The organism is Pseudarthrobacter sp. MDT1-40-2 (assembly GCF_059383595.1).
In genome coordinates this window covers 1,028,815-1,141,915 of record NZ_JBWZCL010000001.1, presented here as the reverse complement: position 1 = coordinate 1,141,915, position 113,101 = coordinate 1,028,815, and the positions used below count along the sequence as shown (strand labels likewise).

The 113,101-nt window shown below is 64.0% G+C and carries 102 protein-coding genes, 1 tRNA gene and 1 pseudogene (2 of these 104 running past the window's edge); 64 read left to right on the top strand and 40 right to left on the bottom strand.

All coding sequences use genetic code 11. From position 1 onward, the window contains the following. Together purD and AC50X5_RS05345 are read left to right on the top strand one after the other, a co-directional pair. On the top strand, positions 1 to 53 hold the end of the coding sequence (gene purD / locus AC50X5_RS05350) for a phosphoribosylamine--glycine ligase (protein ID WP_494975038.1). 1,264 nt of this gene lie to the left of the window's left edge; 53 of the gene's 1,317 nt are visible here — the last part of the coding sequence; its start codon lies off the left edge, out of view; the stop codon is at positions 51 to 53. Between the two features lies 1 nt (position 54). After that, positions 55 to 990, top strand: coding sequence for a phosphoribosylaminoimidazolesuccinocarboxamide synthase (locus AC50X5_RS05345; RefSeq protein ID WP_494975037.1), 936 nt, complete (start codon positions 55 to 57; stop codon positions 988 to 990). Positions 991 to 1,023: 33 nt separating this feature from the next. Here AC50X5_RS05345 and AC50X5_RS05340 read toward each other — a convergent pair whose 3' ends face one another. Next, entirely contained in the window at positions 1,024 to 2,289 is a 1,266-nt protein-coding gene (locus AC50X5_RS05340) for a helix-turn-helix domain-containing protein (RefSeq protein ID WP_494975036.1), read from the bottom strand. 134 nt (positions 2,290 to 2,423) lie between these two features. On the opposite strand from AC50X5_RS05340, the gene AC50X5_RS05335 reads away from it, so the two are divergent. Then, complete coding sequence (locus AC50X5_RS05335) at positions 2,424 to 2,606, top strand: hypothetical protein (RefSeq protein WP_494975035.1); 183 nt, start codon at positions 2,424 to 2,426, stop codon at positions 2,604 to 2,606. 52 nt (positions 2,607 to 2,658) lie between these two features. On the opposite strand, the gene AC50X5_RS05330 is transcribed toward AC50X5_RS05335, so the two are convergent. The 5 genes from AC50X5_RS05330 to AC50X5_RS05310 all read right to left on the bottom strand — a co-directional run bounded on the left by AC50X5_RS05330 (position 2,659) and on the right by AC50X5_RS05310 (position 9,879). Continuing rightward, positions 2,659 to 2,735: transfer RNA gene (locus AC50X5_RS05330), tRNA-Pro, on the bottom strand. A 100-nt stretch (positions 2,736 to 2,835) separates the two neighbouring features. Continuing rightward, on the bottom strand, positions 2,836 to 4,665 hold the full coding sequence (locus tag AC50X5_RS05325) for an ABC transporter ATP-binding protein (protein ID WP_494975034.1): 1,830 nt from the start codon (positions 4,663 to 4,665) through the stop codon (positions 2,836 to 2,838). Next, positions 4,662 to 6,473, bottom strand: coding sequence for an ABC transporter ATP-binding protein (locus AC50X5_RS05320; RefSeq protein ID WP_494975033.1), 1,812 nt, complete (start codon positions 6,471 to 6,473; stop codon positions 4,662 to 4,664). The genes AC50X5_RS05325 and AC50X5_RS05320 overlap by 4 nt, the downstream gene beginning before the upstream one ends. A gap of 110 nt (positions 6,474 to 6,583) precedes the next feature. Then, positions 6,584 to 7,537 (bottom strand): metallophosphoesterase, encoded by a 954-nt coding sequence (locus AC50X5_RS05315; RefSeq protein ID WP_494975032.1) that lies wholly within the window; start codon positions 7,535 to 7,537, stop codon positions 6,584 to 6,586. 5 nt (positions 7,538 to 7,542) lie between these two features. Further along, on the bottom strand, positions 7,543 to 9,879 hold the full coding sequence (locus AC50X5_RS05310; protein ID WP_494975031.1) for a transglycosylase domain-containing protein: 2,337 nt from the start codon (positions 9,877 to 9,879) through the stop codon (positions 7,543 to 7,545). Between the two features lie 37 nt (positions 9,880 to 9,916). On the opposite strand from AC50X5_RS05310, the gene sp36 reads away from it, so the two are divergent. Genes sp36 through AC50X5_RS05295 form a run of 3 tightly spaced genes read left to right on the top strand, consistent with a single transcriptional unit; the run spans position 9,917 to position 11,532 of the window. Next, positions 9,917 to 10,072: a Sp36 family protein gene (gene sp36, locus AC50X5_RS05305; protein WP_330187135.1), complete on the top strand. Its 156-nt coding sequence runs from the start codon at positions 9,917 to 9,919 to the stop codon at positions 10,070 to 10,072. A gap of 2 nt (positions 10,073 to 10,074) precedes the next feature. Then, a complete protein-coding gene (locus AC50X5_RS05300; RefSeq protein ID WP_494975030.1) occupies positions 10,075 to 10,608 on the top strand; it encodes a RidA family protein in 534 nt (177 codons plus the stop codon). Positions 10,609 to 10,620: 12 nt separating this feature from the next. Beyond that, positions 10,621 to 11,532: an NUDIX hydrolase gene (locus tag AC50X5_RS05295; protein ID WP_494975029.1), complete on the top strand. Its 912-nt coding sequence runs from the start codon at positions 10,621 to 10,623 to the stop codon at positions 11,530 to 11,532. 74 nt (positions 11,533 to 11,606) lie between these two features. Here AC50X5_RS05295 and AC50X5_RS05290 read toward each other — a convergent pair whose 3' ends face one another. Next, the gene (locus AC50X5_RS05290) at positions 11,607 to 12,284 is read right to left on the bottom strand and encodes a Crp/Fnr family transcriptional regulator (RefSeq protein ID WP_330187139.1); all 678 of its coding nucleotides are present in this window, start codon (positions 12,282 to 12,284) and stop codon (positions 11,607 to 11,609) included. A gap of 180 nt (positions 12,285 to 12,464) precedes the next feature. Here AC50X5_RS05290 and AC50X5_RS05285 point away from each other — a divergent pair, with 180 nt between their 5' ends. Next, positions 12,465 to 13,649 carry a MarP family serine protease gene (locus tag AC50X5_RS05285; protein ID WP_494975028.1) on the top strand — a complete coding sequence of 395 codons (1,185 nt, stop codon included), beginning with the start codon at positions 12,465 to 12,467 and terminating at the stop codon, positions 13,647 to 13,649. Positions 13,650 to 13,695: 46 nt separating this feature from the next. On the opposite strand, the gene aroQ is transcribed toward AC50X5_RS05285, so the two are convergent. The 4 genes from aroQ to AC50X5_RS05265 all read right to left on the bottom strand — a co-directional run bounded on the left by aroQ (position 13,696) and on the right by AC50X5_RS05265 (position 17,813). Next, on the bottom strand, positions 13,696 to 14,169 hold the full coding sequence (gene aroQ, locus AC50X5_RS05280; RefSeq protein WP_494975027.1) for a type II 3-dehydroquinate dehydratase: 474 nt from the start codon (positions 14,167 to 14,169) through the stop codon (positions 13,696 to 13,698). Continuing rightward, complete coding sequence (locus tag AC50X5_RS05275; protein ID WP_494975026.1) at positions 14,166 to 14,981, bottom strand: DeoR/GlpR family DNA-binding transcription regulator; 816 nt, start codon at positions 14,979 to 14,981, stop codon at positions 14,166 to 14,168. Before AC50X5_RS05275 ends, aroQ begins: the two co-directional genes overlap by 4 nt. A 108-nt stretch (positions 14,982 to 15,089) precedes the next feature. Beyond that, entirely contained in the window at positions 15,090 to 17,102 is a 2,013-nt protein-coding gene (gene acs, locus AC50X5_RS05270) for an acetate--CoA ligase (RefSeq protein WP_494975235.1), read from the bottom strand. Between the two features lie 411 nt (positions 17,103 to 17,513). Then, positions 17,514 to 17,813, bottom strand: a complete 300-nt coding sequence (locus AC50X5_RS05265; protein WP_494975025.1) for a hypothetical protein — start codon at positions 17,811 to 17,813, stop codon at positions 17,514 to 17,516. 932 nt (positions 17,814 to 18,745) lie between these two features. Between AC50X5_RS05265 and AC50X5_RS05260 the strand changes: the two genes are divergently transcribed. Genes AC50X5_RS05260 through AC50X5_RS05250 form a run of 3 tightly spaced genes read left to right on the top strand, consistent with a single transcriptional unit; the run spans position 18,746 to position 21,667 of the window. Next, a complete protein-coding gene (locus AC50X5_RS05260; protein ID WP_494975024.1) occupies positions 18,746 to 20,014 on the top strand; it encodes a hypothetical protein in 1,269 nt (422 codons plus the stop codon). A 7-nt stretch (positions 20,015 to 20,021) separates the two neighbouring features. Further along, positions 20,022 to 20,990, top strand: a complete 969-nt coding sequence (gene nth, locus AC50X5_RS05255) for an endonuclease III (protein WP_494975023.1) — start codon at positions 20,022 to 20,024, stop codon at positions 20,988 to 20,990. Next, positions 20,987 to 21,667: an NUDIX hydrolase gene (locus AC50X5_RS05250; RefSeq protein WP_494975022.1), complete on the top strand. Its 681-nt coding sequence runs from the start codon at positions 20,987 to 20,989 to the stop codon at positions 21,665 to 21,667. The genes nth and AC50X5_RS05250 overlap by 4 nt, the downstream gene beginning before the upstream one ends. A 6-nt stretch (positions 21,668 to 21,673) precedes the next feature. Here the strand turns inward: AC50X5_RS05250 and AC50X5_RS05245 are convergent, their stop codons facing one another. Both AC50X5_RS05245 and AC50X5_RS05240 read right to left on the bottom strand, forming a co-directional pair. Then, complete coding sequence (locus AC50X5_RS05245) at positions 21,674 to 22,591, bottom strand: CHAD domain-containing protein (RefSeq protein WP_494975021.1); 918 nt, start codon at positions 22,589 to 22,591, stop codon at positions 21,674 to 21,676. A gap of 58 nt (positions 22,592 to 22,649) precedes the next feature. Then, on the bottom strand, positions 22,650 to 24,398 hold the full coding sequence (locus AC50X5_RS05240) for a bifunctional 3'-5' exonuclease/DNA polymerase (protein ID WP_494975020.1): 1,749 nt from the start codon (positions 24,396 to 24,398) through the stop codon (positions 22,650 to 22,652). Between the two features lie 214 nt (positions 24,399 to 24,612). Here AC50X5_RS05240 and ssd point away from each other — a divergent pair, with 214 nt between their 5' ends. From ssd to AC50X5_RS05205, 7 genes are all read left to right on the top strand, one after another. Continuing rightward, positions 24,613 to 25,845: a septum site-determining protein Ssd gene (ssd, locus tag AC50X5_RS05235; protein ID WP_494975019.1), complete on the top strand. Its 1,233-nt coding sequence runs from the start codon at positions 24,613 to 24,615 to the stop codon at positions 25,843 to 25,845. Next, positions 25,842 to 27,095: a TadA family conjugal transfer-associated ATPase gene (locus AC50X5_RS05230; protein ID WP_494975018.1), complete on the top strand. Its 1,254-nt coding sequence runs from the start codon at positions 25,842 to 25,844 to the stop codon at positions 27,093 to 27,095. The genes ssd and AC50X5_RS05230 overlap by 4 nt, the downstream gene beginning before the upstream one ends. After that, a complete protein-coding gene (locus tag AC50X5_RS05225) occupies positions 27,092 to 27,970 on the top strand; it encodes a type II secretion system F family protein (RefSeq protein WP_494975017.1) in 879 nt (292 codons plus the stop codon). The genes AC50X5_RS05230 and AC50X5_RS05225 overlap by 4 nt, the downstream gene beginning before the upstream one ends. A 33-nt stretch (positions 27,971 to 28,003) precedes the next feature. Beyond that, the gene (locus AC50X5_RS05220) at positions 28,004 to 28,603 is read left to right on the top strand and encodes a type II secretion system F family protein (RefSeq protein ID WP_494975016.1); all 600 of its coding nucleotides are present in this window, start codon (positions 28,004 to 28,006) and stop codon (positions 28,601 to 28,603) included. Positions 28,604 to 28,746: 143 nt separating this feature from the next. Continuing rightward, entirely contained in the window at positions 28,747 to 29,139 is a 393-nt protein-coding gene (locus AC50X5_RS05215; RefSeq protein ID WP_494975015.1) for a DUF4244 domain-containing protein, read from the top strand. Positions 29,140 to 29,303: 164 nt separating this feature from the next. Further along, positions 29,304 to 29,663, top strand: a complete 360-nt coding sequence (locus tag AC50X5_RS05210; RefSeq protein WP_494975014.1) for a TadE family type IV pilus minor pilin — start codon at positions 29,304 to 29,306, stop codon at positions 29,661 to 29,663. After that, a complete protein-coding gene (locus AC50X5_RS05205; protein WP_494975013.1) occupies positions 29,644 to 30,015 on the top strand; it encodes an Rv3654c family TadE-like protein in 372 nt (123 codons plus the stop codon). The genes AC50X5_RS05210 and AC50X5_RS05205 overlap by 20 nt, the downstream gene beginning before the upstream one ends. 48 nt (positions 30,016 to 30,063) lie before the next feature. Here the strand turns inward: AC50X5_RS05205 and AC50X5_RS05200 are convergent, their stop codons facing one another. Beyond that, complete coding sequence (locus tag AC50X5_RS05200; RefSeq protein ID WP_494975012.1) at positions 30,064 to 32,511, bottom strand: DEAD/DEAH box helicase; 2,448 nt, start codon at positions 32,509 to 32,511, stop codon at positions 30,064 to 30,066. Positions 32,512 to 32,566: 55 nt separating this feature from the next. Beyond that, positions 32,567 to 33,265, bottom strand: a complete 699-nt coding sequence (locus AC50X5_RS05195) for a GNAT family N-acetyltransferase (RefSeq protein ID WP_494975011.1) — start codon at positions 33,263 to 33,265, stop codon at positions 32,567 to 32,569. A gap of 51 nt (positions 33,266 to 33,316) precedes the next feature. Here AC50X5_RS05195 and trhO point away from each other — a divergent pair, with 51 nt between their 5' ends. Beyond that, the gene (gene trhO / locus AC50X5_RS05190; protein WP_494975010.1) at positions 33,317 to 34,258 is read left to right on the top strand and encodes an oxygen-dependent tRNA uridine(34) hydroxylase TrhO; all 942 of its coding nucleotides are present in this window, start codon (positions 33,317 to 33,319) and stop codon (positions 34,256 to 34,258) included. Between the two features lie 49 nt (positions 34,259 to 34,307). Here trhO and AC50X5_RS05185 read toward each other — a convergent pair whose 3' ends face one another. Next, entirely contained in the window at positions 34,308 to 34,976 is a 669-nt protein-coding gene (locus tag AC50X5_RS05185) for a DUF2306 domain-containing protein (protein WP_494975009.1), read from the bottom strand. 151 nt (positions 34,977 to 35,127) lie between these two features. Between AC50X5_RS05185 and AC50X5_RS05180 the strand changes: the two genes are divergently transcribed. Next, the gene (locus AC50X5_RS05180) at positions 35,128 to 35,898 is read left to right on the top strand and encodes a TetR/AcrR family transcriptional regulator C-terminal domain-containing protein (protein ID WP_494975008.1); all 771 of its coding nucleotides are present in this window, start codon (positions 35,128 to 35,130) and stop codon (positions 35,896 to 35,898) included. A 53-nt stretch (positions 35,899 to 35,951) separates the two neighbouring features. Here AC50X5_RS05180 and AC50X5_RS05175 read toward each other — a convergent pair whose 3' ends face one another. The 4 genes from AC50X5_RS05175 to AC50X5_RS05160 form a co-directional block, all read right to left on the bottom strand. After that, a complete protein-coding gene (locus AC50X5_RS05175) occupies positions 35,952 to 36,569 on the bottom strand; it encodes a hypothetical protein (protein WP_494975007.1) in 618 nt (205 codons plus the stop codon). Positions 36,570 to 36,632: 63 nt separating this feature from the next. Next, complete coding sequence (locus AC50X5_RS05170; protein WP_494975006.1) at positions 36,633 to 39,089, bottom strand: hypothetical protein; 2,457 nt, start codon at positions 39,087 to 39,089, stop codon at positions 36,633 to 36,635. 6 nt (positions 39,090 to 39,095) lie between these two features. Continuing rightward, on the bottom strand, positions 39,096 to 39,773 hold the full coding sequence (locus AC50X5_RS05165; protein ID WP_494975005.1) for a peptidoglycan-binding protein: 678 nt from the start codon (positions 39,771 to 39,773) through the stop codon (positions 39,096 to 39,098). A gap of 180 nt (positions 39,774 to 39,953) precedes the next feature. Next, positions 39,954 to 40,400, bottom strand: a complete 447-nt coding sequence (locus AC50X5_RS05160; RefSeq protein WP_494975004.1) for a DUF6023 family protein — start codon at positions 40,398 to 40,400, stop codon at positions 39,954 to 39,956. Between the two features lie 57 nt (positions 40,401 to 40,457). Between AC50X5_RS05160 and AC50X5_RS05155 the strand changes: the two genes are divergently transcribed. Further along, positions 40,458 to 40,850, top strand: coding sequence for a hypothetical protein (locus AC50X5_RS05155; protein ID WP_494975003.1), 393 nt, complete (start codon positions 40,458 to 40,460; stop codon positions 40,848 to 40,850). 103 nt (positions 40,851 to 40,953) lie between these two features. Here the strand turns inward: AC50X5_RS05155 and AC50X5_RS05150 are convergent, their stop codons facing one another. Next, complete coding sequence (locus AC50X5_RS05150; protein WP_494975002.1) at positions 40,954 to 42,414, bottom strand: MFS transporter; 1,461 nt, start codon at positions 42,412 to 42,414, stop codon at positions 40,954 to 40,956. Positions 42,415 to 42,580: 166 nt separating this feature from the next. Beyond that, on the bottom strand, positions 42,581 to 43,438 hold the full coding sequence (locus AC50X5_RS05145) for a helix-turn-helix transcriptional regulator (protein WP_494975001.1): 858 nt from the start codon (positions 43,436 to 43,438) through the stop codon (positions 42,581 to 42,583). Positions 43,439 to 43,647: 209 nt separating this feature from the next. Here AC50X5_RS05145 and AC50X5_RS05140 point away from each other — a divergent pair, with 209 nt between their 5' ends. The 7 genes from AC50X5_RS05140 (at position 43,648) to proC (ending at position 52,612) form a co-directional block, all read left to right on the top strand. Further along, on the top strand, positions 43,648 to 44,406 hold the full coding sequence (locus AC50X5_RS05140; protein ID WP_494975000.1) for a MerR family transcriptional regulator: 759 nt from the start codon (positions 43,648 to 43,650) through the stop codon (positions 44,404 to 44,406). 34 nt (positions 44,407 to 44,440) lie between these two features. Beyond that, entirely contained in the window at positions 44,441 to 46,165 is a 1,725-nt protein-coding gene (locus AC50X5_RS05135; RefSeq protein ID WP_494974999.1) for a DUF7059 domain-containing protein, read from the top strand. 102 nt (positions 46,166 to 46,267) lie between these two features. Beyond that, a complete protein-coding gene (gene topA, locus AC50X5_RS05130; RefSeq protein WP_494974998.1) occupies positions 46,268 to 49,003 on the top strand; it encodes a type I DNA topoisomerase in 2,736 nt (911 codons plus the stop codon). 134 nt (positions 49,004 to 49,137) lie between these two features. Continuing rightward, entirely contained in the window at positions 49,138 to 49,566 is a 429-nt protein-coding gene (locus AC50X5_RS05125) for an SseB family protein (RefSeq protein ID WP_494974997.1), read from the top strand. A gap of 81 nt (positions 49,567 to 49,647) precedes the next feature. Further along, complete coding sequence (locus AC50X5_RS05120; RefSeq protein ID WP_494974996.1) at positions 49,648 to 50,655, top strand: Ppx/GppA phosphatase family protein; 1,008 nt, start codon at positions 49,648 to 49,650, stop codon at positions 50,653 to 50,655. A gap of 34 nt (positions 50,656 to 50,689) precedes the next feature. Further along, positions 50,690 to 51,532: a sugar phosphate isomerase/epimerase family protein gene (locus AC50X5_RS05115; RefSeq protein WP_494975234.1), complete on the top strand. Its 843-nt coding sequence runs from the start codon at positions 50,690 to 50,692 to the stop codon at positions 51,530 to 51,532. Positions 51,533 to 51,778: 246 nt separating this feature from the next. Next, a complete protein-coding gene (gene proC / locus AC50X5_RS05110) occupies positions 51,779 to 52,612 on the top strand; it encodes a pyrroline-5-carboxylate reductase (RefSeq protein ID WP_494974995.1) in 834 nt (277 codons plus the stop codon). Between the two features lie 13 nt (positions 52,613 to 52,625). Here proC and AC50X5_RS05105 read toward each other — a convergent pair whose 3' ends face one another. Continuing rightward, on the bottom strand, positions 52,626 to 53,312 hold the full coding sequence (locus AC50X5_RS05105; protein WP_494974994.1) for a potassium channel family protein: 687 nt from the start codon (positions 53,310 to 53,312) through the stop codon (positions 52,626 to 52,628). Next, positions 53,305 to 54,738 (bottom strand): TrkH family potassium uptake protein, encoded by a 1,434-nt coding sequence (locus tag AC50X5_RS05100; RefSeq protein WP_494974993.1) that lies wholly within the window; start codon positions 54,736 to 54,738, stop codon positions 53,305 to 53,307. Before AC50X5_RS05100 ends, AC50X5_RS05105 begins: the two co-directional genes overlap by 8 nt. 99 nt (positions 54,739 to 54,837) lie before the next feature. On the opposite strand from AC50X5_RS05100, the gene AC50X5_RS05095 reads away from it, so the two are divergent. Continuing rightward, on the top strand, positions 54,838 to 56,049 hold the full coding sequence (locus AC50X5_RS05095; protein ID WP_494974992.1) for an acetoin utilization protein AcuC: 1,212 nt from the start codon (positions 54,838 to 54,840) through the stop codon (positions 56,047 to 56,049). 35 nt (positions 56,050 to 56,084) lie between these two features. Here AC50X5_RS05095 and AC50X5_RS05090 read toward each other — a convergent pair whose 3' ends face one another. Next, positions 56,085 to 56,408, bottom strand: coding sequence for a hypothetical protein (locus tag AC50X5_RS05090; RefSeq protein ID WP_494974991.1), 324 nt, complete (start codon positions 56,406 to 56,408; stop codon positions 56,085 to 56,087). 2 nt (positions 56,409 to 56,410) lie between these two features. Then, a complete protein-coding gene (locus AC50X5_RS05085; RefSeq protein WP_494974990.1) occupies positions 56,411 to 57,016 on the bottom strand; it encodes a flavodoxin family protein in 606 nt (201 codons plus the stop codon). Positions 57,017 to 57,249: 233 nt separating this feature from the next. On the opposite strand from AC50X5_RS05085, the gene AC50X5_RS05080 reads away from it, so the two are divergent. Together AC50X5_RS05080 and AC50X5_RS05075 are read left to right on the top strand one after the other, a co-directional pair. Beyond that, positions 57,250 to 57,510, top strand: coding sequence for a hypothetical protein (locus AC50X5_RS05080; RefSeq protein WP_493986043.1), 261 nt, complete (start codon positions 57,250 to 57,252; stop codon positions 57,508 to 57,510). 51 nt (positions 57,511 to 57,561) lie between these two features. After that, positions 57,562 to 58,053, top strand: coding sequence for an ArsR/SmtB family transcription factor (locus tag AC50X5_RS05075; RefSeq protein ID WP_494974989.1), 492 nt, complete (start codon positions 57,562 to 57,564; stop codon positions 58,051 to 58,053). Positions 58,054 to 58,163: 110 nt separating this feature from the next. Here AC50X5_RS05075 and AC50X5_RS05070 read toward each other — a convergent pair whose 3' ends face one another. After that, complete coding sequence (locus tag AC50X5_RS05070) at positions 58,164 to 59,510, bottom strand: alpha-hydroxy acid oxidase (protein ID WP_494974988.1); 1,347 nt, start codon at positions 59,508 to 59,510, stop codon at positions 58,164 to 58,166. Positions 59,511 to 59,648: 138 nt separating this feature from the next. On the opposite strand from AC50X5_RS05070, the gene AC50X5_RS05065 reads away from it, so the two are divergent. Continuing rightward, positions 59,649 to 60,398: a FadR/GntR family transcriptional regulator gene (locus AC50X5_RS05065; RefSeq protein WP_494974987.1), complete on the top strand. Its 750-nt coding sequence runs from the start codon at positions 59,649 to 59,651 to the stop codon at positions 60,396 to 60,398. A gap of 72 nt (positions 60,399 to 60,470) precedes the next feature. Here AC50X5_RS05065 and AC50X5_RS05060 read toward each other — a convergent pair whose 3' ends face one another. Next, positions 60,471 to 61,484 carry a LacI family DNA-binding transcriptional regulator gene (locus AC50X5_RS05060; RefSeq protein WP_494974986.1) on the bottom strand — a complete coding sequence of 338 codons (1,014 nt, stop codon included), beginning with the start codon at positions 61,482 to 61,484 and terminating at the stop codon, positions 60,471 to 60,473. A 257-nt stretch (positions 61,485 to 61,741) separates the two neighbouring features. On the opposite strand from AC50X5_RS05060, the gene AC50X5_RS05055 reads away from it, so the two are divergent. The 5 genes from AC50X5_RS05055 to AC50X5_RS05035 are packed head-to-tail and all read left to right on the top strand — an operon-like array spanning position 61,742 to position 67,674. Continuing rightward, a complete protein-coding gene (locus AC50X5_RS05055; protein ID WP_494974985.1) occupies positions 61,742 to 63,193 on the top strand; it encodes a Gfo/Idh/MocA family oxidoreductase in 1,452 nt (483 codons plus the stop codon). A 26-nt stretch (positions 63,194 to 63,219) separates the two neighbouring features. Beyond that, positions 63,220 to 64,188, top strand: a complete 969-nt coding sequence (locus AC50X5_RS05050; protein ID WP_494974984.1) for an NAD-dependent epimerase/dehydratase family protein — start codon at positions 63,220 to 63,222, stop codon at positions 64,186 to 64,188. After that, positions 64,185 to 65,090, top strand: coding sequence for a 5-dehydro-4-deoxyglucarate dehydratase (locus tag AC50X5_RS05045; protein WP_494974983.1), 906 nt, complete (start codon positions 64,185 to 64,187; stop codon positions 65,088 to 65,090). Before AC50X5_RS05050 ends, AC50X5_RS05045 begins: the two co-directional genes overlap by 4 nt. Next, positions 65,090 to 66,208 (top strand): mandelate racemase/muconate lactonizing enzyme family protein, encoded by a 1,119-nt coding sequence (locus AC50X5_RS05040; protein ID WP_494974982.1) that lies wholly within the window; start codon positions 65,090 to 65,092, stop codon positions 66,206 to 66,208. The genes AC50X5_RS05045 and AC50X5_RS05040 overlap by 1 nt, the downstream gene beginning before the upstream one ends. A 14-nt stretch (positions 66,209 to 66,222) precedes the next feature. After that, complete coding sequence (locus AC50X5_RS05035) at positions 66,223 to 67,674, top strand: aldehyde dehydrogenase (NADP(+)) (protein ID WP_494974981.1); 1,452 nt, start codon at positions 66,223 to 66,225, stop codon at positions 67,672 to 67,674. A 109-nt stretch (positions 67,675 to 67,783) separates the two neighbouring features. Here the strand turns inward: AC50X5_RS05035 and AC50X5_RS05030 are convergent, their stop codons facing one another. The 4 genes and pseudogenes from AC50X5_RS05030 to AC50X5_RS05015 all read right to left on the bottom strand — a co-directional run bounded on the left by AC50X5_RS05030 (position 67,784) and on the right by AC50X5_RS05015 (position 73,404). Continuing rightward, entirely contained in the window at positions 67,784 to 68,905 is a 1,122-nt protein-coding gene (locus AC50X5_RS05030) for a M24 family metallopeptidase (RefSeq protein ID WP_494974980.1), read from the bottom strand. Further along, on the bottom strand, positions 68,902 to 70,905 hold the full coding sequence (locus AC50X5_RS05025) for a DUF6807 family protein (RefSeq protein ID WP_494975233.1): 2,004 nt from the start codon (positions 70,903 to 70,905) through the stop codon (positions 68,902 to 68,904). The genes AC50X5_RS05030 and AC50X5_RS05025 overlap by 4 nt, the downstream gene beginning before the upstream one ends. 18 nt (positions 70,906 to 70,923) lie before the next feature. Next, positions 70,924 to 72,039 (bottom strand): annotated as a pseudogene (locus tag AC50X5_RS05020) (acetylxylan esterase); the annotation flags it as partial. Between the two features lie 69 nt (positions 72,040 to 72,108). Then, a complete protein-coding gene (locus AC50X5_RS05015) occupies positions 72,109 to 73,404 on the bottom strand; it encodes an ABC transporter substrate-binding protein (RefSeq protein ID WP_494974979.1) in 1,296 nt (431 codons plus the stop codon). A gap of 362 nt (positions 73,405 to 73,766) precedes the next feature. Here AC50X5_RS05015 and AC50X5_RS05010 point away from each other — a divergent pair, with 362 nt between their 5' ends. From AC50X5_RS05010 to AC50X5_RS05000, 3 genes are all read left to right on the top strand, one after another. Further along, a complete protein-coding gene (locus tag AC50X5_RS05010; protein WP_494974978.1) occupies positions 73,767 to 74,711 on the top strand; it encodes a carbohydrate ABC transporter permease in 945 nt (314 codons plus the stop codon). Further along, positions 74,701 to 75,648 (top strand): carbohydrate ABC transporter permease, encoded by a 948-nt coding sequence (locus AC50X5_RS05005; RefSeq protein ID WP_494974977.1) that lies wholly within the window; start codon positions 74,701 to 74,703, stop codon positions 75,646 to 75,648. The genes AC50X5_RS05010 and AC50X5_RS05005 overlap by 11 nt, the downstream gene beginning before the upstream one ends. Positions 75,649 to 75,771: 123 nt before the next feature. Further along, positions 75,772 to 77,130: an ABC transporter substrate-binding protein gene (locus AC50X5_RS05000; RefSeq protein WP_494974976.1), complete on the top strand. Its 1,359-nt coding sequence runs from the start codon at positions 75,772 to 75,774 to the stop codon at positions 77,128 to 77,130. 56 nt (positions 77,131 to 77,186) lie between these two features. Here the strand turns inward: AC50X5_RS05000 and AC50X5_RS04995 are convergent, their stop codons facing one another. Beyond that, entirely contained in the window at positions 77,187 to 79,220 is a 2,034-nt protein-coding gene (locus tag AC50X5_RS04995; RefSeq protein WP_494974975.1) for a beta-galactosidase, read from the bottom strand. Positions 79,221 to 79,394: 174 nt separating this feature from the next. Between AC50X5_RS04995 and AC50X5_RS04990 the strand changes: the two genes are divergently transcribed. The 5 genes from AC50X5_RS04990 to AC50X5_RS04970 all read left to right on the top strand — a co-directional run bounded on the left by AC50X5_RS04990 (position 79,395) and on the right by AC50X5_RS04970 (position 84,680). Beyond that, positions 79,395 to 80,690 carry an ABC transporter substrate-binding protein gene (locus tag AC50X5_RS04990; protein WP_494975232.1) on the top strand — a complete coding sequence of 432 codons (1,296 nt, stop codon included), beginning with the start codon at positions 79,395 to 79,397 and terminating at the stop codon, positions 80,688 to 80,690. 31 nt (positions 80,691 to 80,721) lie between these two features. Next, on the top strand, positions 80,722 to 81,669 hold the full coding sequence (locus AC50X5_RS04985) for a carbohydrate ABC transporter permease (protein WP_494974974.1): 948 nt from the start codon (positions 80,722 to 80,724) through the stop codon (positions 81,667 to 81,669). After that, positions 81,666 to 82,583, top strand: coding sequence for a carbohydrate ABC transporter permease (locus tag AC50X5_RS04980; RefSeq protein WP_494974973.1), 918 nt, complete (start codon positions 81,666 to 81,668; stop codon positions 82,581 to 82,583). The genes AC50X5_RS04985 and AC50X5_RS04980 overlap by 4 nt, the downstream gene beginning before the upstream one ends. Before the next feature lie 12 nt (positions 82,584 to 82,595). After that, positions 82,596 to 83,318, top strand: coding sequence for a Poxvirus protein I5 (locus AC50X5_RS04975; RefSeq protein ID WP_494974972.1), 723 nt, complete (start codon positions 82,596 to 82,598; stop codon positions 83,316 to 83,318). Between the two features lie 105 nt (positions 83,319 to 83,423). Beyond that, complete coding sequence (locus AC50X5_RS04970) at positions 83,424 to 84,680, top strand: MFS transporter (protein ID WP_494974971.1); 1,257 nt, start codon at positions 83,424 to 83,426, stop codon at positions 84,678 to 84,680. A 21-nt stretch (positions 84,681 to 84,701) separates the two neighbouring features. Here the strand turns inward: AC50X5_RS04970 and AC50X5_RS04965 are convergent, their stop codons facing one another. The 3 genes from AC50X5_RS04965 to AC50X5_RS04955 form a co-directional block, all read right to left on the bottom strand. Continuing rightward, positions 84,702 to 85,895: a Gfo/Idh/MocA family protein gene (locus tag AC50X5_RS04965; RefSeq protein ID WP_494974970.1), complete on the bottom strand. Its 1,194-nt coding sequence runs from the start codon at positions 85,893 to 85,895 to the stop codon at positions 84,702 to 84,704. An 86-nt stretch (positions 85,896 to 85,981) separates the two neighbouring features. Further along, on the bottom strand, positions 85,982 to 86,479 hold the full coding sequence (locus tag AC50X5_RS04960; RefSeq protein ID WP_494974969.1) for an SRPBCC family protein: 498 nt from the start codon (positions 86,477 to 86,479) through the stop codon (positions 85,982 to 85,984). 341 nt (positions 86,480 to 86,820) lie between these two features. After that, positions 86,821 to 87,840, bottom strand: a complete 1,020-nt coding sequence (locus AC50X5_RS04955) for a LacI family DNA-binding transcriptional regulator (protein ID WP_494974968.1) — start codon at positions 87,838 to 87,840, stop codon at positions 86,821 to 86,823. Positions 87,841 to 87,990: 150 nt separating this feature from the next. Between AC50X5_RS04955 and AC50X5_RS04950 the strand changes: the two genes are divergently transcribed. The 9 genes from AC50X5_RS04950 to AC50X5_RS04910 all read left to right on the top strand — a co-directional run bounded on the left by AC50X5_RS04950 (position 87,991) and on the right by AC50X5_RS04910 (position 97,655). Further along, positions 87,991 to 88,353, top strand: coding sequence for an L-rhamnose mutarotase (locus AC50X5_RS04950; RefSeq protein WP_494974967.1), 363 nt, complete (start codon positions 87,991 to 87,993; stop codon positions 88,351 to 88,353). 106 nt (positions 88,354 to 88,459) lie between these two features. Further along, on the top strand, positions 88,460 to 89,626 hold the full coding sequence (rhaI, locus tag AC50X5_RS04945; protein ID WP_494974966.1) for an L-rhamnose isomerase: 1,167 nt from the start codon (positions 88,460 to 88,462) through the stop codon (positions 89,624 to 89,626). A gap of 8 nt (positions 89,627 to 89,634) precedes the next feature. Then, positions 89,635 to 91,686 (top strand): bifunctional aldolase/short-chain dehydrogenase, encoded by a 2,052-nt coding sequence (locus AC50X5_RS04940; RefSeq protein WP_494975231.1) that lies wholly within the window; start codon positions 89,635 to 89,637, stop codon positions 91,684 to 91,686. 62 nt (positions 91,687 to 91,748) lie between these two features. Continuing rightward, positions 91,749 to 93,239 carry a rhamnulokinase gene (locus AC50X5_RS04935; protein WP_494975230.1) on the top strand — a complete coding sequence of 497 codons (1,491 nt, stop codon included), beginning with the start codon at positions 91,749 to 91,751 and terminating at the stop codon, positions 93,237 to 93,239. A 56-nt stretch (positions 93,240 to 93,295) separates the two neighbouring features. After that, positions 93,296 to 94,300: an acetylxylan esterase gene (locus tag AC50X5_RS04930; protein ID WP_494974965.1), complete on the top strand. Its 1,005-nt coding sequence runs from the start codon at positions 93,296 to 93,298 to the stop codon at positions 94,298 to 94,300. A gap of 55 nt (positions 94,301 to 94,355) precedes the next feature. Continuing rightward, complete coding sequence (locus AC50X5_RS04925) at positions 94,356 to 95,684, top strand: glycoside-pentoside-hexuronide (GPH):cation symporter (protein ID WP_494974964.1); 1,329 nt, start codon at positions 94,356 to 94,358, stop codon at positions 95,682 to 95,684. Between the two features lie 215 nt (positions 95,685 to 95,899). Beyond that, entirely contained in the window at positions 95,900 to 97,030 is a 1,131-nt protein-coding gene (locus tag AC50X5_RS04920; protein ID WP_494974963.1) for a 3-deoxy-7-phosphoheptulonate synthase, read from the top strand. A gap of 129 nt (positions 97,031 to 97,159) precedes the next feature. Beyond that, positions 97,160 to 97,372 (top strand): helix-turn-helix domain-containing protein, encoded by a 213-nt coding sequence (locus tag AC50X5_RS04915; RefSeq protein WP_463934859.1) that lies wholly within the window; start codon positions 97,160 to 97,162, stop codon positions 97,370 to 97,372. 184 nt (positions 97,373 to 97,556) lie between these two features. Next, positions 97,557 to 97,655 carry a 30S ribosomal protein bS22 gene (locus tag AC50X5_RS04910; RefSeq protein WP_003792170.1) on the top strand — a complete coding sequence of 33 codons (99 nt, stop codon included), beginning with the start codon at positions 97,557 to 97,559 and terminating at the stop codon, positions 97,653 to 97,655. 145 nt (positions 97,656 to 97,800) lie between these two features. Here AC50X5_RS04910 and AC50X5_RS04905 read toward each other — a convergent pair whose 3' ends face one another. Then, positions 97,801 to 98,613: an HAD family hydrolase gene (locus AC50X5_RS04905; RefSeq protein ID WP_494974962.1), complete on the bottom strand. Its 813-nt coding sequence runs from the start codon at positions 98,611 to 98,613 to the stop codon at positions 97,801 to 97,803. Positions 98,614 to 98,723: 110 nt separating this feature from the next. Here AC50X5_RS04905 and AC50X5_RS04900 point away from each other — a divergent pair, with 110 nt between their 5' ends. Next, positions 98,724 to 98,978, top strand: coding sequence for a glutaredoxin family protein (locus tag AC50X5_RS04900; RefSeq protein WP_494974961.1), 255 nt, complete (start codon positions 98,724 to 98,726; stop codon positions 98,976 to 98,978). A 90-nt stretch (positions 98,979 to 99,068) separates the two neighbouring features. Beyond that, positions 99,069 to 99,761: a redox-sensing transcriptional repressor Rex gene (locus AC50X5_RS04895; protein ID WP_463934856.1), complete on the top strand. Its 693-nt coding sequence runs from the start codon at positions 99,069 to 99,071 to the stop codon at positions 99,759 to 99,761. 54 nt (positions 99,762 to 99,815) lie between these two features. Here the strand turns inward: AC50X5_RS04895 and AC50X5_RS04890 are convergent, their stop codons facing one another. The 3 genes from AC50X5_RS04890 to AC50X5_RS04880 form a co-directional block, all read right to left on the bottom strand. Further along, positions 99,816 to 100,565 carry a hypothetical protein gene (locus tag AC50X5_RS04890; RefSeq protein ID WP_494974960.1) on the bottom strand — a complete coding sequence of 250 codons (750 nt, stop codon included), beginning with the start codon at positions 100,563 to 100,565 and terminating at the stop codon, positions 99,816 to 99,818. A gap of 195 nt (positions 100,566 to 100,760) precedes the next feature. Further along, positions 100,761 to 101,372, bottom strand: a complete 612-nt coding sequence (locus AC50X5_RS04885; protein WP_494974959.1) for a hypothetical protein — start codon at positions 101,370 to 101,372, stop codon at positions 100,761 to 100,763. Between the two features lie 137 nt (positions 101,373 to 101,509). After that, positions 101,510 to 102,058 (bottom strand): YceI family protein, encoded by a 549-nt coding sequence (locus AC50X5_RS04880; protein WP_494974958.1) that lies wholly within the window; start codon positions 102,056 to 102,058, stop codon positions 101,510 to 101,512. Between the two features lie 247 nt (positions 102,059 to 102,305). Between AC50X5_RS04880 and AC50X5_RS04875 the strand changes: the two genes are divergently transcribed. The 9 genes from AC50X5_RS04875 to AC50X5_RS04835 all read left to right on the top strand — a co-directional run. Beyond that, positions 102,306 to 102,986 (top strand): histidine phosphatase family protein, encoded by a 681-nt coding sequence (locus AC50X5_RS04875; RefSeq protein ID WP_494974957.1) that lies wholly within the window; start codon positions 102,306 to 102,308, stop codon positions 102,984 to 102,986. Positions 102,987 to 103,009: 23 nt separating this feature from the next. Beyond that, entirely contained in the window at positions 103,010 to 103,618 is a 609-nt protein-coding gene (locus AC50X5_RS04870) for a TlpA family protein disulfide reductase (protein WP_494974956.1), read from the top strand. Between the two features lie 13 nt (positions 103,619 to 103,631). Further along, complete coding sequence (locus AC50X5_RS04865; protein WP_494974955.1) at positions 103,632 to 104,387, top strand: cytochrome c biogenesis CcdA family protein; 756 nt, start codon at positions 103,632 to 103,634, stop codon at positions 104,385 to 104,387. Then, positions 104,387 to 106,114, top strand: coding sequence for a cytochrome c biogenesis protein ResB (gene resB / locus AC50X5_RS04860; RefSeq protein ID WP_494974954.1), 1,728 nt, complete (start codon positions 104,387 to 104,389; stop codon positions 106,112 to 106,114). Before AC50X5_RS04865 ends, resB begins: the two co-directional genes overlap by 1 nt. Continuing rightward, a complete protein-coding gene (gene ccsB, locus AC50X5_RS04855) occupies positions 106,114 to 107,235 on the top strand; it encodes a c-type cytochrome biogenesis protein CcsB (protein ID WP_494974953.1) in 1,122 nt (373 codons plus the stop codon). Before resB ends, ccsB begins: the two co-directional genes overlap by 1 nt. A gap of 212 nt (positions 107,236 to 107,447) precedes the next feature. Then, positions 107,448 to 109,427, top strand: coding sequence for an Hsp70 family protein (locus AC50X5_RS04850; RefSeq protein WP_494974952.1), 1,980 nt, complete (start codon positions 107,448 to 107,450; stop codon positions 109,425 to 109,427). A gap of 319 nt (positions 109,428 to 109,746) precedes the next feature. Further along, positions 109,747 to 111,507, top strand: coding sequence for a LuxR C-terminal-related transcriptional regulator (locus AC50X5_RS04845; protein WP_494975229.1), 1,761 nt, complete (start codon positions 109,747 to 109,749; stop codon positions 111,505 to 111,507). Positions 111,508 to 111,673: 166 nt separating this feature from the next. Continuing rightward, on the top strand, positions 111,674 to 112,789 hold the full coding sequence (locus AC50X5_RS04840) for an IniB N-terminal domain-containing protein (protein WP_494974951.1): 1,116 nt from the start codon (positions 111,674 to 111,676) through the stop codon (positions 112,787 to 112,789). 168 nt (positions 112,790 to 112,957) lie between these two features. Next, positions 112,958 to 113,101, top strand: partial view of a dynamin family protein gene (locus tag AC50X5_RS04835; RefSeq protein ID WP_494974950.1) — the 5' portion only. 1,728 nt of this gene lie beyond the right edge of the window; only the first 144 of its 1,872 coding nucleotides appear in the window; it begins with the start codon at positions 112,958 to 112,960; its stop codon lies beyond the right edge, outside the window.

Here is a 113,101-nt window from a genome sequence, read left to right as displayed (position 1 = left end):
AAGTTGCCGGTACGCGCACCGGCGCGCTGCCTGTAACCACAGCAAAGGATTAACGTGACAGAGAACTTCCCCGGCGGACTGGAAACTGATGCTCCGGACCTGCCCGGCTGGACCCATGTGTATTCCGGCAAGGTCCGCGACCTTTATGAGCCCGCGGACGACACCGTTCGGCAGAGTCACGGCCAGGACTGCGTACTGGTGGTTGCCAGCGACCGCATCAGCGCCTTCGACCACGTGCTGTCGAGCGAGATCCCTGACAAGGGGCGCATCCTTACCCAGCTGAGCCTGTGGTGGTTCGACCAGTTGGACGTTGAGCACCATGTCCTGGCGTCCACGGTTGAGGACGGCGTACCGGAGGCTGTTGCCGGCCGGGCCATGATCTGCAAGAAGCTGGACATGTTCCCCGTGGAATGCATTGCCCGCGGCTACCTCACGGGCTCGGGACTGGTGGAATACCGCCGGTCCGGCACCGTCTGCAACATTCCGCTGCCGGAGGGCCTGGTGGATGGATCCCGATTGGACGCCGCCATCTTCACGCCGTCGGCCAAGGCTGATGTGGGAGAACACGATGAGAACATCAGCTACGACGCCATGGTGTCCATTGTGGGGGATGATATTGCTGCCCGGTTGCGTGAGTTGACGCTGCACATCTACACCGTTGCGGAGGAGATCGCCCGCAAGCGGGGCATCATCCTGGCTGACACCAAAGTGGAGTTCGGCTACGACGCCGTCTCGGGAAGCATCACGCTGGGCGACGAAGTGCTGACCCCCGACTCGTCGCGGTTCTGGGACGCAGCCACCTACACGCCCGGGCAGGCACAGCCCTCATACGACAAGCAGTATGTCCGTGACTGGCTCACGTCCCCCCAGTCCGGCTGGGACAAATCCTCCGACACCCCGCCTCCGGCCTTGCCTGAGGACGTCATCCTGCGCACCCGCAGCCGCTATGTTGAGGCTTACGAGAAGTTGACGGGCCAGCAGTTCGCCTAGCGCCCGCTGCATCCAGCAGGGAACCGCGGCGCCTCAGCCTACCTTGGCTGAGGCCGCGGCCCGCTGCTGGGCCAGCCTGATCTCGAGGACCGCGTCAAGTGCCTGCTGCACGCGGTCGTTGGCGCCGGCCGCGCTGAAGTCTTTCTGCGCCTCGTCCAGGTAACCCAGGGCTTCCTCGGCCTCGCCAGCGGCTTTGAGTGCCTTGCCCAGCAGCAGCGACACCTCGCCGGACGTATGCCGGGCCAGGGATTCACGTTCGGCATGGATTCCGCGGAGCTTGGCCACGGCGCTGTCGATGTCCCCCGTGAGGTAGAGCCAGCGGGCCCTGATGAACGCAACTTCCAGCTGGTCCGTTTTGTTGCCGCCCACGATGGACAGGGCCAGTTCGGCGCGCTCAATCGCGGACAGGGTTTCCGGTTCCACGATTCCGGAAGACAGCCGCACCGCAGCAGAAGCCTTGTTGAAGCGCGCCCACAGGTCGATGTCATTGGCCGGGGAGAGCATCTTGGCCGCGCGTTCGTGGTACTTGATGCCTTCTGTATAGTCATGCCGCATAAACGCCACGTTGCCGATCACCCAGGCCACCTCGCCGGCCAGTTGGGACATGGAGTTGTCATCCACCTGCTCGCTCATGGCCTGGCAGTAGCCCCACGCTTCCTCCAACCGGCCGCTTTCCGCCAAGGCACCAATGAGTGCCCGGTGGGCGCCGATGATCAGCGTGGATCCCGGCGGCAGCTGCTCACAGAGCCGCACGGCTTCCATGGCATGTTCGACGGCGGCACTCAGCTGGCCCTGAGCCTGATGGACTGCGGCAAGCATCTGCCGGGCCCGGACTCCCAGCCCTGCGGACTCTTTGGCCATGGGGTGGTCGAGCAGGCGCTCCATGATGTTCTGGCATTCCTGCCATTCGCCCTGCTTGATCAGGCACTCGGCCTGCATGTAGGTCATGTTCCACCATGCGCTGGTGTTCTTGCCTTCCAGGGCGATCCGGGCGGCCGTGGCGGCATGGCTGGCCGCCAGCGGGTAGTCCCGCAGGTCCCAGGCCTGGCGCGCGTACAGGCCAGCCAGAACGTATTCGGCATCGCTCACGGAGATGGGCTGGCTCCAGGCCTCGAGGGCTTTGGGAGCCAGTTCCAGCCGGCGGGCAAGCTCTTCGATAACGTCCGCCGTGGGTTCGCGCCGGCCGCTCTCCAGAAGGGATATGTAGCTGGGGGAGTAGAGGCCTTTTCCGAGCTCGGCCTGCGTTAACCCACGATCAAGTCGCTCGGCGCGGAGCTTCTCCCCGAATCCGTTCCCCACAGGATTTCCTCCTTTTTACTTACAGACTTTCCATCAATGCTTGACAGTGCCTGTGGAAAACATTTTACAATGTATGTCAACAAGGGCGGTGCCCGCCTCTGTAACGAATCCGACTCGTATTGAGGAACTCACACATGTTGAAGAAGATTGCAGCTGCCGCCGTCTTGGCTGGGGCTTTGGCGTTCTCCGCTGCTGGTCCGGCGATCCTGTCCGCAGGATCCGTCACGGATTCCACGAATGTCTCCACCGCCGTGGGTAACTGGCCTGATCCGATGAGCAATCCGCAGGCCGTGGGCAACTGGCCTGACCCGATGTAAGCAATACCTGAAACAAAAAAGAGGGTCTCCGCAAGGAGGCCCTCTTTTTCATTGGTCGGGATGACAGGATTTGAACCTGCGACCTCGTCGTCCCGAACGACGCGCGCTACCAAGCTGCGCCACATCCCGATCCGCTGCAAAAGCAACTTTACAAGAATAGCCGATGGCCGGTCCCGAAGCGAAATCGAACCGCCGGAGAGGAAGAATCCCGCGAACCGTGCCCCAGGGCTTAGACGAGCGAGTCCTTCCAGGCCCCGTGCAGCTGGGCGAACCGTCCGCCGTCGCCGATCAGTTCCGCCGGCGTGCCGTCCTCCACGACCTGGCCGTCGTGCACCACCAGCACACGGTCCGCAGTCTCCACGGTGGAGAGCCGGTGCGCGATGATCAACGCAGTCCGGCCTGCGCCGCCGGAGACGCCGGCAAGCAGCCGCGACAGGCCTGTCTGGACCAGGCGCTCGGAAGGGATGTCCAGCGAGGACGTGGCTTCGTCCAGGATCAGCACCGCCGGGCGGGCAAGGTAGGCACGGGCGAAGCTGATCAGCTGGCGCTGTCCGGAGGACACCCGCCCGCCGCGCTTGTTGACGTCCGTGTCGTAGCCTTCGGGCAGCTCGATGATGAAGTCGTGGGCGCCCACTGCCCTGGCCGCTTCCTCGATCTCCGCGCGGGAGGCGGCGGGCCGGCCCAGGGCTATGTTGTCCGCCACCGAGCCGCTGAACAGGAACGCCTCCTGGGTGACCATCACGATGTTATGCCGCAGGTCCTGTGTGGCCAGTTTCCGCAGGTCCACGCCATCGAGGGTGATGGAGCCGGCCGAAACATCGTAGAAGCGGGCAATGAGCTTGGCCAGCGTGGACTTACCGGCGCCGGTCTGCCCCACCAATGCAACGGTCTGGCCGGCGGGGATGTGGAGGTTCAGCCTGGGCACCACCAGCGGACCGTCGCCATAGCCGAACTCGACGTCGTTGAAGTCGATGGCGCCCTTGGCCTCTTTGAGCGCTACCGGGTTCCTGGGCGGCCGGACGGTGGGGATCTCTTCCAGGAGCCCGGACACCTTCTCCAAAGCCGCCTGAGCGCTCTGGAAGGAGTTGTAGAACATGGCCATCTGGTCAACGGGCTGGAAGAACCGCTTCGTGGACAGGATCAGGGCCAACAGCACACCCACCTCGAGCCCCCCGGTCAGTACCCGGAAACCTCCCAGGAGCAGGACGACGGCGACGCAGATGTTGCCGATCAGCACCAGCCCGGGCTGGAAGATGCCGTTGAGGTTGATGGAGCGGACGGTCACCAGGCGGTAGTCCTCGGCCAGTTGGCCGTACTTGGCGGCGTTTTCGCGCTCCTTGCGGAAAGCCTTCACGGCGCGGATGCCAGTCATGGTCTCCACGAAGTGCACAATCAGCCGGGCGGAGACCACCCGGGACTGGCGGAAGGCGATCTGGGAGTGCTTCTGGTACCAGCGCGAGAGGAAGTACATGGGCACGCCGGCGGCCAGGATCAGCAGCCCGCTCCGCCAGTCCAGGGCAAAGATGGTGACTGCCGTGAACACCATGAACAGCAATCCGGAGGCCAGCGAGCTCACGCCGGAATCCAGCAGTTCGCGCAGCGCTTCCAGGTCGGAGGTTTGCCGGGCGATGATGCGGCCCGAGGTGTAGTTCTCGTGGAACTCAAGGCTGAGGCGCTGGGTGTGCTGGAAGACCCGTACGCGCAGGTCCAAAAGCATGGCCTGGCTCAGTTTTGCCGTGGACGTGACATACAGGGAGGTCAGCACGGCAGCAACTACTGCTGCGCAGAGATACGCCACGCCGGTCAGCACCAGGGGCAGGTTGTCCCCGGCCTGCAGGGCGGGCAGGGCCCGGTCGATGCCAAAGGCTATCAGCACCGGCCCGGCCACCCGGGCGGCCTGGGAAAGCACGACCATCACGATCGTGAGCCAGAACCTGACCCGCAGCGGATGGATCAGGGACCCCAGCAAGGCCAGTGACCGGCGTCGTACTGCCTTGCTGTCGCTTTTGCTGAGGTGGGCGTTGTCCTCGTTGGCGGTGCCAAAGGTTGCGGTGCTCATCGAAGGGACTCCTCCGCCTCGTCGTCGAGGTCTGATAGTTCTGAATCGAGGTCACGTGGTCCGGTTTCCAGGCTGGCGATCACGTACCGGTAGTGCGGGTTGGAAGCCAGGAGCTCAGAATGCGTGCCGACGGCGGTAATCCGGCCTTCCTCCAGCAGAGCCACCCGGTCAGCAAGTGCCACGGTGGAGGGACGGTGGGCGACGATCAGGGTGGTGGTTCCGGTGAGCACCTCGCGCAGCCTGGCCTCCACCAGTTCTTCGGTGTTGACGTCCAGCGCGGAGAGTGGATCGTCCAGCACCAGGACGCGGGGCTTGGCGGCGATGGCGCGGGCCAGGGCGATGCGCTGCCGCTGTCCGCCGGAGAGGCTCAGGCCTTCTTCGCCAATCAGCGTGTCCACACCGTCCGGGAGCGCGTAGGCAAAGTGCGCCTGGGCCACGTCCAGGGCTTCGTCGAGCGCTTCGTTGCTGGGATCCGGGGCGCCCAACAGCACGTTGTCCCGGACTGAATTGGAGAAGAGAGTGGTGTCCTCGAAGGCGACGGCCACCACTCGGCGCAACTCTCCGACGTCGAACTCCCGCAGATCCACGCCGTCGATGGTGATGGAACCCTCGGTGACCTCGTACAGGCGGGGGACCAGCTGCAGCAGGGCGCTTTTGCCGCTGCCGGTGATGCCCACCAGTGCCATTGTTTCACCGGGCCGTACTTCCAGGTTGATGTCCTTCAGGATGGGCTTGCCTGGCGCGTCCTCGAAAGCGAAAGTGACATTGTTGAAGTCCAGTGCGCCGCGCACTTCCGCCGGACGGACCGGGCTCTCCGGGCTGGTGATGGTGTTGGCGGAATCCATCACCTCAAAATGGCGGTCGACGGCGGTCTTGGCCATGAGTGCCATGGCCAGGAGGGTGCCGCAGAACTCAACGGGTGTGGCGATCACCGCAGCCGTGGCGAAGAAGGCAACCAATGCCCCGATGCTGAGGCTGCCATCGGCCACCAGCAGCACGCCCACTACCAGTCCCGTACCGAGCGCTAATTCGGGCAACAGCGTGACGAGCAAGGTGAAGGTGGCTTGCTGCTTGGCCTTCGCGATCTCCGTCTGTCGCAGTTCCTCGGCCTGCTCGTTGAAGTTTTCCAAGGCTTCGCGGCTCCTGCCGAAGGCCTTCAAGACGCGGATGCCGTGCACAGACTCCTCGACGGTTGTTGCGAGGTCTCCGGCCTGGTCCTGGCTGAGCCGGGCCACCTTGCTGAACCGCGTGCGGAATTGGAAGGCCTTGATCATCATCGGGACGGCTGCTGCGAGGAAGATCAGTGCCAACTGCCAGCTCATGGCGAACATTACGGAGATGCCGAGGACGACGGTAATGCTGGTAACCACTAACATGATCGCGCCGAAGGCCATCCAGCGGCGCAGGAAATTGAGGTCGGTCATGGCGCGGGACAGCAACTGCCCGGAACCCCAGCGGTCGTGGAAAGACACCGTCAGGTCCTGCAGGTGGTGGTACAGGGACACCCTCATCCGGGTCTCCACTGTGGTGGCCGGGTTGATCACGAAATAACGCCGCAGCGCAACGAGGCCCGCTTCCGCCACGCCCAGCACCAGCACGATGCCGGCTGCGATCCACACCGCGGTGGTGGCACCGCCGGCGTGGAGGGTCTCGTTGATCAGAACCCGTAGCACCTGCGGGATAGCCAAGGCCACTACGCTCGCCAGCAATGCGCAGACCAGTCCCATGACCAGCCTGGGCATGATGGGCCTCATGTGTGGATACAGACGGCTGATTGATGTGAAAAATGAACCTTGCGTCTTCGCCATGCCGCTTCTCAAGCCTCTATCGAGTAGTTTCCCGTAGCAACTACCCTATGCCATGGGCTGATACCACTCAGGGCTTTTTTGTGACGCGGATCGCAAAAACGCCTGTACAGCTAGGCCTCTGCGGGGGAGGTGAGCGTCAGCAGTACGGCTTCCGGCCGGCACGCGATCCGGACCGGGGCGAAGCGGGAGGTGCCGATACCGCCTGAGACGTTGACCGGCGTCGTATGTCCGTTGCTTTCCCAGTCGTTGAGGCCCTTGGCCCGCCAGGTGGGGAGGTCGCAGTTGGACACGAGCGCACCGTAGCCCGGGATGCAAAGCTGCCCACCGTGCGTGTGGCCCGCCAGCAACAGGTCCGCGCCCTCTTCGGTGAAGTGGTCCAGGACCCGTTGGTAGGGTGCATGGATGACAGCGACGCGCAGGTGCGGCTTGTTGTCCTGGCCGCGGGTTCCGCGGGGCCAGCCGGCGTACTGCTCCCGGTTCAGGTGCGGATCATCCACACCGGAGAAATCGAAGCGCATGCCGTTCAGGGGAATGGACTGGTTGCGGTTGGTCAGGTCTACCCAGCCGGCCATCCCGAACCCGGAGCGCAGTCGCGGCCAGTCAAGCACCTTCGACTCCAGGCGGACCTTGGATGGGCCCAGCAGGTAGGAGGCCGGATTCTTCAGTGACGGTCCGAAGTAGTCGTTGGAACCCGGAACGAACACGCCCGGGAACCGCAGCAGCGGGGCCAGCGCCTCCAGCAGCGGGTCAATGGCGGCGGGATGGCTCAGGTTGTCCCCGGTATTGACTACCAGGTCCGGTTCGAGCTCTGCCAAGGACTTCAACCACCCGGCCTTGGCCCGTTGGCCAGGGACAAAATGGATGTCGCTCAGGTGCAGGACCCGGAGCGGCCGTTGGCCGGGCGGCAGGATGGGCAGGAACTCCTCGCGGAGCTCAAACTGGTTCTTCTCCCAGAGGCCGTAACCAAAGGCAGCAAGCCCGACGGCGGCACCCATCCCAGCGGTCCCCGCCAGTCCGCGGCCCAGGGAGCGGGTCCTGGCCGCGAACGTGGTTCCGTCAGCCATGTGTGTTAGTCGTCCCCGCCGTTGCCGTTGCCGTTACCATTGCCGTTGTTCTCGGGCTCTTCAGCCGGAGCGGGCGGTTCGGCAGGAGCGGGCGGTTCGGCAGCCGGGGGTGCGGCCGGCGCAGGCGCCGGGGGTGCGGCCGGAGCAGGCGCCGGGGCTGCCGGGGTGGATGATCGGGCGGGAGCACCGGAGACCAGGTTGCTGGGGGGCGCTGTGAACGGGTTTGTTCCATAGCCCGGTGCGACATCGCGCATGAAAGTAGTGAACATGGGACCGGCAATCATGTAACCGTCAATGGCCTTGTAGAAGTTGCCGTTGATGGTCAGGTCCCGGCCCATGCGGCTCTGGTTCCCCAGGGGATCGCCGAACCAGGCGGCCGTGGCCAGGCCCGTTGTGTAGCCGACCACCCAGGTAGAGCCGTTCGTGTCATTCGTTCCGGTCTTGGCCGCGATCGGGAAGGCAGTCCGGGTGGAAAGCCGGGGCTGGATCAGCGAACCGGAGCCGGAATTCATGACTTCCTGCATTGCATAGGCCACGCCGCGCGCAACCTCGGGCTTGACCGCGTCAACGCAATTGCTGGACTGCGCCGGAAGCTGCGCTCCGGTGGGGTCCGTGACGGAGGTAACGGCGATCGGCTCGCAGTAGCGGCCGTCATTGGCGAACGCGGCAAACGCGGCAGCCATGGTGAGCGGAGCAGTCTGCGTGGAGCCAATGAGGTTGGCAAGGCGCGTCATCGGCACCTTCGGGTTGGGATCGTCCCCGATGGGGTTTCCGCCGTGAATGCCAACAGCGTCCACGATCTTCTGGATTCCGCACAGGTCCACCTGGGCGGCCGAAGCGAAGGTGGCCGTGTTGATGGAGTTCTTGAATCCGTCAAGGACATCCAACGTCCGGTACCAGTTGTCTTCAGCGTTCTGGAGGTCCTCACTTCCCGCGGCCTTTGAATAGAAGCCGTCCACAGGGGTGGGGCAAGTGTTCCGCCACGGGAAGCCCGGGGGGTAGACGCGCTGAGCGGCGTTGACTCTGGTACTCAGCGATTTGCCCTCGTTCAGCCATTGGGCGAGAGTGAATGGCTTCATGGTGGAGCCGGGCTGGAAACCGCCCAGGCCATTGAGGTCGTTGCCGTCCTTGTCCTGCTGGTCCACGTTGAAGTTCTGGGTCTGGTCAAACTTCCCGTCCGCCGGCAGGGGCACGGTGTTCTGGGCCATGGTGACGATCTTGCCCGTGTTCGGCTGCACGGAGACCATGGAAGCGCCCCACTTGTCCGGGTTGGCGCCGGCAGCGGAATCCGCCTGGACCTGGGCAACGTTCTGGGCCACGGGATCAAGGGTGGTGGTGATGGTGAGGCCGCCGCGGAAGATGGCGTTCCGGCGGTCTTCCTCCGTGGCGCCGTAGGCCGGGTTGTTCAGCAGCAGGTGGATGACGTAGTCGCAGAAGTAGGGAGCCATTGACGCGTAGGAGCAACCCTGCCGGGTGGGGGTGACGTTCGTTTCCACCGGAGTGGCAACAGCGGCGTCGTGCTCTTCCTGGGTGATCTTTCCCTGGTTCAGCATGAGGCCCAGCACCAGGTCGCGGCGCTCCTGGGAAGCCTCCGGGTTGGCGATCGGGTCAAAAGCTGAAGGGCTGTTCACCAGGCCGGCGAGCAATGCAGCCTGCGGCAGCGTCAGGTCCTTGGCGCTGGTGCTGAAGAAGAGCTTGGACGCGGCCTCGATGCCATAGGCGTTGACGTTGAAGAAGACAATGTTCAGGTAGCCCTCAAGGATCTGCTCCTTGGTGAATTCCTTTTCCAGCGCAATGGCCAGCTTCATCTCGCGGAGTTTGTCGCCAACACCCTTGTTGACGCCGTTAAGGAGGATGTCCTCGTCGTTGCCTTCCGCAGCCAGCTTGGAGTTGAGGACGTTGTTGACATACTGCTGGGTGATAGTGGAGGCACCCTGCCGATTGCCCTGGGCGGTGGCAACCACGGCCCGGAGGATACCGGTAGTGTCCACTCCGCCGTGCTCGTAGAACCGGCTGTCTTCAACCGCAATCACGGCTTCCTGCATATAAGGGGAAATCTGGTCCAGGCCAACGCGGGTCCGGTTTTCCTCGAAGAGTGTGGCGATCACGCTTCCGTCCGCAGCCAGGACCTTGGTGGACTGGCTGGGAGGCTCCACCTGGAGCTCTGCAGGAAGGGCATCAAAAAACTCTATGGAACTGCTGGCGGCTGTGCCGCTCACAGCAGCAGCGGGAACCAGAAGCCCCGCCACGAGGACACCACAAATGGCACTAACACCCAGGAAGCCGAGCAACTTGCCCAGGGTGGTAGCTGTGTCGAAAAGTGGGTTGTTGCGAGTCGCCATGTTTTCCACTTTACCGTCAAGGGCTAGGCTTAAGCTCATGACCAAATGGGAGTACGCGACAATTCCGCTCATTATTCACGCCACCAAGCAGATTCTGGATCAGTGGGGCGAGGACGGCTGGGAGCTTGTCCAGGTGGTCGCCGGGCCTGACGGCAACGGACTGGTGGCCTACCTTAAGCGGGAGAAGCAGTAGCCATGACTACCTCTTCCGAGGCCACTGCCGGAGCGCCCGCAGCCCCGGTATCCGCCGTCGAACAGCGCCTTGCCGGTCTTGGACTGGAACTTCCCGAGGTTGCCGCCCCGGTGGCCGCCTACGTGCCGGCGATCATCTCCGGGAACCACGTTTATACCTCCGGCCAACTGCCTTTTATTAACGGCAAACTCCAAGGAACCGGCAAAGTATCCTCCGGAAGCGAAGGTGCCTCGGATGAGGCCACCGTTACACCGGAAGATGCCAAGCGGTATGCCGCCATCTGTGCCGTCAACGCATTGGCCGCAGTCAAGAGCGTCATTGGCGATCTGGACCGCATCACCCGGATCGTCAAGGTCGTTGGCTTCGTTGCCTCGGACGCCTCCTTCACCGGCCAGCCCGGCGTGATCAACGGTGCGTCAGAACTCCTGGGCCAGGTCTTCGGCGAGGCCGGGCAGCACGCCCGTTCCGCCGTCGGTGTTACCGTCCTGCCCCTCGACTCCCCGGTGGAAGTCGAACTGATTGCCGAATTCAGCTAGGACCGGTTCCCTTTGCCTCAGCTAGCCAGAAGATTGTTTGTTCTGCCCGCAGAGCTTGTTGGCTCGGCGCAGAGCTGGCTGGAGCACGGTGAAAGGACAGCCCGGGCGGCGCGTTTTGCCTCCTCCGTAGTCCTGCTCCGCGACTCTCCCAACGGCCTGGAAACCTGGCTGGCTTACCGGCCCGGCTCCTCGCCGCTGGGCGTTCTGGCCTTCCCGGGTGGTTCGCTGGAACCGTCCGACGACGACTCCGTAGGCTGGCTGGGTCCCTCGCCGCAGCAGTGGGCCGAACTGATGGGAACCACTGACGTCGGGCTGGCGCGCCGCCACGTGGTGGGCGCCATCCGTGAACTCTTCGAGGAAACCGGCGTGCTGCTCGCGGGAACGGACCTCTCCACCACCGTGGAATCGACCTTTACTCCAGACTGGATGCGTGCCCGGAGGGCCGTGGCCGAGCAGGAGAAGTCCTTCACCGATGTCCTGGCAAAGCGAGGCCTTTCCGTTCGCAGTGATCTGCTGAGGCCACTGGTGAACTGGCTGAGTCCGGACTTCGCGCACCGCCGGTTCAACACCCGGTACTTCGCCGCCACAGTGCCCATGAACCAGCAACCCACCCTGCTTGAGGACAAGGGGGTATGGGGCCGGTGGGTCAGCCCGGCCGCAATCATGGCCACCCGCGACACCTCCGCCCTGGGCGACGAAGTGGGCCAGCCCAACACCGTCGGCCATACGCTGGGCGAACTCCTGGTACCGGGCTCCGAGATCATGCTCGAGAAGATGGCGAACGCCAACGGCTGCATCGCCTACCTCAGCTACAAACGCAAAGCCCACGTCTACCAGCCGCGCCTGGTCGAAGAAGACGGAAAGCTGCTGCTCGAGGTAGAGGCCGCCAAGACCGTCGCGGGAGAGCCGCAGCGGGAGCGCTAGGGCCGCCTTCTATAACCAAAAAAGTGGGGCCGGCACCATTACTGGTGCCGGCCCCGCTCTCTTTGCGTTTTGGACTACCGGGAGCGCTGGCGCAGGCGCTGCATGTCCAGGATGACGACGGCTCGGGCCTCCAGGCGCAGCCAGCCGCGCTGAACGAACTCTGCGAGGGCCTTGTTCACGGTTTCGCGGGAGGCGCCCACCAGCTGGGCAAGTTCTTCCTGGGTGAGCTCGTGGGCCACCAGCACACCATCCGTTGCCGGGCGGCCGAATCGGTCTGCGAGGTCCAGCAGCGCCTTGGCCACACGGCCCGGAACATCCGAGAACACGAGGTCCGACAATGAATCGTTGGTGCGGCGGAGCCGGCGGGCCAGTGCCTGGAGCAGCTGGGCGGACACCTCCGGGCGGGTGCGCAGCAGGGTGTTGAGGCTGTCATTGCGGAGGCCGGCGAGCCGGGTTTCCGAGACTGCGGTTGCTGTTGCCGTGCGGGGGCTCGGATCGAACAGTGCCATCTCGCCGAACAGTTCACCCGGGCCGAGGATGGCAAGCAGGGACTCGCGGCCGTCGGGGGACGTGCGGCCCAGTTTCACCTTGCCGGAGACGATGAAGTACAGCTGGTCCCCCTGGTCGCCTTCCCGGAATACCGACGCACCGCGCGAAAGGTCCACCTCTGTCAGCTCATCTGTCAGCAGACGGAACGCTTCGTCGTCCAGCGTGGCGAAAAGGGGCGCTCGGCGCAGTACCTCGATGTCCATGAAATCTCCTGAATTAATAAGTCGGCTGTGACGCTTTTGCCATTGTTTCAGAATTTTCAACTGTCTGTGACGTACTTGGCATGCGAAACGCCCGCTGAAGGTCCGTCAGGACCTGGTTTGGGGCTGATTGTCAGGGATGAACATTAGAATTGGGGCTTGACCCCTTTGTGAGGAGCCTTAGTGTTTGGCCTGACCCTTCTGGACCTGGCGTTGATCCTGGCCCTGATTTCGTACCTGTTCTACGGCCTGCGCAACGGATTCCTCGTTACTGTCGGGGGCATCGCCGGATTCGCGGCAGGTGCTGTCGCCGCCTTCCTGGCCATCCCCCTTGTCAGCAGCCTCGTCTCCGATCCCAACTGGCGCCTGACCGCGGTGGTAGCTGCCGCCGTCGTACTGGTAGTGATGGGCCACGGCATCGGGACCATGATCGGACGGAAAATCCGCGGCGTGGTGCGGATCCAGCCCCTGCGTGCCATTGACAGGCTGGTGGGCGGTCTGGCGAACGTGGTGGTGTCTGCGCTGGTGATGTCCATGCTGGCGTTCAGCGTCAGCACCCTGGGCGTGCCCTTCCTGTCCCAGCAACTGGCCGAATCAAAGGTGATCCGCGTCATCGACGGGGCCACTCCCACACCCGTGAAGGCCACCATGGCGCAGCTGCGGTCTGTGGTGATCGGGGACGGGATCCCCACCCTGATCGAAGGGTTCGGGCAGGGCCAGCCGGCCGTGATTCCAGATGCCAGCACGGACACGCCGGCTCTGAACGAGGCAGCGCGATCGGTGCTCAAGATCACGGGTACGGCCTTCCAGTGCGGCCAGAACCAGACCGGCACCGGGTTTGTGGTGGCGGAAGGGAAAGTGGTTACTAATGCCCACGTCGTGGCGGGCGTGTCGCAGCCGGTGGTGGAAATACCGGGCGTGGGCGCGCTGCCCGGTTCAGTGGTGCACTTCGACACCGTGAACGATCTTGCCGTGCTTTCCGTGGGTGGATTGCCGGCGGACCCGCTGGCCCTGGGCGGTAACCTCCCCCCGGGCTCCACAGCGGCGTTCTCCGGCTACCCGCACGGCGGCCCGTTCCAGGCTCAGCCGGCAAGTGTCCAAGACATAGTGACCGTGCTGGTGCCGGACATTTACGGCAACAACGCGGCGCCGCAGGAGGTTTACCGGATCGCCGGCAACGTCCAGCCGGGGAACTCCGGAGGCCCGCTTTTGACCATGGACGGGACTGTGGCGGGTGTTGTCTTCGCCAAGACCACCTCTGACGAGGAGCTGGGCTTCGCCATCACCATGGCGGACCTTGCGCCGCTGGTGGCGCAGGCGCCGGCTTTGAACGCCCCGGTGGCGCCAGGGCCCTGTATCCAGAAGTAGGCGGCGCCAACCAACGTAGGCGGCGCCGCAACAGGCAGCAGAAGGGCTAGCGCCGCATGGCCAGAAAGTCGATGGCCAGCTTGTAGCCCTGCACGCCCGCGCCCACGATCACCGCTGTGCATACCGGTGAGAGGTAAGAATGGTGCCGGAACTCCTCGCGCTGGTGCACATTGGTGATGTGGACCTCGACGGCGGGAAGCGCCACGGCAGCCAACGCGTCACGCAGTGCCACCGAGGTGTGCGTATAGGCGCCGGCGTTGATGACGATGCCGAGGGCGGTGCCCCGCGCCGCGTGGATGGCGTCGATCAGGTCGCCTTCGTGGTTGGACTGGACGCAATCCACGGTGAGGCCATGCCCGGAAGCGGCCTCAATGGCAAGCTGCTCAATGTCCGCCAGCGTGGACGTGCCGTACTTTTCCGGTTCACGGGTACCCAGGAGGTTCAGGTTGGGGCCGTTGATCACAAGAATGGAGTTGGAGGAGGCAGTGCCGGCGTCGGAGGAGGAAGGTGCGTCAGTCATGATGTCCAATCTAGTCCGGGAGCGGCGATCCGGGTGATCCTCAGCTTGCCGACCCGCTCGCCCAGGATGCGCTGGGCCTCGGGGCTGAGTCCGTCATCACTGATGACCTCGTCAGCTGCTTCGAGATCGGCGATGCTGCTCATGCCAAGCGTGCCCCACTTGCTGTGGTCAGCCAGCACCACCATCTTGCGTGCGGTAGCAACAAATGCCCTGTTGGTTTCTGCCTCGAGGATGTTGGGGGTGGTGAAGCCGGCTGCCTCATCCATGCCATGCACGCCCAGGAACAGAACATCCAGGTGCAGCTGCTTCAGCGCTGCAGTGGCGATGGGCCCAACCAGGGCGTCCGACGGCGTGCGCTCGCCTCCCGTCAGGATCACCGTGGAGGAGAAACGGGCCGCCCCCGCTGAGGAGCCGTGGTGGAAGAGATCTGCGATCCGGATGGAGTTGGTAACCACGGTGATCCGCGGACCGTGAACCAGCTGTTCTGCCAGAGCCCAGGTGGTAGTGCCGGCGCTCAGGCCAACTGCCATGCCCTCCTGCACCATCGCGGCGGCTTCCACCGCGATGGCCCGCTTCTCCGCGGTGAGCTGTGTGGACTTCAGTTCGAAGCCCGGTTCGTGAGTGCTGGCGCCACCTGGCAGTTTGGCTCCACCGTGAATGCGCTCGAGCTGCCCGGATTCTTCCAGGAGTTCAATATCCCGGCGGATGGTCATCAGCGAGACACCCAGTTGCTGCGCGAGGTCGGACACGCGGACCACCCGTTCCCGTTGGACGGCGTCCACAATGACCTGGTGTCGTGCGGCAGGCAGCATGGGCGTTCCTTCGGTCGATCAGCAGGACTGCCCCCAGCATACGGCGGCGGCGCCCCCCGCATACCAGTGAAGCGCCGCCGTCGTTGCTTTGTTGCTGTTGCCCTTATGTCACTTCCGCAGGGAAGTGGCGATCTGCTGCATGACCGTATTGTCCGAGAGGGTGGTGGCGTCGCCGACTTCGCGGCCCTCGGCCACGTCCTTGAGGAGGCGCCGCATGATCTTGCCGGAGCGGGTTTTGGGCAGCTCCGGGACCACCAGGATGGTCTTGGGCTTGGCAATCGGGCCGATTTCCTTACCCACGTGATTGCGGAGTTCCTGGACGATCTCGTCACCGGAGTCAATGGCGTCCCCGCGGAGGATAACGAACGCCACCACTGCCTGACCGGTGGTTTCGTCTGCTGCACCCACGACGGCGGCTTCCGCTACGGCGGGGTGGCTCACCAGTGCTGATTCAATCTCCGTTGTGGAAAGCCGGTGCCCGGAGATGTTCATGACGTCGTCCACGCGGCCCAGGAGCCAGATGTCACCTTCTTCGTCCTTCTTGGCACCGTCGCCGGCGAAGTACATGGCCTCAAAGCGGGACCAGTACGTGTCCTTGAAGCGTTCCGGATCGCCCCAGATGCCGCGGAGCATGGCCGGCCAAGGTTCCCGGATCACCAGGAAGCCGCCATGTCCGTTGGGCACCGACTCGCCCATCTCATCCACGACGTCCACGGCGATGCCGGGCAGCGGAACCTGCGCGGAGCCAGGCTTGGTGGCTGTGACCCCGGGCAGCGGGGCGATCATCTGGGCGCCCGTTTCGGTCTGCCACCAGGTGTCCACGATGGGCGTCTTGTCCCCGCCAATGACCTTCCGGTACCACATCCACGCTTCGGGGTTAATGGATTCGCCCACCGAGCCCAGCAGGCGCAGCGAGGACAGATCGTACTTGTCCGGGATCTCACGGCCCCACTTCATGAACGTCCGGATGGCCGTCGGCGCCGTGTAGAGGATGGAGACCTTGTACTTTTCCACGATTTCCCACCAACGGCCCTGATGCGGCGAATCCGGGGTGCCCTCGTACATCACCTGGGTAGCGCCGTTGATGAGCGGCGCGTAGGTGACGTAGGTGTGGCCGGTGACCCATCCGACGTCGGCGGTGCACCAATACACGTCCGTTTCCGGATGCAGATCGAATACTGCTCTGTGCGTGTAGGCACCCTGGGTGAGGTAACCGCCGGTGGTGTGCAGGATGCCCTTGGGCTTTCCCGTGGTCCCGGAGGTGTAGAGGATGAAAAGCGGGTGCTCGGAGTCATGTCCAACGGCAGTGTGTTCCGTTGACGCCGTGCCTACGGTTTCATCCCACCAGAGGTCGCGGTCCGTGTGCCAGTCCACGTCCTGGCCGCTGCGCTTGACCACGATGACGTTCTGCACGCTGTGGCCGTCCCGGGCGAGGGCATCATCCACGGCAGGCTTCAAGGCGCTCGGCTTGCCGCGGCGGTATGTGCCGTCAGCGGTGACCACCAGCTTGGCCTCGGCGTCCTCGATCCTGGAGCGGAGGGCATCGGCGGAGAAACCGCCGAACACCACCGAGTGGATCGCGCCGATCCGGGCGCAGGCCAGCAGCGTGATGACAGCCTCGGGGATCATGGGCAGGTAGACGGCGACGCGGTCTCCCTTGGCCACGCCGAGGGATTCGAACGCGTTGGCGGCTTTCTTGACTTCTTCGGTCAGCTGCGCGTAGGTGTACTGGCGGGTGTCACCGGGTTCGCCTTCGAAGTAGATGGCGACCCGGTCGCCCAGGCCGTTTTCCACGTGGCGGTCCAGAGCGTTGTACGCGGCATTGATTTCGCCGCCCACGAACCACTTGGCGAACGGCGGGTTGGACCAGTCCAAAGCTTCGGTGAAATCCTTGTTCCAGGTGAGCAACTCACGGGCCTTCTTGGCCCAGAAAGTTGGGCGGTCCGCTTCGGACTCCGCGTAGTCGGCCTCGGTGACAACTGCGGAAGCCTTGAATTCGGGAGAGGGCTCAAACCTGCGGTGTTCATGGAGCAGATTCTCGAAAGCGTCGCCCTGCTGGTCGGGCCGCACGGAAGATCCGGCGTCGACGGCGGCACCGGGCTGGGTGATGTCCTGGGACATAGTGAACCTCATCATTCGTCGTTCTTTGCCACCTTCGAATGCTGTGTGTCCCGGCCGCGATTAGGCACATGCCACCGGCACTTCGCTGGGCTGCGGCGTGGGACACGGCACCCCGTAAGGAGCTGTTCCGTTGACAGACTATCGCCTACGCCACACAGTGCTGTGCTGCTGATCACAGGAGGAGCCGTGAGTGGCGTTTATTATGCGTTGAATGGCACGCGCCTGTCCCGGGACGGAAATAGAGGGGGCAGTGCACGTTTGGCCTTGCCCGCTGTCATCAGACGTGGGTGGGCCCCGGAGCCCCCAACTCGGGTTCTCCGGGGCCGTGCAGTCCGTAAGTCAAGCGATAGGTTTGCGGACTGATTTCCAAGCGGCGGCAGACTGGTCCTGCCCTACCTCAATAGCGCTCGACTAACCAGTGACCAGGATGGCCGGCTGGGTGTACCCGGCGAACGTCAGGCTGTACTCATAGCTGATGCTGGTGCCAGTGATATCCGCTTCCCAGTTGGGGTTCGGGCAGCTGAAATCAGCCAGGAACTGCTGCGAGCTTGTTCCGGTCGCACTCTGCGGCGGGACGACAAGCCTGCCGTTCTTGGTCGACGTGATCACGCTGGATGTGGTCGTGGTCTCGGACTCAGTGAACGGGTCTACGACCTTGCTCTTCGATCCGGGATTGTGGCACACGCCCGTGAACGTGCTGGTGACGGTCAATGTAACGGTTGCGTTTGTGTTCCCGACGCCTGCGATCTGCGTACCCGTACAGGATACGGTGAGGCCGTTGAGGGTACAGACCGGCTCACCGGAACCCTTCGTGTAGTGCGCTCCCTGGGGGAGCGTTGTCGAAGTTCGTGACCGCCTGCGCGGCAGTCATTCCCGTTGCGAGGACGAACAGTATTGCCGCGAACAGAGTCAGGACGCGGCGGAGTGATAGCTTCATTTGTTTCAGACTTTCTGCAGATACCTGGAGCCTGAGGCCCGAAGGCAGAAATAAACAGGAGCCACGGATCCCGCTACGGCAGGTCCGCGTGTGATTTGGTGGCCCTCATAAAAGACAGAGAGCCGCGAGGCCGCAGCACCTAGCGTGGGCTGCGCCTTTCAATTCGGGGAGCGACCAGCAGCGCCATTGGTTGTGCTGTCCTCACCACTCACCAGATCGAGGGTGTTCCGGCTGGTTTGGTTACTGATTGGGATTCTTTCTATGCACATGCTGCACGATGAATCCGCCGAACCCCAGCCCGTGGCGGTGCGCCTGCCGTGGACGGCTGGCGACTCGGAGGCCTTAGAAATTCGCCTCCCGACGGAAGCCACGTTACGTCTGTGCGGTGCCGGGGTCAATAGCGGCGGCTACAGTCCTCCAGATGACATGCGGTGCTTTAGCCGCACAGACACGTTGCGGTGGAAGGTCCGGATGCTCCGCCGGAAAAGGGAATTGAAGTAGTCACGGGAGGCGTCAAGCGGCAACGCCTTTTTCGGCGGCAGTCCCAAGCCGTGTTTGTTCCTGTGCGGTCCACGGAACGCCCGGCTAGTGATCGTCAGGGGCGTTGACTAGGCTGAGTTGTAATCGTGATTATGTGGCACGGAGCTTGAGCGAGCCGGTGACCACCGAAACGCCTGGACTGTGGCGCCACGTTAAGGAGAACCGAATGAACAACCCAAGCCCCGCCCACACTGATGCGCCCCGGAACGGCTCTCCAACGCCGGGCGCTGGTACAAGCGCCGCCGCTTCGGGGGCGTCAGCGCCGGGTGTGACGCCGACTGCCGTGGCTACGCCCGGTGCGTCAGCGCCGGTTGGATCCGGCGCCGGCGCCAAGGCAGCGCTGGGCCCCTTCACCACTCGTGATCTCGCGGTTTTCGCCGCCGGGCTCCTGCTCTTCGTGGCCTCCCTGCTTCCGTTGTTCGCCGAAACCTACAATCTCTGGAACCTGGGCAGCCTGTTCTCCCTGGCCCTGGGCATCCTGCTGCCGCTCATAGTTGTGGCACTCTTCGTGGCCCGCCGGCTGACCCCGCAGACAAGCCTGCGCATCGGCTCGTTGTCGATTGACCAGTTCGCTTCCGTCACTGCGTCGTACACCCTCGGCTTCTTTTTCCTGGCCGCTGCGGCCTCCTTCGAATCAACGATGCTTGTTGGCCTGCTCGGTGCCATCCTGTTGTTCGCCGCCACTGTTCTGGGCCGGTTCATCCCCTTCTTCAGCCGCGATTTCCTGAACCGGGCCGAGACGCCCGCCCACGTCGTTGCCCGCGATTCCGCAGTTCCGGCACGGAAGCCCCGTGAGGATAAGGTGCCCAACCCGGCTGCCCGGGAAGATGGTCATGCTGCGGCTTCTCCTTCCGGCCCTGCTGCAACCCTTAGGGCTGCTGCCGCAAAGACTGCGTCCGCCGTAGCATCTGTGACCGGAAGGTCTGAGGCAGGAGACTCTGACGCCGGGAAGTCCCAGAATGGAATTCACGACGCCGGTACCGCGGGTCGAGCCGCCGCCACTCCATCTGCTGCACCCGCCGCAGCGGCGGCGGCACCCACGGCCGCGTCCGCCGTCGTGCCTCCCAGGGCTGAAGGCGGACAGGGCGCCCGCGCGACAGACTCCGTCCAGCACACTGAAGCTGCCTCGGACCGCTGGTCCGCTACGCCGGCCACCACGGTAAACCCGCAGGTCCGTCAGCAGGAACCGATCGGTGCCACCGTCGATCCCGCGAGCCGTCCCGAACCGGATGAGCAGCCCACCTATGAGGCCTTCTGGTTCGCCGTAGCACAGCCGCGCACCGCCGTTGATCCGCACTCCGGCGCTCCGGTCTTTGTGATCGAGCCAGGCGGCTGGGTGCTGGCCCTTGAAGACCGCGGGAACGAATTCCTGGTTCAGCACACAGACGGACGGGTCGGGATTCTGCACGATCTCAGCAATATCGAGCGGGGTTAATAGCACCATGAGCACGCCCGCGGAGCGGATGCGCCGGACGGCGAAGGAGCCCGCGCTCAGCGATCCGGCACTGAATGATCCTGCACTGAACGATCCTGCACTGAACGATCCTGTACTGAATGATCCTGTATTGAACGATCCCGCACTTGAGGGGACGGCGCTGACCCAACCCGCACCGAAGGCTGTGCCCGGCGAATCGCTGCTGGCACTTAAACGGCGGGCACGGCGGATCAACCGGGAGCTGGCCGTGGCCTACCCCTACGCGCATGCCGAACTGGACTTCCGCAACCCGTACGAACTGCTGGTGGCTACCGTCCTTTCCGCGCAGACCACCGATGTCCTCATCAACAAAATCACTCCATTGCTGTTCGCCCGGTACCCGGACGCGCGGCATTTGGCAGATGCGGACCCGGGCGACCTGGAACAAATCCTCAAGCCCACCGGCTTTTTCCGTGCCAAATCACGGAACCTGCTGGCGCTGGCAAACCGGCTGGTGGACGAGTATGACGGAGAGGTCCCTGGCCGGCTCGAGGATCTGGTGACGCTTCCCGGAGTCGGCCGCAAAACAGCGAACGTTGTGCTGGGCAACGCTTTTGGGATTCCCGGTATTACCGTGGACACGCACTTCGGCCGGTTGGCCCGCCGGTTCGGCTGGACCGCTTCCGAGGACCCGATTCGCATCGAGGCAGAGGTCGCCGCGCTGTTTGAACCCAAGGACTGGACCCAGTTGTCACACAGGGTGGTATTCCACGGGCGCCGGGTCTGCCACGCACGCCGGCCCGCCTGCGGCGCCTGCCCCGTAGCCAACTGGTGCCCCAGCTATGGGTTGGGGGAAACCGAGCCGGTCAAGGCGGCCAAGCTGCGCAAATACGAACTGGCGCCGGGCAACGAAGCGCTCCTTGCCCAGCTGTTGGCCGAGACACACCGGGCAGCCGAAATCAGGATGGCGTCGCAGCGGCAGGGCACAGCTGGATGAACGTTCGGGACGATCTGCTGAAGCTGGTGGCCGCCCACGAATCGGGCGAAGGAGCAGGCAGCCATCCGCACTTGGATCCGGACGCCGTGGACCCGGCCGTGGCGCGCCGGGCGGCAGTGCTCATCCTCTTCGGTGCCCTGGACGACGTGCCCGCCAAGTCGGACAAACCCTACGCCCCGGCGGACCTGGACGTCCTGTTGCTGGAACGCGCCCACACGCTGAATTCACATCCGGGGCAGGTGTCCTTCCCCGGCGGCGGTCTTGAGCACGATGGCGAATCGGTAGTGGAGGCAGCCCTCCGCGAAGCCGAAGAAGAGACCGGCCTGGACCCTGCCGGCGTCGAGATCGTGGGCGTGCTGCCCGAGCTGGGCCTGATCCGAAGCAACTTCCTGGTGCGACCGGTTCTCGCCTGGTGGGCCTCGCCGTCACCGGTAAGGGTCGTGGATTACGGCGAGTCGGCGCAGGTTTTCCGCGTCCCGGTCCGGGACCTGCTGGACCCGGCCAACCGCGTCACGGCAACTATCACTGCTTTCGGGAAGACCCACAAAAGCCCTGGGTTCCTGGTACGCGACGTCGTGGTGTGGGGGTTTACGGGCCTGATCCTGAACGAATTGTTCGACCAACTGGGCTGGACCGTAGCGTGGGATCGGGACCGGGAGTATCCGATTTTGTTGTGAGGACGCTCATCGGTGTGCGCGAACTCTTTTGGTGAGAGCGCTGTCCGGCTGCGGAACAGGGTTTTGGCCGGCCGCCCGGTAAAACTCCACCTCGGCGTTGAGGGCCCGCGACGATTCCATTTCCTCGAGGGCCGCGGCATCACCGGCGTCCAGCGCGTGCCGGCCAGCGGCTGTGGTGAGCCGTGACCGGGCCACAACCGCGTCGTGCTGGTCTCCCAAAAGGCGTTGCTGGATGATGGCAGGTTCCAGGATGGTGCTTGCCGAGTCAGGAAATGCTTCCGCCACCGCTTCCACCGCATAGCGCAGCGACTTCAGGGCCTTCCGCGTTTCATGGAGGGACGCGAAGTGGACCTCTTCCGGGGCCTCCGCCATGGTGGCCTCCAGCTGTTCCCGGACTGCGGTCCATTTGGACTGGAGCGCCGTACGAGCCTTCTTCCTGCCCATGGTCTTGCGGGGCTGAGCGTCCAGCGCCTGCAACAAGTTCCGGATGGAGCGCCGGCAATCGACCAGGTCAGGACCTGTTGTGGCCAAGAGTTTCGCCTGGGCCGCCGAGTGGGCACCGAGGGCGCCGATCAAACCCCGGATGGCGGCTGGGCGCCGCCAGTTGCCCGCATCCATGGCCAGTTCCAACCGACGGGCCATCACATAGGCGTCGCGGGATTCGCCCAGCCTGCGTGCCAGCTTCCTCAGCATTCTTCGGTCGTGTTTGGGCAGGGGCGGCAGGAAGTCGCGGTAGACACTGACCGCTGAGCGGAAGCGCCGCAGGGCCAACCGTGCGCCGTGAACGGCCTCCGGGTCTGCTGAGGCAACCAGACCCAGGTGCCCGTCGAGCTCCGACAGCTGCAATTGGGCGTAGGCAAGCACCGCGGCTCCGGGCTTGATCCTCTTTTTCTTGCCTCGTGTTGCTGGCTGCGCGTCGCTCATTCCGACAGTTTCCTCCGGGCGAGGACCCCCGGCAAGCGGCACGGCCCCCTTCGATGGCCTACTTGGCAGCGTCGTACGAGTCCACAACGGACACACTGACGGGGAACTCGACCGGGACCTTCCCGAACAATAGCTCCTTGGCGGAATTGGCGGCGTCTTCGATCGCCGCAATGCAGGAGGGGACGGCAGCCACCGGGGCGTGCACCATCACCTCGTCGTGCAGGAAGAAAACGAGTTCGCCGGTCACCGAACCGCCGGCACCCAGGGCACGCAGCCGCCGTCGTAATTCCGCCAGCCAGCACGACGCCCAGTCCGCCGCCGATCCCTGCACCACAAAATTCCGGGTGAACCTTCCCCGCGACCTCGCGATAGATTCTGCGCGGCGCTGCTCTTCGGCCGACGTCGAACGCTGGCTCTGGTACCAGGCCTCCGATGGCGGCGGCGTGCTCCGGCCCAGCCTGGTGCTAACGGTCCGCCCGGCCTCACCGTCCCGGGCCGCCCGTTCCACATATTCGACGGCGCGTGGATACGTCCGTGCCAGCTGCGGCATCAGGCGGCCGGATTCACCCGTGGTGGCGCCGTAGATCGCGCCGAGCAGAGCGACCTTGGCTTTGGCGCGGTCACCGCCGAAGCCCTGCGCCGCGATGCCCGCGTACAGGTCCTTGTCCCGGGCAGCTTCCGCCATTTTGATGTCCTGTGCGAGGGCCACCAGGACGCGCGGCTCCAGCTGTGCGGCGTCGGCAACTATCAGTTTGTGGCCAGGCTCGGCACGCACGGCCGCCCTGATCTGGCGCGGAATCTGCAGGGCGCCGCCGCCGCGCGAAGCCCAGCGGCCGGACACCACACCGCCCACCACATATTCAGGCCGGAACCGGCCGTCCGCCACCCAGGCGTCCAACCAGGCCCAGCCGTTGGCGGTGTGCAACCGGGACAGTTTCTTGTATTCAAGCAGCGGTTCAATGGCCGGATGGTCCGATCCCTTCAGCTCCCACTGCCGCGTGGACTTCACTTCGATGCCATTGCGGTGCAGGGCCCGAATCAGGTCCTGGGGCGAATCCGGGTTGAGCCGCGGCGAGTCCAGCAGCCGCCGCAGCTCGTTGCCCAGGGCCTCCAGCCTGGCGGGCCGCTGGCTGTTGGCGGGCCGCGGTCCCAAAAAATCCTCGAGGATGCTGCCATGGACGTCCTCGCGCCACGGAAGTCCGGCATGTTGCATTTCCGTCGCAATCATGGCCGAGGCCGACTCCGCGGCGAGCAGGAGCTGGAGCCTGTGCCGCTGGTTCCCCTCCAGCGGAACCTCTGAGACGGCCCGCTGCTGGGCCGCGAACTCACTGCGCAGGTCCTTCAGCCCGAGGTTTTGCCCGGCAGCACCGTTTGCCCCGCCCGAGCCGGTCGCGGTGTGCCGGGGCGCGTCAAACAGCGCACCCTGGTCGGCGGGCGGCGGCGGCGGACGGAGAACCCGGGACGGCTCTACAAGACCGTCGTCTGCCGGAAGCCGTTCGCTGGATTGTGCGTAGTCCGTATGGATGGTGAATTCGGAGAACGCCAGGATGTTGCCGCATAGCGTGAGGTCGTGGCAGCGTTCCAGGTCCACACCGGCAGCCAGAAACCGCGGATACCAATCCTGGGTGCGGTGCCACACCCAGCGCGGCCTGGTGCTGCTGCCGGCGGTTTCCAGGCTGCGGACGACGGCGGGAAGTTCGGCCGTGCGGATCACACGCGGTTCGGGGCGGTCCGGGTGGGGATCACCGGTGGCAGTCAGAGCCTGCAGGGCCGCCCCATCAGGGTGGGAGGCGAGGAGCAGGTACATAGCTCAATTCTGCCCGCTCCCGGGGTTCAGTTCATACCAGCCGCTTCGGTATGTGGACAGCCTGGTTCCGCTGCGCACTTTGCGGCCCGCCGTTACGCCACTGTTCCCCCACAGACCTTTTGCCTGCGGCTTAGGGAACGGCGGAGCAGCGTGTTTTCCACATAGCACTTCTACAGCCTTCCTCCGCCAAGCCGGCGGCAGGCACAGTGGCTGCATGAACAGGCATCAACGGCCGCCGGAAGCCCCCGAGCCACCACCGGTCCAGGCACCCTACCAACCGGCTGTCCATCCGAACCTATGGCAAACAGTTGCTGGGGCCGGCAGTGCTGCCGGCGCAATCGTTGGCGGCAATGGCTCGGTGGACCAGTGGGAGCAGCCGTGGCTGCCGGGGCAGTCCGGCGAGATCCTGCTGGTAACGGCATTCGATTTCCTCCGCAACGAGGTGGCGCGGATTGTCGCAGCAGCCGGAGGCCAGCTGCGCTGCATGGACGACGCCATCCAGGCGGCCCCCTATTGGGATGCGGCAGAAGCCGTGCTGGTGGGGAGTGATATCAGGGAACTCCCGCCCCGCCGTCGGGCTCCTGCGGTCCTGGTGGGAACCAGCGGCGAAGGGGACAGCCTGTGGCATCTGGCTGCCGCGCTCGGAGCCGAGCGTGTTGCCGTGCTCCCGGATGCGGCCGGCTGGCTGGCAGAGTATCTTGCGCGCTCACGGTCGCCGGAAGCAGGGGCTGTGCTCATCGGGGTAACAGGAGGTTGCGGCGGGGCAGGCGCCAGCACCGCGGCCATCTGGTTATCCCAGGCCGCGGCAGGACTGGGCGCCAGTACTCTTTTGGTTGACGGCGATCCCTGGGGCGGTGGGCTTGAACTGGCGCTTGCCGCGGAGGAGTCTGCAGGGCTGCGCTGGCCGGACCTGGCTGATGCCAGCGGAAGCATAGATCCGGAGCAGTTAAGGCATTCACTGCCAGTGGCCGGAGGTTTTTCCTTCCTCTCATGGCCGGGCAACCGTGAGCGGCCCGCGGCAATACCCGGAGCCACCCTGGCCGGAGTCCTGGACGCGGCCCGGCGCGGGTTTGAGGTGGTGGTGGTTGATATCGGCCGTGCTGCCGAGCCGTTCCAGCAGTTCGCCTGGGACTGCGACCGAATCCTCATCGTCGTTCCACCCCACTTGAAGGCAGCAGTCGCCGCGGCCAGGCTGGTGCAGGAACTCCCGCCTGTGGAGACAGGAATGCTGGTGCGGGGGAAAACGAAGGCAACACTGGATGCCGCGCTGATCTCAGAAGCCGTGCGGCTACCAATCCACGGCTACATCCCGGAAATCCGGGGTACCGCTGCCGCTACCGAATCGGGAGGTCTGCTTGACCTTGGGAAGCGGCGGTCCGTACGACGCTTTGCTACCGGTGTTCTGGACGCCGTAGACGATGTCCTGCTGCCGGCAGACATGTCATGAACGGCGTACCAACCGGCCGTCGGCGGCGCCAACCGGAACCCGGTGAATTGCCGCGCAACGGTGCAGGCCGCGCTGGCGCGGCCAGTATGGACGCCGGGTTGCTGGAAACAGTCCGCGAGTCAGTAATGGCGGACGCAGGGCCCGTCACGCCGTCGCGGGTGGCAGCAGCAGTCCAGGCAACGGGGCGCCTCCTTGGAACTGCAGGATCGCTGGCGGTGGCCGAACGGCTCAGCGCCGAGCTGAACGGACTCGGACCGCTTCAACAGCTGACCCGGGACCCCAGGGTCACGGACATATTCGTGAATGCCCCCGATTCGATCTGGGTGGACAGGGGTGCCGGCCTGGAACGGGCAGCGGCCGCGTTCGCCGGGGAGGAGCACGTCCGCGCGCTCGCAGCCAGACTCGTGGCGGCCGGCGGGCGCCGGCTGGACGACGGTTCTCCCTGCGTGGACGTCAGGCTCGAGGCCGGATACCGCGTCCACGCGGTCCTGCCGCCCATCTCCACCGTCGGCACGCTGCTCAGCATCAGAATCCGGCGGGAGCAGGTGTTTTCACTTGAAGAGCTGCGGCAGAACGGACTCTTCGGGGACGGCGTCCAGGACATCCTGCAGCGCATCATCAGGAGCCGGCTGAGTTTCCTGATCAGCGGCGCCACCGGCTCAGGCAAGACCACCCTGCTATCCACCCTGCTGGGATTATGTCCGCCCCATGAACGGCTGGTCCTCATTGAAGACGCCGCTGAACTCAACCCGGTCCATCCACATGTTGTGGCATTGGAGACCCGGCACGGAAACCTGGAAGGCGGCGGTAGCGTTGACCTGGCGGAACTGGTCAGGCAGGCCCTGCGGATGCGCCCCGACCGGTTGCTGGTGGGTGAATGCCGCGGTGCCGAGGTCCGTGAACTGCTCACGGCAATGAACACCGGCCATACCGGCGGGGGCGGGACCATCCACGCCAACACCGCTATGGCTGTGCCTGCCCGGCTCATGGCATTGGGCGCTTTGGCCGGGTTGGACCAGCAGGCGGTGCGGCTCCAGGCAGCGAACGCCCTGGATGTCGTGATCCACGTTGAGCGCACGGCAAAAGGGCGGCGACTCAGCTGCATAGGCGTCGTCATGGACCACGACGGCAAGCTGGCCGTGGTGCCAGCGCTGGAGGTCGTTGACGGACAGGCCCGTCCGGGGCAGGCGTGGACCATACTTACGACGCGTCTCGGGCTGGATACCGATGTCCTTGGGCCCCCTTCATGACGGTGTTGGTTCCGGCATTGCTGACCGGACTGCTGGTGTTATCCGCCGCTCTCATGCTGGCGCCGCGACAGGGTGGGATCCGGCGGGTGCAAAGGGTGCTGGGTTGGCGGGCCGGTACTCCCGCTGCTGATGCCGCTGCTGCCAACGGGAAGCAGAACCGCCCAGGCACGCCCAGCATCCTCGCAGTTGCGGCATCGCGGCTCCCGGGTGGGCAGGCCCGTCTCAGGGGGTCCCAGGACGCGATGACACTGGTGGTGCAGCAGATGGCCGCACTCCTCAAGGGCGGCCGGAATCAGGCCCGTCTCTGGGAGGAATTGATGCTGGTCCATGGCGGGCTTTCCACGGGCCAATCCGTCCGAACTGTGACTCATACCCGCCGGCCTCAGCGCGCTGAGGCCGGCACTATGTTGGGTGGAGCGTCAATGGACGTGCTTGCGGCGGCGCGGGGTGCCTCAAGGCTTGGCGCTCCGGTGCCGGCAGCCATCAGAAATGCCGCCCTGCGGGCTTCCTTCCTGCCTGGCAATCGTGAACAGCGGGTGTGGTTCGACGTCGCCGCGTGCATGGATGTTGCGGACGCCAGTGGCTGTCCGTTAGCCGATGTCCTCAGCAGGCTGGCGGCGCAGCTGGAGGTGGAGGACGACGCCGAAGCAGCCCGGCAGACGGCGCTTGCCGGACCCAAAAGCACCGTTACCCTCCTTAGCTGGCTGCCTTTGACGGGACTGGGTCTAGGCGCCGTGCTGGGCGTTGACCCGGTGGCCATGCTACTCAACACGCCCATCGGGATCGCCGCGCTGCTGGCCGGTGCTACCCTGACCGTCGCCGGCCGTGTATGGTCTGCCAGATTGGTCCGTTCAGCAGCGGCAGGCCTCGGATGAGAACGGTGCAACGCCCGGTTCGGGGTCCCTGCCATGGCTGACCTGATAATTCCGTTGCTTATTGCCTTGATCCTTGCCGCCGCCGCGTGGCTGTCATTCCCGGCACGCTCTGCCCTGGCACGAAGACTGCATGGGTTGTCAGGACCGAAAACAGGGACCCGAGATGAGGATGGCCGCAGCCGTTCTGACGGACAGCCCGGCTTGCGCGACCCTGCCATGGTGCTGGAGTTGGTGGCGGCGATGCTCGAGGCCGGATCGGGCCTGGGCAGGGCACTTGAACTCGTGGCAGCGGCCTCTGTCGAGGAGATTCGAAGACCGCTCCGGCCCGTGGTGGCGGCGCTGGCTATCGGCGCTGACTGGGAGACCGCCTGGCGGACCAGCAGCACGCTCCATCCGGACATCGTGCTGCTGCGTGATGCTCTTGGCTTCGCTGCGTACACCGGCGCGCCCTCTGCCACCATCCTGTACGCGCAAGCGGCGCGCATCCGCCGTGACCGGTTCCGGCAGGCCGAAAAGCGTGCTGCCTCCCTGGGCGTGAAGCTGGTTATTCCACTTGGTCTCTGTTCGCTACCGGCTTTTATCTGTCTCGGCGTGGTGCCCGTTTTGCTCGCGCTGGTGCCGTCCGGAAGCTGAAACAGCCGCCGGACACCTTCCCTCCACAGGGGCTGATTCGGCCGGGTTATCCACTTGGCGGAACCGGGGCTTTCGGAGGCCCGTAGCGGGCGGGGACAGTCGATGTATCCGGTAAATCCGCCGGGCAATTGAAAGGAAAAGCAATGTCCGCACAACTCACAACGCTCGCCGGAACCTCCCCGGCACAGGCTTTCAGTACCACCGCTTCCGATGAAGCTGATGCCGGTCCGGACGCTCCCGGCACCTTGGCCAAGGTCATCGAGCTTTACCCCGGCATCATCACAGGCAGCAGCACCGGCAGTAGCCGCGTCACGGCCCGACGCAGGAATAACCGACTCGCCATCCTGCGGCTCAAGCTGAACTACTTCGGCCGCGCCCGACTCATGGCATCGGAGGCGGGTATGGCCACTGCGGAATACGCGATTGCCACCTTGGCCGCTGTCGGATTCGCCGGCCTGCTGGTTTTCGTGCTCCGCAGTGAAGAAGTACGTGGGTTCCTGCTCAACCTCATCCGTACGGCACTAGCCCTCCCATGAGTGGCGCGGGCTGCGGGAAGGGCATTGGCAGCGGCATAGCTGTAAGGCAGCGGAACCCGGATGACAGGGGAAGCATCAACCGGAAGCGGAAAGGCCACCGCGGGGTAAACCGGTGTCGGAAAACCTGGAGTCAGTGGGCTTTGGCTTCGGGATCCCGCGGAGCAGTGACTGCCGAGTTTGCCGTTGTCCTTCCCGCAGTCCTGTTCCTGCTTGCCCTGCTTCTTGCCGGAGCGGCCGCCGGGATAACCCAGCTGCGGCTGGAGGGGGCAGCCCGTGCAGGCGCCCGCGAACTCGCGCGGGGAGGGGAGACAGCCGCCGTGGCTCAGACCGTCCGCTCGCTGGCCGGATCAACTGCTTCCGCTTCCGTTTCCACTGACGGAGACTGGTCCACCGTGACGGTGGCTGACAGAGCAAGCGGTCCGTTGGGAGGCATGGTGCCATGGACGCTGTCCGCCACAGCCACTGCACGGACCGAGGCAACGTCCTGGCCCACGTCACTGGCTGGTGTCTCCGTTGGCGGGTAAGGATGCGGAGCGTGGTTCCGGAACGGTGCTGGCCGCCGGGCTTGGGATGGTCCTGGTGCTTTGCCTGTCGGTGCTGCTGCTTCTTGCCCAGGCTTCGGTCATGGCCGGACGGGCAGCGTCAGCGGCGGACTTGGCAGCGCTCGCGGCCGCTGATGCCTGGCGGGGCCTGACGTCCGGTGAGCCTTGTGCCGTGGCCAGGGAGGTAGCAGCGCGCCACAGCGCCCAACTGCTCGAGTGCACCACATCAGCTGATAGCTCGGTGGAAGTCCGGATCCAGCTCGACGCCGCGGTCATCATTGGTCGGGCCACAGCCACATCCAGGGCAGGCCCGCCCCCGCCACAACGGAAATGACCGGCTTCATGCCCAAGAAAATGCCCGGCTAACCCCCCCTGGAGATGCTTATGTGGCGGGCACTCCGGCAGGAGCACCGGCATCGGCAACCCGGCCGCCAGGACCTGCTTGGCCAGGACCTGGATCGCCAGTACTGGTGTCCGCCGGCCCCGCGTCCCTCGCGTCACGCAAAAGGACATCCAGGAGCGTCACGGCGGCGTCTTTGTCCAGCGGGTTGTTCTTGTTGCCGCATTTGGGTGACTGCACGCAGGACGGGCAACCGGACTCGCACTCACAGGCTTTGATAGCGTCCCGGGTGGCGGCCAGCCAGGTCCGGGCTTTGTCAAAGCCGCGTTCAGCGAACCCGGCACCGCCCGGGTGGCCGTCGTACACGAAGATCGTGGGCACACCTGTGTCGGCATGCAGGGCAGTGGAAACCCCGCCGATGTCCCAGCGGTCGCTGGAGGCCACCAACGGCAACAGCCCTATGGCGGCGTGTTCGGCCGCATGGAGGGCGCCCGGAAACTGCGCTTCAATCAGGCCGGCACCTGTCAGTGACCGGTTGTCCACCACGAACCACACCGCCTTGGTGAAAAGGTCGCGAGCGCCCAGCTGCAGGGGTTCCTCGCCCAGGACTTCGTTGGAGACCAGGGCCTTGCGTTGAAAGGACACAACCTGCGTGGTCACCCGGACCTCACCAAAATGAACGCTGATGTCGCCCCACTGCGCCGTTCGTACCGTCTCCAGCACCTCAATCTGGGTGACGTCCCGTGCCGTTGTGTAGTAATCCGGGTTAGCCCGCCGCGCCACAACGCAGTGGTCCTGCTCGTTCAGTTCCTCAATCACGTAGGTGTCGCCCTGGTGCACATACACTGCACCTGCATGGGCCTGGTAGTGGGTCTGTGGCGAATCCATGGTTCCCAGAACCGAGGCTGTGTCCGCATCAATAATGTTGACCGGGCCGCCGCCGTCCCCCCTGAGACTGACCATCCCGGCCGCGCTTTGCGGGTGGGTCCAGAACCAGCCTGCCGGCCTGCGCCGCAGATAGCCGCGGGCTACCAACTGGTTCAGCAGACGTTCGGCCGTGGGCCCGAAAAGTTCCAGTTCACCGGGACCCAGCGGCAGCTCGGCGGCGGCCGCGCAGAGGTGCGGGCCCAGCACGTAGGGGTTGCCGGGGTCGAAGACGGTGGCCTCAACAGAGACGTCGAAGATCGCCTCGGGATGGTTCACCAGGTAGGTATCCAGGGGATCGTCGCTGGCAACAAAGGCGGCAATGGCGTCCTGCCCGGCCCGTCCTGCCCGGCCGATTTGCTGGAAAAGGGATGCCCTGGTGCCCGGCCAGCCTGCCACCAAGACGGCGTCCAGGCCGGAGATATCTATACCCAGCTCCAGGGCCGAGGTGCTGGAAACCCCCAGCAGCTCACCTGAACGCAGGGCACGCTCCAGTTCGCGGCGTTCTTCCGGCAGGTAACCGGAGCGGTAGGCGGCAATACGTTGTGGAAGGCTGGGATCCACCTCGTCCAGAAGGCGCCGGGTGATGCTGGAAATAGTCTCGGCACCACGGCGGGACTTGATAAAGGCGATGGTCCTGATCCGGGCTGACACAAGGTTGGCCAGTAGATCGGCTGTTTCCGCGATGGCGGTTCGGCGGGCGGGAGCGCCGTTTTCGCCCTTGAGTTCCAGCAGGGCCGGTTCCCACAGGGCCACAGTGGTGGAACCGTGGGGTGATGTGTCCTCCGCGACCGCCCGGACGGGTGCACCAATGAGCCGGCCGAAGAATTTTCCGGGCTCGGCGGCTGTTGCAGAGGCCGCGATGAACACCGGCTCCGGCAGGGACTGACCGGCCCCGTAATAGGCACAAATCCGACGCAGCCGGCGCATCAAATTGGCCACGTGGGAGCCGAAAACGCCACGGTAGCTGTGGGCTTCGTCAATGATGACGTACCGGAGCCGGCGGAAGAAGCTGGCCCACCAGGCATGGTTGGGCAGGATCCCGAAGTGGAGCATGTCCGGATTGGCCAGGATGAAGTTTGCGTGGTCGCGGATCCAGCGGCGGGATGCGGGGTCGGTGTCACCGTCGTACGTTTCTGCGCGGACGGTGGGCAGCTTCAAGGCCCGGATTGCGGCGAGCTGGTCCGCCGCCAGCGCTTTGGTGGGGGACAGGTACAAGGTGACGGCGCCGTCGTCGTGGATTTTCCCCGGTTCGGTGAGGACGCGAAGTTCGGAGCGGTGGATGGCGTCGAGGGCGGGCAGTTGGTAGGCCAGGGACTTTCCCGATGCCGTGCCGGTAGCTATCACCACATGTTCGCCGGAGTGGGCCAGCCGTGCAACTTCGATCTGGTGCCGGTAGGGCTCCTGGATTCCGAGCGAACGGTAGGCGTCCACCACGTCAGGATGCGCCCACTCGGGCCAGGGCGCGTGGATGGCCTGGCGGGCCGGGATGACGTGGACATGACGGAGCTGCTCCGGATCCGGGCCGCGGCCCAGCAGGGGAATCAGCGAGTCATGGGGGTTCACCCCAACATTCTTTCATCCGGGCGCCCTGGCCGACGTATCGGTGCCAGGCCCGGGGTCAGGCAACCGAGAGGTCGGCCCCGCCCGGTGCATCCGAAACGGACATCATGAGGACCTGGCAGACCTTGTCCCAGCCCAGGTGCGAGTACAGCTTCTGTCCGTCCAGGGAGGCCAGGAGCAGGCCTTCCTCCACGTCTTTGGTCAGGGCCTGGGCTGCGAGGGCCTTCATGATGAGGCTGCCCAGGCCGCGGCGCTGGAAGGTTGGCTCCGTAACGATCTTGTCGAACACCACGGTCCCGTCGACCACGAACATCTGCCCGCTGGCTGCCACCAGGCTTCCCGAGCGCACGATGGCGTGGTGGACGCCCTCGGCTTCGGCTGTTTCCAGGGTGAGGTCGTCGTCGGCAAGCCAGGGGTCTTCCGCATCCTGGGTGGACATGTCCACGATCATCATGGTTTGTGAAGCAGAGGTCATCTTCAGCCCGTGTTCCTGGGCAAGGAAGCTGTACCGGGCGACGTCGTTGGTCAGCACCGTCAGAACCCGCGTCGGTGTCTCGGCGGTTTTTGCTGCCAACTCCGCGAACTCGGTGTCCGACGGGTCGTGGGCAAAGTATTCCCAATCCTGCGTGGAGTCATGCCGCAGCGCAGCCGGGAAGCGGCCCTCAGTGGAAACCTGATATCCGCGGCAGCCGGCCCAGCCGGCTACCCAGACCTCCAAAAGGTGAGCCACATCTTCAACCATGGTTTCGGGAGTCATGAGTCGAGGGTATTGCAGCCGCCCGGCGAGCAACAGGGGCGGAGGGGAAGAATGCACCTTGCTTATGGAATTGTGATCAGATGTGACCAAAGTACCCTTGAATACGTGAACAAGATTGTGCTCTTTTACGGATTTACCCCGCTGGCCGACCCCGATGCCGTACGTCTCTGGCAGCGCGCCCTGTGCGAGAAGCTTGGCCTGCGCGGCCGCATCCTGATCTCCAAGGACGGCATCAACGCAACTGTCGGCGGCGAAATCCGGGCAGTAAAGGAGTACGTCAAAACCACCCGTGAGCATTCCGGCTTCCGGGGGATTGACGTGAAATGGTCCGACGGCGGCGCGGAGGACTTCCCGCGGCTGAGCGTCAAGGTCCGGGATGAGATCGTCTCCTTCGGGGCGCCGGGTGAACTCACCGTTGACCCCAACGGGGTGGTGGGCGGCGGCAAACACCTGCAGCCCGAAGAACTCCACGAACTGGTGGAAGCCAAGAAGCAGGGTGGCGAGGAAGTGGTGTTTTTCGATGGCCGCAATGCCTTCGAAGCGCAGATCGGCCGGTTCAAGGACGCGATAGTGCCGGACGTCGCCACCACGCATGACTTCATCAAAGAGCTGGAGTCCGGCAAGTACGACGATCTCAAGGACAAGCCGGTTGTCACCTACTGCACGGGTGGGATCCGCTGCGAGGTCCTGTCCAGCCTGATGGTAAACCGGGGCTTTAAAGAGGTCTATCAGCTGGACGGCGGCATCGTCCGCTACGGCGAAACCTTCCGGGACAAGGGCCTGTGGGAGGGTTCGCTCTATGTGTTCGACAAGCGGATGCACCTGGAATTCAGCGATGAGGCAAAGGTGATCGGCGAATGCGTTCGCTGCGCCGCGCCTACCAGCAAGTTCGAGAACTGCTCCAATCCGAGCTGCCGCAACCTCACGCTGTACTGTGCCGAATGCGCTGCCAGCCCTGAGACGCTCCGCTGTCCCGAAGGCTGCGCTGCCTAGGGCGCCATCCAAAACCGGGGCGCGAACCCCTCTGCCATAGGGGCCGGCATCACCCCACATGCCGTCGTCGGATGAAGTACTCCGCCACGGCGAGGTTTATCACCCATGCTGCTCCCATCAGCACAGCCCTCATCGTCACGTCCGGCGGGCTGGAAAGCAGTTCGGGCACGATCAGGATCAGGGCCTGCGTTCCGGCGCCGACGCCGATGGCATAGGCCCGGGTCATCCACGCTCCGTGCTGGACGAAGTCGCGACGGATTACTGCGTAAAGACCCAAAACCAGGCTCAGCACCATCGCCAATCCGAAGAAGAGCCTAAGGACGAGGAGGAGCTGCCCGTCACTGGGTGGCAGCGCATAGAAAACTGCCATCCACAAACCGCTAAGGGCGGCGAGCAGGCCGGCTGGCAGGAGAATACGCCCTGCGATACGGTGCCAGCGACGCCGGCGAAGGGAAGGGACGAACTGGAAAGCTCCCAGCAGCGAATACACGGTAACGCTCACGATGTGGATCAACACCGGGACGGGTGACTCGAAGAACCGGGCGTTGCGGTCCGTGATGGCAGCTCCGGCGGACAGCTCGGTGAGCCGGGCAGCTCCCGCAAGCACCGGAATGAGGCTGAGAAGAATCAAGCCGGCGGGCACAAGCCACACGGGCCGGCGGCGCGCTGTTATTTTTGGGGCCGGCCCGGCCGGAGCGGTTTGTCTGGTGGCGTTCACTGATGTCCTAGGCGTGTAGGTCCCGGCAGACGTGCGGAATGCGGGAAGGGCTGACAGCACAAGGTGTACGGTGTACACCTCTGCCATCACCCTAGGTGTACGGCGTACACTAGTCAAGGGTTTAGATAGTCCTGTCAGGAAGGTGGTTCACATGGGCCTCAAGGCTCAGGGCGTGCCACGCACCCGTCTTAACCGGGAGAGGGTGCTCCAGACCGCTGTCGTCCTAGCTGACGAACTGGGAATTGGCGTGCTGAGCATGCGCAGGCTGGCCCAGGAACTCCAGGTGGTTCCGATGGCGCTTTACAAGCACGTAGCCGGCAAGGAAGAACTTCTGGACGGCATGGTGGATGTCATTGTCAGTGAAATTGATCCGCCGGTCAGCCAGGCAGGGTGGAAGGATGCCGTCCGGCAGCGGATCCTCTCGGCCAGGAGGGTGCTTCAGCGGCATCCATGGGCCAGGCAGGTCCTCGAGACCCGGACCAACCCCACGCCGGGAGCCCTCGGCTATATGGACTCCTTCATCGGCATGTTCCTCGACAGGGGTTTCTCCCTTGACCTGACCCATCACGTCATGCACGCCATAGGCAGCCGCATGTGGGGATTCACGCAGGAGCTGTTTGACGAGCCGGCGGACCAGGACGATCAACCCAATCAAACAAACCAGCCCGGGCAGGACACTGACACCGAGTGTCCTGACAACGAAGCCCACGAGGCGATGAAGCAGGCAATGCTTCGCCAGATGGCAGAGCGTTACCCGAACGTCGCGAAGGTGGCCATGGCTTCTGCCCACGACCAGGATGGCGTGGTGGGGCATGGCTGCGATGACCAGTTTGAATTCGAGTTCGCGCTCGACCTCCTGCTGGACGGGATCGAGAAACTGCACGCCCAAGGCTGGACGTCCACGCAGCCACGCCGCGCGTAACGCGCCGGCTTCTACCGGCGGGTACAGGCAGGCGGTCGGGTGTAAGCAGCAGGCTAAAGCAGGATGATCCGGTAAGCGACGTTCGCGTCCTCATCAGCGTGGACGCGCAGCGACAATACCGCTTCCGCTGGCAGCTGGATAACATTGACCCGCGCCGGCCCGCACAGCAGCCTGAGGTCGATCAGGGCCGACTCCCCGTTCCGGACCAGGAAATCCACCCTTCGCACGCTCCGGCAGGCCAGCGTCAGCGAATATGTTCCCGGGACCAGCAGGCCGGTGTCCTCTGAACGGTCCTCGCCTTCTTCAAGCCGGGTAAGGCTGCGGTACACCACCTCTCCTGAGGCCTCGGGCATGATGTCCTGCGCCCAGGCCTGCATTTGTTCCGCTGCCACTGCAGGCGGGCCCTGACGCCGGACGTGCGGTTCCACTATGGCCGGAGCAGTTGTAGCGGCCACTTCCGGCGGGGACCAGGCGTCCTCGTAGGTGTATTCACAGCCGGCCGCCATTGGCAGCGAAAGGACCAAAGCGAGTACGACGGCGGTTGGCCGGCCGGATGCCACACGTGTCCGTTCCGGCGGGCCTTCCTCAGCCTGCCTGGTCCGGTTCCGCCGCGCCACGGACGGCAGCTTCCCTGGTCCCCATCGGACCGTCGGCACCTTTACGGACGGCATAGTCCGACTGTAGGCCGCGCGCCCTCGTGAAGCCAGAGGCTGGTGCAATCCCGCGCGGGACCCTTACGGAACCGCTGTCGGGGCCGGGGTAGCAGGCGCAGTCGCTGCAGGCGGAGCGGGTGGGCTTGGTGCAGCGTCCTGCGTTGACGCCGGATCCGTTGTTGCCGGCACGGGTGCCGGCGGCGGGGGAACAGTACCCTGCTGGGGGAGTGCGGCGCCGGGTTCTGCAACGTTTGGTTCTGACGTGCCAGCGCTACGGGTGCCTTGGCCAGTGGAGCCGGGGGTGGGAGCGTCGGGAGGGGCGGTGCCAGGGAAGGCGGTGGGTGTCCCCGACGGTGGGGCGGTTGGCTGAATGCCGCTTGTGGTGGCGCTTGTGTCCTGCGCGATGAGGTCCGTGATCTGTTGTTTGTATGCGGCGAGACGGTCTTGGATCTCAGAGAGCGGAATGCCTTGCAGGGTGTGCCCGAACTCAGCGATCTGTGCCCAGAGGACAGCGAGTTTTGCCATGCCGTCGTCGCTGAGGGGTCCGTCCAAGGTCAGGACCAGTTGACTGGCCAAGGCGTAGGTGAGGCACTGCACGCAGTTGTAGTTGACGGCAGCGGAGAGGTTCTGCGGGACGATGACGTCGGCTTGCCCGATGATCAGCACAACCTGGAAGCCTACGGCGACCGCCGCGCAATCGGTGCAGCTGGCGAATGCGTAGGCCTCATTCGTGGTGTCTACCGGGCCGCCTTCGGCCCACACCAGGGCGAACGCGACGTCGTAGGTGACGGTGCCGTCCGTGGTGTTGACCGCTAGAGCCTGGTTTCCGTCCTCTTCGGGGGCCAGGGGTTCATCGAAGGGAAAGACCCACGAGGGCGCTGGAGTGGTTGCAGCGTCTGCAGGAAGGTCTGCGGAGCCAGTGCCACCATCTGCGGGCCGGCTGTCCTGACGGGGCATGAGCAGCATTGCCAGTTGGGGCTGGTCCGGTGTGGGCAGGGTGGCACCCGCGGGCAGGACAGTTGTGGTGCGTCCCTGCCGGCCCTCTGCCAGCCCCTTATCCGAAGTGGCCGTCACTGCGGATGCGGCATCCAGCAGCGTGCCACGTTCATAAGCCTGGACAGGGCGGTATGTATGCGGGTTGGGCCACCAGGCAACCGCCAGTCCGGCCAGGACAGCAGCTGTGACGAGGAAGGCGACGGCTCGTCGGGCCGGGCGTCCTTGCGTTCGACGGTACATTCCGGTGGCCAGCTGGGCGATGAGCCGCACCAGGATGATTCCGAAGCCGAGGACGGGCAGCGCAATGATGAGGATGGCCAGGACCCGGACAACCCCGTCCAGGACATCACCGCTGGAGAAGCTGCCGGCCAACAAGGCAACCTGGTCTTGAATGCCGGCCCAGGCCGTGCCCAGCAGCCGGGGCACGGAGATGACCAAGATGACCATGCTGAGCAGCAGCAACGGGACAGTGATCAGCACCCAAACGCTCACTACGGTTCGGGCCCAGGGTTTGAGGACGCGGTTCTCCGGGTCACCCCAGCGCCAGGGCAGCAGGCCCAGGAGTGTCGGTTTGATCCTCTGGAACATGTCCGGGACGCCGGTGAGATCGGCCAGGATGTGGTAGCCGTCGAAGCGGACAAGGGGCAGTAACTGACGGACCATTTGCAGGAGTTGGGTGACCACCACCAGCAGCAACGCGTCATAGCCGGTGACCCACCAGATGCCTGTGATGGCGACGGCGATGATGGCGTTGAAGTACAGGCCGCCAAGGTCGGTGCGGAGACGCCCCGCGCGGCCCAGGCGGTAGGAGTCGGTGACATCGGTGTAAAACGCCGGCCAGATCAGATACAGACCCGCTCCCATGGCTCCCGGTGTGGCGCCGCCACGGCGGGCGGCGGCGGCATGCCCGAATTCGTGGAACCCTGCCGAAAGGACAGTAACGGCCAGAACCAGCAGCAGCAGAGCCGGATTCGCAAACGCATCGTGAGTGGCCGAGCCCAATCCCTTGACTGCCAGCACCCACCAGCAGACGGACAGGAACGCGATAGTCACCACGGTAATGACCAAGGGGTGGAACAACCGGGCGAAGGGGGACGTGATTTTCCGGGTCCGCTCCGGGTCCGTCACCGTGTACCGGAAACGCATGCCCAGCAGCGGATCGGCTTTTTTGACTTCGGGCTCGGCACCGTCCGCCAGCCGAAGGAGACCCAGGGGTCGAAGCTGGGAGTCGGTCAGGGTCAGAACGTTCGCGGCACTGATAAGCCGGCCGGACGTTGTGCTTGCCTGAGCAGCAATCTCCTCCACGCTCCGGTGCCCGTCAACGGCCTCAAGCACGTGATAGAGCACCCCGGTGAGCTGGATCGCCTGCCCGTCCGAGCGGCGAACCAGTGATGGAGGTTCCCGGTAACCGGAGCCCTCGGCCTGGCCGAGCAGCTCCACCCCGGCCGCACGGGCAAGGGGTTCGGCGGCGACCGCAGTGGCCGAGGGGGAAGACGGCGGTGGGCCGCCCTTAGGGAGCGGCCCACCAGAAGGCGCAGACATGGGTCCTTACTGCCCGATATCGGACTGCTGGTCCGCCGTGGCGGTGGCTGCCCCGTCAATGTGCTGGCTGATAATCGCATCCTGCTCGGCCACAGCGAACGCATTACTGTCGATGGAACCGATGTTGGCTGCGACTGCGGCGTCAATGGGGGCCGCGACGTTTGCGTTGGCCGCGACCGCACCGTTGATCGGGGCAGCGATGTCCGCATCAGCAGCAAGATCGACGTTCACGTTCAAGAGGTTTCCGTTCAAGGTGGAACCGGAATCTGTCGGAACAGCACCGACGTCGGCAACAGCGCCCTCCGTTTCTGTACCCGCCGCAGTGCCACCGGTGGTGGGGGCAGCTTCGGTAGTGTCGGTTCCTTGATTGATGGTGCTGTCCTGGGTGGACTCTGCTGTTGCGTCCGCTGTGATGCCCTGGTCGATAATGACGCCCTGGTCCGCCAGCGCCTGGGCGTCCGACCCGGACGAGAGAATGTTCGCCGATGCCGCCGCATCGATCGGGGCCGCGACATTGGCGTTCGCCGCAACAGCCAGATCAATAGGTGCGGCCGCGTTGATGCCCAGGTCCAGGTCCGCGTTCAGGTCAAGAATGGACGCCACTTCCTTATCCGGCAGCGCCGTGCCGCCCTGGGACGCGAGCTCTTCATCGGACAACGGGGTAAGTTCCTGCTCCGTGCTCATGACTTTCTCCATTCCGGCATGCCCATAGGGCAACCTGACGTGTACCGAACTTCTGAACCGGCTGCGCCGGCCACAACCTTGTCCCCAAGGATGTCACCCCAATAGTAAGCAAGGTGATCATTTGAACCAAGGCGGCACCCCCAAAGCCTGTTTTCGTCCCCCAGCGGCCACGCGCAGAGCTCAGCCTGCGGACACCAGCCGGTAGGCGTAAAGGACTGGCGCGTCAACGCTGGAGACGCTGAACTCCAAACCACCTTCGGGGACTTCAAGCCTGGCAGTTTCACGGGAGCCGTAGCACGCGGCACCGAGGTCAAGGAGCTCTTTGCCGGCGGCGCGGACGGCCAGGAAGGTTTTGCCGCCGCCCTCGCACACCAGGGTCAGCGAGTAGGAACCGGCGGGAACCTCCGACGTGGAGACCGAGGGCTCAGCGTCCGTTAGCTGGCCCGACTGTTCAACCGCTGTGTCTTCGGCGCCCGCGCTGGGGGAAGGCAGCGCCGTTTTCTGCCACGCCGGGACGTCGGCGTCCTCGATTGACACCCGCGGAGTGCAGGCTGTCGCAGAAAACACGACGGCGGCAGCGGCGGCCAGCACCAGGGCAGGCCGCAGCGTGGGGCGAAAGAGTGTCATGCCTCCAATTTACCGTTGTCAGGCACGGTTACGGCCGGGGCTTGCCACCGTGCTTATATGGATCGCATGGGGGAACGGTTGAGCGGTGGTAAGTGGTTGGGCCTGGGGTTCGGCCTTTTGTTCCTGGCGGTCATCTCCACCTTCGTGGCCCTTATCTCCGGATTCGAGTGGGAACCCGATGAACACCCTGCTTCCTACTGGCAAGAACAAATCTCTCAGCGGCAGTGGATCATGGCGTTCTCCATGATGATCCCGGCAGCGTCCGCCGCAGCTGCGGTGCTCTCGATGTTTGCCCTTCCGCGTAGGCCCATCAGGGTCATCGGCGCGTCGCTGGTGACCGTCGTGGCGCTTGTGGCCTTCTTCGCCAGCTGGTTTCTTGGGATCAATGCCGTCAACTCGGCGAAGTACTGGGCCGAGTATACGGAGATGTCCGGCCGTTTGACTTACTAATTCCGCTGGCATTCCGCCCGGATAAAGGCAGCTTGGCACGGGTTCCTCCGGCGTGCTTGGGAGGAGCCCGGCCCCGTCCGCTCTGTTCGGGGCATCGGCATCGTCAGACGGCTTCGGCGGCTGCGAATTCCGGCTGGGCCGCCGCTTCCTTCTTGGCGGGCAGGAAGAGAAGTATGAGGGCCGCCGCTGCCAGGATGATCAGCGCGTTGACCAGGAGGCCGAAGTGGACTCCGCCCAGGATTGCCCCGGCCGTGGCCGGATCGGCGTAGTTGCCGGTTGTGAAGGCCAGGGCAAGGGCGCTGACAATCGGGGTGCCGATGGTGAATGCCACCTGCTGGGTCTGCCCGGCCAGACCAGTCGCAAGGCCCTGTTCGGTGTCAGGCAGGCCGGAGGTAACAGCGACCGTGTAGGCCACGATGCACAGCACGTGTCCAAAGCCGCCGATGGCAGTGGCGGCCAGGATGTGAGTGAAGCCGATTCCGGCATCCATGCCCAGCAGCAGGAAGCTCAGGGTCGAACCACCCTGAAGTGCAAGCCCGAGGACCAGGGTCGCCTTGGCTCCGATCCTGTTGATGAAGTTGGCTGCAACAAGTCCGCCGGTGAATGCGCCGGCGCCGAGAACCCCGAAGGCCAGCCCGGTAGCTGATGCCGAGGATTCAAGAACACGCTGCAGGTAGATCGTGAGGAGGAAGACCTTGCCGCTTTCCATGGAAAACGTCACGAGCCCGCCCAGGTTTCCAAGCAACACCGAAGGACGTTTGAGGATGGTCACGGCTGCCAGCGGGTGGGAAGAGCGGGCCTCGATGTTCCAGAAGAGAACGAATGCCAGGGCGCAGGCGACCAGCAGACCCAGGGTCCACGGCGAGGACCAGCCACCACGTTCGACCGAGGTGACCCCAAGTACGAGGGCCAGCAGGCCCAGGGTGAGGGTGACCGCACCGGGAACGTCGAGTTTTTGCTTGATTCCGGCGGAGAGGTCGTGGATTACGAACGGTGCCAGGGTGAGGATGATGATGCCCACCGGAACGTTAATGAAGAAGGTGAACCGCCATCCGAAGAGGTCGGTCAGGACGCCGCCGAGGACCGCTCCGACAGCGAAGCCCAGGGACAGAAGGGCACCATTGAGGCCGAGGGCCTTGTTCCGGAGTGGGCCTACCTCGAAGGAGGTGGTCAGCAGGGACAAGGCCGCCGGCATCGTGATCGCCGTGGCAAGGCCTTGGCCTATGCGGGCTGCGAAGAGGACGGAAGGGTCGGTGGCCAGGCCGCCTGCTGCGGAGGCAATCGTGAGGACGACCATACCGATAAGGAACATCTTTTTGCGGCCGTAGTAATCCCCGATGCGTCCCATGAGCAGGACGAGGCCGGCAGCGGCGAGGGCGAAAAGGGTGATGATCCACTGCAGGTCACCGTCGGCGATGTCGAGATCCCTGCCCATGGCCGGCAAGGCCACGGTGACAATGGAGAAGTCGAGGGCGAACATGAACTGCGCGCCGAGGAGCAGGGTCAAGATGAGTCGCTGGCGGCCAGTAAGGGAAAGGGCGGGAGCAGGCGTTTTTGTCGGCATGCTTCCAGCCTGCCGGGGTCCCAACACCCTATCCAGAGTCCCTTTATGGTGGTGCTGGATCCACTACCCTAAGAAACCGGCTCCCAGCGTCCTGCCCCGTCCGGGCCGGTGCCAAGCCGGCGCCGATATTGATCAGTGACCCGATGGCGCCGGTGGGGAGCGGTGGTCAGACAGCATGTGCGAGCGCTTCCGCGGTGCCGGAACCAACTTTGGGCAGGTACAGGAAGACGCGGAGGTCATTTCCGCCCACGGGGTTGAGGACGACAGATTCGAGGGTGAGCCGTCCAAGCCGTTGGTGGTCGAAGACAAGATCGACGTGAGGTTCAACCCCAACGACGTAGCTGTCCCAGTACTCCTTGAATTCGGGAGAAACTGCAGCAATTTTGTCCGCAAGCATGCCGAAGATCGGGTCGCCGGCGTACATCGCAGCTTGCCGATGGAACTGGGCGGCCATCATGCGGCCGGCCAGTTCCCGGTGGGGATAGTGCGCAGCAACGTCAGGTTTGGTGAAGAAGGCTTCAAGGCAGTTCGAGCCGAGGCTGATCCCGAAAACGTACTCAGCCAACTCATTGGTTGCTATGACGTTCCAGTACCTGTCTACGGCGTAGGCGGGGGAATGCGAAAACCCGGCCACGGTTCGGGACATGATCGCCCGGACCTCGGCGGCAGCAGAACGCCGGACGGGCTGTTGTTTCCCGGCGAGCTCGTAGAGGTGCTCCAAGTCTCCCTCTTCGAGCCGCAGTGCCTGCCCGATCGCATCGATGACGTCTGCGGAGACTCCGATCTCACGGCCCTGTTCGAGCCAGGTGTACCAGGTCACCCCAACGTTGGCGAGAACAGCAACCTCCTCGCGGCGGAGACCGGGAGTGCGCCGCCGGGCGCTGCTGGGGAGCCCCACATCCTGAGGCCTCAGCTGCTCCCGACGGGCACGAAGAAACCGTGCCAGCCGTTGCCGGCGGGCATCACCTTCATCACGTTCGCGGGAAACAGCGAACGTCGGGCTTTCGGTGATTAGCTGTGTCATACCACATGGTAGCGGGGCGAACGGGCACAATATTCCTCCCACGGTTGCATCACTGGCATATGCCCGCCTCGAGACCGGCAACGTCTGGGCACGTCTGGTGGTTGATCTCAGCCCGACGACTGCTGGCCCCTTGACCTTGACGCAGCGTCAACTCCTAGAGTCGAAGTGTTGGCCCGAAAAGCGGGCTGGAAAGCGCGGAAGGATTGATCGTGGACTGGCCCATCCAGGAGGTCGCCCGGCTCACGGGAACCACCAGCCGCGCCCTGCGCCACTACGACGACATCGGGCTGCTCAAGCCAACCCGGATCGGCTACAACGGCTACCGCTACTACAACCAGGACTCTCTGGTGTTATTGCAGCGCATCCTACTCCTGCGCGGTCTGGGGCTTGGTTTGCCGATGATCGCTGAGGTGTTGCGGAATGAGCAGGACGCAGCCGAGGCCCTGACCGGCCACCTGGACTGGCTGCGACGTGAGCAGGAACGGCTGGGCCGGCAGATCGCATCCGTGCAGCAGACCTTAAATGCAGTGAAAAAAGGAGGCAACATCATGGCAGAAGACATGTTCAATGGTTTTGACCACACCCAGTACAAGGACGAGGTAGAGGAACGCTGGGGCAAGGACGCGTATGCCTCGGGGGATAAATGGTGGCGGGGCATGACAGCCGCCGAACGCAAGGACTGGAAGGACCGGGCCGGCAGGCTGGGCAGCGACTGGATTGCGGCGGCAGAATCAGGCATTGATCCCGGCAGTGACGCCGCCCAGGTCTTGGCCCGGCGGCACGTTGACTGGCTCACCGGCATCCCGGGTACGCCCACGTGGGTCCAGGACGGAGACGTCAAGGGCTACATCACTGGTCTCGGCGAAATGTACGTGGCAGACTCCCGCTTCGCTGCCAACTATGGCGGCCAGCGGGGCGCCGAATTTGTCCGCGACGCCCTGCGGATTTACGCAGACACCCACCTGTAGGGGGTCGCCGTGCAGGCCGGAATAGACTTGCCCGGTGACTTCCTCCACCCTCTTTACCGCCGGCAACACCGCAGACGCACCCCGCAGCGACCTGCCGCACCTGCTGGCAGCGCTCGCCGCCGACCTTCGTTCGGCGGGCTACACGCTGGACGGCGTGGCGGAACTGCTGGGGCCGTCTGCGTCCGCGGCGCTGGACCGTGACCAGCTGATCCCGGCGCTGCTGGTGACTGAGGTGATCGAGACTGAAGCGGCCACGGCTGACGCCACCAGCCGGAGCCCTGACGGACGACGCGCGGCCCTCGCCTCCGTCATCCGTCTGTGGCTTTTGGCCGTGCCGCAGCCGGGGGAGAGGCTCGACGCCGTCCTGCCCACCATCCGCACGGAAGGTCTCCTTGAGCTAAGGCTGATTGAGCCGGATCACGATGGCGGCTACCGGGCCGCCGCCGATTTCCGGCCCTACGGCTGGTCCGGTGATGCGGGGGACGTCGAGCTCTGGGTGGCAAGCGATCTCGCAGCACACCAGCGGCCCGGAGTGCTGCGCCATGACCATGTGCTGGGGATCGGGCAGGCCTCCACAACGCTGGTTCAGACCACCATCCGCCGCAGCGTGAACCGGGCGCTGGACCTCGGCACGGGCTGCGGGATCCAGTCGTTCCACCTGCTCGGCCACGCAGCCCACGTCACGGCGACCGACATCTCCGAACGCGCCCTCGCCTTCACACGGTTCAACCTGCTGCTCAACGCCGAAGCGCTGGACCTGGATCCGGAACGCCTTGAGGAACGCGTCAGCCTGCGGCTGGGCTCGCTGCTGGAGCCTGTGGCGGGGGAGTCGTATGACCTGGTGGTCTCCAATCCGCCGTTCGTCATCACCCCCAGGACGACCGGGGAAGACGCGGCGGACCGGTTCACCTACCGCGACGGCGGCCTGCCCGGGGACGAGATTGTGGCCAACCTTATTGAAGTCCTGCCCGATGTCCTGGCGCCGGGAGGAACCGCGCAGCTCCTGGGCAACTGGGAGATCACCCAAGGCTGGGAATGGCACGAGCGGCCGGAATCCTGGGTCCCGGAAACCACCGAAGCCTGGTTTATCCAACGCGAGCAGGTGGGCCCGGAACAGTACGCTGAAACCTGGCTTCAGGATTCCTCCGAGTCACGAAACCGCGAACACTATAAAGAGTCCTACGCCGCCTACCTGCGGGACTTTGCCTCCCGGAACGTCACCGGAATCGGCTTCGGCATGGTGTTCCTGCGCCGGCCGGATGTCACCACCGCAGCCTCTGTCATCAACACGGTCCCAAGCAGCCAAGGCGTACCCGCCACCCCAACCAGCCTGCTGCGTCGTTTCGAGGAGATAACGTACCCCATCGAGCAGCCGATCGGACCCCACCTGGGTGCCGCCGTCGAACGCCATGACTGGCTGGCAGGGCACAAACTGGAGCAGGCGCACCTGCTGGTGGCCGACGACGTCACCGAGGAGCGGCACCAGCGCCCGGGTGCCGAACATCCCGGCGTCATTTTGCTGCGGCAAGGTGCAGGCCTGCGGGGAACCAATTTGCTGAGTACGGAACTGGCCGGCTTTGTCTCCGCCTGCGACGGCGAGCTGTCCGTCCGGCAGATCATCGGCGCCCTCGAAGCGCTGCTTGGCGGCAGCGAAGGGTTCGACGCCGGGACCTTCCGCGAAGGCCTGTTGGGTGAGGTCCGGAACCTCGTCAGGGACGGTTTCCTGCTTCCGGACCCGGCCGCGGAACAGCTTCCCTGAGCCCCCGCTTTTCCACCCCGAATGCGCATCATTGACCAAAATATGGTGAACTAGGCCAGTATGGGCTGATCTGCCCGAGCAACCCTTTTCTGTAGGAGCACCGTGCCAAGCAAGGCCAAAACCGGCAAGAAACTCGTGATTGTGGAGTCTCCGGCCAAGAGCAAGACCATCGCCAAGTACTTGGGCGAAGGCTTCATTGTGGAGGCCTCCATCGGTCACATCCGCGACCTGCCGCAGCCGTCGGAGCTCCCGGCGGAACTGAAGAAAACCTCGCTGGGCAAGTTTGCCGTGGACGTCGACAACGACTTCAAGCCGTACTACGTGGTGTCTCCTGACAAGAAGAAAAAGGTGGCCGAGCTCAAGGCCGCGCTCAAAGAGGCCGACGCCCTCTATCTCGCAACCGATGGGGACCGCGAAGGCGAAGCCATCGCATGGCACCTGCTCGAGGTGCTCAAGCCCAAGGTTCCCGTCTACCGGATGACCTTCGGTGAAATCACCAAGGAAGCCATCCAGCGCGCCATGAACAACCTGCGCGACGTCGATTCCGCCCTGGTGGATGCCCAGGAAACGCGGCGGGTGTTGGACCGCCTGTACGGCTACGAACTTTCCCCGGTGCTGTGGCGCAAGGTAGCCCGCGGCCTTTCCGCCGGGCGCGTCCAGTCCGTGGTGACCCGGATGGTGGTGGACCGTGAACGTGAGCGCATGGCATTTAAGGCAGCGTCCTACTGGGACCTGACCGGCCAGTTCGGTGCTGACTCGGGCTCCTTCAAAGCCAAACTCGCCTCGGTTGACGGCGCAAAGGTGGCTTCGGGCCGCGACTTCAATGACGACGGTGTCCTGACCGCCCGCAATGCCGTGCACCTTAATGAGGAACTCGCTACCTCATTGGCCGCCGGCCTCCAGAATGCGGACTTCCGGGTCCGTTCGGTGGACACCAAGCCCTACACCCGCCGCCCTGCTGCGCCGTTCACCACGTCCACGCTGCAGCAGGAGGCCGGCCGCAAGCTGCGCTTCTCCTCCAAGAGCACCATGCAGGTTGCCCAGCGACTGTATGAAAACGGCTACATCACCTATATGCGTACCGACTCCTCGGCGTTGAGCAACGAGGCCGTCACCGCGGCCCGGCGACAGGCTTCTGAGCTGTACGGCCCGGAGTACGTGCCGCAGTCACCGCGCGTCTACGCCAACAAGGCAGCCAATGCGCAGGAAGCGCACGAGGCCATCCGCCCCGCCGGGGACTCCTTCCGCACACCTGCCCAGGTGGCCAAGCAGCTCTCGGGCGACGAATTCCGCCTCTACGAACTGATCTGGAAGCGTACCGTCGCCTCACAGATGGCTGACGCCAAGGGTTCGACGGCGACCATCCGGCTGGGTGCTACTGCTGTTGGCGGTTCAACCGACGGCCGCGACGCCGAGTTCTCCGCCTCCGGCACCGTCATCACCTTTCCCGGCTTCCTCGCCGCCTATGAAGAAGGCAAGGACGAGAGCCGCGGCGACGACGACTCCGATGAGGCCCGCCGACTGCCGAACGTGGCAAAAGACGATGCACTGACGGCGTCGGAGATTGCCGCCGTCGGGCACGAAACGTCCCCGCCGCCGCGTTACACCGAGGCCTCGCTGACCGCCGAACTGGAAAAGAAGGGAATTGGCCGGCCGTCCACGTACGCGTCCACCATTTCCACCATCCAGGACCGTGGCTACGTCCGGAAACAGGGATCCGCGCTGGTCCCCAGCTGGATCGCTTTCTCCGTGGTCCGCTTGCTGGAACAGCACTTCACCGACTACGTGGACTACGAGTTCACGGCGGACATGGAAGGGGACCTGGACAAGATCGCCAACGGTGAAGCCGTAGGCGCCGCCTGGCTGCGGCACTTCTACTACGGTGAGGACGCCGAACCAGGCCTGCTGGACATCGTGAACAATCTCGGTGAAATTGATGCCCGTGAGATCAACTCCGTGCCCATCACCGAGGGCATTACGCTGCGCGTCGGCAAGTTCGGCCCGTACTTGGAAAGCTCCATCCCCACGGTGGACCCGAAGACCGGCGAGATCGTCGAGTCCGCACGGGCCAACGTCCCCGAGGACCTGGCGCCGGACGAGTTGACGCCCGCCAAGGCCAAGGAACTGATGGAGACGGCGGCTCCCGAAGAGCGTGTGCTCGGCGCCGATCCCCACACCGGGCACACCATCGTGGCCAAGAACGGCCGCTACGGCGCCTACGTTACCGAGGTCATCCCGGAGATGACCGAGGAACAGCTGGCCAACCAGCCGGTGGAGTACTACAAGAACGGCAAGCCGAAACCGCCGAAGAAGCCGGTCAAAGCGAAGCCGCGCACGGGTTCGCTGTTCAAGTCCATGAGCGTGGACTCCGTGACGCTGGACGAAGCCCTGCAGCTGATGAGCCTGCCCCGCGCGTTGGGTGAGGACGCTGACGGCAACCTCATCACTGTGCAGAACGGACGCTTTGGGCCGTACCTGAAAAAGGGTACTGATTCGCGGTCCATTGGTTCCGAAGAGGAAATTTTCACCATCACGCTGGAACAGGCTCTGGAAATTTACTCCCAGCCCAAGCAGCGCGGTGCGCGGGCGGCCGTTCCGCCGCTGGCCGAGTTTGGCCCGGACCCGGTGTCGGAGAAAAACATCGTGGTGAAGGAAGGCCGTTTCGGTCCGTACATTACGGACGGCCTCACCAACATCACGGTGCCGCGTTCCACGTCCCTGGAGGAGCTGACCCGCGAGCAGGCCATTGAGCTTCTCGCGGAGAAACGCGCCAAGGGCCCCGTCAAGCGCACCGCCACCCGCAAGGCTCCGGCCCGTAAGGCTGCGGCCAAGAAGTAAAGTCCCGGTGGTTGCGGTGGTTGAGCTTGTCGAAACCGTCGAAACTGGCGAAACCGATCTCGACAGGCTCGATCACCGGGCGTTCGGTGGTCGGAGGAATTGCGCCGGGCAGCGCAACGTGATCGTGTAGATGCATGACTGAACAGCCAGCACACATCGATTCCGCGCCCCTGAACGAGCTTGAGGAGAAGCTTGCCCTGGGCGACCAGCCAGGCGGCAGCCCGGTGGATGTGATCCTCGCATTCCTCAACAGCGAGGTCTACATCCTCAGCACTGCAGGCATTGAGGACGTTGAGTCCGACGTGGAGCCATTGATTCTGGGCAACGCCGACGGCGATCCCGTCCTAGCCGTGTTCTCGCACCCCAGCCGGGTGGATGAGCCCTACCTGGAAGCTGCACCGAACATCCTGGGCACCCAGGGCGCCGCGATCATCGCCAACATCGGTGAGGAACTGGGCATGGTGATCAACCCGGGCGCGGCGTTCGGCTTTGAGATAAACCCCGAAGGCATCGCCAACATCAAGCGGGACTTCAAGCGCGCCGACGACGACGCTGCCGAGTAGGCAGGAGTGGCGGTGCTATTGGACCGCGACACCTTATGGCCTGGTTAGGCCGGGCAATGGCGGACCCGTAATAATGGCAGCATGCGTCTAGGCGTCCTCGATATCGGGTCCAACACTGTCCATCTGCTCCTAGTGGATGCCCATCCCGGTGCCAAACCGGTGGCGTTCGCATCCCACAAACGTCCGTTGTCGCTGGTTCAATACCTCGACGGCGACGGCAATATCACCGACGCCGGCCAGCAGGAACTCATCGAGTTTGTCCTGGAAGCGTGGGAGTTTGCGGCCAAGCACAAGGCTGAGGACCTGCTGGCCTTCTGTACGTCCGCCATCCGGGAAGCCACCAACGGCCTCGAAGTGCTGGCCCGGGTAAAGCACGAAACTACTGTCACCCTCCAGGAGCTCAGCGGCAGCGACGAAGCCTCCATGACATTCTTCGCGGTCCGGCGCTGGTACGGATGGGGCGCCGGACCCATCCTGGACCTGGATATCGGCGGCGGCTCCTTCGAAATGGCCTTCGGCGAGGACGAGCTTCCGGCCTTGGCCATGTCCGTTCCCCTGGGCGCCAGCAGGCTCACCCGGGATTGGCTGGACGAGGACCCGCCCACGGCACGCAGCGTCAAGGAACTACGCCGCTACATCGCCGCCACCCTCAAGCCCGCCGTACGCCGGTTCGAGTCCCTGGGCAGGCCCAACTTGACCGCCGGCACGTCCAAGACGTTCCGCTCCCTGGCCCGGATCGCCGGCGCCGCCCCCAGCGCAGCCGGCCCTTACATCCGCCGTGAACTGCGGGCCACAGACCTGGGCATCTGGACCCAGAGGATCTCCGCCATGAACGTGGAGGACCGGCTGTACCTGCCGGGCGTGTCCGAGGCCAGGGCCAAACAATTGCTGGCGGGAGCACTGGTGGCCGAAGCCGCGTTGGAGCAGTTCAACCTCAAGAAGATCCGGATCTGCCCCTGGGCCCTCCGCGAAGGCCTGATCCTTCGCAGGCTGGACCAGCTGGTGTTTGACGGGCCCCTTAGCCCTGCCCCGCACGTACTGCCCGCTACGGCCAGTTTGTCCAGCATCGCCGGCGGGCTGGCTGGCTGAAGTGGGTGCCGACGTCGGGCAGGCCAACCCCCAAGTGGCCCCCACCCCGGGATCACCGGATCAGAACGCGCCGATCCCGGTTGCGCTTTCCAGCGCGTCTGTGTACCCGCTGAGTGTCCACGACGCCTTCGCGGTGGCCCAGGACCTGGGCTTCGACGGCGTCGAAGTGATGGTGACCAACAACTCCATCAGCCAGCAACCGAACGCCCTGAAGCAGCTCAGCCTCCGGTACAACCAACCGATCGTCTCCATCCACGCCCCCACGCTGCTGCTCACCCAGCAGGTCTGGGGCGCGGCATGGAACAAGGTGGAGATGGCATGCCGGATGGCCCGCGAGGTGGGTTGTGACACCGTTGTGGTGCACCCGCCGTTCCGCTGGCAGAGCAATTACGCCGGGAATTTTCCGGCGGGCGTGCGGCAGTTGGCGGAGATGTACGAGGTGCAGATCGCCGTCGAAAACATGTACCCGTGGCGGATGCGCGGCCGTGAGGGACAGGCGTACCTGCCGCATTGGGATCCGGTGGGCCAGGATTACGACGCCGTCACCTGGGACTTTTCGCACGCCGCCACGGCCGGGGTCAGCAGCCTGGCATCGATCAAGGCATTGGGCAGCAAGCTCCGGCACATCCACCTGACAGACGGGTCTGGTTCCGGACGGGACGAACACCTGATTCCTGGTCGTGGCGGCCAGCAATGTGCCGAATCGCTGCAGTATGTGGCTTCGTCGGGGTTCGACGGCGTGGTGGTTGCGGAGATCTCCACCCGGCGTGCACGGGCGGCCGGCGAACGCGAGGAAATGCTGGTGGAAACGTTGGAGTTCGCTCGAAAGCACCTGGCCCTGAGCGCTGCCTCGCTGGACGCCGGCACTCCGGCGTGAATGCATGTTCACGCGTTCCGCCCCTTAATGAGTCAGCACCGGCGGGCCGCTGCAGGAAAATGGGGGAAAACCTGCTGCAACCCACCGGTGCCTGGCAAACATCCCCATGCTTGCCTCATCACTCGCACCCTCAATGAGGTATTAACTACGTTAGGCACCGAAGATGTGCATTGCCTTGGGTATAAGTGAGAGATTGCTGGGAATCCTGATTCCACATGGGCAGCGGTCAACTGCCATGATGGGATCATGAGCAACCGAATCGCATTCCTTGGCTGTGGGTCCATGAACGAGGCCATTCTGAGCGGGCTGATAGAGGGCGGCACTGATCCGGCAGACATCGTCGCCACCGTCCGCCGCGCCGAACGCGCCGACGAGCTTGCTCATCGCCACCACGGCATCATGGCGATCGCCGGGGCCGAGGAACCGGAGAACAACAGGCAGGCAGCTACCGGATCCGGTGTGGTCATCCTGGGCGTGAAACCTGTGGGGATCACGGATCTGGCGCGGGAAATCAGTGGTTCGCTGTCACCGTCGACCATTGTGGTCAGCGTTGCGGCAGCTGTGTCCATTGCGCAGTTGGAGGCTGCATTGCCCCCCGGCCAGCCGGTCATCCGGTCCATGCCCAATACGCCGGCCAGGCTAGGCCGCGGCGTCGTTTCGGTTTCGCCCGGAACCCACTGCACCCCCGAGCAGTTGCAGCGGGTCAAGGACCTCCTAGCTGCCGCGGGCACCGTGGTGGAGGTCCCCGAAGAGCAGGTGGACGCGCTGTCCGCCATCAGCGGCTCCGGTCCTGCGTACGCCTTCTACCTGGCCGAAGCAATGGCAGCGGCCGGCACTGAACTGGGCCTGGATCCAGAGCTCTCCGTGATGCTCGCCCGCGAAACAGTGGCCGGAGCCGGCTTTATGCTGGCTGAGCCCGGCGCCGATCCCACCGCACTGCGGGTTGCCGTCACCAGCCCGAACGGCACCACCGAAAGGGCCATTGCCACCTTCGACGAGCGCGGAATCCCCGCTATCATCGCCGCCGGGGCCCGGGCCGCAGCAGACCGGGCAGCGGAAATCACCAAGCAGCTCGGCTAGTCCCCAAACGCTCCTACGGGCGGGCGGCGAAGCGCTCCAGCAGGTCCACGTGGCCCGAAACAATCAGCATGTCCCGGGCGGAAACCTTGGTCTCGGGCCGGGCGTAGGTGAAGTCTTCGCCCGGTGACTTCACGCCAACGATCGTGATGCCGTACTTGCTGCGCACCTTGGATTCCTCCAGGGTAAAGCCCACCGTTTCCCTCGGCGGGTACATCTTGACGATGGCGAAGTCGTCGTCGAACTCAATAAAGTCCAGCATCCTGCCCGAGACCAGGTGCGCGGCACGGACGCCTGCGTCGGCCTCCGGATAAATCACGTGGTTGGCGCCGATCCGAGTCAGGATTTTGCCGTGCGACGGCGTAATGGCCTTGACCCACAGATGCTCGATGCCCAGATCAACCAGGTTCACGGTGATGAGCACCGAGGACTCGATGGACGTGCCGACGCCCACCACCGCTGAACTGAACTCCTGGGCGCCCAGCTGGCGCAGGGCATCGATATTGGTGGCGTCCGCTTCCACCACGTGAGTGAGCAGCGAAGACCACTTCTGCACCAGGGAACGGTCGCGCTCGATGGCCAGTACCTCGCGGCCCTGCTTTACCAGCTGTTCTGCCGTGGCCGAACCGAACCGTCCCAGGCCGATCACCAGGACGGGGGCGTTGTGGGCGGGCCGGTTGATTGCGCCTGATGGACTAGCCAATGATGGGCCTCTCTTCGGGATAACTGAATAGTTGGCTGCGCTGGCGCAGGGCCAGGGCGGCCGCGAGCGTGACAGTGCCGACGCGCCCCATGAACATCAGCGCTGCCAGGACATACGCTCCTGCGGGCGGGGCCTCGGCGCTGAGGCCGGTGCTGAGGCCGCAGGTGGCGAAGGCGGAAATCGCTTCAAACAGCACCCTGTCCAGCGACTCACCGGTGATGGATAGCAGAAGGAAAGAGCCCACGGACACCAGCGTAGCGCCGGCGACGATCACGGAGATGGCCACGCGCATGGCACCCTGGGGAATGGTGCGCCCGTGGACCTTGACGTCCGCGTCACCTCGGGCCTCGGCTGCGATGGCCAGGAACATGATGGCGATGGTGGTGACTTTGATGCCGCCGGCCGTGGACGCCGAGCCGCCACCGGCAAACATCAGGGCGTCACTCAAGAGCATGGTGGTCGATTCGATGTGGTTCTGGTCCACCAGATTGAAGCCGCCGGACCGGAGGTTAACCGATGCAAATACGGAGTGGAGCAGTTTATCGCCCAGGGTCAGGCCACCGATGGTCCTGGCGTTGTCCCACTCCATCACCGCCCACAGAAGGCTGCCGGCGGCAAAAAGAATAAGCGATACCTCGATGGTCAGCTTGGTGTGGAGGTTCCATCTCTTCCAGTTCAAGCCGTTTTGCTGGAGGACCATCACCACAGGGAATCCCAGACTTCCCAGGAACACGCCAACCATGAGGGGAACCAGGATCCAGAGATCATTCTCAAACGGGATGATGCCGTCAGGGTGGGCCGTGAAACCGGCGTTGTTGAAGGCTGAGATCGCATAGAAAAATCCATGCCAGACGGCCCGCCAGAAGGTCTCGCCCAGCATGAGGAAGCGGGGAATCAGCACCAGGGCCAGGACGGCCTCAATGACTACCGAAGTGGTAATGACAATCCGAAGGAGAGTACCAACCTCGCCCAGGCGGCCGGCGGTGTTCATGGATTGCGCGGCAATAATCTTGCCCCGGACGCCCAGCCGCTTGCTCACCATCAGGGCCAGGAGGGAAGCCAGGGTCAAGGTTCCCAGGCCGCCCACGAAGACGCCGACCAGGATGACCAACTGCCCGAAAAAGGACCAGTGGACCGCAGTATTGACCACAGTCAGTCCGGTCACACAAACGGCAGACACTGCCGTGAACAAGGCCTGGTGCAGGGGAGTGGCGGTACCTTCAGCTGACGCCGCCGGCAGCGAGAGCAGGCCGGTAAAAAGCAGCACGACAACGGCGAATGCCGTGAGGGCGAGGCGTGCGGGTGATGTGTTGGCGATGTCGTCGATGAAGTTCCGCAGCCGTGGAAAAATACCGAGGCCGTCCCGCGCTGCTTCGGCGGGGTGCCAGCGGGCCAGGCTCCGGGGCGTCGACTGGCGATCCGTCATGTGTGGTTTTCCTCGGTAGAAACTGTTCCTCCAGTAGTAAACCACTAAAACACGGGCCCGGCCGGGCTTGCGGGCTTCAGCTCGGGTAGCCTGTCCCTGATGACTTTCCTGCCAGGGCTCAACAAACCGACTCCACCGACGACGGTGGTGTGGGACCCGTCGCTGACCGCCTATAACTTCGGCCAGGGTCATCCCATGTCCCCGGTGCGGCTGGACCTGACCATCCGCCTGGCCGGGAGTCTCGGCCTGCTGGACCTGGAACACGTCCGGGTAGAGGCGCCCGAGGTGGCCACCGACGTCGAACTCAAGACAGTCCATACCGGCGAATTTGTTGACGCCGTCCGCAGAGTCAGCGCCGATCCCTCGGTTCCCGACGAAGATCACGGGTTGGGCACCGAGGATGATCCGGCGTTCGAGGGTATGCACCAGGCCGCTGCACGGCTGGCCGGAGGTTCGCTCCTGGCGGCGTCCGCGATCCTCGATGGCAGTGCCTTGCACGCGGTGAACTTTGCCGGCGGCATGCATCACGCAGCCCGTGGAAAGGCAAGCGGCTTCTGCATTTACAACGACTCCGCGCTGGCCATCCAACGGCTGCTCGACGGCGGGGTTACCCGCGTTGCCTATATCGACGTCGACGCACACCACGGCGACGGCACAGAGAGCATTTTCTGGGACGATCCCCGCGTCCTGACGATCTCCATGCACGAATCCGGGCTCACGCTGTTTCCCGGGACAGGTTTTGCCAACGAGACCGGCGGGTCCGGGGCCGAGGGAAGCGCGGTCAACATCTCCCTGCCGGCCGGCACAGGCGACGCCGGCTGGCTTAGGGCCTTCCACGCCGTCGTGCCCCAGCTCGTTGCCGCCTTCGGGCCGGAAGTGATCGTCAGCCAGCACGGATGTGATTCCCACCGGCTTGACCCGCTGACCCACCTGAATATCAGCGTGGACGGCCAGCGCGAGGCTGTGACCGCGATCGGGCAACTGGCGGAGCGCCATTGTGAAGGCCGCTGGATTGCCACGGGTGGCGGCGGATACAACATCACCGGAGTAGTACCCAGGTCCTGGAGCCACCTTGTTGCCATAGCGGCGGGACGGCCGGTACCACTGAACACTCCGGTGCCTGAGGACTGGCGCAGCTACGTCCACGACAAGTTCGGAACCGAAACCCCTGCTTTGATGGGCGACGACGTCGAGCTGTGGTGGCGCTCCTGGGAAGTGGGCTTCGACCCGAACGACGCCGTGGACCGCACGGTGATGGCCACCCGGAAGGCCGTTTTCCCCTTTTACGGCCTGGACCCCTGGTTCGACTGAAACCCGGACCCACATCGGCGGCTGCTGTGGACTCGTCAGAGCACCATCCCGGCCAGGAAGGCCGCGTAGCAACCAGCTGCGGCATAGCAGACAAGGTCACGAGGCCGTTTGGGTGCTCCCAGCGCGAACATGACACCGGCGATGGTGAGGAAGGCCCAGCAGAGAGGGTGCCCCCAACGGATGGAAAGCTCCTGAAGGCCGGCGGTTTGACTGGCTTTCTCAGGTACCACCACCAGCCACACCGCAGTCATGCCCGCGGCAACGGCCGCTCCGGCCAAACCCGTTGCCATCCGGTGCCGGTGCGCCCAGGCCGTGAGCTGCTGCCGGCGGGGAGCCTTGCCTGTTGGTGAAGGGGGCATGTTCACGCCGGATACTGATCCGTTTTGAGGAAGCGGGCGAGGTGGACCGCGTTGCGGGCAGCCCCTGCGGTAGCGGTGGCCGTCTTCTCCGGAACTGAGTCCAGGTCCTTGTAATCCACGGTGTGCATGGCCTCGCCCACCCAATAGGTCCCGCCTTGGGCGGGGATGGTGAAGCCGACGTCGTTCAGGGCCTGCTGCATGTCGGCGTTGACCTTGTGGGCCCCGTCTTCGTTGCCGACGACGGCGACAATCGCGACTTTGCCGTACATGATGGGCCTGCCCTGATCGTCGGTCTCAGAGAGCTCGGCGTCGAGCCGCTCAATAACGCGTTGGGCGATGCTGCAGGGATGACCCATCCAAATGGGCGTGGCGAGGACCAGGACGTCAGCTGCAAGGATACGTTCCCTGATCGTCGGCCACTCGTCGCCGGCCCCCATGTCCGTTTGCACTCCCGGCAGGACGTTGTAGTCGACCACCCGCAGCGACGAAACAGCGACCTCGTGTTTACGCAGTTCATCGAGCACGTGCGCGCCCAGCAGTTCGCTGCTGGATGGCTCCGGTGAGGGAGTGAGCGAACATGTCAGGGCAATTGCAGTCAGATCAGTCATAGTTCATCCTCTTCGGTTTCGCCTCTAAGCCCATTAGTAGTAATGAGTCTTATAGATCAGGATGCGTCGTCATTCCCGGTATTGCCAGGCATACCCCGTGAGATCAGCAATTCATCGTTATTCCCCTGCTCGCGAGAGTGGCTCGCAGCGGCAGGGTTCATCGTGTAGATTGCCAGCATGTGCGCAGGCGGGCCGAAGAGTGATGCCTGTGGTTGTGTTGATGAAAGAGAGCCATGATGAGTCACCCCCACTTCGAGGTTTTTCTCGCGCAGGCTATCGATGAAGACCGGGACACTGAAGCCGGTCTGGACTCTGACGAGCTTTACGGGCTCTACACGAGCTGGTGTCTGCTGAACAAGGAAGAACCGCAAGCCCCCGAGGCCCTGTGGAAAGCGCTTAAGGCCCACCGCATTAACCCGGGGGACAACCACGTGGGAATGAAGGGGCCGGCAGCGGCCGATTACATCATTTCCAGCGCCCCGGACCTGGTCTAGCCTTCCGAAAGAAGGATGCCTTTTGACGTATATGTCGTTAGGGTGGAGTCCATGGTGACAGACGATGTATTTGCCGTCATTGCGGAAGCTACCCGGCGGGACATCCTTGTTGCGCTGCGCTCGGGAGATAAAGCTGTCGGGGAGCTGGTGGCTGAACTGGCAGCGAGCCAACCGACGATTTCCAAGCACCTGAAGGTGCTGCGCGAAGCGGAGCTGGTGAGTATGCGTGCCCAGGGCCAGAAGCGCTATTACACCCTCAATACCGAGCCGCTCGAAGGCGTGGCAGAGTGGTTGGCCGGTTTTCACGTCACTGCCCCAGGCTTTGCAGGCGCCTTGACCGGCACAGGTATGGCGCCGGCTGAGCCGGCCGATGTGCTGGCGCGCGAGAACGCGGAACTGAGCCCCGCCGTCGTTCTGGCCGGTGGCCCGCAAGCTGCTGCGGACGACACTGTTCCCCAGCAGATCGGCCGCACCGTGGGACGTGCCGCCACGAAGGCTGCGGATCTCCTGGCCAACCTGCCCAAGTTCGGCCGCAAAAAATAGCCGCCAAATGACTGCCCTGCCCGGCGTTGATGGAGCTTAACGGATCGAGCCTGTCGGAACAGGGGTTTCGACAGGCTCGATCTACAGGGGCCCGATCAGCGTCGGAAGGCCTACTTGTTCAGCAGGCGCACGTGGTCCGGAGTCAGCTCGGAGATGGTGCTGACGCCCAGGAGCGCCATAGTGCGGGCCATGTCCTTCTCCAGAATCTGCAGCGCACGGTCCACACCGGCACGGCCGCCGGCCATCAGTCCGTACAGGTATGCCCGGCCGATAAGGGTGAAGTCCGCGCCCAAAGCGAGTGCGGCTACGATGTCCGCGCCGCTCATGATGCCGGTGTCGAGGATGATGGCGGCGTCGGTGTTGGTCTTGGTGAACGCGTCCTTTACCTCCGGCAGCAGGTGGAAGGGAATGGGTGCCCGGTCCAGCTGACGGCCGCCGTGGTTGGACAGGACAATGCCGTCTGCGCCGTGATCAACCACGCGGCGGGCGTCCTCAACGGTCTGGATGCCCTTGACCACCAGCTTGCCCTTCCAGGTTTCACGCAGCCAGTCGAGGTCATCGAAGGTAAGGGTGGGATCAAACATCGAGTTGATCAGGTCGGCCACTGTTCCGGTGTATCGGGACAGTGAGGCAAAGGTGAGCGGCTCGTGGGTGAGGAAGTTGAACCACCAGGCGGGACGGTACGAAGCGTCCAGCACGGTCTTGATGGTCAGTGCCGGCGGGATGGTCATGCCGTTGCGTACGTCACGGAGACGGGCGCCGGCGACGGCGGTGTCCACCGTGACCATGAGCGTGTCGTTGCCGGCCTGGGCTGCGCGTTCGATGAGCTCCAGCGAGCGGTCGCGGTCTGTCCACAGGTACAGCTGGAACCAGTTGCGGCCGTTGGGGGCTGCCGCGGCGACATCCTCGATGGAGGCGGTGCCCATGGTGGACAGGGTGTACGGGATACCGGCCGCTTCGGCAGCCTGGGAGCCGGCATATTCGCCTTCTGATTGCATCATGCGGGTGAAGCCGGTAGGCGCGATGCCTACGGGCAGCCGGGAAGACTTACCCAGGATGTCAGTGCTGAGGTCGATGCTGGAGACGTTGCGCAGGATGCCGGGGCGGAATTCGATGTCCAGGAACGCGTTGCGCGCCCGGCGGAGGGTGATTTCCTCTTCAGCCGCGCCATCGGTGTAATCGAAGGGAGCCTGCGGGGTGCGGCGCTTGGCAATGTCGCGCAGTTCCCAGATGGTGCTGGCCCGCTTGAGCCGGGCTTCCTTGCTGAACTCTGGCTTTTTGAACTGCATCAGCGGTGCCAGGTCCGAGTACTTGGGGATGCGGCGCTTGAGCGCTGCGGGGACGGACGTTGTGGCAGAAGCCGCTGCGGGCTGTGTCCGGGTTTCTGCGGCGGGCACGTTTGCCTCATCCGGTGCGGGAGTGATTTCCGGGTTGCTTGGCTGGATCGTGTGGGTCATGGCTTCCTCCGTTGGTTCGCCGGACGGCTGAAGTGCTTTGACTGTGACAAAGCTTTTCGTCTAAGCACTGGGTCGAGGCGCTGTGGTCTAACCACACTCTAAGGGATGTGGTCTGACCACATCAACTATGATGTCAGCATGCGTACGCACCAGCTTGTCCTGCAGTGGATCGAGAACCAACTCTCCGATGGCCTGCTGACCGTGGGTGGACGCCTCCCGGCGGAGCGGACCCTCGCCGAACAGCTGAAGGTGTCGCGCACTTCCGTCCGTGAGGCCATTCGGATCCTTGAGGCGCTGGGTGTGGTCCGCGCAGGCGTTGGTTCCGGTCCCGAGGCTGGAACCGTTGTGATTTCGGATCCGACGGCGGCCCTGGGCTCCGCGCTCCGGCTGCACGTTGCCACGCAGCATCTGCCGGTGTCGGACATTGTGGAAACCCGCGTCCTGCTGGAATCCTGGGCAGCAGCCCATGTCCGTCCCGACGCCCCGCAGCTGGACGCCGCCGCCGCGCTTCTGGACGAAATGGACGCCGTCGGACCTTCCGGACTTGGCACCGGACCGGGTAATCCCGGCTCCACGCCCGCTGGTGCCTCAGTGGAAGAATTCCTGGCTTTGGATGTCCGCTTCCACCTTGCCCTGGCAGACGCCGCCGGCAACGCGGTGGTCAGTGCCATGATGGGCTCGCTCCGGGAAGCCATCCAGGGCTACGCAGCGCGGCTGACGGCGAACCTGCCGGACTGGGACGCGACGGCGTCGCGCCTGCGCGCGGAACACCGCGGGATTCTCGCCGCTATCCGGAACAATGACGGCGGCCGGGCGGCCGAGCTGGTGGTAGCGCACATCGAGGGCTACTACCGCGAAGCCGGCGTGAAGCAGCCGCATGTAGTTTGATTGATGTCGAGGAAGTCCGCGGCGGCGGGGGAACCGGGCCTGCGGCCAAGTGCCGGCCCGCGGGACCCGACGCTACTTCTTGGCAGGCCCGCTGCTTGCGCGGACCTCAAGACGGGGCTGGTAGCGGCTGCCGGGGGTGTCGGAAGATTCCTTGCGGATGAGTGCCCGCAACTGCTCCCATGCCTCCTGGCCAAGTTCCGTGATGGGAACGGCGGCCGTGGTCAGTCCGGGTGTGGTGTATTTGGCGAAGGGGATATCGTCGAAACCGGTGACGGAGATGTCACCGGGCACGTCCAGGCCGCGCTCGTGAAGGCCGCTCATCAGGCCCATGGCCACGAGGTCGTTGAACGCCAGGATTCCAGTGGCGCCGCTGTCCAGGACTGCGTCCACGGCCTCATGGCCGGTGTCGAAGTCCGAGCCGCCCTCAAGCATCCGGACGTCAACGTCAGGGTGGCCTGCCTTGAACGCTTCCAGGCCCTTGAGGCGGAGGGCGTTGGAGGCACTGCGCGGTGGGCCGGCCAGGAATGCGAGGCGGGTGTGGCCCAGGCCGGCCAGGTGTTCGGCAAGGTCCTGGACGCCCTGGCCGTAATCCACCACAAGGCTGGGAACGCCCTTGGCGCTGGTGGTGCGGTTGATGAGGACCAGCGGGTGCAGCGAAGGAACAATCTCCTCCAGTTCGGCATCGCTCATGCGAGGAGCGCACAGCACCAGGCCGTCGCAGCGCCGCCTGGCCTCGCCTGCCAGGATGGATTCTTCACTGGAGACTTCGAAGGAGTCGGCGATCAGCACGCGGTAGCCGTCCTGGGCCGCCGCCCGGCTGAGGCCCCGGAGGATGGCCTGGAAGGTGGGGTTGGCGAGGTCCGGTACCACGATGCCGATGGTGTCCGTCTTGCCAAGGGCAAGGCTGCGTCCCACGGGGTTGGGCTGGTACTTCAGCTCAAGTGCCGCGGCCCGAACGCGGGCCGCGATATCCGGATCCACGGTGAAGTTACCGTTCATCACACGGGAAACCGTGGCATGCGAAACCCCGGCTTTGACGGCAACATCTGCAATGCCGATCCTGCCCGTGGCCGATTTCCTAGCCATTCTCGAACCCTCCTATGCCACCCGCGCCACGCTGCTGCCGGCAGCAGTTTCCGCCCTTCGGGCGGGCGGCGTCATGAGTCAAAGCATATAACGCTTCACGGATCTCGCCAGAAAACGCTTTCTCCCAGAAGGGATAATGGTTGACGGAACTCTACTTCTGTTGATACAAATCTAATAACGGACTGAGAAACCGCTTTCTGGCACCTTTCCGGTGTAGCGCGTTTCCAGAGTATTCAGCTTTCGAAAGGGACCCCCTCATGGTCAACGTAGTCGAGTCGGGTTCGGCTGCTGCCGGCACCGCCGCAGGCATCAGCACTGCCCTTAGCACCAGCAACGGAACAACAGCCAACGCAGACACAGGAAAAGCCCGGATCGCCCTGATAGGCACCGGCGGCCGCTCGGAGATGTACATCCGTGCCATCCTGGGCAAGCACTCGGACACCGCGGAACTCATCGCTTTCTCGGACGTGAACCCGGGCCGCGTGGAGTTCTACCAGCAGCTGATCCAGGAGCTGGGCGCTTCCGGTCCCGTTGCCTCGTTCGACCCTGCGGACCTCACCGCCTTCATCCAGGAAAACAACATCGATCGAGTTGTGGTGACCACCCCTGACTACACCCACGCGGACTACATTGTTGAAGCACTCGAGGCCGGCGCCGACGTCGTGGTGGAAAAGCCCCTGACCATCGATGCCGAAGGGTGCCGGCGGATCACCAAAGCCGTCCACGAAACCGGCCGCAACGTGGTGGTCACGTTCAACTACCGCTACTCGCCGCGCAACAGCGCCCTCAAGGAAATCATCCAGAGCGGTGTGATCGGCAAGGTCACCTCAATCGACTTCAGCTGGGTCCTGGACACCGTCCACGGCGCAGACTACTTCCGCCGCTGGCACCGTGAGAAGAAGAACTCCGGTGGCCTGCTGATCCACAAGGCCTCCCACCACTTCGACCTGGTCAACTGGTGGATCGACGACGTCCCGGAGCGCGTGTTCGCCTCCGGCGGCCTCAAGTTCTATGGTGACAAGAACGCTGCCGAGCGGGGACTTGGCCCCCGTCCGGAACGTGGGACCCCTGACGCCGGTGCTCCCGCCAACCCGGATCCCTTCACCCTGGACATGCGCGAGGACGAGCGGCTCAAGGCCCTGTTTCTGGACAACGAACATTACGACGGCTACCGCCGCGACCAGGACGTTTTCACTTCGGGCATCACCATTGAGGACAACCTTGCCCTGGTGGTGGAGTACCAGGGAGGCCCGCGCCTGAGCTACTCGCTGAACGCCCACAGCCCCTGGGAGGGCTATCGCGTTGCCGTCAACGGTACCGAGGGCCGCGCCGAGCTTGAGGTTGTGGAGCGTGCCGCCGTCGTCGGCAGCGGCGACAAGAAGAACGTGGTTGACCCGAGCGCCACCCCCATTGAAGAAGACGACGCGATCCGGCGCAACGGTGAGCGCCTGGTGGTTCAGCGGCACTGGGAGCCTGCCTACGAGGTGCCGATCATCAACGGTGCAGGCAGCCATGGCGGCGGCGATGAACTCCTGTTGTCCGACCTCTTCAACGGACCTGGCGAGGATCCCCTGGGCCGTCCCTCGGGGTACCTGGACGGACTGCGTTCGGTGTCCGTGGGCATCGCCGGCAACCGTTCGCTGGAGACCTCGCTGCCGGTCCGGGTTGAGGACCTGGACCTCGGCGTCGACCTCCGCCGCGGCGCCTAGACGCCTCCGAAAACCTAAGGATCAACATGAGCAGGATTTTTGTAACCGGAGGCTCCGGCCGACTGGGCCGCAGCGTAGTGGCCGGGCTGGCTGAAGCGGGACACCAGGTAATCTCCGTGGACCGGGATGCCCTTGCGGAGGACCAGCTGCCGGCAGGCGTGATCCAGGAAACCGGTGACCTTCTGGCCCCCGGCGAGGCCCTGCGTCTCCTCCGGGAAACCGCTCCCGACGCCGTCATTCACCTGGCCGCGATCGCCGTCCCCTTCAGTGCGCCTGAGGATGTCATCTTTGCCACGAACACAAGGCTCGCGTATGCGGTAGTCAGTGCGGCAACGGAACTGGGCGTCGGCAAGATCATCACGGCCAGCAGCCCCACCGTCCTGGGCTACGGCGCACCTGCGGGCTGGCTGCCGGATTCGTTCCCGCTGGACGAACGCACCACTCCCAAACCGTGGAACGCCTACGCGCTGTCCAAACTGATTGCCGAACAGACCGTACAGATGTTCGCGGCCGCGCAGGGTGACAAAATCCGTTATGCGGCCTTCCGGCCCTGCTACGTGATTTCGCCTGAGGAATGGGAAGGCGCCAATACCCAGCAAGGCCACACGGTTGCTGAGCGGCTCGCCGATCCGGCACTGTCCGCTCCGGCGCTGTTCAACTATGTTGATGCCCGGGACGTAGCCGACTTCCTGGACGTCCTGCTGCAGAAAATGGACTCCATCCCCAACGGCGAGACGTTTTTCGTGGGGGCCGCGGATGCGTTGGCCACGGCACCCCTTGCCGAGCTGATGCCCGTATACCTGCCCGGCAGCGACTCCATCAGTGCCGGACTCACCGGAACAAGCCCGGCCTTCTCCATCGCCAAAGCCCAGGAACTCCTTGGCTGGCAGCCGAAGCGTACTTGGCGCACCGAACTTAAACCCAGCCTCAAAGAGCCGGAACCCTCCATGCTGGCAGCAGCCGGTGCCGGATCCGCAGTCAAGGAGACACCATGAAATTCGACGGCGTACTGTTCTTCCCCGTCACCCCGTTCACTCCCGAAGGCACAGTCGACGTTGATCTGCTCAAGGAGCACATCGCTGCCCGGCTTCCCTACGGTCCCGGTGGCGTGTTCCCCGCCTGCGGTACCGGCGAGTTCCATGCGCTAAGTATCGAGGAGGTCAGCACGGTGGTGACGGCCGCCGTCGAGGTTGTGGCCGGAAAGGTTCCGGTGGTTGCCGGTGCCGGTGGACCGCTGGGCCATGCCATTGCTGCCGCCCGTGCTGCAGAGGCGGCCGGCGCCGACGCACTGCTGGTCCTGCCGCCGTACCTGGTGACCGGCCCCACCGAGGGGCTGGTGGCGTACATCGAAGCAGTAGCCAATGCCAGCAGCCTCCCCGTGATCGTGTACCACCGCGGTAACGCAAAGTTCACCGCTGCATCCATGGCGCAGCTTGCCGCCAACCCCAAGGTGATCGGCTTCAAGGACGGGTTGGGCGACGTCGGCCTGGCGCAGGAGATTGTCTCCGCCGTCCGCGCCACGGGCCGCGAGGACTTCGCGTTCTTTAACGGCCTGCTCACTGCCGAGCTGACCCAGGGCGCTTACCGCGGCCTGGGCATCCCGCTGTACTCCTCGGCAGCCTTTGCCATGGCCCCGGAGATCGCCAAGGCCTACTACGATGCCTACGAATCCGGGGACGAAGAGCGCCGCAATGCACTGCTGGAAGGCTTCTACGCTCCGTTGGTCCGGCTTCGTGACCAGACTCCTGGTTTCGGGGTCTCGTTGATCAAAGCCGGCCTGCGCCTGGCAGGTTTGCCGGTGGGTCCGGTCCGGCCGCCGCTGGTTGACCCCACCGAGGACCAACTGGTGGAGCTGAAGGCCATCCTCGCCAAAGGCTACGAGCTGGCCGGCCGCTGATGGGCGCTCCGGTCGCCGAAGCGCAGGCCCTCCGCACGGTACCGCGCATCACGGGGCTTTCAACGCGGCTGATCACTGTGCCGCTGCGCCGCAGCTGGGGTGTCGAAGCGCCGGAAAACCACGTCATCGTCACCGAAATCCAAACGGACGACGGCGGAGTGGGACACGGATTCTCCTGGACTCCCACCATCGGACCCCAAGCGGTCAAGGCCCTCCTCGATTACGACGTCGCACCTTTCATTGCCGGTCTCCCGGCTCAGCCGGAAACCGTGTGGGACGTTCTGTGGAAGCGGCTCCATGAGGCAGGCGGCGGGGGACTGACCACCATCGCAATGGCCGGCGTGGACCTTGCCCTCTGGGATTTACAGGCGCGGAATGCGGGTACCTCCGTGACGGGGCTCCTGGGCCAGCGGCAGCAATCCGCCGAGGTCTACGGTTCGGGCGTGAACCTGCACTACACCCTTGAAGAACTGGTCGCCCAGACCGAGCGCTGGGTTGCTGCCGGGCACAACGCCGTCAAGATCAAGGTAGGCAAGCCGGACATCCGCGAAGACGCAGAACGCGTGGCCGCCGTCCGCTCCGTGCTGGGGCCCGACCGCAAGCTGATGATCGACGCCAACCAGCGCTGGGACCTGCCTACCACGTTCCGCGCGCTGGACGTGCTGGCCGGCTTCGGGCTGGAGTGGCTTGAGGAGCCCATCCGGGCCGATGACCTGTGGGCCTACCGGCGGTTGCGCAAGCATTCGCCGGTACCCATCGCGCTGGGCGAAAACCTGCACACCATTTACCGCTTCCGTGATTTCATTGAGGCGGAAGCGGTAGACATCATTCAGCCCAACATCATCCGGGTGGGCGGCATCACCCCGTTCCGCCGGATCGTGGAACTGGCCCGCACCAACAGCATCCGGGCGATGCCCCACCTGCTGCCCGAGCTTTCCGGACAGCTGGCACTGACCCTCGCGGAGCCCACCCTGGTGGAGGATGTGGAGGACGCATCCTTTGAGCAGCTGGGCATCCTGGCCGGCCCGGCGCCGGTCAGGTTCAGCAACAGCCGCGTGACCCTGGCCCACCAGCCGGGGCTCGGCTTCCGCTTTGCTTCCAGTAATCCAGACTCATAGAACAGGTAACCCAAGTGACTACTGCAACTCTTTCCTTGTCAGAGCTCACCGCTGCCGCCACTGAGGCGGCAAAGATTTCAGGTGCAGCTTCCGACGCCGAACGGGCTGGCTGGCTGACCGCCGTCGCTGATGCGCTGGATGCCAATGCAGCCGAACTCGTAGAGATTGCCGATTCGGAGACCAGCCTGGGCGCAACCCGGCTGACCGGCGAGGTGGCGCGGACTACCGGGCAGTTGCGGCTTTTCGCGCAGGTCATCACCGAAGGCTCCTACCTTGAAGCCGTCATTGATCACGCCGATCCGAACGCCACGCCTCCCAAGCCGGACCTTCGCAGGGTTTTGCGGCCCATCGGCCCCGTTGCCGTGTTCTCGGCCTCGAACTTTCCGTTCGCCTTCTCGGTAGCCGGTGGAGATACCGCCTCTGCCCTCGCCGTGGGCTGCCCGGTGATCGTCAAGGCGCACTCCGGTCACGTCCGCCTCTCGGAACGGACCGCCGAACTGGTTACCGAAGCACTGCGCTCCGCCGGCGCTCCGGAGGGCATTTTCGCCCTGGTCAGCGGCCGCGAAGTGGGCACCGCGCTGGTCCAGGATCCCGCCATCAAAGCTGTGGGCTTCACCGGCTCCATTCCCGGCGGCCGGGCGCTGTTCAACCTGGCCACGTCCAGGCCCGAACCCATCCCGTTCTACGGTGAACTGGGCAGCCTGAATCCCGTGGTCATCACGGCCCCTGCCTTGGCTGAGCGTTCAGAGCAGCTCGCTGCCGGGCTTGCTGCGTCGTTCACGCTGGGCGCCGGGCAGTTCTGCACCAAGCCGGGCCTGGTGTTCATTCCCGCCGGAACGGACTTCGCGTCGAAGGTGGCCGAAGCCGCCAAGGACAAGCCGGCAGCGGGCATGCTGACCAGCCGGATCGCCGAGGCGTACCCCGAGGGCCTGCGCAGCTTTGCCGGCGTCCCGGACGTCACCATAGTCAGTGGCACCGTTGACCAGGATGCGGCGTCAAACGGAGCGGCGCCGGTGGTGTTCTCCACCTCGGCGGCCAACGTGCTGGAACGGCCCGCCGAGTTGCTGGAAGAGTGCTTCGGCCCCACCACGCTGCTGATTGAGTACTCCGGTCCTGAGGAACTCTCTGCAGTCCTGGCCAAGGTTCCGGGCAGCCTCACCGCTACTGTGCATGCCCAGCCGGACGAAGATGTTGCCGCGCTGGTCGACCAGGTGTCCGAGCTGGCCGGCCGCGTGTTGTTCAACAGCTGGCCCACCGGCGTGGCCGTGGGCTGGGCCCAGCAGCACGGCGGCCCGTACCCGGCCACCACCTCCCTGTTCACCTCGGTAGGAGCGACGGCGGTCCGCCGGTTCCAGCGCCCGGTTGCGTTCCAGGACGCACCAGAAGCAGTCCTGCACCCGGCACTGCGGGAAAGCAACCCGCTGGGTATTCCCCGCCGTGTGGACGGCGAGCTGGTACTTCCGTAAACGGGAGATCCCCGGCATACGGAGAAATCCCCGGCGCACACGCCAGGGATTTCTCCATATGCCGGGGATTTTTGCGTGCGTAGTCCCGTGCGCCGCGCCCCGCCCCGACCTAGAGCTGCAAGGTAGCCGGGCGCGCTATTCCATTCACGGTAGTGACGGGCCATCGGGGATCCACAGTCAGCACTTTCAGCCCGGATTCGCTGAGCTGAACCGTGTCCTCGATCTTCACGCCGGGACCGGACGGGTTCCAGGTGAACGCCTGATTCAGTACCACGCGGTCGGTGGAAGAGGCCGTCACGCGCGGATCGCGGCCGGCGTAGCCCGCGGGACCGCCCTGATGGTGCTGTTGCCACTGTTCGGGGCCGAACCCATGCCGCGTGTACGCGCCCTTGATTTCGCCGAAGATCCGGTCCAGGCCGGCACCGGGAACGGTGGCATCAAATATATCGGCCTCGACGGCGGCAATCCTGGCTTCCGCGTCGAGCTCCTGGGGGGTGGAGGCGTCGAACCGCACCCAGCGGGTGATATTGACAATGAGTCCGCCCCGCCGGGCACATACAACGGCCATGGCGCGACGGCCCAGGGGAGTGTGCGTGGCGAGCGGGTGCCGGAATGCGCTCCGGGAACTGCCGTTGCACAGCAGCACCAGCGGCTCCGCCCCTGCAGCAACCACGCGGCCGGCCAGCTGGGACATCAGCCCAAACTCGGTGGTGGCCGGCGTGGCCAGTGACAATACATCGGTCATCATTTCCGCGACCTCGGTACTCAGCTGCGCGTAGCGGGCTCTCTCTCCCGGGAGCAGTTGCTGGCGTGCGGCACGGAGTTCATTGACGACGTCGGCCTCCGCCATGGGTGCCGACGTGCCGATCACGGCGGCTGCCTTGTGCAGGTCCCCGTACCAGGGCACGCTGTGCAGCGTCACATTCGGAGGAAGTTCCTCGGCAGCGATCCGCTCGGCCTCATTGTTGAAGGTCACCAGGTGATCGCCCTGCCGGTCCACCAGGACGGCTGCGATGGGGTCCCCTGCGAGGCTGATGTGGACGCGGCTGCCGTCCAGGTACCAGGTCAGCGCCGTGTTGCTGGTCAGCAGTACGGAGTCCCGGCCGGCGGCGTCGAGAACGCCCAGGACCCGCTGCCGTTTGACCTCCCGGTCTGCGGGGGCCGCCCCGTACAGCAGGTTCCGTGTATCTTCTGCCGTGCGGCTTGCTGCTCCGGCGGTGCTCTGGCTCATGAACGGCCCTTCTGGTGGTTTATCAGTTCTTCAATGTCTGCCGTGCCCAGGATGCCGTCGGCGACGAAAACGGTGACGCTGCGGCGGACCGGGGAGCCGGGTTGTGCGATGACGGGTGTGTCCCACGCCAGCGACTGCCCCACGCCCGGATATCCCTCCACCCGCACGAACCAGGGGTCCGTGGACCCCTCAGCCGCAACAAAGACGAGTGTCGCGTTGCCAGGTGAGGTGGCGCCGTCGCGCTTTGCTGACTCAAACTTTCCGGACCAGGCAAGCCAGGGGGTGACGCTGCCATGCACTGCTGACTCACCTAAGCCGTCCGGTGTCCAGACGGTGGTGCCGTCGCACGCGGGGAGCCGCCAGAAGAAGCCACCGTAACCGCCTTCGTGGCGCCCGTTGGAGCCGGGACTGCCCAGGCTGACCGGGTCCGTTCCGGCGGGAGAGAGCGCAAAGTCAAGTGTCAAGCGCCAGGCGGAGGGGCTTACTTCCGCCAACTCCCAGGTGCGTTCCTCGGTAAGGATGGGCCCGCCGTCAGGCCCGTTCCAGGAGAGGGATTCGCTAAGCAGGCCGGGGCCGGACTGAGACACACCGGTGCGGTGGATGCTGCCGTGGTCCGGTCGCCACACGTACTGTCCGGCTTCCCTGGTGTAGGTGCGGCCGCCCCAGAAGTTGACGCCGTCTACATCCTGCAGGGCCACGCCGACGCCGAGGTGCCACACGTGGTCCAGCGGCTGGTGGTCCGTGACGATGGTGCCGGCCAGGGTACGGACCGGGTGCAGGTAGGGCCGGGGCGAGGAGACGGCGCGGATACGGCTGCCGTCCTGATAATCCGCGACGGGATGCCCATTGATGGTCAGGGTGGAGACCGGTGGCAGGGACCGGGCCCAGGGAATGCCGAGTTCCGCGAAAGTGGCCTGCGCCTTAGCAGCCCGTTCGATCAGCGCACTGACACCGTGGACAACAGCATGGGCATCGTCTCCCTCGCCCTCCCACGTAAGGTGCTCGGCGGGGATCTGCCGCGGCGCCGGGGCGGTGCGGATGGCTTCGAGGACGCTGGTGAAGGCCCCACTGGCGGCCAACGAACTCAGCAGCGGCGTGCCGTCGGACCGGGCCTCCAACAGGTTCTCCAAAAGATCCTTGCGGCCGAATTTTTCCCGGCGCTCGCCGTCGGGAGTGGTGATGAGCACCTCGTCTTCCGTATAGAAGAGCGTGATCTCGCCCCGCGTTCCGTGGACGGTGACCGTGGGCTTCTGCTGCTCCGGCGCGCACAGGGTCAGGGCACAAAGCAAGGTCTGGCCTGCAGTTGTGCGGACCCGTAGCACCGAGGTGTCATCGCTCTCTGTCGGGTGGGCGCGGTAGAGGTCCGTTTCCACGGAAGCAACGTCTGCAACAGTGCGGGCGCCCGCCATAGCCAGCCCTGTGGCGACGGCGTGGGCCAGCGCGTTGGTGCCAACGCCGTCCACTACGTCCACCCCGTTCAGGCTGCGTTTTCCCGCCCAGGCTGAGCGTTTGAAGTAGCCGGTAGTCCGGAGCCACTGGCCCTTGGCACTGAGGCCCAGGACAACCCCGATTCCACCGTCGGCCACAAGATTTCGGATGGCAGGAAGGGCCTCAGATCCCAGGCTTTGGAAGCCCACCTGGACCAGGCGGCCGGCGCCCGTGGCTGCGTCGAGCACTTCCTGGAACTGGGCCATAGAGGCCACCGGCGGCTTTTCCACATACACGTCGGCCCCGGCGGCCAGGGCTTTCAAGGCCAAGGGCGCGTGGGTCTGGATGGGGGTGGCAAGAATGACAACATCGGCCGCCGCGCCGGAGGCCAGGAGCTGGTCGAGGTCGCTGAAGACCTCGACGGAATCGGCAAGCCTGCCGGCCTCGGGAGGGTTGGGATCTGCCACAGCCACCAGTTGAAGCGTCCCGGCGGCCTCGAGCCGGGCCAGGTTGGCCAGGTGTCGCTCGCCAAAACCATGCACGCCCACCAGGACAACACGGGGCCGCCGCATTCTGACCGGGGGACGGCCCAGCCGGGAGGCAAGGAAACCGATGGCCTCGTTCTGCATCTCGACAGTAAACGCATGGCCGCCGGACCAGAAACTTCCCGTGTAGCCGTCCGGATGCAGCGCTTCGAGTTTGCTGTGGGCGTCGCGCATACCGGATTCCGGAAACAGCTGGTCGGCCAGGGCGTACTGCACCAGGAAACCTTCAGCCGAAGAGCGCCCGGTCAACTCTGGCCAGTCGCCCAGCTTCCACAGCCCGGGAGTCTGCAGAAGCCAGGAGTGCGCATCCAGGTGAGCGGGCAGCAGGGACTGGAATGTGGTCATCATGCACGTCACCACGTAGCTGCGGATCCGTGGGCTGAGTGCCGCCAAGGCCACTGCCCGGCCTCCACCGCCGGAAAATCCTATGCAGCCCAGCCGGTTTTCGTCGACGTCGGGAAGTGCAGCCAGGATCTCCAAGGCTGCCAGGTCGTCATGCGCAACCGTGCCGGCCAGGCTGGTGCCCAGCAGCCCGGCAGCCTTGGCCACGGTGTCCTCGTGGATGGCTGCGGCGGCGTTGTAACGTTCAGCTTCGGAAGGCACGACGCCGTCCTGCCGCCATTGCGCTTCCTTCGCCTCGAGTGCCGAGGCTGTCCGCCACGGCGGGGTGTCAAGGTCGAAGCGGCGGCTGCCCCAGGCGAAGGTGTCGTGGGCCAGGACAGCGAAGCCACTGCGGGCAATCTCCGTGGCGAGAGCCCGGCCGTCGTAGTAGCCGGCCTTCGACGCCTCGGCCAAAGGGTGTGAGGCGGGCAGTTCCACCAGCCGTTCCGCGCCGTCAAACTTATTGCCGCCGTGGCAGTGCAGGGCCAGCACGCCCGGCAGCGGCCCTTTACTTCCGGCCGGACGGATGAGCCAACCGGTGGTTGGCCGCCCGAACCCCAACTGCCAGCTGAGCTGGGAGGTGGTGACGCCGTCGTGCGTTTCCTCCCAGTGGACCGTCACTTCAGGGGTGGCGGGAACGCCAGGGACCCCCAGCGCATCAGCGAGTTCCTGTGCTGCCGGATGGGCAGCCTGGTAGCGGGGGTGCGCCTGAACGTAGGCAGGCCAATCGTCATGGCCGGCGATGGCACTGGGCCGTACCGGCGGGGTGTTGGTGCTCACTGGCCTGCCTACTGTTCAAAAGGGACGATGCCCAAAGGTCAACGGGATTCAAAGGTACTGCTGATAGGGCTAGCCCAGGTTCTGGTTCACCTCGGAGATAAATCCCCTGGCTGCGTCCTGCGGGCTGATCTTGCCGAAAAGCACATCAGTCATATAGCGGTTCTGGACCTCCATGGTGGCGGAGGATCCGGCCGGGAACGGCAGCGGCGGATCAATCTTCATTTCGGCAATCCGGTCGAGGTATTCGGCCTCCTTCTGCTGGGACTCCTTCAGCAGCGGCTGGATTCCGGCCTTGAGCTCAGTGTTGGCGGGCATGCCACGGTCGCTCTTGATCTTGGTGGCGGCGTCCATGTTGTTGACCAGGTAGTTGATGAACTTGGCCGCTTCCTTGGGGTGCTCAGACTTCGAGGAGATGGCGTACTCCATGGAGGAACGCAGCCAGGTTCCGGGCTTCTTGCTTTCGTTGGGGAGCTTCATCATGACCAGCGGCGAGCCGGAGTAGGAGTTCATCTGGTTGCTCCAGGAGATCTTCATGCCCTGCTTGCCCTGGCCCATGAGGGTCATCTCGGGCTGGGCAGAGCCGTCCTCGACAGTCTGGGAGGCCGACGGTGCGCCGCCGGTGTCCATCAGCTTTTTGTTCATCTCGAACCACTGCGCCGCGGTTCCCTCACTGATGCCAAGCTTTTTGCCATCGTCAGTGTAGAGCTCTTCGCCGTGCTGGCGGGCCCATACTGCGAGGAAGGAATCGTTGGCCATGGGGGTGGTTCCGAAGGTGCCCGGGGGTGAGTTCCTGGTGATTTCTGCGGCGATTTCCGTGTAGTCGTCCCAGGTCCAGGTCTCGTCATCGGGCAGCTCTACGCCTGCGGCTTCGAAAACCACCGGATCGATCACCATGGACATCGAGTTGACGCCGGCGGTGATGGTGTACTGCTTGCCGTCGATCTGGCCCAGCTCTACGGTGCCCTCGGCAAATTTTGAGGTGTCGATCTCGTCCTTGACGGTATCGAGGTCCAACAGCACACCGCGGGTTGCATATTCACTGGGGTAGGCGCCGCTCATGGCGAAGACATCAGGAGTGGTGCCGCCGGCTATCTGGGTGGCCATCTTGTCCCAGTAGGAGCTGAACTCGGTGTTCTCGCCCTGTACCTTGATCGTGGGGTTTTCCGCCTCGAACGCGGCGATGACCTCCAGGGTGGTCTTTGCCCGGGAATCATTGCCCCACCACGCGAAGCGGATGGTGACGGGATCCTCGACCGTTCCTACCTTTGCGGTCTGGGTACCGCCGCCGCAGCCGGTCAAGACCAAAGCCAGGGCTGCCGTTGCTCCGGCGACCCCCAGCCCGGATTTCTTGAGACTAAACTTCATCGTTCCGTGCCCCTTAGTGTTGAATGATGCGTCTGTGACCTGCGCGACAGAAAACGCTTTCTCAAAAAGTAACAAAGGGCTATGCAGGAGTCAAGAAAACGTTTACTTTGGTAGCAAGCCGCTTTCCGGCAGGGCCTCCCGGCAGGAGGCCTGGTTGGCAAAGAGCAACTGTTCGACATCTGCAGCTGGCCGTCTTCGGGACAGCCGCAGACATTTGTATGATCGCCCCGGCGATCACCACTCACGTGGACGGCCACGATGACCAAAGGAGACCACATGGCCGCTAGATCTACTACCTGGACCCCCCGCACGGCAGCTATGCCGGGAGTGGCGGGCCTGCTGTGCAGAAAGGAACTGCGCCGATGAGCGCTATTAGTGAGCTCAGTTCCATTACCCGGCGGAAGGGCAAGATCACCGCCGAGGAAAAGAAGGCCAACGGGCGGGATAACAAGGCGGCGTATATTTTCCTGTTGCCGTGGCTGGTTGGCTTGGTGGCTATCACGATCGGCCCCATGCTGATGTCCTTGTATTTGTCCTTCACGGATTACAACCTGCTGCAGCCGCCGGAATGGACCGGCCTGGAGAATTTCACCCGGATGTTGACGGACGCGCGGTTGCATAACTCCCTCGGCGTGACCTTCACCTACGTGTTTGTTGGTGTTCCGCTGCAGCTCGCCGTGGCGTTGTTGATCGCACTGGTTTTGGATAAGGGTCTGCGCGGGCTGCCGTTTTACCGCTCGGTGTTTTACCTGCCGTCGCTGCTGGGCGGTTCCGTTGCTGTGGCTATCTTGTGGAAGCAGATCTTCGGTACTACGGGTCTGGTGAACCAGGTCCTGGCGATGTTTGGCATCCAGGGCCCGGGTTGGATTTCCGATCCCGGTACGGCGCTGGGCTCCATCATTCTGCTGCACGTCTGGACGTTCGGTGCCCCGATGATCATTTTCCTTGCCGGCCTGCGCCAGATTCCGGTGATGTATTACGAGGCTGCCAAGGTTGACGGGGCCACCACGCTGCAGCAGTTTTGGCGGATCACGATGCCGATGCTCAGCCCCATCATCTTCTTCAACCTGGTGCTGCAGATCATCGGTTCCTTCCAGTCCTTCACCCAGGCGTTCATCGTCTCAGGCGGCAACGGCGGGCCTTCGGACTCCACGATGTTCTTCACCCTCTACCTCTACCAAAAGGGATTCGGCCAGTTCGAGATGGGCTATGCGTCCGCGATGGCCTGGTTCCTGCTGGTCATCATCGGTGTCTTCACCGCCATCAACTTCATCGCTTCCAAGTATTGGGTTTTCTATGACGACTAAGCTTCAGACGCTGCCCGCCCCGGAGAAGAACTCTGCCGGCGCCGGTAAGCCTAAGAACCCCCGCAAGGCCAGGACCCGCGTATCCCGGGGCGGCCTGGCCTTCAGCCGCCGCCAGCGCCTCAACGGCCTGACCAAACACGCCATCCTGATCATCGCCGGCGCACTGATGATCTACCCGCTGCTGTGGATGGTCGTTTCCTCCCTGCGTCCGAACGAGCTGATCTTCCGCGAACCGGGCCTGTGGCTTAACAGCCTGGAAATGTCCAACTACACCTCCGGCTGGTCGGCGCTGACCCACCCGTTCGGGCACTACATGCTCAACTCCGCCGTGGTGGTCATCGGCTCCATCCTGGGCAACCTGATCTCCTGCTCCATGGCCGCTTACGCCTTCGCGCGGCTCCAATTCACCGCCAAGAAGCTGCTCTTCGGCATCATGCTGCTGACCATCATGCTGCCCTTCCACGTGGTGATCGTGCCCCAGTACATCCTTTTCTCCCAGATCGGCTGGGTAAACACCTTCTGGCCTCTGCTGGTACCGAAGCTGCTCGCCACCGATGCGTTCTTCGTTTTCCTCATGGTCCAGTTCATCCGCGGCATCCCCAAGGACCTGGACGAAGCCGCACGGATCGACGGCGCCGGCCACCCGCGTATCTTCCTCCAGGTAATCCTGCCGCTGATGGTCCCCGCACTGGCCACCACCACCATCTTCACCTTCATCTGGACCTGGAACGACTTCTTTGGCGCCCTGATCTACCTCACCGACCCGGACATGTTCACCGTCCCCGTCGCCCTCCGCGCCTTCGTCGACTCCCAATCCGCCACCAGCTGGGGCTCACTGTTCGCCATGTCCATCGTGTCCCTCCTGCCGGTATTCCTGGTCTTCCTCTTCGGCCAGCGATTCCTCATCAAAGGCATCGCCACCACCGGCATCAAATAAAAAACCGGGGCATCTTGTATTACAAGTCCTACACTTGTAACCTCAGGATGCGGAGTTCACAGTTTCAGCGTTCCCCCCAATCTCCCCAACCATCATTTGGATCAAAGAAGATCGGAGCACCAAGTGCCGCTTTTTTCCCGCTCGAAGTCTGAGCCACAGGCACAGACCCCTTCCAGCGGCGGTTCGCGCCGCCGCCTGAGGGGCACTGGCATCGTTGCAGCCGCTGCCGCCGTCGTGATGGGCCTCAGTGCCTGCGGCGGCGGTGAGGCTGGCCCGCAAAGTGCCGACGGAGTCGTTGAACTGCGTTTCTCCTGGTGGGGAGGCGACAAGCGTGCGCAGCTGACCCAGGAGGCTATCGCAGCGTTCGAGGCAGCAAACCCCAACATCAAGATCAAGCCCGAGTATGGCGACTGGAGCGGTTACTGGGACAAGCTGGCCACGCAGGTCGCGGCCAACGACGCTCCGGACATCATCCAGATGGACGAAAAGTTCCTGACGGAGTATTCCAGCCGTGGTGCCCTGCTGGACCTGTCCAAGTACGACGTCGACACTTCCAAGTTCGACAAGGCGGCCCTGGACGCGGGCAAGAGCGAGGACGGCCTGACCGGCATCGCCGCGGGTATCAACGCCGCCACCATCCTGGCGAACCCGGCGGTGTTCGAGGCCGCAGGTGTTCCGCTCCCGGACGACACCACCTGGACCTGGGACGACTTCGAACGTATCGCAGCTGAGGTCACGGAAAAGTCGCCCGCGGGCACCTACGGCGCGGCCGCCTACGGAACGGACGAGGCGTCCCTCGGCGTCTGGCTCCGGCAGAACGGCAAGTCGCTCTACACCTCGGACGGCAAGCTGGGCTTTGAGCCGAAGGACATCGCCGAATGGTGGGCGTTCCTGAAGCAGATGAGCCAGAACAAGGCAGTGCCCTCCGCCTCCGAGGTCATTGAGGCCGAGGCTGCTCCGCTGGACCAGAGCGGGCTGGCAACGGGCAAGAACGGCATGGCGTTCTGGTGGTCCAACCAGGCGCCTGCATTGGAAAAGGCCTCCGGCGGCGACCTGAAGATCCTTCGGTTCCCCACCAAGACCGGATCCGCCGCTGACGCCCAGCTCTGGTACAAGGCATCCCAGTTCTGGTCAGCTTCGTCACGGACCAAGCACCCGGAGGAAGTAGCCAAGTTCATTGACTTCCTGGCCAATGATGTCAAGGCAGGCGAGGCCCTGCTGGCCGACCGCGGTGTCTACCCGAACTCCGATGTCCGTGCTGCGATCGAATCGAAGCTGACGCCTGCGGACGTCAAGGTAGTGACGTTCATCAGCGAGATCGAAGATGAACTGGGCGAGCCTCCCGCACTGCCTCCCAAGGGTGCAGGCGCCATCCAGGAAATCGTCAAGCGCTACACCTCTGAGGTGTTGTTCGAGCGGCTTTCCACCGATGAGGCCGGCAAAAAGGCCCATGATGAGATGGCTGCCGCGATCAGCAGCTAGCTCTACTGCTGCCCAGTCCCGGTGGGAACCACATGGTTCCTACCGGGACTGGGTTTTTAACGGTGTTGACCTTGCTGGGCCTCCGAAATCACCGCCACGGCACCTGCCGGGACGACACCATCGAACGCTGCTCCGGTGAGCAGGTCCACCCCTGTTGCCTTGACCGAGGCGTCCCTGCGGGAGTGATTGATGGCGAACAGGAAAGTGGCGCCGTCGTCGGAGGTCCTGCGGATGAGTTCGACGCCCGGGTCAGCTACGGCCAGGGGCTCGACGCCGGCGTCTGCCAGCAGCCGTTCCGCCAACGCGTCGATTCCGTTGCTGTCCGGAAGAGTGGCCAGGTACCAGGCTGACCCGTCGCCAACGGCGTGCCGGGTCAGCGCCGGAACGTCTTCCAGCGGATATTCCGTGAAGGTGGACAGGGCCTTGGCGCCCGCCAGGTGGACGTGCTCGCTCCAGATGGATGCTGTGGTGCCGTCACTCAACGTCAGTTCCACGCCCTCCAGCAACGGGTGGAACTCCTCCACCCGAATACCCAGCAGGTCCCGGAACGCGCCGGGGTAACCGCCCAAACGGACGTGGTCCTGCTCGTTCACGATCCCGCTGAAGTAGCTGACCAGGACGGTGGCGCCGCCAACAGCGGCCGCAGCAATCGAGGCAGCCGCGGAGTCCGTGACGGAATACAGCGTGCAGACCAGCACCAGGTCGTACCCTTCCAATGATGCCGAAGGGTGCACCAGGTCAACGGAGATTCCCCGCAGTACCAGCGCCCGGTGGAAGGCGCGCATAACCGCCAGGTACCTTACGTCCTGGCTCGGCTTGGAATCGATCTCGCTGGCCCACCAGGCCTCGTAATCAAAGAGGATGGCCACCCGCGACTTGACCCGCGACCCGCGCACCGGCGCCAGCTTCTTCAGGGTGTTACCCAGTTCCACCACTTCGCGCCACACCTTGGTATCGCGGCCGGCGTGCGGAACCATGGCTGAGTGGAATTTCTCCGAGCCTGCGAAACTCTGGCGCCACTGGAAGAACATGATCGCGTCCGCGCCACGGCCGAGGTGGGAAAGCGAGTTGCGTAGCATTTCACCCGGCATCTTGGGCTGGTTGCGCGGCTGCCAGTTGACGGCCGACGTCGAATGTTCCATCAGGATCCACGGCGCGCCGCCCGCAATTCCACGGGTCAGGTCCGCGCTGAACGCGAGCTCCAGGTGCCGTTCAGGATCGGCCGCCACAAGGTAATGATCGTTCGCGATCACGTCCAGGTCCTTGGCCCAGTCGAAGTAGTCCAGCATCTTGGTGGCACTGGACGCCATCAGGTTGGTGGTGGCCGGTATGTCAGGCGTCACCTCGCGCAGGACAGCCAGCAGTTCCCGGTAATAATCCATGAAGGCCCACGAGTTGAAGCGCATGAAGTCCAGCTGCTGCCCGGGGTTCAGGGTGGTAGGTGCGACGCCGGGCGGCAGGATTTCGTCAAAGGAACCATAGTTCTGGGACCAGAAGGCTGTGCCCCAGGAAGCGTTCAGCCCGTCGATGCTGCCGTACCGGCGCTCCAGCCAGGCACGGAACGCGGCGGCGTCCTCCGGTCCGTGGAATTCGCCCACGTGGCAGCCGAGTTCGTTGTCCACGTGCCACAGTGCCAGGGCCGGGTGGTCTTTGTACCGTTCGGCCAGGAGACGCGTAATGCCGGCGGCGTAGCGCCGGTATACGGCCGACGACGGCGTGTAGTGCCGCCGTGAGCCCGGGCCCAGCGTGGTTCCCTCAGCGGTGACCGGGAGGATTTCCGGATGCTTGCGCACGAGCCAGGCCGGGGGAGCGGCGGTTGCCGTGGCGAGAGCCACCTTGATGCCGCTGGCGGCCAGATTGTCCATGACCTCGTCGAGCCACCCGAAGTCATAGGTGCCCTCGGCCGGTTCGAGCAGCGCCCAGGAGAAGATTCCGACACTGAGGAAGTTCACCCCGGCCTCCTTCATGAGCTCCAGGTCTTCAAGCCGGACGTCCCGGGGCCACTGCTCCGGGTTGTAGTCGCCGCCGTAGGCGATGCCGTTCAGGGCGCTCCAGACGCTGGCGGGCTGAACGCTGTCCTCGTGGGTCATGGGACTCCTTTGTCATTGTCGCGAAGAAAACCAGTTGAAATCAGATCTGTGGGAAAACGCTTGCCCAAAGCACGGATTACGGATATTGTATCGATTCAGAACGCGTGTTAGCCAGCTCACTACTACCTAGTAGACACGAGCCGGCTTCCACAACTGAGCAAGGAGGCTCTCATGATGATCAACCGCAGGAATTTCCTCACCACCATTGCACTGGGCACCGCATCTGCCGCTGTGCTTTCGGCTTGCGGCCAGTCCGGCACCAGCACCACCGCCGGAAAGACCGGCTCTGCCGAAAACCCCGTCACCATCAACTACACCTGGTGGGGCAACGACGACCGTGCCGAGCGTACGCGCAAGGCTATTGCACTGTTCGAGTCCAAGAACCCGGATATCAAGGTCAATGGTAACTTCACGGACTTCGCCGGCTACTGGCAGAAGCGCGCCACCGAAGCCGCAGGCGGAGGCCTTCCGGACGTCATGCAGTGGGACCTCTCCTACCTTCGTGACTATGGCCAGCGCAACCAGCTCCTGGATCTCAGCACCCTGAACATCGACACCTCTACCTTTGAGAAGTCACTCCTGCCCTCAGGCCAGATCAAGGGCAAGACCTACGGCATCCCCACCAGCACCAATGCCTTTGCTGTCTACTACGATCCCGCCAAGCTCGCCGCCCTGGGCGTTGCCGAGCCGGATGGCACGTGGACCTACAAGGAATTCAACGATTTCATGACCGAGGTCGGCACCAAGAGCAACGGCGAGCTCTATGGCGGTGGCGATTACACCGGGATCTGGTGGATGTTCAACATCTGGCTGCGCCAGAACAACATGGAGGCCTTTACCGAAGACGGCAAACTCGGCTTCGCCAAGGATGACCTGAAGAAGTGGTGGGAGTCTGTCGCACAGCTGCGCGGAACGCCGGCCATCATCCCCGAAGAGCGTGTCACCCAGCTCCTTCCGAAGTCGCCGTTCGGCTCCAACGCAGCGGCCACCGAGTTCACCTGGGACAACTTCATGGCCGGCTACCTCGCGGACAGCGGCGCCACCGAACTCAAGCTGCTTCCGGTTCCGTCCGATGATCCGGACAACCTGGGCCTGTTCCTGAAGCCCTCGATGCTGATGGTCGCCAGCGCCAAGACCGAATACAAGGATGCGGCCGCCCGCTTCATCGACTTCATGGTCAACGATCCCGAGGTAGGCCAGATCTTCAAGACCTCCCGGGGTGTTCCGGCCTCCAAGACGCAGCGTGACGGCACCACCTTCGAAGGTACCGACAAGCTGGTTGTTGACTACGAAGAGTCCATCGCGAAGTACCTGAAGGACGCCCCGGAGCCGCCCATTGTTGGTTTCGGCACCCTGGAAGCCTCTTTCAAGCGCGTCGCCTCCGACCTGAACTACGGCAAGGTTGACGTGAACGGTGCAGTGGACGCCTGGTTCAAGGAAGCCGAAGACATCATCAAGCAGAACGCCTGATTCCGGCGTTCACGACTGACGGAATGAACCTGTGACACAAACCCAACCTGTGAGCAGGCGTTCGCCCGCTCCTCCGCTGCCGCGCAAGTCGCGGCAGCGGGGAGTGGACACCCGCGCCGGCTATACCTTCCTGCTGCCCTGGTTGCTGGGCTTTTTCGCCCTCACTGCAGGGCCCATGATCGCCTCGCTGTACCTGTCCTTCACCAACTACAACCTCTTCGAACCGCCCAAGTGGATCGGCCTGGAAAACTACACCACGCTGTTCCAGGACGAGAGGTTCCTGCAGTCGGTGGGTGTGACCGTCAGCTATGTGGTCTTTGGTACGCCGCTCAAGCTCGCCGCAGCCCTGGCCGTGGCCATGCTCCTGAACAGCAAACGCCGGGGCCAGGGGTTCTACCGTTCAGCTTTCTATGCCCCGTCCCTCATCGGCGCGTCTGTCTCCATCGCCATCGTGTGGAAGGCAATGTTCGGGGACGCGGGCCCGGTTGACCAGGGACTGTCCTTCTTCGGCATCAACCTTGGTGGCTGGGTGGGTAACCCTTCCATGACCATGGCGATGTTCGTCCTGCTGACGGTGTGGCAGTTTGGCGCCCCGATGGTCATCTTCCTGGCCGGCCTCAAACAGATTCCGGGCGAACTCTACGAGGCAGCGTCGATGGATGGTGCCGGTCCGGTTCGGAAGTTCTTCAACATCACGTGGCCCATGCTTTCCCCGGTGATCTTCTTCAACCTGCTGATGGAAACCATCCACGCGTTCCAGATCTTCGCCTCGGCCTACATCATCTCCAACGGTGAAGGCGGCCCTGCCGGCTCCACACTCTTCTACACCCTCTACCTGTACCTGCGGGGTTTCAGCGACTTCCGGATGGGCTACGCCTCGGCTATGGCCTGGCTCCTGGTGATCGTCGTCGGCATCATCACGCTGATCTTCTTCCGCACGTCCAAGGGCTGGGTCCACTACAGCGGGGACTCGAAATGACAACCACGGCAACGCCAACACAGTCAGCGCCCGAAACTCCGGCGGCGGTCTACAACCCGAAGTCTGAAACGAATCTGGCCAAGGGCATCAAGAGCGGCATCTTCCACCTCGTGGCCATTGGCCTGGTTTGCATTGTGCTGTACCCGGCATTGTGGATGATCGCCTCATCGTTCAAGCCAAACTCAGAGATTGGCGGCACCAACACGGCGCTCTGGTCCAGCAACTTCAGCATGGACAACTTCGTCACCGCCATGGACGGCATCGGCGGAGTCTCCACCATGACGTTCTTCACCAACTCGCTGATCCTGGCTCTTGGTGCCGTGGTGGGAACCGTGCTCTCCGCGAGCATCTCTGCCTACGCCTTCGCCCGGATCAACTTCCCCGGGCGCGGCGTCTTCTTCGGCATGATGATCGCCACTTTGCTCCTGCCGTTCCACGTGGTGATCATTCCGCAGTACATCGTGTTCCAGCAGTTGGGTTTCGTGGATACGTACATCCCGTTGCTGATCGGTAAGTTCCTGGCAGCTGACGCGTTCTTCGTCTTCCTGATGGTGCAGTTCATGCGCGGCCTGCCGGCCGAGCTGGACGAGGCCGCCAGGATCGACGGTGCCGGCCACGTACGCATCTTCGGCTCCATCATGCTTCCCCTGATGAAGCCGGCCCTGATCTCCACGTCGATCTTCTCCTTCATCTGGAGCTGGAACGACTTCCTGGGACCGTTGCTCTACCTGAACACCCCGGACAAGTACCCTCTGCCCCTTGCCCTGCGCCTCTTTGTGGACCAGACGCAGAGCTCCGACTACGGTGCCATGATCGCGATGTCGGTACTGGCCCTGCTGCCCGTACTGCTCTTCTTCCTGATCTTCCAGCGGTACATTGTAGAAGGCGTCTCCACCCAGGGCCTGAAGGGCTGACGGAGGCAGGAAATGAGCACCATGGACACCACCAACCCCACGCCGGACAGCAACGACCGCACGCCGGTTAACAAGTTCGCGCTCTTCGCCGAGACCCTGCTTGCAGGCGTAGTGGTCCTGGTGCTTTCCCTTCCCCTGATCACGATGCCCGCCGCGTACGCGGCGGGCATCGCCCACCTTAAGCGCCATCTTGACGGCCGGGATGATTCCATCCGCAGCCTCTGGGACTCGTTCAGGGCGGCGCTGCCCGGCAGCTGGAAGACCGGCTTCGTTACCGCGGCAGCCGCCGTCGTCCTGGTGATCAACCTGCTGCTCGCCTGGGTGGGTCAACTGCCGGGCCGCGACGTCATCCTGCCTGCCACCTTGATTGTGGCGGTCTCCTGCGCGGTTCTGCTGCTCCGCACAGCCACAGCCTGGTCCCTTCCCGACGGACTGCCGGCGGTTGTGCAGACGGGTACCAGCCAGGAAAGCATTAAGCACGACGGCGGCACAGCAGTGAAAGCCGCCGCAGGCACCTCTGTGTGGCGGCAGGCCCTGGAAACGGGCAAGGCAGTGAGCACCAAAGACTGGACGGGGTCCATCCTGCTGGTGGCCGCGCTGTTCATGGTTGTGGTGTTTGTCTGGATGCTTCCCGCGCTGTTTGTAGTGGTTCCCGGGACGCTGATCCTGGCCGCTGCCGCTGTCGAATTCCGGGCACGGCATAACGGGGCCGGCCACAACCCGGCAGGCGGCTAAGCAGTAATCGTGTCCTCCCGTGACTCCGAAGCACCCGCTACGCCGGAAACAGTACCCCCACAAACGCCCCTGCCCGAAACCCCGCCTGTCCCATCTGCTGCACCCATGCCGGAACCAAAGCCCCGGCAACGCTGGTTCCAGCTGCTGGGCAGCCACAATTACCGGCTCTTCCTGCTGGTGCAGGTCACCGGCTGCATCGGCGTGTCCATGCAGCGTCTGGCCCAGGACTGGCTGATTCTGCAGCTCACCGGAAGTCCTGCTGCGGTGGGCCTGGCCGTGGCCCTGCAGTTCCTTCCCATGCTGCTGGTTGGACCGCTGAGCGGCCTGGTGGTGGACATGTTCCCCAAGCGGCGGATCATGCTGGTTTGCCAGGTGATAGCCGCAATCCTCGCCCTGTCACTGGCCATTTGGGACGGCACCGGAACCGTGCCCGTCATCGCCGTCTACGCCAGTTGTGTCATTTTGGGCATCAGCTCCGCCATTGACAGCCCCACCCGGCAGGTCTTCGTCAACGAAATAGTGGGCGACGCCCGGCTGCGGCAGGCAATCGGCGTCAACAACGCAATCATCCAGCTCGGCGCCATGGCTGGCCCGGCCCTGGGCGGCGTGCTCATCGCCCTCTACGGCTCCGCCGCTGCCTTCGCGTCCAACGCCGCCCTGTGCGTGCTGGTGCTGTTCCTGATCCTGGCCATCAGGACGGACCAGCTGCATCACAGCCCGCCTGCTGTGCGCGGGCGGGGGCAGGTCCTGGCCGGGTTCCGCTACGTCAGCGACCGGCCACGCCTCCTGCTGATCATCCTGCTGGCCGGCTTGCTGGGTGCCTTCGGCATGAACGGGCCCGTAGTGCTCGCCGCCTTCGCGGACCAGGTCTGGCACAATGGCGCCGCCGGCTTCGGTGTGTTTAATACGCTCAGCGCCTGCGGTGCATTGGTGGGTGCGCTGGTAGCGGCACGCCTCCGCAGCTCCGGCCGGACAACCATTGTCCTGTCTGCTGCGCTGTTCGGGCTCGCCCAGCTGGTGGCGGCGCTGATGCCCACGGTTGAGTCCTTCATGGTGCTGCTGGTGGTGGTGGGCATGATGACCCTGGTGTTCCTGACGTCGGCCGCCACCACCGTTCAACTGGAGTCCGGCCCTGAAATCCGTGGGCGGGTGATGGCGCTTTACCTGCCCCTTCTGATGGGTGGCCATGCCTTGGGCGGCCTGCTGGCCGGCTGGCTCACGGAGGCGTTCGGCGTCCGCGAAGGCCTGGTCACAACAGGCGCCCTGGGCATCCTTTCGGCCGCCGTCGTCGGGCTCCTGCTGTGGCTGAATTCGCGGCGTTCGGCGAGATCGGCAGAGCCTGGATCACCGCAGGCATCCTGACCGCGCGAAACAGGCCGGCGATCAGGCCTGCTGCCCGGCGTTGGCCACCGCCGCCACAGCCCAGGGGATTCCCAGCTCGCTGAAGGTGGAATGCGTGGCGGTGGCGCGTTCGATCGCCTCGTCAATGCCATCTACCACCGCGTGGGCGGCATCGCCTTCTCCCACCCAGCGGACATGTGCGGCGTCAATCGAGGCAGGAAGCGGTGCCGTCCGGATCGCTTCGAGGACCAACATGAAGGCACCGCTGTCCTCAAGGGAACTCAGCAGCGCGGTGCCGTTCCGGCGGTGGTTCAACAGGTCCTGGGTGAGATCGTCACGGCCAAACACCTCCTCCGTCGTTCCTCCTGCCGTATCTTCGTCGGTCGTTACCACCAGGCGGTCCTGCGTGTAGTGGAATACGGCGGTACCCAAGGTGCCCTGGAGCGTCACATATGGTTCAACGGGCTCGTCCACGCAGAGAGTAAGCGCACAGGTGACGGGCAGTCCGGCAGCGGTACGGACCCTGACCACGGAAGTATCGTCGGACTCGATGTCATTGGCGCGGAACAGTTCGGTTTCCACGGAAGCAACGTCCGCCGTCGTCCGTGCTCCGGCGATCCTCAGCGCGGTGGCCACGGCATGCGCCAGCGGGTTCGTGGCTACCCCGTCCACCACGTCCACACCGTCGATGGTTCGTTTGCCGGCCCAGCGGGAGCGCTTGTAGTAGGCGCGGTCACGGACCCATTTGCCGGTGGCGCTGATGCCGGTCAGCTCGCCGATCCGGCCCTCTGCCAGTAGCTTTTCGATGGCTGCCAGCGCGTGCGAACCGAGGCTCTGGAAGCCGATCTGGACGGCTTGCCCGGTGGCCGCCGCAGCCTCCTGGAGCCGGTAGTAGTCCGCCAGGGACGCGACCGGAGGCTTTTCAAGGTAAAGGTCCGCACCAGAGGCGAGGGCGGCAAGGCCAAGCGGCGCATGAGTCTGGATGGGCGTGGCGACGATAACGACGTCGAGCCCTGGAACGGCCGGCAGCAGCTGGTCAAGGCTGCTGAAGACCTGCGCCGTCTCCGGGACCGAACCCTCCGCGGGCGGGGTGGGATCGGCCACCGCAACGAGTTCGACGGCGCCGGCGCCCTGCAGGCGGTGAAGGTTCGCCAGGTGGTGCGCGCCGAAGCCATGGACGCCTACCAAGGCCACTTTCGCGGGTGGAACTGCTGCTGGCTCTGACGGCGGTGTCATGGTGCTCCGGTTCTGCCCGAGGGCTGTGTGTGTTCTTCGGCAAACGCTTTCCAGAATCCATCCTGCCGAACAAAGGCACGATTCGTCTAGCCAGCGGTGCCTGCGGTGTCTTCCCGCAAAGTCCCCAACGGCTTGCCTGTAACGTACTGGTCCAGTCGCTGAAGAGTCTGGTTGATGCTGACGACGTGGCGCCGCGGGTAGCCGACGAGGCGCAGCAGCAACTTGCCCCGGGCCGCCCTGGCATCCCACTGCTCAGTAACCAGCGTGCCTGGCACGCCGTGCTCGTCCGCCGTTGGGGTCAGGACGTAACGCCAGACGTGGCCGTAGAAATGCCGCCATGCGATTCTGCGGCCTTCCTCGAATTCGCACACTGTGTTAAGGATTTTGTAGCTCACCAAGATGTTCATGTCCATGCCGAACCTGGCTCCGAGGCTGAGCCGCGCGGGGCCATTGGGCTGGGCGCCTTTCACGGTGCCAGAGCCGTCAATAACGCTGTGCAGGGCCGGGGCAGCGAGGACTTCAAAGATTTTTTCCGGGGGAGCGGCGATGAAGCGTCCAGCAGAGACGAGGTAACGGTTGGCCATCCACCCAGCCTAGCTACCAGGTGGCCGCCGTGCCCGGCCTGTCCCACTGGATGCTCGATATGCTTGGCTGAGTCCGTACAGGACAAAGAACTCTTGGGGGGAATGTGGACGCTGCTCCGCTTAATGCCGTTGTCCTGACTGCCGTCCTTGCGGTGGTCTTCTTCTACGTCCTTTACGGCGTCATTCGGGCTGCCACACGCGATGGAATTATCGCGGCCAGGCGGCAAGCTGCGGAGGACCAGGCCGTTCGTGACGGAGCGAGGCCCGGGCGAGAACCTGGACAGTGGTGAGGATCCAGTTCAAGCCCTGCAGGCGGAACCGCCCGCTGCCGCTGACGCCGCCTAGCCCCTAACGGTGCTTTGCCGGACCACAAGTTCCGGCGTGAAGACCACGGCCCGGTGCTGCTTTTCGTCCCCGTTGCCGTTGTTCTCTTCTGCCAGCAGCTCGATTGCGGTTCGGCCCAGCGCTTCGGTGGGTTGCCGGATGGACGAAAGCGGGACAACCGCGGAAATGGCAAAGTCGATGTCGTCATAGCCGATCAGGGCGGTGTCCTCAGGAATGCGGACAGAACTCATCATGGTCAGGGACTGCATCACGCCCAGGGCAAGAAGATCATTGGCGCAGAAGATTCCGTCCGGAAGTCCGCCGTCGGCCCGCTTTACCAGGCTGTTGCCTACGGTGCGCCCGGCCAGTACTGTCTGCCCTTCTGCCTCCAGCACTTCCAGGTGGGCGTCCGGAACTTCGGCCACTGCACGCTTGGCGCCCTGAAGCCGGTCCGACACCTGGCGGATGGTCAGCGGCCCACCAACAAAAGCCAGGCGACGGCGGCCGATGTCCAGCAGGTGCCGGGCGGCCAGGTACCCTCCGGCGTCGTCATCCACTGAAACGGAGCTGAAGCGGGACTCGTCTGCCCGGCGGTCCACCAGGACCGTGGGGACGCCGCGCTCGCGAAGATGATCGAGGCGGTCCATGACCTCACCGACGGGCGAGATCAGCAGCCCCTGGACGCGCTGTTCCTGGAAAAGATCGATGTAGTGGGATTCGCGCTCCGCCTGATGCCCGCTGTCGCCCAGGAGTACAGCGCTTCCGGACAGTGCTGCGGCGTCCTCCGCGGCCCGCACCACGGAGGTGAAGAAGGGGTTTCCCACATCCAGCACGATCAAGCCGATGGTGCGGCTCTGGCCGGCCCGCAACTGACGGGCGGCATCGTTGCGGACGAAGCCCAACTCGTCGATGGCTTGGAGGACCCGCACCTTGGTGCGTGCCGACACCCTCTCCGGGTAGTTGAGCACGTTGGATACCGTGCCCACCGCCACGCCCGCATGGTTGGCAACGTCCTTGATACTTGCTGTGCGACTCATTGTTCTCCACCATTCCACCCCTGCATGCCCTGCCTTTCTACTGCTGCCGGACAGCACGCAGTAAATGCTTGACACCTGCTCGAATTTAAGAGTACTTTGAATCGTAATAATGAAACGATTCAAACAATGGGAAGTTAAGGTGAGCCGCAGATGCGCGTGTGTTTCCGCTCCACGGTCAACCCGGCACTGATCCCGGAGTACCGCCGCAGGCACGCAGAAGTGTGGCCGGAAATGCTCCGCGAACTCAAGGCCGCCGGCTGGAATAACTACTCCCTGTTCCTTGCCGACGACGGACTGCTGGTGGGCTACGTTGAGTGCGACGACTTCGACGCGATCCGCGCCCGGATGGCCCTGACCGACGTTAACGCCCGGTGGCAGGCGGAGATGGCCGCGCTCTTTTTGAACAATGCCGGCAATGACCCGGATGCTCCAGCCCAGGCACCCGATGAAGGGTTCCAGGTGTTGGAGGAGGTCTTCAACCTCGAGGATCAGTTGGCCGCCGCATCAGCCTAGCCCGATGGCAGGCAGCAGCACCTTCCAGCACCCCAGACCATGCACATCAACAGACCATGCACACCAACAGACCGCGCACCAGAGAACCCGGAAAGAAAATCACACAATGAATGACGTAGCAACGACGCTAGCCAGGCTCGAAGAACTCGCCATCGAGGTTCCCTCGTGGGCGTACGGAAATTCAGGCACCCGTTTCAAAGTGTTCGGCACGCCGGGAACGCCCCGGACCGTGCACGAAAAGCTGGCGGATGCCGCCAAGGTCCACGAGCTGACCGGTCTGGCACCCACCGTGGCCCTGCATATCCCGTGGGACAAGGTTGATGACTATGCCGCCCTTCGCGAGTACGCGGCCGGCCTCGGGGTGGGCCTGGGCACCATCAACTCCAACACCTTCCAGGATGACGAATACAAGTTTGGTTCGTTGACCTCGTCCAATGAAGCAGTGCGCCGCCGGGCGATCGAGCACCACCTCGAGTGCATCGAAATCATGAATGCCACGGGGTCCAAGGACCTCAAGATCTGGCTGGCCGATGGCACCAACTACCCGGGCCAGGACGATTTGCGCGGCCGCCAGGACCGGCTGGCCGAGTCGCTGCAGGAGATCTACGCCGCACTGGGCGATGAGCACCGTCTGGTCCTCGAATACAAATTCTTCGAGCCGGCGTTCTACCACACCGACGTTCCGGACTGGGGCACCTCCTACGCCCAGACCGTGGCACTTGGCGAGAAGGCGTTCGTCTGCCTGGACACCGGCCACCACGCTCCCGGCACCAACATCGAGTTCATCGTGATGCAGCTGCTCCGCCTGGGCAAGCTGGGCTCCTTTGACTTTAACTCGCGCTTTTACGCGGACGATGACCTTATTGTGGGCGCGGCCGATCCGTTCCAGCTTTTCCGGATCATGTACGAGGTGATCCGGGGCGGCGGGTTTGGCAAGGATTCCGGCGTCGCCCTGATGCTGGACCAGTGCCACAACCTTGAGGAGAAGATCCCGGGCCAGATCCGCTCGGTCCTCAACGTCCAGGAGATGACGGCCCGGGCGCTGCTGGTGGACACCGCAGCACTCGCTGAAGCGCAGCGTTCCGGTGATGTCCTGGCAGCCAACGGCATTTTCAATGACGCTTTCTACACCGACGTGCGCCCGGCCTTGGCCCAATGGCGCGAATCCCGTGGCCTGCCAGCGGACCCGATGGCCGCGTTCAAGGCCAGCGGCTACCAAAAGAAGATCAACGAAGACCGCGTGGGCGGTCACCAGGCCGGATGGGGCGCGTGAGCATAGCGATGGAAAACACGACGACGCAGAACAAGACTGTTGACGAGCTGATCTCCCGCTCCAACCGCCTGGGTGCGGACAAGCGGAACACCAACTTTGCCGGCGGCAATACGTCCGCCAAGGGCACCGAAAAGGATCCGGTGACCGGAGAGGATGTCCGGCTCCTTTGGGTCAAGGGCTCCGGCGGGGACCTCGGCACCTTGAAGCCACAGAACCTTGCCGTTCTCAGGCTGGACCGATTGAACGCGCTGAAGGATGTCTACCCCGGCGTCGAGCGCGAGGACGAGATGGTGGCTGCGTTCGATTACTGCCTGCACGGCAAAGGCGGCGCCGCGCCGTCGATCGACACCGCGATGCACGGCCTGGTGGATGCAGCCCACGTTGACCACCTGCATCCGGATTCCGGCATCGCCATTGCTACAGCAGTCGATGGCGAAGCGCTGACCAAGCAGATCTTCGGCGAGAAGGTGGTGTGGGTGCCCTGGCGTCGCCCCGGCTTCCAGCTTGGCCTGGACATCGCGGCTATCAAGGACGCCAACCCGCAGGCCGTCGGCACCATCCTGGGCGGTCATGGCATCACGGCCTGGGGCGACACCAGCGAAGAGGCAGAGGCTAATTCGCTGTGGATCATTGACGAAGCTGAAAAGTTCATCGCCGAAAACGGCAAGGCCGAACCCTTCGGTGCGAAGCTCCCGGGTTACGCTCCGCTGTCCGACGCGGAGCGCCGCGCCAAGGCTGCCGCGCTTGCTCCGGTGATCCGCGGCCTGGCTTCGGCTGACAAGCCGCAGGTGGGCCACTTCACCGACGATCCCCGCGTCCTGGAGTTCCTGGAATCATCCGAGCACCCGCGCCTCGGAGCCCTGGGCACCTCCTGCCCGGATCACTTCCTGCGCACCAAGGTCAAGCCGCTGGTTCTGGACCTCCCGGCCGCAGCTTCCGTCGAGGACTCCATTGCCCGACTGCAGGAACTGCACGCGGAATACCGCGAGGATTACCAGGCGTACTACGACCGCCACGCGGACGCTGACAGCCCTGCCCTGCGCGGTGCGGACCCGGCGATCGTCCTGGTTCCCGGCGTCGGCATGTTCTCCTACGGCAAGGACAAGCAGACGGCCCGCGTCGCTGCCGAGTTCTACATCAACGCGATCAACGTGATGCGCGGCGCCGAGGCCATCTCCACCTACGCCCCGATCGAGGAATCCGAAAAGTTCCGGATCGAGTACTGGGCGTTGGAGGAAGCCAAGCTGGCGCGGATGCCCAAGCCCAAGAGCCACGCCACCCGCATCGCCCTGGTGACGGGCGCGGCGTCGGGCATCGGCAAGGCCATCGCGACCCGGCTCGCCGCCGAAGGCGCCTGTGTCGTGATCGCGGACCTGAACCTGGAGAATGCAGAAAAGGTTGCCGAAGAGCTCGGCGGCCCCGATGTTGCCGTCGGCGTGCAGGCTGACGTGACTGACGAGGCGCAGGTCGCGGCAGCCATTGACGCCGCCGTGCTGGCCTTCGGTGGCCTGGACCTGGTGGTCAACAACGCCGGCCTGTCCATTTCCAAGCCGCTGCTGGAAACCACCGAAAAGGACTGGGACCTGCAGCACAACGTCATGGCGAAGGGCTCGTTCCTGGTAGCCAAGGCCGGTGCCAAGGCCATGATCGCGCAAGGCCTCGGCGGAGACATCATCTACATCTCCTCCAAGAACTCCGTGTTTGCCGGACCGAACAACATCGCGTACTCGGCGACCAAGGCCGACCAGGCCCACCAGGTCCGACTGCTTGCCGCTGAACTTGGTGAGCACGGCATACGGGTCAACGGCATTAACCCCGACGGCGTGGTCCGCGGCTCAGGCATCTTCGCCGGCGGCTGGGGTGCCAAACGCGCCGCAGTGTACGGCGTGGACGAGGAGAAACTGGGCGAGTACTACGCGCAGCGGACCCTGCTCAAGCGCGAGGTCCTTCCGGAGCACGTGGCCAACGCCGCCGCCGTGCTCACCAGCAACGAACTCTCGCACACCACAGGCCTGCACATCCCGGTCGACGCCGGCGTCGCAGCAGCCTTCCTGCGGTGACGGGAGAGTCGGTGGTCGAGCCTGTCGAGACCAAGAACACCGCTCCGGCTCCGGCCGGGGCGGTGTTCCCCAATAGCTTGTTCGCCGCAATCGATATTGGTGCCTCTTCCGGCCGCGTCATCCTGGGCAAGGTCAAGGCCAGGGACACGTCCGACGCCGGTCCCGCCGTTGATCTGCAGGTGGTCCACCGCTTCCCCAACGGAGTTTTGGAGTCCGACGGCGGCCTTCGCTGGGATTTCGACTCACTCTTCGCGGAGGTACTGAAGGGGCTGGCAACAGCGGGGGAAACCGCGGCGGCAGCTGGTGAGAGCATCGCCAGCATCGGTATTGACACCTGGGCAGTGGACTACGGCCTGGTTAACCACGCCGGCGAACTGGTGGCCCAGCCTTTCAGCTACCGGGACAGCCGCAGCCAATCCGCCGTCGAGACTGTGCACGCTGTGCTTAATCCGGAACGCCTCTATGCCACCACGGGCCTGCAGTTTCTGCAGTTCAACACCATTTACCAGCTGGCCAAAGAGCCGGACCTCAACGGCGTCCAGGCCCTGCTGATCCCGGACCTCATTGCCTTCTTCCTTACCGGGCAGCGCCGGACGGAGGCCACAAACGCCTCCACCACCGGGCTGTTCGACGCCGTTGCAGGGGAGTGGGCCAGCGAGTTTTTCCAGGCCCTGGGGCTGCGTCCGGATCTGTTCCCGCCGTTGGTCCAGCCAGGCGAAACCATCGGTACCATCCTGCCCGGAATCGCCAGCCGTACCGGGCTGGCAGCAGAGACCACAGTCGTCGCCGTCGGCTCGCATGACACCGCCTCGGCAGTGGCCGCGGTACCGGCCGCCACTGAAAACTTCGCCTACATTTCCTCCGGCACCTGGTCCTTGGTGGGCGTTGAATTGCGTCATCCCGTGCTGAGCCAAGCGAGCCGGCAGGCGAACTTCACCAACGAACGCGGCGTGGACGGGACCATCCGCTACCTCCGTAACGTTGGCGGACTCTGGCTGCTGAGCGAATGCCAGCGCAGCTGGGCGTTTGGCAAGGAAGACGGCAGCGGCGCCCCGAACCTGCCGGAACTGCTGGAAGCCGCAGCTGCGCTGCCCTCCGGCGGCCCCCAAGTCAACGCTGACGATCCCGCTTTCATTGCCCCTGACCGGATGCCGGAGCGCATCCAAGCTGCCGTCCGGAAGTCCGGCGGCGAGCTCTCAAGTGACCCGGCCGTTATCACCCGGTGCATCATGGACAGCCTCGCGGCCGGATACGCCCGGACCATCGCCGACGCGGAACGCCTCGCGGACGTCGCCGTCGACGTTGTTCACATTGTGGGTGGCGGATCGCAGAACCGGCTGCTGTGCCAGCTCACTGCAGATGCCACTGGCAAAACAGTGATTGCCGGTCCGGTCGAAGCTACGGCCCTCGGCAACGTCCTGATCCAAGCCAGGGCGGCCGGACAGGTGAGTGGGGGCCTGCGCGAGCTCCGGGGCTTGATCAGGCCTGCCCAGCCTGTGATATTACGCCCTATGGCACCTGCTGTTCCGGGCCCGGCGGCACTGGCAGACTAATACCCAACGAGGTAGGAACCGCCTTAGTCCGCACGTTTTCACAGGAACGGAAGCCCATGCCCCTTTTCGACTTGCCCCTTGAGAAGTTGCGCGGCTACACCTCCGCGGTGGTGCCGCCGTCGGACCTGCGGGAATTCTGGGACCGCACTATAGAAGAAGCCCGTGAGTTTCCGCTGGCGGCAACATTTGAGCCGGTGGAAAACTACCTCGCCGTGATCGATACCTTCGACGTCACGTTTGCCGGCTTCGGCGGCGCCCCCATCAAGGGCTGGTTGCACCTGCCGGCCGGCGGTGACGCGGCAGCGCAGTTGCCGGTGGTGGTCCAGTACGTGGGCTACTCCGGCGGCAGGGGACTGGTCAACCAGGACACCAAGTGGGCCCAGGCGGGCTACGCGCACTTCATCATGGATACCCGGGCCCAGGGCTGGGGCGGGACGCGCGGTGACACCCCTGATCCGCACGAATCGGCCGGCGACGTCGCCTTCGCAGGCCTGATGACCCGCGGTATCAGCCATCAGGACGATTATTATTTCCGCCGGGTGTATGTGGACGCGTTCCGCGCGGTGGAGGCAGCGCAGTCCCACCCCGCCGTCGATTCCTCGCGGGTGGTGCTGCAGGGCGTCAGCCAAGGCGGCGGGATCGTGGTGGCCACGGCCGGCCTGGTAGCCGGAAGGCTCGACGGCGTGGTTGCAGCCATGCCCGACGTCCCCTTCCTGCAGGACTTCCCGCGTGCCATCGACATCACCCCGCGCGGACCGTACCCCGAGATCGCGGGCTTCCTGGCCCGGCATCGGGAACGGTATGAGTCCATCCTTGAGGTGTTGAACTATTTCGACGGCGTCAACCTCGCCAGGTGGGCTGCCGTTCCGGCGCTTTACTCGGCAGCTCAGATGGATGATATCTGCCCGCCGTCGACGGTTTTTGCCAGCTTCAACGCCTATGGCAGCGAGGCAGGGACGCCGGCCAAGGACATCGAGGTGTACCGGTTCAACAACCATGAGGGCGGCCAGGAGCAGCAATGGATCCGCCAGTTGCTGTTTCTACGGAAGATCTTGGGGTAAGTTCTTAGTGCGGGAGTGAGAAAACGGTTTCTGAGTCCCGCAGAACTGGGAACCAATGAAGAAACTCAGCAGGATCAGCGTCTTCGGCTATGGAGCCGGCGACGCCGCAAACAGCATGATCATCAGCACCGGAAATATGTTCCTGCTGGTGTACTACACGGACGTGGCCGGCATCGGCGCAGCAGCGGCAGGAACGCTGCTGCTTGTTGCCCGGGTTTTTAATGCCTTCACCGACATAGCCGCCGGCCGCATCGTAGACCGCGTAAACAGCAAACGGTGGGGCAAGTTCCGGCCGTTCCTGATGTTCGGTTTCGTTCCCCTGGTGCTCAGCGCAGCGGTGTTCCACGTCCCGGACGTGGACCCCGCGATGAAGCTGCTGTATGCCTACTGCACGTACGGACTGGTCTGCGTGGCCTACAGCATGGTGAACGTCCCGTACGGCTGCCTGGTGGGGGCAATGACGCAGGATGCGAAGGAGCGGGCGCGGCTTGGCGGCGCCCGCACCCTGGGAGGGCTGTCTGTCGGCGCCAGCCTCGGATTCTTCATTGCTCCGCTGTTGGGTGCAGGCCAGGATATGCAGCAGATCTTCACCTGGCTCACCCTGGTGTTCGTCGTCGTGGGTTCCGCGCTCTACTTCTTTACCGGTACCGTCTGCCTCGAGCAGGTTCCCGGCAGCGTCCCCAAGATCACGCTGAGCCAGAGCATCGCGGCGCTAAAAGCCAACTCGCCCCTGGTGATCCTGTGCATCAGCTCTGTCCTCTTTGTCACCGGAACCACGGCCACAGGGGCTTCCCAATTTTTCTATCTTCGCGATGTCCTGTCCCGGGTGGACCTGTTTCCCCTTATGGCGGCAGCGCAGGTGGTCATCACACTGACCCTGGCTGTGCTCATACCCCGGCCGGTGGCGCGCTGGGGAAAGCGGGCGGTCTACAGCGCCGGTGGCATCCTGGGTGTGCTGGGAGGCCTTTTGGTCTTCTTGGCGCCCGCGGACGTGCCCCTGCTTGGCCTGGCGGGATTGATCCTGGGACTGCTCGCCTCCGCCACTGTCAGCATCCTCACCTGGGCGCTGATAGCGGATACGGTCGAATACGGTGAGTGGAAAACCGGAGTCCGGGTCCAGGGCATCAACTACGCCTTGCTGGCCGCAACCAGGAAACTGGGCATGGGCTTCGGCGGCGCTTTGGTTGCCTTCTCACTCGCCTGGGGCGGATATGTATCGGGAATCCAGGAACAGTCCGACGCGGCCACCCTCGCCATCCGGGCAGCAGCCGGCCTGCTGCCTGCCGCACTCGTCCTCATTTCCGTAGGAATCATGTACTGGTACCGGCTCACGGACACCCGGCACGCGGAACTGGTGGCCAGCCTGTCCCGTGAAACGACGTAGCTGGTTTGCGACTCCGGCGGCTGGCGGTTATGGTGATGGCTATGACTAACCGTTGGTATGCGTATTTTTCGTTGGCTCTGGAGGAGCCCGCGTCTAACTGACACGCACCCAACTTCCTTCAGAGCCAACAGGGCAGAGTTCATTCTCTGCCCTTCGCCATATCTACGGCGGGTTCTGATTCAGGGCCCGCTTCCATCTTCGGAACAGGACCCCTCATGACCCCCGCAGCAACCGCCACAGCCGCCAGTTCGACGTCGAACCTCCGTGTTAACCACTTCGCCGCCCTTCCCACGCCCCGTGAACTGATGGCCGAGCTCCCCCTGGATGCCCACGTGACGGACGTCGTCGAGCGCGGCCGTGACGAAGTCCGGGCCGTCATGGATGGCGTTGATGACAGGCTGCTGGTAATCGTTGGCCCTTGCTCCATCCATGATCCGCAGGCCGGGCTCGATTACGCGCGTCGGCTGGCAGTGCAGGCGCAGCTTCACGATTCCGAGCTGTTGATTGTTATGCGGACCTACTTCGAGAAGCCGCGCACCACGGTGGGCTGGAAGGGCCTGATCAACGATCCGAAGCTGGACGGCAGCCACGACATGGTGACCGGGCTTCGTACCGCGCGGAGGTTCCTGCAGGACGTCGCCGCGCTGGGGCTGCCCACCGCCACCGAGTTCCTGGAACCCATCAGCCCGCAGTACATGGCGGACCTGGTGTCCTGGGGCGCCATTGGTGCCCGGACCACCGAAAGCCAGATCCACCGCCAGCTTGCCTCCGGATTGTCCATGCCCATCGGCTTCAAAAACGGGACCGACGGCGACCTCCAGGTTGCGATCGATGCCTGCGGTGCCGCTTCGGCCCCGCAGGCCTTCCTCGGCATTGACGATGAAGGCCGGGCCGCGCACGTGGCAACAGCGGGCAATCCGGACACGCACGTGATCCTTCGTGGCGGACGCAAGGGGCCCAACTACTCAGCTGCCGACGTCGAGGCTGCTTCTGAGCGGTTGGAAGGCAAGCAGCTCAATCCGCGCCTGATCGTTGATGCCAGCCACGCCAACAGCGGCAAGAGCCACCACCGCCAGGCCGAGGTTGCGCTGGAACTCGGTGCCCGGCTGCAGGAAGGCGGCCCCGCCGCGGATGCAATCGGCGGTGTAATGCTGGAAAGTTTCCTGGTGGGCGGTGCGCAGAATCTTGACGTAGCGGAGCACGCGGCAGGCCGCTCGCAGCTGGTGTACGGCCAGAGCGTTACGGATGCCTGCATGGAATGGGACGTCACGGTTTCTGTGCTTGAGCAGCTGGCGGTATCGGCGCGGAAACGGCGTGAGGCTCGGAGCGTCCTGCTGGCCGGATGAATAGCCGGAGAGACTTTCACATTGGCACCCTGAACCTCTAGAGTATCTAGCACATGGTTGTTCGAAGGCCCGGTGACGACGCGCCGTAAAGGCGGTTGCCGAACAGCACCGGGAGCAAAGGAATATGGGATGTCCGCAGATCAGAACTTCTCCAACGTGAAGTTCCTGACCGTGGCCGAGGTGGCCGAGGTTATGCGCGTTTCCAAGATGACCGTGTACCGTCTGGTCCACTCAGGAGAGATGCCGGCCGTGCGCTTTGGCCGCTCCTTCCGGGTTCCCGAGAACGCCGTTGAGCAATACCTCAAGGGCGCCGTGGTGGAAGGCCAGTCGGACACCGCCTGACCCCTGTTGCCGTGGCCCTGCCGTCACTCCTGACGGCGGCGGTCAGTAGGTGCCCCCGATAGGCGGTACCCTGTTAAGGAACGTTTTACGTCATTGTAAGAATCTGTCAGTTGTTTCAGTTCGTAGCATTGTCCACGAACATTTCCATCAGACAGGTACTACATCTAGTTTGTGAGGAACTTTCGTGGGTTCAGTTATTAAGAAGCGTCGCAAGCGTATGGCCAAGAAGAAGCACCGCAAGCTGCTTCGCAAGACCCGTCACCAGCGCCGCAACAAGAAGTAGAGCATCTGCTTCACTGCGTGAATGCCCGTTGCCGTCAGGCAGCGGGCATTTTTGCGTCCAGGCCCCGGTTTGAAACTGGCCCGTACTGGCCCGGCGGAATCCAGATCCTGCCACGCAGGTGGCTGGGACGTCGGTGGCTGGGACGTCAGCGGCTGCGGAGGCGGGCGAAACCCTTCCACAGTCCATAGACTGCGCCACCCACCGTGGCGGCTTTGAGGCCCAGGGTTGCTGCGCGGCGGCCCGAGCGGAAATCGTAAACGGGCCAGTTGTGCTCGCGGGCGTGCTTGCGGAGCCGGGCGTCGGGGTTGATTGCCACAGGATGTCCCACCAGGGTGAGTAGCGGAATGTCATTATAGGAGTCGCTGTAGGCCCAGCAGCGTTTCAGGTTCAGGCCCTCAGACTCTGCCATGGATTCCACGGCAGCCGCCTTGGCAGAACCGTGCAGGATGTCGCCCACCAGGCGGCCGGTGTAGGCGCCTTCTTCGACTTCTCCCACCGTGCCCAACGCGCCTGTCAGCCCCAGGCGGGTGGAAATGACGGTGGCAACTTCAATAGGTGTGGCCGTCACCAGCCAGACCCGCCGCCCAACACGCAGGTGTTGCTCGGCCAGCGCCTTGGTTCCAGGCCAGATCCTCGAGGCGATCATCTCGTCGTAGACTTCCTCGCCGAGGGCCTTGATATCCGACACGGTGATCCCTGCCGCCAGGATCAGGGCTGAGTCGCGCACAGCATGAACATCGCTGAGGTTCTCGCCGCGCATCACAAACTTGAACTGCTTCCAGGCGAAACCGCTGGCCTGGCGCAAGGTGAAGGCTTTCCGCTGGTACATCTTGCGGGCCACGTGGAACAGGCTGGCGCCCTTCATCAGTGTGTTGTCCACGTCGAAGAAGGCTGCCTCGCCAAGGGGGGACGGAGGGGTCGGGCGCGTGGCTACGGCGACATACTTCTCCTCGGGCATGCCTTGAGTCTAGCCAATGGGTCCGGGCGCAGCTGCCGGGCCACCAGCTTCGCTTCCGGTAGCACGTTCCTGATGCAGCCCGCCGGTGCCTGCAGGACTACCTTTAAGTCATGGCAAAACCGGAAGTGGTACTACTGACAAAATCAGACTGCCACCTGTGCACAGAGGCGCGTGCCGCCGTCGAACGCGTTGCTTCGGGGCTGGGACTGGAATGGTCGGAACAACTGGTGGACCAGCACCCTGAACTGGGCGAGAAGTATGCCGAAGAGATCCCCGTGCTGCTGGTGGACGGCGTGCAGCGGGATTTCTGGACCATTGACGAAGGCCGCCTGGACCGGCTGCTGCGGCGGATCCTGGCGGCGTAATGAAACGGGCTCAGGTGTGGGCGCCCGCTTTGTTGGCTCAGGCTTCCTGGCCCTAGAGTGAAGACACAACGCGACTCGACGGAGCAGACAGTGACCTCCTTGGAATCAACACCCTCTGCCATCCAGGGCGATGGCGGGACTGCGAAGCAGATTCCACCGGCAGCGGTGGCCCGCTTGACGCTTTACCTGCGCGCCCTGAATTCGCTGCTGGCCGAGGGCATCGAGACTGTTTCTTCGGATTCCCTGGCGGAAGCGTCGGGGGTGAGTTCGTCAACGCTGCGCAAAGACCTCTCGCACGTTGGTTCCTACGGCACGCGGGGCGTGGGCTATGAGGTCCAGTACCTCAGCAGGCACATCGCGGCGGCCCTTGGCCTGACCCACGACTGGAAAGTCGCAATTGTGGGTGCCGGTAACCTGGGTAAGGCCCTGGCACGGTACGGCGGCTTTGAGTCCCGGGGGTTCGACGTCGTGGCGATTTTCGACGCCGACCAGATGGTGGTGGGAAACGAGGTTGGCTGGCTCCGGGTCAGTGATGTCCAGGACCTGGAAACGGTCCTGGAACGAACCGGTGCGAACATGGTGGTCCTTGCCCTGCCGGCCACTGTTGCCCAGGCCGTCTGTAACCGGGTCGTGGCGGCAGGAGTCACCAGCATCCTGAGCTTTGCCCCCATAGTGCTCCAGGTGCCCGAGGGCGTGAACCTGCGCAAGGTGGACATGGCCACCGAGCTCCAGATCCTCGCCTACCATGCACAACGGACGCAGACCCCGGGCCGAACAGCCTAAGCTGTGGCCCGCGGGCTGCGTCCGCGGAGAGTGTGTTGCGCCTGAAGACTTGCGTTAGCGGCTGTAGGGGTTTCCGAAGGGCTGCTGCTTCTGGAAGTAGGGCGCATTGGCCGGCAGGTAGAGCAGCACAATGGCTGCAACGCCCAGAAGGATCACAATGAGCTGCAGGACGCCGTATAGCGGACCGAACTGGAACAGGCTGAAAAGGCCAAGAACAGAAATGGCAGCAAAAACAGTTCCGAGGATCCGCGCCCAGTTCTTTCCCTTCCGCACCGGGAAGGCCACCAGGGCGTAAAGACCCAGGGAGATCAGAGCGGCGATGATTCCGCCAACCATCACAGCACCCTGCATGCCCTCGGCCATCCCGGGGGGAACTTCCTCACCCTGCGCCAGGATCTGTGACTCCATCGACTGCCAGAAGTAATCGCCACCGGTGAAGGCCATGATGAGCGAGCTGACAGCGGACAGGATTCCTGCCGCGAGAATCATTTTGAAAGACAAGTCCACCTGCGGCGGAACGGCGCGGTCTCCGGCTGGCTGAGACTGCTCCGACGGGTAGCCATACGGGGCAGGGGGCTGACCATAGGGTGCCTGCTGGCCGTAGCCGGGCTGCTGCTGGCCGTACTGGGGAGCCTGCCCATACTGCGGCGGTGCCTGCTCACCGAACTGGGGAGCGTTCTGGCCGTATTGCGGCTGCGGGGGTGACTGCTGACCATATTGGGGTGCGTTCTGGCCGTAGCCCGGCTGCTGCGGGGCGTTTTCCGGATCGTTGCCTTGAGGCGGCTGGACGGGAGGAGTGGTCATGAGCGTTCCTTCGCGAATCTGGGTGAAGCATCGGACGCCGGGAACAACGCAAGCCGTGCCCCCAGCATGGCTTATTCCACCGTACCTCCCACCGGCAGACTGGTGGGTCATTAAAGGCAACAAATTGTGCACTGGCCTGCAAAAACGCCTACGCCCCCGGGTTGTGTCCGGGGCGTAGGCGTCTTCAGCAGGCGATCAGTTGGTTGCGGGCGTGCGCTGTTCGAACCAGGGCCGGGAGTTGGGCATCCACATCAGAACGGTTGCCACGATGCCGAGGATGGAGCCGAACCAGCCCCCTCCTCCGTCGATGCCGGACTGAACCAGGGAGATGACCAAGGTGACTGCCACAATGACGGTGAGGGCCATGCGGGCCCAGGACTTGCCTTCCTTCATCTTCATGGCCAGGATAACCTGGGCAGCAGAAAGTACAAGCGTGAGAAGGACCAGAAGCACCACTATCACACCGAGGGCGGGCAGTGAGGCTATTGCTACCAAGGAAAAGAAGAACCCCACAACACCCAGGAGGACGCCCAGGATGCCCGTGATGACCCAGATCCAGTAGGAGACCTTGAGCTCCGTGGGCATTCCGGCGACGCTGAAAATTCCAGAGAAGCCGCCCTTGGGCATGACCTGGTCGAAGCTGCGGGGTGAGTCGGAAGGCATTTGGAACTGGTGGCTCTGCGACGGGCCGGGCTGCTGGTAACCCTGTGCCGGCGGAGGCTGGTACCCGGCCGGGGGAGTGGTGGGACTCTGGCCTGCAGGTGTCCCGGTTGAATCGGGTTGCGGTATGTCGCTCTGGTTGCTCATGGGTTCACTGTAGGCGTGGCCGGCCGTGTAATCTACGAATTGGCGTGGAAGTCGTGATGAAAACCAAGCAAACCGCCCGCCGTCGAACATTTTTGTCCGAGGGCGGGCGGTTGTCGCTTGCCGGGGAGGCGGTGGGACTAAGCCGCGGGAGCGATGAAGGCCAGTTCCAGGTTGATGCCGACCTTGTCGCTAACCAGCAGGCCGCCCGTCTCGAGGACGGCGTTCCAGGTCAGGCCGAAATCCTTGCGGCTGATGGTGGTCTGTGCGGTGACACCTGCGCGGGTGTTGCCGAACGGGTCCACGGCCACGCCGTTGAACTCGGTTTCCAGCGTGACGGGGCGGGTGATGCCCTTGATGGTGAGGTCGCCGTTCAGCTCAAAGCCGTCGCCGTTGTCTACCAGTTCCTTGGAGACGAAGGAGATTTCCGGAAACTTCTCCACATCGAAGAAGTCTTCGCCGCGGACGTGGCCGTCGCGGTTGGCGTCGCCGGAGTCGAAGCTGGCGGTCTTAATGGTGGCGTTGATAGCAGAGTCGGTCACGTTCGGCGTGAGCTCAAGGGTGGCCTCCGCGTCCTTAAACTGGCCGCGGACCTTGCTGATGCCAGCGTGCCGGACGGTGAAGCCAATCTCGCTGTGGGAGTTGTCGAGGGTCCAGGTGCCGGTGGTGATCTCGGTGGGAAGTGCCATGGTGATGCTCCTTCAATAGTTGCTGGCTCAGGGGGAGAGCGTCTGATCGTTAGTTGAAGCCTCATCTGTTGAAGTATCAACTAACTGCTGCATCCAGTATAAACATGCATTTGCATGTTTTGTTCCCGGGTCCGCGAACTTTTTGTGAGAATTTTTTGAACACCTGCGGAACTACTCGGCCCGACCGGGAGTTCTACTTCCGGTAGAAGATTTCGAATCGCCCCAGATCTTTGAGAAACTGGTAGACATGCCCCAATCCACGGTTCATCTGCTCCGCCATGGAGAGGTCCACAATCCCCAGGGGATTCTCTATGGCAGGCTTCCAGAATTTCACCTTTCCGAACTGGGCCAACGGATGGCCCAGACTGCCGCCACTTACTTTGCGGAGCGTGCTGCGCAAGGCGCCAATATCGTTTACCTCGCCGCGTCGCCATTGACCCGCGCGCAGGAAACGGCACTCCCCACCGCGCAGGCGTTGAACCTGGAGATTGCCACCGAGGATCGCATCATCGAGGCTGAAAACCGCTTCGAAGGGCTCAAGGTCACCAAGGCGGAGCTCCGCAGGCTCCGGCACTGGCAGCACTTCGTCAACCCGCTCCGGCCGTCCTGGGGCGAACCCTACAAAGCGCAGGCCATGCGCGTCATGGCTGCCGTCCACGATGCGCGGCTCCGTGCCAGGGAACTGGCCGGCACCGACTTTGAGCAGCGTGGCGCTGAGGCCATTTTGGTCAGCCACCAGCTTCCCATCTGGGCCACCCGGTTGAGCGCCGAAGGCCGGCGGCTTTGGCATGATCCCCGCAAGCGCGAATGTACTTTGACGTCCGTCACCTCCCTGGTGTTCGATGCCGAAGGGGCCCTTCTCCGCGTTGAATACCACGAGCCTGCTGCCGCACTTCTTCCCGGTGCGTCCACCACTCCGGGAGCTTGAGCATGGCTGCCAGGAACCGCCCGATGAGCTCTGCGGTGGCCTCCCGCCGAACCGTACTTGCGGCCGGCGGTGCCGCGCTGGCCGGGCTTACCTTAGGCTTGTCCGGTTGCGCCCAGGAGGACGCCCTGGCCCGGCAGGCCAAAGCCGGCGACAACAAGAACTATGTGGCAGGCGACGGCTCCGTGACCGAATTCACCGCAGCCGACCGGGCTGCCGCCGTCGAAATCAACGGCACCCTGTTCAACGGCACCACCATTACCCCGGCAGAACTCCAGGGCAAGGTGACGGTGCTGAATTTCTGGTTTGCCGCCTGCGCCCCCTGCCGGGTGGAAGCTCCCCAGCTGGAGGCACTGCACCAGGAATTCAAGGACCAGGACGTCCGCTTCCTGGGCGTGAACCTCCGTGACGAAAAAGCCACCGCAGAAGCCTTCGAAAAGTCCTTCAATGTGACCTACCCCAGTTTTGACGACAAAAACGGCTCGGTACTGCTGGCCGTTTCCGGCATGGTTCCCCCTGGCGCCGTCCCCACCACCCTGGTGCTGGACAAGCAGGGCAGGGTGGCGTCGCGCGTGCTCGGCGAGATCCAGACCGGCACCCTCAAGGCCCTCATCACCTCCGCCGTGGCAGAGTAGCGGGCGCATCTCCATGAACAGCCCCTTCGCCGAGACGATCTTGAGCGGCTCGCTGCTGCTGGCCATTCCCGTCGCACTGCTGGCCGGGCTGGTGTCCTTCCTCTCGCCCTGCGTCCTGCCGCTGGTACCGGGGTACCTCGGCTACGTAACCGGGCTGACGGGCGTGGACCTGCAGCGGCAGAAGAAGGGCCGGATGCTGGCCGGCATCGGCCTGTTCGTGTTGGGCTTCTCCCTTATCTTTGTGCTGCTGGGCGGAGCGTTCGGCCAGCTGGGCACCCTGATCTCCGGCCCGCAGAACGCCTGGATCACCCAGGTGCTGGGCCTTTTGGTGATCCTGCTGGGTGTGGTGTTCATGGGCGGCTTCGGCTGGTTTCAGCGCGACGCCAAGATTCACGCCAAGCCTCCCGCCGGACTGTGGGGTGCGCCGCTGCTGGGCATCACCTTCGGGCTGGGCTGGGCGCCGTGCATTGGCCCCACCTATTCCGCCGTCCAGCTGTTGAGCCTGTCCGGCGGCTCCTCCGCGGCCAAGGGCGCGTTCCTGGCGTTTATCTACAGCCTGGGCCTGGGAATCCCGTTCCTGCTGATCGCACTGGCGGTGCGCCGCGGCGTGGGCGTGATGTCCTTCTTCCGCAAGCACCGCCTGGCCATTCAACGTACTGGCGGCGCCATCCTGGTAATCCTGGGCCTGCTGATGGCCAGTGGCGTGTGGGGCGAATGGGTCACGGCCCTGCAGTACTGGTTCCAAACCGACGTTAAGTTGCCAATCTGATGAGCGAGCGTGTGAAAACTAACAAACGGACCGTAGCGGACGCCAAGGCTGAGGCGGCGTTACCGGCACTGGGCCCCTGGGGCATGGTGCGCTGGGTCTGGACGCAGCTGACCAGCATGCGTACTGCATTGTTCCTGCTGCTGCTGCTGGCCGTGGCTGCCGTGCCCGGATCCCTCGTTCCGCAGCGGGCAGCCAACGCCTTTACCGTGAGCCAACACATCAAGAACAACGGCGACTTCGGCAGGGTGCTGGACGCCCTCCAGCTGTACGACGTCTACTCCTCGGTGTGGTTTTCCGCCATCTACATCCTGCTCTTTACCTCGTTGATTGGCTGCGTCATTCCGCGCGCCGTCGCCCACTACAAAGCCATGCGCTCCCAGCCGCCGCGCACTCCCACCCGCCTGTCCCGGCTTCCTGAGTACGGCACCCTGGTGCTGGAGTCCGACGCCGGGATACCGCCGTCGGAAGCCATCTCCGATGCCGCCGGGCTGCTGCGGAAACGCGGCTACCGGGTTGACGTGCGGGACGCCGACGGCGACAGCCCGTCCCTGGGTGCCGAACGCGGCTTCCTCCGCGAAGTAGGCAACCTGGTGTTCCACACCTCGCTGATCGGGGTGCTGGTGTCCGTCGCCGCCGGCGGGTTGTTCGGGTACAGCGGGCAGCGGATCCTGGTGGAGGGCGACACCTTCGTTAATACGCTGGTGGGCTATGACCAGTTCACTCCCGGCACCAACTTCCAGTCCAGCCAGCTCCAGCCGTACTCGGTCCAGTTGGACTCGTTTGATATCACGTTCGACCGCGAATCGGCAGGCAAGATCGGCCAGCCGATCGACTTCTCGGCCAAGGTCACCACCCGCGAATCCCCGGAGGCGCCTGCCTCGCAGCAGGTCCTGAAGGTCAACGACCCCGTCAGCCTGGGCGGCACCAGTATCTACCTCACGGGCAATGGCTACGCGCCCGTGGTGACCATTCGCGACGGCGACGGCAACGTGGCCATGCAGGGTCCTGTGGTGGCAAAGCTGCAGGGGGACAACTACTACTCCTCAGTGGTGATCAAGGTTCCCGATGCCAGGCCGGAGCAGCTGGGTTTTGTCGGATTCTTCCTGCCCACCGCCTTTGTCACCAATGAGGGAGTTTCCTTCAGCGGCGACCCGGAACTCATCAATCCCCAGCTGACGTTGAACTCCTACTTTGGGGACCTGGGGCTGGACGACGGCGCCCCGCAAAACGTCTTCGAGTTGGACGTCGCCGGGCTCACCCCGCTCAACGCCCGCAACCTTGATACCGGGGGAATCACCCTGGCCCCCGGCATGAGCTACACACTTCCCGACGGCAAGGGCAGCATCAGCTTCGACGGTGTCAAGCGCTACATCGGCGTGGATATCCACCACAACCCAGGCCAGGGATTCGCGCTGATTTTTGCCCTGCTGGCCGTAGGCGGCCTGGTGGTGTCCCTGTACGTGAACCGCCGCCGCGTCTGGGTCCGCACCGGCACCGGGCCTGACGGCTCCACCACCGTAGAGTACGGACTGCTGGCGCGTGGCGAAGACCACCGCCTGGCCGCCGAAGCCACCGCCATCGGGGAACTGCTCGCCGGGCAATGGCAGGCAGATCCCGCCCGCACCCAGCAAAATCCCAGCAGCAGCGGGGATAATAACCCGGACTCCGTTCCCGCCCCAACAGGCGCCACCCCAACAGGCTCCGCCCAGCCGACGAAGGACCAGTAATGCCGTTTTCCATCAACGAAACCGCAGGCGCCTACAGCGAATTGTTCATGCTGTTCGCTGCCGCCACCTACACTGTGGCATTCGTCGCCTTCGCCTGGGACCTTGCCAAGAGCAGCAAAGCGCTCCGTCTTATTGATGAAAAGGCCGCAGAAGCTGCCGCCGCTGAGGCTGCCGCCGCCCCGTCGTCCTCGAAACAGCCGGTGCGTGCCGGCGTCGGAAATTCTGCCGGGTCTGTGACTGACAGGACCGACGGGCACCTTGCCGGGCCGGTGGACCGGGCAGAACGGCCGACGTCGAAGGCAGGTTCCGCATCCACCTCCAAAGCCCGGATGGCCGACGGCGAAATGCGCTATGCCGCGGAGCGCCGCGTTCCCGCCCGCGTGGCTGTCGCGCTGACGGTACTGGGCGTTCTGATCCACGGCGCCGGTGTGGTGGCCCGCGCTATCGGTGCCGGCCGGGTGCCGTGGGGCAACATGTACGAGTTCCTGACCACCGGCGCGTTCATGGCGGTGGCTGTGTTCCTGCTGGTGCTGATCAAACGCGACCTCCGCTTCCTGGGCACGTTCGTCCTTGGCCTGGCCGTGATTATGCAGGTTGCCGCGGCGGTGTCCTTCTGGACTCCCGTGGGTCACCTGGTGCCGGCCCTGCAGAGCTACTGGTTGATCATCCACGTCTCCATTGCCGTGCTGTCCTCAGCTCTGTTCACTTTGACCTTCGCCATGTCCGCGCTGCAGCTGGTGCAGTCACACCGCCAGAAGACGGTAGCCGCCGGCGGAGCGGACAAACTTGGCTTTATGCGTCTGGTTCCTTCGGCGCTGAGCCTGGAAAACCTGTCCTACCGGATCAACGCCATTGCCTTCATCGGCTGGACCTTTACCTTGATGTTCGGTGCCATCTGGGCCGAAAAGGCGTGGGGCCGGTTCTGGGGCTGGGATACCAAGGAAGTCTGGACGTTCGTGATTTGGGTGGTCTATGCCGGCTACCTGCACGCCAGGGCAACCCGGGGCTGGACAGGGACACGCGCGGCATGGCTGTCGATCGTGGGCTACCTGTGCATCGTCTTCAACTTCACCATCGTGAACCAGTTCTTCAGCGGTCTGCACTCGTATTCCGGGCTCTGAGCAGGGACGACTCTCCCCGCGGAATATGACAAGCGCACCGCAGGACTTGACAAAATTTTAATAAACAAATCGATGTAGCAAAGGGTCTTTCGCCACCCTTTGACTGGTGCTAGCTTGATTGGAGCCCGTGATACTGATCGCGGGATCACTCTCCGGTTGCAGCGGAAACGTGGCTGCAATCCGCGGACTCACTCGTTATTCTCGGGGTATCCATGAGCTATGTTCTTGCCATCGATGTCGGGACAACTTATACGGCAGCCGCCGTCCTGCCGCTGAACCAGAAGGCACCGCCCGTTCCGGCGAGCCTTCCGCTGGGGCTCCGCGGATCGTCTGTCCCATCGATTGTGTACTACCCGGAAAAAGGTCCCCTCCTGGTGGGGGAGGCCGCCGAACGCCGGGGCCTCGATTCTCCCGAACGTGTTGTGCGCGAATTCAAGCGCCGCGTTGGGGACTCGGTCCCTATCAGTGTGGGCACCACGATGGTGGCCGCCGAAGATGTCTTCGCTGCCGTGGCACGTTGGGTTGTGGACCGGGCAGAGGAACACATGGGCGCGCCGCCGTCGGACATTGTCTTGACCCATCCCGCCTCCTGGGGAGGCCACCGTGCGCACGTTGTCCTCGCGGCATTGAAGGCCAAAGGTCTCCATAATGTGGCACTGATCAGTGAACCGGAAGCTGCTGCACTGCATTACGCTGCCCAGGACCGGGTTGCCAGTGGCACCACCCTTGCCATTTATGACCTTGGCGGTGGAACATTCGATACAGCCGTCCTCCGGAAGAAGGACGCCGGGAGTTTCGAGCTCCTGGGGCGGCCCGAAGGTCTGGATCGCCTGGGCGGTGCCGACTTTGATGCCGCCGTCATGCAGCATGTGGTTGCCCATGCCGGGACGGCTTTCGAGGGGTTGGATTTCGAGGCGCCGATCGTCAGGGCGGCCTTGGCCGGCTTCCGGCGTGAATGTGTTGAGGCCAAAGAAGCGCTCTCCGGGGACAGCGAGGCCACGATTTCCCTGTCCCTCCCTGGAGTTCAGCAGCAGGTACGGCTGGTCAGGGCAGAGTTTGAGACGCTGATCGAAGAGCCGGTTCGGGAAACCGTAGAGGTCCTGAAGCGTCATCTTGAGAAACTGGGGTTGGCCTCGAATGACCTCGCCGCTGTGCTGCTCATCGGCGGATCCTCCCGGATCCCGTTGGTGGCAGAACAGATTTCGGTGCAGTTGAACCGACCCATCGTTGTGGGTGCGGATCCTGAGTCTTCCATCTGCCTGGGGGCCACGAGGGTTGCCCTGCAAGCTCCTGAAAACGCAGGAAGCCCGGCGCCGGAAACTGCCCTGTCAGTGGAGGCAAAGAAAGCAACATCGGCAATGTCCGAGAGTCCTTCACGTGGACACGGACGGCGAGGTCCAGCGGGACAGGTGCCCACGGGCCCCGGACGGAAACCCGGCTCTGCCCCCGCCGGCCCGGGGAGGGACGCGGGAGCCCCAACTTCGCGAACCTCCCGTGTACGACTGGCAGCTGTGGCTATGGTCGTTGCACTGATTTGCGCGCTGACCGCCACAGCCGCACAAAGTCCAGAGGGACTGGATAATCTGGCCTCAATATTCAGCGGACAGGTGGCTGGGACTGACAACGGGAATGCAACGCCCGCACCAGGTTCCGGCGTTGAAGCAGGTTCTCCGGGTGAGCCGGCGGGCGCGGTCCCGGGAGGAGTTGGGCTCCAAAAAGCGGTGTCGTCCACCAAAACTGACACTGCTGGAGGCGAATCCGGCCAACCACCCGCGGGGGAGGCAGTCCCGGACGCCACAACAGGGGACCATCCCGGGGCAGGATCCTCTGGAACCCCCACACCATCCGCCTCCGAACAGCCTTCGGAAAATCCGGAGCCCGGACAGGTACCTCAGCCGGCAGCGGAGCCCACTGCTGGACAGATGGTAGATCCGACAGTTGTTCCTACGCCTGATCCGGTTGTTCCGACGCCTGATCCCGTTGTCCCGACACCTGATCCGGTTGTTCCGACGCCTGATCCGGTTGTTCCGACGCCGGTTCAGACTGCTGAACAGACGGTTGTTCCGCCTGTTGTTCCGCCGACTGTTGAGTCGTCTGTTGTTCCGCCGGGTGTTCCGACTACTGACCCGGCACACGAGCCCACTGTCACCGAGGGGAGTTCACCACCCGTAAGTCCATCGGCCACTGCGTAGACGGTCGAGTAAAGCCGTATTGGGGGATTCTGGCTTGCCAAAGAAGATTGTGTTGACTGACAGCAAAGGTGCTGTAGCGAAGGATGGTGAGGGCGAGTTCCTTCCAGAACTCTTGCGTAGAGATAACGCGCCTCTCGGAGATCTACTGCTGGCACTGTCAGTAGGATTTGCACTGCCCGGTCCACTGCCTCAGGAACTGATGGGCGCGCTCGACAACCTCGGGGCCGAGGCCCTGGACGAAGTAGTGGCCCGCGGCGAATCGACCGGACTATTGCTACCCGATGGCACAGTTCCTGGTCCGGCAAAACAAGCTCTCCTTATGAGAACCCCAAGCGCCAGGATTCAAGCGCTTCAGCGCGAACTTGTGGACTACTACGCCGACGAGGGATGGCCATTGGGTCCTTTGGCCAGGGAAATGGCCCGCTCCGGCCTTGTTGATCCCAGGGTTTCATCTGAACTCGAAGCCGCTGCGGACAGTGTTCTTGAGCATGACCCGGTCCAGGCTTCGTTGCTGTATGAGGAGGCGTTGCTGGCCGGCGGAGATGATGCAGCTACCGCCGCCAGGCGCGCGCAGGCGCGTGCAGCCCAGGGAGACCTGGATGCTGCAGGACGGATTGTTGACCGGGTCCTGGCGCAAGCGGATTGCCCCGATCGCAACCGGGCAGTGGACGTTGCGGCGGCAGTCTGGGCTCATAAGGGAATGCTGTCCGCCAGCGCGGATATCTATACCTGGCTGGGTCCTGACAAGTTGGGACGCTCAGCCCCGCTCGCGGTGGTGGCTCTGGTGGGCTGCGGCAACCGGGCCGGTGCCGAAGCAATCCTGGCCGGGGGTATGGCTCCGGCGTCACCCACACTCTTGGGCGTCGCGTTGGGCCAAACAGGCAAAGGCATACTCCGGTCGCTTGAAGTCGAAGACCCCAATGTGTTGCCCACGTTGATCCATGCCTCCGATTCCTTGAATGCTGCGAACTCCAGTCTCCCGCTGCCGGAAACGCCCGCCTCATTGGCCGCACTTGTGGCATTGCACATCGGCGAGCCCCGGGTTGCGCGCGAGGTCACGCGCTCGGCCATTTCGGCCGGCCAGGGAGGTGCTGCGGCTGCCCCCCGCCTGCACCTCTTACACGCCTGGTCCGAGATGCAGCAGGACAAGCCGGCAAAAGCCCGTCGAGCCATCAATGAGGCCTTGAAAGCGAACCCGTGGCGGCTGTTTCCGCGTGATGAGTTCCTGTACGCCGCGTTGGAAGTAGGCCTGGCACGAAGAAGCGGCGACGTCCAGGAACTTCTGCTGGCTTGGGAACGCGCGAGGGATGCGATGCTGCACACCTCCGTTGACCTGTACAGCCTGCTCCCTTGGGGCGAACTCATGATCTCCGCCGCCCGGCTCCGCGAAAACAGGCGGGTGTCCCATTACGTGAATGAAGCCTGGGACCTTCTTGGCCGAATGGGGGAACCACCCCTGTGGGCCGTGCCTCTTCGCTGGGCGGGAGTGCAGGCTGCCTTGCTTAATGAGAGCCCCGCCGATCTTGCTCCGCATGCAGCCGCCCTTACCCGTGCGGCCAGCCATAGTCAGCTCGCTGCTGTGCTGGCCGCCGCCGGAAAAACCTGGGTTTCAGTCCTTGCGGGACGTTTCACCGTTGCAGATGTGGAGTCTGCCGCACGTGGACTGAAAACGGTGGGTATGAAGTGGGAAGGCGCGCGCCTTGCAGGGCACGCTGCAGGTCGTGCCGATGAACGCAAGGATATGGTTCGCTTGCTTGCCTGTGCACGGGAGCTCCATCCGCTCGGCAGCCCCGGTACGCCGTCGACGCTGAGCCCTGAAGGGAATGAATCGTCGGACCCGGGGCAGGAAACAGGGTCAATGCAGCGCGGCGCGGAATTGAGCAAACGGGAGAAGGAAGTGGCCCGGCTGGTCCTCGAAGGCAAGACCTACCGGGAGATCGGCGAAGCAATCTACATTTCACCCCGCACGGCAGAGCACCACATGGCTCGTGTCCGCCGCCGCCTCGGGGCAGAAAACCGTTCGGATCTGTTGGTACGCCTGAGGCTTGCCCTGGGCGCAGACCATTCCGGTCAGGAGTAAACCCCTAATGCCCCTAATGCCAGAAACTGCCGTTCCCTAACAATGGCAATTTACTACGGGGGGAGCATCCCGATGCCCGGTCGGGTAGGCCGGACCTACGTTTAATTCACACCCGGTGTTGATGTCGGGTCAATCCGCAAATCAGAGAAGATGAAGGAAACATCCCATGCCTACACTTGCTAACTCGCTTGTCGAATTCCTGATGAGCCTTTTCAACGATCCCAAAGCCGCTGATGAGTTCCTGAAGGATCCAGAGCACGCCCTGGAGGGCGCCGGCCTCGGTGGCGTATGCTCCGCCGACGTGGACGCAGCAATGCCCGTTGTCCTGGATTACGCTCCGATCACCGTCAACGCTTCTTCGTTCGACCGCGAGTACAACACCGGCGGCAACACCTCCTGGACCGGCGGCAACGGTGGCGGCGGCCACACCCCGCCTCCTGCTCACGGCGGACACCACGGCGGCAAGCACGAGCATGATGATCACGCACACGCAGTCCAGCAGCTGCACCACGTGGTCAACAACTACTCCTACACGTCAACGGTAGATGACCGCGACACCATCACCGATCAGTCCGTGAACCAGAACATTTGGGCTGACGGTGACGTCACCCAGTTGTTCGACAACGAAGCCATCATCGCCTCCGGTGACCAGGCACTGGCTGCCGGTGACGACATTGACGTCGAAGACTCCTACAACGTCGAGGACTCCTACAACACGGACAACTCCGAGGACAACTCCACGGACAACTCGATTACCGCAGGCGGCGACGTTGAAATCGGCAACACCGACGTCGACGTTGACATTGACGACTCCTTTAACGAGGAGACGGAAATTGACGTGGACCTCGAGGATTCATTCAACGACAACTCCGATAACTCGGACAACTCGGATAACTCCGTGGACAACTCCGACAACTCGGTAGACAACTCGGATAACTCCGTGGACAACTCCGACAACTCGGTAGACAACTCCACTGAGACCGATGTAGACGTCGACGTGGACAACTCCATCAACGTGGAGGACAACGTTGTTGTCGCCGACAACACGGTGACCAACGTCGAGGACAACGTTGTTGTCGCCGACAACACGGTGACCAACGTCGAGGACAACGTTGTTGTCGCCGACAACACGGTGACCAACATCGAGGACAACGTTGTTGTTGCCGACAACACTGTGGTAGCCGACAACGAGCTCGAGTTCACTGAGATTGATGATTCGCTGATCATTGCTGACAACGAAGTAGACAACAGCGTTGATGTTGACGCGGAAGTACTTCCGTAACCGTCAGGTTTCACCCGTGTGGCCCGGTGGGAAATATCCCACCGGGCCATTCGGGGCTTACAGCAGCACCTAATCTACTGCTTTACAAGGGGACGCATCTTGGCTGACTTGCGGGAACAACGGCGACCGGCGTCTCCGGCGCCCCAGGCAACACAGGTCTCAGGCCACGTGCCTGTGAAATCGGGTGAACTGGCTGGACTGGTGAAGCGAGGCCTGGAATTGGTGGCGGCCGGTGACCGGTCGGACCTGAGGCAGCGGCTGACCCAGACCCTTGGAAAGCTCCAAGACCCCAGTGTGCGCGTCATCGTGGTC

What these genes read in the sequence shown, in the direction of transcription:
- AC50X5_RS05335 (WP_494975035.1), top strand. Translation starts at nt 2,424, where the DNA reads ATGTTGAAGAAGATTGCAGCTGCCGCCGTCTTGGCTGGGGCTTTGGCG.
- AC50X5_RS05325 (WP_494975034.1), bottom strand. Translation starts at nt 4,665, where the DNA reads ATGAGCACCGCAACCTTTGGCACCGCCAACGAGGACAACGCCCACCTC.
- AC50X5_RS05320 (WP_494975033.1), bottom strand. Translation starts at nt 6,473, where the DNA reads ATGGCGAAGACGCAAGGTTCATTTTTCACATCAATCAGCCGTCTGTAT.
- AC50X5_RS05315 (WP_494975032.1), bottom strand. Translation starts at nt 7,537, where the DNA reads ATGGCTGACGGAACCACGTTCGCGGCCAGGACCCGCTCCCTGGGCCGC.
- AC50X5_RS05310 (WP_494975031.1), bottom strand. Translation starts at nt 9,879, where the DNA reads ATGGCGACTCGCAACAACCCACTTTTCGACACAGCTACCACCCTGGGC.
- sp36 (WP_330187135.1), top strand. Translation starts at nt 9,917, where the DNA reads ATGACCAAATGGGAGTACGCGACAATTCCGCTCATTATTCACGCCACC.
- AC50X5_RS05300 (WP_494975030.1), top strand. Translation starts at nt 10,075, where the DNA reads ATGACTACCTCTTCCGAGGCCACTGCCGGAGCGCCCGCAGCCCCGGTA.
- AC50X5_RS05290 (WP_330187139.1), bottom strand. Translation starts at nt 12,284, where the DNA reads ATGGACATCGAGGTACTGCGCCGAGCGCCCCTTTTCGCCACGCTGGAC.
- aroQ (WP_494975027.1), bottom strand. Translation starts at nt 14,169, where the DNA reads ATGACTGACGCACCTTCCTCCTCCGACGCCGGCACTGCCTCCTCCAAC.
- AC50X5_RS05275 (WP_494975026.1), bottom strand. Translation starts at nt 14,981, where the DNA reads ATGCTGCCTGCCGCACGACACCAGGTCATTGTGGACGCCGTCCAACGG.
- acs (WP_494975235.1), bottom strand. Translation starts at nt 17,102, where the DNA reads ATGTCCCAGGACATCACCCAGCCCGGTGCCGCCGTCGACGCCGGATCT.
- AC50X5_RS05260 (WP_494975024.1), top strand. Translation starts at nt 18,746, where the DNA reads ATGAACAACCCAAGCCCCGCCCACACTGATGCGCCCCGGAACGGCTCT.
- nth (WP_494975023.1), top strand. Translation starts at nt 20,022, where the DNA reads ATGAGCACGCCCGCGGAGCGGATGCGCCGGACGGCGAAGGAGCCCGCG.
- AC50X5_RS05250 (WP_494975022.1), top strand. Translation starts at nt 20,987, where the DNA reads ATGAACGTTCGGGACGATCTGCTGAAGCTGGTGGCCGCCCACGAATCG.
- AC50X5_RS05245 (WP_494975021.1), bottom strand. Translation starts at nt 22,591, where the DNA reads ATGAGCGACGCGCAGCCAGCAACACGAGGCAAGAAAAAGAGGATCAAG.
- AC50X5_RS05240 (WP_494975020.1), bottom strand. Translation starts at nt 24,398, where the DNA reads ATGTACCTGCTCCTCGCCTCCCACCCTGATGGGGCGGCCCTGCAGGCT.
- ssd (WP_494975019.1), top strand. Translation starts at nt 24,613, where the DNA reads ATGAACAGGCATCAACGGCCGCCGGAAGCCCCCGAGCCACCACCGGTC.
- AC50X5_RS05230 (WP_494975018.1), top strand. Translation starts at nt 25,842, where the DNA reads ATGAACGGCGTACCAACCGGCCGTCGGCGGCGCCAACCGGAACCCGGT.
- AC50X5_RS05225 (WP_494975017.1), top strand. Translation starts at nt 27,092, where the DNA reads ATGACGGTGTTGGTTCCGGCATTGCTGACCGGACTGCTGGTGTTATCC.
- AC50X5_RS05220 (WP_494975016.1), top strand. Translation starts at nt 28,004, where the DNA reads ATGGCTGACCTGATAATTCCGTTGCTTATTGCCTTGATCCTTGCCGCC.
- AC50X5_RS05215 (WP_494975015.1), top strand. Translation starts at nt 28,747, where the DNA reads ATGTCCGCACAACTCACAACGCTCGCCGGAACCTCCCCGGCACAGGCT.
- AC50X5_RS05195 (WP_494975011.1), bottom strand. Translation starts at nt 33,265, where the DNA reads ATGACTCCCGAAACCATGGTTGAAGATGTGGCTCACCTTTTGGAGGTC.
- trhO (WP_494975010.1), top strand. Translation starts at nt 33,317, where the DNA reads ATGCACCTTGCTTATGGAATTGTGATCAGATGTGACCAAAGTACCCTT.
- AC50X5_RS05180 (WP_494975008.1), top strand. Translation starts at nt 35,128, where the DNA reads ATGGGCCTCAAGGCTCAGGGCGTGCCACGCACCCGTCTTAACCGGGAG.
- AC50X5_RS05175 (WP_494975007.1), bottom strand. Translation starts at nt 36,569, where the DNA reads ATGCCGTCCGTAAAGGTGCCGACGGTCCGATGGGGACCAGGGAAGCTG.
- AC50X5_RS05170 (WP_494975006.1), bottom strand. Translation starts at nt 39,089, where the DNA reads ATGTCTGCGCCTTCTGGTGGGCCGCTCCCTAAGGGCGGCCCACCGCCG.
- AC50X5_RS05165 (WP_494975005.1), bottom strand. Translation starts at nt 39,773, where the DNA reads ATGAGCACGGAGCAGGAACTTACCCCGTTGTCCGATGAAGAGCTCGCG.
- AC50X5_RS05160 (WP_494975004.1), bottom strand. Translation starts at nt 40,400, where the DNA reads ATGACACTCTTTCGCCCCACGCTGCGGCCTGCCCTGGTGCTGGCCGCC.
- AC50X5_RS05155 (WP_494975003.1), top strand. Translation starts at nt 40,458, where the DNA reads ATGGATCGCATGGGGGAACGGTTGAGCGGTGGTAAGTGGTTGGGCCTG.
- AC50X5_RS05150 (WP_494975002.1), bottom strand. Translation starts at nt 42,414, where the DNA reads ATGCCGACAAAAACGCCTGCTCCCGCCCTTTCCCTTACTGGCCGCCAG.
- AC50X5_RS05145 (WP_494975001.1), bottom strand. Translation starts at nt 43,438, where the DNA reads ATGACACAGCTAATCACCGAAAGCCCGACGTTCGCTGTTTCCCGCGAA.
- AC50X5_RS05125 (WP_494974997.1), top strand. Translation starts at nt 49,138, where the DNA reads ATGACTGAACAGCCAGCACACATCGATTCCGCGCCCCTGAACGAGCTT.
- AC50X5_RS05120 (WP_494974996.1), top strand. Translation starts at nt 49,648, where the DNA reads ATGCGTCTAGGCGTCCTCGATATCGGGTCCAACACTGTCCATCTGCTC.
- proC (WP_494974995.1), top strand. Translation starts at nt 51,779, where the DNA reads ATGAGCAACCGAATCGCATTCCTTGGCTGTGGGTCCATGAACGAGGCC.
- AC50X5_RS05100 (WP_494974993.1), bottom strand. Translation starts at nt 54,738, where the DNA reads ATGACGGATCGCCAGTCGACGCCCCGGAGCCTGGCCCGCTGGCACCCC.
- AC50X5_RS05095 (WP_494974992.1), top strand. Translation starts at nt 54,838, where the DNA reads ATGACTTTCCTGCCAGGGCTCAACAAACCGACTCCACCGACGACGGTG.
- AC50X5_RS05090 (WP_494974991.1), bottom strand. Translation starts at nt 56,408, where the DNA reads ATGCCCCCTTCACCAACAGGCAAGGCTCCCCGCCGGCAGCAGCTCACG.
- AC50X5_RS05085 (WP_494974990.1), bottom strand. Translation starts at nt 57,016, where the DNA reads ATGACTGATCTGACTGCAATTGCCCTGACATGTTCGCTCACTCCCTCA.
- AC50X5_RS05080 (WP_493986043.1), top strand. Translation starts at nt 57,250, where the DNA reads ATGATGAGTCACCCCCACTTCGAGGTTTTTCTCGCGCAGGCTATCGAT.
- AC50X5_RS05075 (WP_494974989.1), top strand. Translation starts at nt 57,562, where the DNA reads ATGGTGACAGACGATGTATTTGCCGTCATTGCGGAAGCTACCCGGCGG.
- AC50X5_RS05070 (WP_494974988.1), bottom strand. Translation starts at nt 59,510, where the DNA reads ATGACCCACACGATCCAGCCAAGCAACCCGGAAATCACTCCCGCACCG.
- AC50X5_RS05065 (WP_494974987.1), top strand. Translation starts at nt 59,649, where the DNA reads ATGCGTACGCACCAGCTTGTCCTGCAGTGGATCGAGAACCAACTCTCC.
- AC50X5_RS05060 (WP_494974986.1), bottom strand. Translation starts at nt 61,484, where the DNA reads ATGGCTAGGAAATCGGCCACGGGCAGGATCGGCATTGCAGATGTTGCC.
- AC50X5_RS05055 (WP_494974985.1), top strand. Translation starts at nt 61,742, where the DNA reads ATGGTCAACGTAGTCGAGTCGGGTTCGGCTGCTGCCGGCACCGCCGCA.
- AC50X5_RS05050 (WP_494974984.1), top strand. Translation starts at nt 63,220, where the DNA reads ATGAGCAGGATTTTTGTAACCGGAGGCTCCGGCCGACTGGGCCGCAGC.
- AC50X5_RS05045 (WP_494974983.1), top strand. Translation starts at nt 64,185, where the DNA reads ATGAAATTCGACGGCGTACTGTTCTTCCCCGTCACCCCGTTCACTCCC.
- AC50X5_RS05040 (WP_494974982.1), top strand. Translation starts at nt 65,090, where the DNA reads ATGGGCGCTCCGGTCGCCGAAGCGCAGGCCCTCCGCACGGTACCGCGC.
- AC50X5_RS05030 (WP_494974980.1), bottom strand. Translation starts at nt 68,905, where the DNA reads ATGAGCCAGAGCACCGCCGGAGCAGCAAGCCGCACGGCAGAAGATACA.
- AC50X5_RS05025 (WP_494975233.1), bottom strand. Translation starts at nt 70,905, where the DNA reads ATGCGGCGGCCCCGTGTTGTCCTGGTGGGCGTGCATGGTTTTGGCGAG.
- AC50X5_RS05015 (WP_494974979.1), bottom strand. Translation starts at nt 73,404, where the DNA reads ATGAAGTTTAGTCTCAAGAAATCCGGGCTGGGGGTCGCCGGAGCAACG.
- AC50X5_RS05010 (WP_494974978.1), top strand. Translation starts at nt 73,767, where the DNA reads ATGAGCGCTATTAGTGAGCTCAGTTCCATTACCCGGCGGAAGGGCAAG.
- AC50X5_RS05005 (WP_494974977.1), top strand. Translation starts at nt 74,701, where the DNA reads ATGACGACTAAGCTTCAGACGCTGCCCGCCCCGGAGAAGAACTCTGCC.
- AC50X5_RS04995 (WP_494974975.1), bottom strand. Translation starts at nt 79,220, where the DNA reads ATGACCCACGAGGACAGCGTTCAGCCCGCCAGCGTCTGGAGCGCCCTG.
- AC50X5_RS04990 (WP_494975232.1), top strand. Translation starts at nt 79,395, where the DNA reads ATGATCAACCGCAGGAATTTCCTCACCACCATTGCACTGGGCACCGCA.
- AC50X5_RS04980 (WP_494974973.1), top strand. Translation starts at nt 81,666, where the DNA reads ATGACAACCACGGCAACGCCAACACAGTCAGCGCCCGAAACTCCGGCG.
- AC50X5_RS04975 (WP_494974972.1), top strand. Translation starts at nt 82,596, where the DNA reads ATGAGCACCATGGACACCACCAACCCCACGCCGGACAGCAACGACCGC.
- AC50X5_RS04970 (WP_494974971.1), top strand. Translation starts at nt 83,424, where the DNA reads ATGCCGGAACCAAAGCCCCGGCAACGCTGGTTCCAGCTGCTGGGCAGC.
- AC50X5_RS04965 (WP_494974970.1), bottom strand. Translation starts at nt 85,895, where the DNA reads ATGACACCGCCGTCAGAGCCAGCAGCAGTTCCACCCGCGAAAGTGGCC.
- AC50X5_RS04960 (WP_494974969.1), bottom strand. Translation starts at nt 86,479, where the DNA reads ATGGCCAACCGTTACCTCGTCTCTGCTGGACGCTTCATCGCCGCTCCC.
- AC50X5_RS04955 (WP_494974968.1), bottom strand. Translation starts at nt 87,840, where the DNA reads ATGAGTCGCACAGCAAGTATCAAGGACGTTGCCAACCATGCGGGCGTG.
- AC50X5_RS04950 (WP_494974967.1), top strand. Translation starts at nt 87,991, where the DNA reads ATGCGCGTGTGTTTCCGCTCCACGGTCAACCCGGCACTGATCCCGGAG.
- rhaI (WP_494974966.1), top strand. Translation starts at nt 88,460, where the DNA reads ATGAATGACGTAGCAACGACGCTAGCCAGGCTCGAAGAACTCGCCATC.
- AC50X5_RS04940 (WP_494975231.1), top strand. Translation starts at nt 89,635, where the DNA reads ATGGAAAACACGACGACGCAGAACAAGACTGTTGACGAGCTGATCTCC.
- AC50X5_RS04930 (WP_494974965.1), top strand. Translation starts at nt 93,296, where the DNA reads ATGCCCCTTTTCGACTTGCCCCTTGAGAAGTTGCGCGGCTACACCTCC.
- AC50X5_RS04925 (WP_494974964.1), top strand. Translation starts at nt 94,356, where the DNA reads ATGAAGAAACTCAGCAGGATCAGCGTCTTCGGCTATGGAGCCGGCGAC.
- AC50X5_RS04920 (WP_494974963.1), top strand. Translation starts at nt 95,900, where the DNA reads ATGACCCCCGCAGCAACCGCCACAGCCGCCAGTTCGACGTCGAACCTC.
- AC50X5_RS04915 (WP_463934859.1), top strand. Translation starts at nt 97,160, where the DNA reads ATGTCCGCAGATCAGAACTTCTCCAACGTGAAGTTCCTGACCGTGGCC.
- AC50X5_RS04905 (WP_494974962.1), bottom strand. Translation starts at nt 98,613, where the DNA reads ATGCCCGAGGAGAAGTATGTCGCCGTAGCCACGCGCCCGACCCCTCCG.
- AC50X5_RS04900 (WP_494974961.1), top strand. Translation starts at nt 98,724, where the DNA reads ATGGCAAAACCGGAAGTGGTACTACTGACAAAATCAGACTGCCACCTG.
- AC50X5_RS04890 (WP_494974960.1), bottom strand. Translation starts at nt 100,565, where the DNA reads ATGACCACTCCTCCCGTCCAGCCGCCTCAAGGCAACGATCCGGAAAAC.
- AC50X5_RS04885 (WP_494974959.1), bottom strand. Translation starts at nt 101,372, where the DNA reads ATGAGCAACCAGAGCGACATACCGCAACCCGATTCAACCGGGACACCT.
- AC50X5_RS04880 (WP_494974958.1), bottom strand. Translation starts at nt 102,058, where the DNA reads ATGGCACTTCCCACCGAGATCACCACCGGCACCTGGACCCTCGACAAC.
- AC50X5_RS04875 (WP_494974957.1), top strand. Translation starts at nt 102,306, where the DNA reads ATGCCCCAATCCACGGTTCATCTGCTCCGCCATGGAGAGGTCCACAAT.
- AC50X5_RS04870 (WP_494974956.1), top strand. Translation starts at nt 103,010, where the DNA reads ATGAGCTCTGCGGTGGCCTCCCGCCGAACCGTACTTGCGGCCGGCGGT.
- AC50X5_RS04865 (WP_494974955.1), top strand. Translation starts at nt 103,632, where the DNA reads ATGAACAGCCCCTTCGCCGAGACGATCTTGAGCGGCTCGCTGCTGCTG.
- resB (WP_494974954.1), top strand. Translation starts at nt 104,387, where the DNA reads ATGAGCGAGCGTGTGAAAACTAACAAACGGACCGTAGCGGACGCCAAG.
- ccsB (WP_494974953.1), top strand. Translation starts at nt 106,114, where the DNA reads ATGCCGTTTTCCATCAACGAAACCGCAGGCGCCTACAGCGAATTGTTC.
- AC50X5_RS04850 (WP_494974952.1), top strand. Translation starts at nt 107,448, where the DNA reads ATGAGCTATGTTCTTGCCATCGATGTCGGGACAACTTATACGGCAGCC.
- AC50X5_RS04845 (WP_494975229.1), top strand. Translation starts at nt 109,747, where the DNA reads ATGAGAACCCCAAGCGCCAGGATTCAAGCGCTTCAGCGCGAACTTGTG.
- AC50X5_RS04840 (WP_494974951.1), top strand. Translation starts at nt 111,674, where the DNA reads ATGCCTACACTTGCTAACTCGCTTGTCGAATTCCTGATGAGCCTTTTC.